Source organism: Haloactinomyces albus (assembly GCF_031458135.1).
GTDB lineage: Bacteria > Actinomycetota > Actinomycetes > Mycobacteriales > Pseudonocardiaceae > Haloactinomyces > Haloactinomyces albus.
Genome location: NZ_JAVDXW010000001.1, coordinates 2,121,780 through 2,237,122 on the forward strand (window position 1 = coordinate 2,121,780; position 115,343 = coordinate 2,237,122).

Sequence of the window (115,343 nt, forward strand, 5' to 3'; positions counted from 1 at the left end):
CTGCGCAATCTCAACCTGCCGCCGCTGAACAAGGCCATCAAGGAGGGCTGGAAACCCCGCTGGGTGCAGCCCACCGGCCGCGACGGGAGGGGCTGGCGCACCCAACTGGAGCTGCCGCAGGGCGTGACCGTCGAAAAGATCAACGACAACAAGGACGTGCTGGCCCACAATCTCGTGCGCAAGCGCAACGAGGTCTGGCCCACCGAGCCGCGCGACAAGCCCGGCGTGCTGGATCTGTGGGTGGCTGATCAGGGCATCCTGTCCGGCCCGGTGGATGTGTGGCCGCTGCTGGAGGAGGGCACCACGGACTACTTCACCGGTGTGCCGGTCGGTATCGACGCCCGCGGTGACGAGGTCACCGGCAAGCTCATGGCCGCCAACTACGTCATTGGCGGCACGATGGGCTCCGGCAAAACCTCGCTGGTGGTCAACCTGCTGCTGGGCGCCATCCTCGATCCGCTGGTTGAGATCGACGTGCACGTCATGGCCTACAACGTCGACTTCGACCCACTGCGGCCACGCCTGCGCAGCCTGGTCAAGGGCGACGAGGACGAACAGATCGAAGCCGCGCTGGACATGCTGCGCGAGCTGCGCGAAGAGGTCACCCAGCGCGGCAAGATCCTCGACGAGATCGGCGGCGAGGAAACCAAGCTCACCCGCGACATCGCCGAGCAGGACGCGCGCATGCGCCCGCGCCTGGTGGTCGTCGACGAGTGCCAGGAGCTGTTCGAGCACGACGAGCACGGCAAGGAAGCCAAGGAACTCGCCGAGAAGGTCGCCAAGAAGGCCCGCAAGACCGGCATCACCCTCGTGTGGGCCACCCCCTCCCCCTCGGCTGCCTCGCTGCCGCGTGACCTGGCCAAGACCGCCTCACACCGGGTGTGCTTCGCCATCGGCGACCACCAAGGATCGGATGCAGTGCTGGGCACCGGCAAGCACAAGGCCGGCATCACCGCCACCGGGCTGGTGCCCGGCGAGGACGTGGGCACCGCCATGGCCACCGGCTTCCGCCGGGATGCCGGGCTGGTGCGCTGCCACCACATCCGCAAGGAAAAGGGCATCGACGAGATCACCCCCGTGGTGCAACGCGCCCTGGCACTGCGCGAGGACGCGGGCATCACCGCCAACCCGGCCGCCGACCGCAGCCAACAGCCCCGCGACCTGCTCGCCGACCTCGACGCCGTACTCGGCACCGAGCCCGTCCCGGCCGCCGACGTGCCCGCCCTGCTGGCCCGCCACGCCCCCAAGTGGGCTCCCTACCAGCGCCTGACCGGCAAGCAGCTCCGCGTCCAGCTCACCGACGACTACGGCATCAAAGTGCCCTCCACCGGCAACAAGTTCCCCCTCGACCCCGCCACCGTGCGTAGCGAACAGGCCCGGCGCGCCACCGCCGACCTCGATACCGAGGAGTGAAGCCAGTGAACCGCCCAGCCCCATCCACCAACCCCGCCACACGGGCCGCCACAGAACTTCGCGGGGCCGGATTAACCCGCCTCACTCGGTTCACTTTCCCCAGCGCAGCAACAACCAGGGCGCTGAGTTAGGAACCTAACCCACTCACGGCCACCTAACCCGCATTCCTAACCCCCACAGCCCGGCACCGCAGGTGCTGAGGCCAGCCCCTCACGCCCATCAACCGACACGCACAGTGACTACTTGCGAGGAATGCCATGCCCCCTTCCGACTTGCTCAACACAGCGCTGGACACGGCCGCGCGTGGCTGGCCGGTGTTCCCGCTGGTGCCCGGTGGCAGCTCTCCGGCGCTGCACAGCGAGTTCCGCTGTCCCGGCACCGGGCCGTGTGCCAGTGGGCATCGCAAGTGGGAACAGCGCGCCACTACCGACCCCGCCGTGATCGAGCGGTGCTGGTCCCACGGCCCGGCCTACAACGTCGGGCTGGCCACCGGCCCGGCCGGACTGGTGGTCATTGACCTCGACGTGCCCAAACTCGGCAAGAGCGTGTCCGAGCACTGGGCGGCCCAGGGGGCTGAAACAGGCATGGACGTGTTCCTGCTCGTCTGCGCCGACGCTGGACAGGCCCCGCCGCTGGACACGTTCACGGTCGCGACCCCCTCCGGCGGCACGCACCTGTACTTCACGGCCCCCGACGGGGTCGAGCTGCGCATCACCCAGGGCGAGCGCGGTAACGGGCTCGGCTGGGGTATCGACACCCGCGCCCATGGCGGCTACGTCGTCGCCGCAGGCTCGACCCGCCGCGACGGCCCGTATGTCGTCACCGACGACCAGCCGCCCGCGCCGCTCCCGACGTGGTTGGTCGAGCAGCTGCGCCCGGCCCCGCTACCTCCACAGGAACCCACCCCGGTCACGCCGCTGCAGGGTCGGCGCTCGCGCTACCTGGACGCGGCCGTGGCCGCCGAAGCCCAACGGGTGACCACCGCGACCGGTGGTGAGCGCAACTATGCGCTGTACTGCGCGGCCGCCGCGCTCGGACAACTGGCCGCCGGAGGCGCTCTGACCGAGCAGGACGTGACCGAGACGCTGCTGCACGCCGCACAGGGCCACGTCGCCGCCGGGGCCTACCGCTGGAGCCAAGCCCGCCAAACCATCGCCTCCGGCCTGCGTGCCGGGGCCAAGCGCCCGCGAAAGGTCGCCGCATGAGCGCGCCTGAAGTTCCCGAGCCCGACAACGTGCACCCGCTGCACCGGCACCCGGCCGAAGCACTGCACGCCGCCTGGACCGCCGATGTGCTCATGGCCACCGAGTTCCCCGAACCGACCTGGGCCGTGCCCGGCATCGTGGCTGAAGGCGTCAACCTGCTCGCCGGTCCACCCAAGGTCGGCAAGTCCTGGATGTCGCTCGGGCTGGCCATCGAAGTCGCCTCCGGCGGCAAAGCCTTCGACATGCTCGACGTCGAGCCCGGCCCCGTGCTCTACCTCGCGCTGGAAGACACCCCGCGCCGGTTGAAAACCCGCATGAGCAAGCTGCTCGATGGCAAACCCGCCCCGGCCGGTCTCACCCTGGCCACCAGCTGCCCCACGCTGACCCAGGGCGGCGACGAGGCCATCATCGCGTGGCTGGAGGCCCACACGGACGCGCGCATGGTCGTGCTCGACGTGTTCGCCAAGATGCGCGGCACCCCGCCGGCAGGCATGTCCGCCTACGACGCCGACTACGCTGCCGTGTCCCGCGCCAAGCGCATCGCCGACGCCTACGGTGTCGCCCTGGTGCTGGTCCACCACGTGCGCAAGATGGGCAGCGACGACTTCCTCGAAACCGTCTCCGGCTCCAACGGCATCGCCGGAGCCGCCGACGCCGTGCTCGTGCTCAAACGCGGCCGCAACCAAGCCGACGCCGTCCTCAACGTCACCGGCCGCGACATCGACGAAGCCGAATACGCCCTGACCTTCCACAGCCACTCCGGCGCCTGGCAACTCCTCGACGGCCCCGCCAGCGACCACACCCTCCACACCACCCGCGCCACCATCCAGCGCTACCTCCGCGAGCACCCCGGCACCGGGCCGAAAGCCATCGCCGAAGCCACCGGACTCGACCGCGAGCAGGTCAAGAAGACCTGCCAACGCATGGCCAGCGATGGGCAACTCCACGCCACATCCGGCGGCCGCTACAGCACTCCGGAAGTCGGGGACGACGCCATGTCCTCCGACGTGTCCCCGCCGTCCCCGGAGTCCCCAAAACTGCTCTGACCTGCCCGAACAGGCAGCGAGTCCGGGGACGCCTTGTCCCCGCTGTCCCCGCAATGCCCCGACGAGAAAGGAACCCCGCCGTGATCGACTCACACAGCACCGGCCAGCCCCGCGTTCTGCTCACCGTCGAGCAAGCCGCCGAACGACTCAGCCTCGGCCGCACCAGCGTCTACCAGCTCCTGAAAACCGGGCATCTGCACTCAGTCCGCATCGGACGCCTCCGGCGCATCCCCGCCGAATCCATCGACGCCTACATCGCAGCCCTCACCGAGCAGCAGTAGGACCAAAGGAGATCCCCATGCCCCGCAAGAAACGCCCCGAAGGAACCCGCGCCCCCAACGGCGCAAGCAGCATCTACCAGGACAAGAACGGAAAGTGGCACGGTCGCGTGACCGTAGGCGTCCGCGACGACGGCAGGTCGGATCGTCGCCACGTCGAATCCTGGGACCGCAAGGTGGTCACGAAGAAGGTCCGGGAACTCGAACGTGCCCGCGACGAAGGAAACATCACGAAACCTGGTGAGAAGTGGACAGTTGAGCAGTGGGTCGAGCACTGGCTGCACAACATCGCCACTTCGACCACCGGAGACGGTGGCTGGGACGCCTACTTCTACGCCACGAAACACATCCGGAAGCACGTGGGGGCGCACAAGCTTCCGAACTTGCTTCCCGATCACCTGGAAGCGATGTATCGCAAGATGCAGAAGGCCGGCGCGTCGAGCGCTACTGCCCACCAGGCCCACCGGACCATCCGGACCGCACTGAACGAAGCCGTCAAGCGAGGTTACCTGGCCAAAAACCCTGCCGTAGTCGCCAAAGCGCCGAAGGTGGAAGAGAAGGAGGTGGAGCCGTTCACGCGCGAGGAGGTCACCCAGCTGTTCAAGACAGCTCGCGAAGGTCGGAACGCTTGCCGCTGGATCATCGCCATCGCCCTCGGACTTCGGCAGGGCGAGGTTCTTGGACTGCGCTGGACGGACGTGGACTTCCAGGAAGGCACACTCACCGTCGACGTGCAGAGGCCGCGACCGAAGTGGAAGCACGGATGCGATGGAGCGTGCGGCCACAAGCACGGAGGCCACTGCCCGCAGCGAATCAACACCCGAAGTGAGACCAAGAGACCGAAGTCACGAGCAGGCCGCCGACCGATCGGTCTCCCGCATCCGGTACTGGAGGAATTGAAGCAGCACGCCACCGAACAGACCGCCGAGCGTGAGGCCGCTGGCGAGCTGTGGAGCGATGCGGGGTGGTTGTTCACCAACGAGACGGGCAAGCCGCTCAACTACCGCACGGATCTCGCCCGATGGAAGCAGCTCCTGTCCGATGCCGGGGTGCGAGACGCCCGGCTGCACGACGCTCGGCACACGGCCGCGACCGTGCTGCTCGAACTCGGCATCCCCGATCGCACGGCGATGGAGATCATGGGGTGGTCCAACGTTGCCCTGACGCAGCGGTACCAGCACGTGACAGGACACGTGCTCGGGACGGTCGCCGAGAAGCTCGGCGACCACCTCTGGAAGGCGTCGGAGAAGCCCTCCGACGAGCCTCCCGAGAAGGGCAACTGAGACGAGAACTGAGACGAGCAAGCAGCGAGGCCCGGCGGTGAGATCACCACCGGGCCTTGTTTTCACTGCTCACCGAAGCGGAAGCGGCGGGATTCGAACCCGCGGACCCTCTCGGGTCGCTCGCTTTCAAGGCGAGTGCATTCGGCCGCTCTGCCACGCTTCCAGTCCCGGACCCTAGCCAATCCGGTCGGCACCGACCACAGCAGGGGTGGCGGATTCAGTCCTCCTTGCTGCGCAGGTGTGCGGTGACCCGCTGAAAAACCTCGGACAGCATCTGCTGCTCCCCCGGCGTCAGAAGATCCACCATGTGCTCACGAACCCCGGCAACGTGCGTGGGCGCCGCCTGCTCCAGCAGATGCGCACCCTCCTCGGTGAGCAGGGCGAGCACTCCCCTGGCGTCCTCCGAGCACTCACCGCGCTGTACCAGTCCCTTGCTCTCCAGGCGACGGATCTGGTGGGAGATGCGGCTTTTGGAATGCGCGACGTCCTCGGCCAGCCGACTCATCCGCAGCTGCCGATCGGGGTGTTCGGACAGCCGTACGAGGATCTCGTAGTCGGCCAGGGAGAGCCCGTGCACGGCCTGTAGCTCACGGCTGAGCCGATGCTCCAGTAATGCGCTGCCGACGATGTAGGTCCGCCACGCCGCCATTTCCTGCCGACCCAGCCACCGGGTCTCGCCGTCTCCCGTACTGGACACTCATTCAGGTTATCCGTTCGTGCCGCTATCCTGCCCGCCACGGGCAATCTCGCACCAATCATCCCCGGTACGGAATGATTCATGGGAGACGGACAGGTCTGGACGATCCCCGCGGAAGGAGAGCCCACGTGACTCCTGCGGTCGAGGTACTCGACCTGGTCAAGCGGTATCCGAAAAGCTCGGGCAACGCCGTCGACGGCCTGAGTTTCGAAGTGCACCCCGGTGAGGTGTTCGGTCTGCTCGGCCCCAACGGGGCGGGCAAAACCACCACTGTCGGGATCCTGACCACCCGCGTGACGTTGACCGGCGGCACCGCACGGATCGGCGGAGTCAGTATCGGAGCGAACCCGGTCGCCGCCCGCCGCAAGGTGGCCGTGGTACCGCAGCAGGTCAACCTGGACAGGTCGCTGAACGCACGGCAGAACCTGGTTTTCCACGCCTCCTACCACGGGGTGCCGCGCGGTGAACGCAAGCGGCTCGCCGATGAGCTGCTCGACCGAATGGGGCTGTCGGACAAGGCCAAAGCCCGCGTCGACGACCTCTCCGGTGGCCAGTCGCAACGGCTCATGATCGCCCGCGCCCTGATCCACCGCCCCGAGGTGCTGTTTCTGGACGAGCCCTCCACCGGACTCGACCCGCAGGCCCGGCTCTTCGTGCACGACAGGGTCAACGACCTGCGCTCCGAGGGCGTCACCGTCGTACTCACCACGCACGACATGGACGAGGCCGAGAAGCTCTCCGACCGCGTCGGAATCGTCGATCACGGAACGCTGCTCACGCTGGACACCCCGGAAGCACTGATCAAGTCGCTGCCCGGAAGCGGGACCGTCGATGCCACGGTCCGCCCGAACGGCTTCGCCCCGGACACGCTCGCCGACATCCTGAGCGCCGTGCAGGGGGTCGAACAGGTCGAATCGATCGGTACCGTCCCGGCGCAAACCGGTGCGGAATCCGAGCTGCGCCTGCGGCTCTACGTCGCCGAGGAACCGGCCGCGCTGCTCGGCCCGGTCGCCGCGACACTGCACGAGCGGCAGGTGGCAGTGAGTGATCTGTCCTTGGGATCGGCGACACTGGAAGACGTCTTCATCGACTTGACGGGCAGGGACCTACGGTGACGGAATCCTCGGTGAACGGAACGGCGGGGAGCTCGATGCGCGCGTTCGCCGCGGTGCTCGGCCGCGACGTATTCGTGACCGGCCGCGAACTGCCGAGCTTTCTCGCGCAGGTCCTCGTACAGCCGGTGGCGCTGCTGTTCATCTTCGGCAAGGTGCTCGGCCAACTCGGCTACACCCAGCCCGGCTACGCGCAGATCCTGCTGCCCGGCATGATCGCGCTCAACGCGTTCCTGGTCGCACTGCAAAACACCTCGTTCCCGCTGGTGCTGGATTTCTCGTATTCCCGGGAGATCGAGGACCGGCTGCTCGCACCGCTGCCGATCAGCTGGGTCGCGGTCGAGAAGATGCTGTTCGGGGCATTGCGTGGGCTGGTCGCCGCGATGCTGATGTTTCCGATCGGCCTGGTGATGCTCGGTGAGATCCACTGGAACCTGTCCGGACTGCCGTTCGCGGCACTGTGCATGGTGCTGGGTTCCTTCGCCGGTGCCACGGTCGGTCTGACGGTGGGTGCGGCCGTTCCCCCGCGGCGGATCAACATCATGTTCGCGGTGATTCTGGCCCCGCTGATCTTCACCGGTGCGAGCCAGTTCCCGTGGGCGCAGCTCGACCAGCTGCGCTGGTTCCAGGTGGTGTGCGCATTCAACCCCTTGACCTACGTCAGTGAGGGGATGCGTGGTGCCCTCCTACCGTGGGTGCCGCACATGGCGCCGTGGGTGTGCGTACTCGCGCTCGTCACCGCGTGCGGGATTTTCGGCACACTGGGCATCAAGTTCTTCCTTCGCCGCGCGCTGGACTGATCCCGCGCTCTCGGGGGCCGGTCCGGTTCCGTCCCTGCGCAGCCACGAGCATCGGCAGGCACTGCTCGATACCTGCCACCGCGGGTTTCCAGCGGGGTCGATACACGTCGAAACGCTCGCGGGTCAGCAGCAGGCGAACGACGTCGGCCGACTCTCCCCGGCGTGCCTGGCGTTGCACACCGTCCTCGACGTAGCCGAGCTTGCGGCTCACTCCGCGCGAAGCGGGATTGTCGGTGAAGGCATCGGAGCGGGCCTGCTCGGCATCGAGGTGATCGAAGGCGAAGGCCAGCGCAGCCGCCCGCATCTCCGTTCCGTAGCCCTGCCCCTGGTGGCGCCGGCCGATCCAGGAGCCGGTGTGCACCTCCCGGGTGATGGCGAAGTTCTTCGCCGTCAAGCCCTGGGTACCGATCACCCGACCGTCGCGCCGCACCAGGAAGTTCAGCGTCCAGGACCCGGGGGTGAGCTCAGCGCGGAGCTTCCAATGGTGTTGCAGGGTATTGCAGCCGAGTTCCTCGGCAGGAGCATCGGTCCACGGGAACCCGAACGGCATCGTCTCCGGCGGGTGAACACCTCGGTATGCCTCCCCGACGAGTTCCAACAGCCCGGCATCGTCGTCCGGCCGCAGCTCGAGTCCGGGTGTGTGCAGCACCAGGTGGCGCAGCGGCCACGGTTCCGGATGATGTTCCATCGCCCCAGACTGCCCGCCGTCGTGCCATGGCGCACCCGATTTCCGTAGTGGGATGGCAGTTTCGCGCGAAACCTCAATTTTATAAAAATACGGTTTCGCGCGAAACTGCACACATCCTCTTACTTCAGCGGGAGCTGGCAGGTGTGGCCCTGCGACTCCTGTGTCGAGGCCGCGAGGGTCCGCACCGACTGCGCCTGGCGGAGCTGTGCCCGCTCGGCACGAGTCCGCATTCCGTTGACCTCCTCGGTGCTCTGCGCATACTTGGTCACGACCATGGCGATCGCCTTGGAATTCCGCTTCAGCGCCTGACGGTCCACGTTGTCCATGTCGTCGCCGACCTGGTGGTAGTTCGGGTCGTAGGCAACACCTGCCTCACCGCCCCACTTCTCGGCCTGCGCCTTGGTCTTGATGCCCTCGGCACCGGTGAACAGACCACCGGCCGGGATGCCGTTGGCGATGAAGGGGCCGTAGTCGGAACGACCGGTGAAGTCGGTGCCCTCGACCTCGACACCCTGCGAGTTCAGCGCGTCGACGAAGGCCTGCTCGATCACGCCCGAACCATGCGGACCGGGACCCGCGCCGACGCCGTCGGAGTCGTCACCGTCGTAGGCGAAGTACCCGGCGTTCGGCGAGCCGATCATGTCGAAGTTCAGGTACATCGCGATGTTGAGCTGCTGCTCGAACGTCAGGCCGCTGACGTACTTGGTCGAACCGATCAGGCCGGACTCCTCGGCACCCCACCATGCGAAGCGCACGGCGTTGTTCACATCGGGACTCCCGCCGAGCTGGATCGCGGTCTCCAGGAGGCCTGCGCTGCCGGTGCCGTTGTCGTTGATGCCCGCGCCCTCGGGAACGCTGTCCAGGTGCGCACCCGCCATGACCACGTTCCGAGAGTTACCGGTGCGGGTCTGTGCGATCACGTTCTCGGTGGTGACCTCGTCGAACCGAGCCTGCAGATTCAGCGTCGCTTCCGTGCCCGCCTGCTTCACCAGGTCCGCACCGATCGACTTGCTGACAGCGGCGGTCGGGATCGCACCGGCTTCGGCGCCACCGAGCGTGCCGTTGAGGGTACCCTCGACGTTGTTGTAGATGATCGCCGCACTGGCACCGTGGTCGGCAGCCAACTGCTGCTTCTTCGCGAAAGTGCAGGCACCACGCTTGATCAGCGCAACGGTGCCGCTGACGTCGACCCCGTCGTAGTCACCGGCTTCGCAACCGGTGGAGTCGTCGGCCGGAACGACCGACAGCGGAGCGGTGACGCCGCCCTTCGGAGTCGCCGGGGAGTACTCCATCGCACTCACCTCGACCGGCTCACCGGCGACGCTCAGCTCGATGGAATCGAGGTAGTACTTCGTGTACTGGAATTCCGGGGTGGACACGTCGAAACCGGCGTCGCGGAGCTTGCCCACGACATAGTCGACGCTGGCCTTGTACCCCGAGGTCCCGGAGGCGCGATTGCCATCGTTCTGGTGGGCGATGCGCTGGAACGCGGCCAGGTGCCGGTTCACGGCGTTGACATTGAGTTCCTCGTCCAGGTTCGCGGGCTGACTCGGCACGGCCGCAGCCGTGGCGGGAACAACGGCCAGCGCCGTGGCCGTGCACGCGGCGAACAGTCCCTTCACTACGCGCCTGGATTCGACGTTTCGTACTCTCATCGTGCTCCCCGGTTCGGGTGGGTATGTGCCGCATAAGCGTTCATACAGCCACCCGTCGAAGTCAATGCTTTGTCGACCGTGATCGATCCTCGGACCCTTTCGTGTTCGGGGTACGCACCGACAGCGCTTTCGTGTCGAATTTTTCCCAGTTTTGCCGCGGATACCATTCGTCCACTCTCGTCCGGCGAGTGCCGAGTGCGGTGGTGACGCGGCCGGCCGTGGTGCTTCCCACGGGCATGCCGGTGGAGCGGGAACCGCACGGTCACTACTGTCATGGAGTATGTACGCGATCAGCATCCGCGAGCCGGGCGAACCGGACGTACTGGAGTGGACCGAACGACCCGAGCCGCAGCCGGGCCCCGGTGAGGTCGCCATCGATGTCGCGGCCGCCGGAATCAACCGCGCCGACCTGGCACAACGCAAGGGCGCCTACCCGCCACCGCAGGGCGCGAGCGAGATCCTCGGGCTCGAATGTTCGGGGACCATCGCCGCACTGGGCGACGGTGTCACCGGTTGGCAACCCGGCGACCGGGTGTGTGCACTGCTCGCGGGCGGCGGATACGCCGAGCGGGTCGTCGTGCCCGCCGCACAGATTCTGCCCGTACCCGGCGGCATGGACCTGGTCGAGGCGGCCGGGCTGCCGGAGGTGGGCTGCACCGTGTGGTCGAACGTGATCATGGAGGCCGGGCTGCGCAGCGGTCAGGTGCTGCTCGTGCACGGTGGTTCGGGCGGTATCGGCACCTGTGCCATTCAGATCGGCAAGGCCATGGGGGCGAGGGTGGCGGCCACCGCGGGCTCGGCCGAAAGCCTGCAGCTGTGCCGCGATCTCGGTGCCGAACTCGCGATCAGCTACCGGGACCAGGACTTCGTCGAGGAAGTCAAGCAGCTCGGAGGTGCCGACGTCATCCTCGACAACATGGGCGCGGAGTACCTGGATCGCAATGCCAGCGCGCTCGCCCCGGACGGTCATCTCGCCGTGATCGGGATGCAGGGGGGCCGTAAGGCCGAACTGGACATCGGCAAAATGCTGGTCAAGCGGCTGCGGATGTCGGTACTCGGACTGCGCGGGCGGCCGGTGGATGGCCCGAACGGCAAGGGGGCCATCGTCAGCGACGCCCACAGTCGCCTGTGGCCGATGGTCGAGCGGGGCGAGGTCCGTCCCATCGTCCACGATCGCATGCCCATGCCCGACGCGGCGAAGGCCCACGCGCTCCTCGAATCCGGTGGTGTGCACGGCAAGATCCTGCTGCAGGTGCCGTAGGCGGGACTCATCGCGAGTAGAACGGAACTTTCGTCACCTCCATGCGGGTGAGAGTTCCGTTCACTCGCCCAACGCCTGCGGCACTCAGCCGAGTTCGCTCACGGCTCGCAGGAGCTGGTCCACTTCGAGCGCGTTGGTGTAGTGCGCCAGTCCGACCCGCACGGCACCGCCGACCTCGCCGACTCCGAGCACCGCGTAGACCCCGTGCGTACCGGGATCGGCGAACACGCACACGCCCCGATCCGAAAGGTGCTCGATGGCGTCCTCGGCCTTGACGCCCTCCACGGTGAACGCCATCGACGGGATCCTGCGCATCGCATCCCCGATGAGCATGACGTGCTGCATCCGGCGCAGACCGCTGGTCATGTTCGCCAGCAACCCCGCCTGATACGCCTTGACCGACCCCATCGAGGTGAGCAGCCGTTCCCTGCGGGGGCCGAGCGCGGCATCGTCGAGACTCGCCAGGTAGTCCACCGAGGAGACCAGCCCGGCCAGGAGCGGATAGGCGTGCGACCCGAGTTCCATGCGTTCGGCGCCGCGAGCCCCCGGCTCCAGCGCCACCGAGGGCAGCTGCTCGAGCACCGCCGGATTCCGGAACACCAGGGCACCAACCGGCGGACCACCCCAGGCCGAAGCGTTCAGTGCCACCACGTCGGCACCCATCGACGTGATGTCCAGGGGAAGGAAGGGCGCTGCCGCCGACCCGTCCACGACGACGAACGCGTCGTGCTCGGCGGCGGCCTCGGCGGCCTGCCGCACGTCGGGTCTGGTCCCGACCGCACCGGAGGCAGCGGTGAGCGCCACGAGCTTCGTCCTCGACGTGATCAGCTCCCGGTACTGCCAACCGGGCAGCTCGCAGGTTTCGATATCGACCTCGGCCCACCGGACGGTTCCCCCCGCGCGCTGCGCGGCACGCTGCCACGGCACGACATTCGCGGGATCGTCCAGCCGCGAGACGACCACCTCGTCACCGATCGTCCAGCCGTCACCGAGCGCATCGGCCAACCGCTGGAGGAGGACAGCGGAGCTGGAGCCGAGCACCACCCCGGCAGGGTCGGCCCCCACGAGATCGGCACAGGCACGACGGGCAGCGTCCACAATCGCCTCGGCGCGTTGCGAGGCGGGAAAGATCCCGCCCGGACCGGACACCGGAGCCCGCAACGCGGTCGACACCGCGGTTGCCACTTGTTCGGGAACCTGCATGCCCGCCGGGGCGTCCAAGTGCACCCACCCGTCGCCCAGCGCGGGGTACAACCCGCGAACAGCAGCGACGTCGAACGCCATGTACCCACCCTACGGAGACCGCCGAGCGCGCCTTTCCCCGGGTGGCCGATCTTGGAAACCACCGGGCGCACCACCTCGCCGACGGACCACTCGCGGTGGGCAATTTCGCGAGAAATCGACCAATGCCAGGCGTACCCAGCACGGCATCGACTACCGCCCGTACCGAGTTCGCAGAATTGTCCGGAATGTGTCGTCCGCACGAGTGACTGATCCACGGGAGACGCCCGGAGGAAGCCACATCCGGCAGTCGGTACCCTGACGCACTGTGCAGCCCACGAGCACCCTGAACCGCCCACCGGCACCGCCCGAAGCTTCCTCCCGGACCTGGCGCAAGGCGTTCCACGATATCTCCACAGGTACACGGCAACGGCAGTTGTGGGCGCACCTCGGCTGGCAGGACATCAAGCAGCGCTACCGCCGCTCGGTGATCGGCCCGCTGTGGATCACCATCAGCATGGGCATGACGGTCACCGCGCTCGGGATCCTCTACTCCAATCTCTTCGGCAAGGATCTCGGCGAACACCTGCCCTATCTCGCGGTCGGGTTCATCGTATGGGGGTTCGTCTCCGGCTGCCTGCTCGACGGCACCGAGGTCTTCATCCAGAACGAAGGCCTGATGAAGCAGCTTCCCGCGCCCCTGAGCGTGCACATCCTGCGCCTGGTGTGGCGGCAGACCCTGCTGTTCGGCCACAACCTGGTCATCTACTTCATCGTGCTGGCCATTTTCCGGATGCCGGTCACCTGGACGGCCGTCATGGCCGTTCCCGCCCTGCTGCTCATCATGGCCAGCGGCGCTTGGGTCGCACTCCTGTTCGGCATCGTCGCCACCCGGTTCCGGGATATCCCGCCGGTGGTCGGCAGCCTCATGCAGTTGCTCTTCTTCATGACACCGATCGTCTGGGACGCGGACATCCTGCAGGACAGGGGCGGGAGCATGAGCATCGCGAAACTCAACCCGCTGTTTCACTACATCGAGATCATCCGGGATCCGCTGCTCGGCGAGAACCTGGTGATGACGAACTGGATCGTCGTCGGATGCATCACACTGGCAGGGTGGGCAGTGGCGCTGTTGGCGCTGCGTAACTACCGCGCCCGCGTCACCTATTGGGTCTGATCGGGGGGCTGAAAAAACAATGGTCAGCATCGATGTCTGGGACGCGGCGGTCGACTTTCCGATCTTCGACGCGAAGTCCCGCTCGCTGAAGAAGGCCGTGCTCGGCAAGACCGGCGGCAAGATCGGCACCGAGAGCAAGGTCCCGATCATCGAGGCCTTGCACGACATCAACCTCTCGTTGCGGCACGGCGACCGAGTGGCGCTGGTCGGGCACAACGGCGCGGGCAAGTCCACGCTGCTGCGCCTGATGACCGGGATCTACGAACCCACCCGCGGCAACGCGCGCATCGAGGGCAAGGTCGCCCCGGTGTTCGACCTGGGCGTGGGCATGGACCCGGAGATCTCCGGCTACGAGAACATCGTCATCCGCGGCCTGTTCCTGGGCATGAACCGCAGGCAGATGGAGAAGCGGATGGGCGACATCGCCGAGTTCACCGAGCTCGGCGACTACCTGTCGATGCCGCTGCGCACCTACTCCACCGGCATGCGCGTGCGCCTGGCTCTCGGGGTGGTGACCTCGATCGACCCGGAGATCCTGATCCTCGACGAAGGCATCGGGGCTGTCGACGCGGACTTCCTGGACAAGGCCAAGGAGCGGCTCAACGAGCTGGTCAAGCGCTCCGGCATGCTCGTGTTCGCCTCCCACTCCGACGAGTTCCTCATCGAGCTGTGCAACACGGCGATCTGGCTGGAAAAGGGCGCCATCAAGGAGCAGGGACCGTTGCGCAGCGTGCTGACGCACTACAAGGGCAAGGACCCGTTCGAGGGCCTGAGCCCGCAGACCCTGGCCCGCATCGGCGCGTCCGACGCGGCGGCCACGATCGGAAGCAACGAGGATTCATGAGCGACTCACCGCAGCAGCCCGCCCCCACCTTGCCCGAGGGGGCGGTGGTCACGGTCGTCGTCACCCGGCACCGCCCCGAGCTGCTGGCCGAGTCACTCAAGGTCATCGCCACCCAGACCCGGGTGCCGGATCACCTCGTCGTGGTGGACAACGGGCCGGACCGGCCCGCCGATGATGTCGTCGCCGAATGCCCGGTGCCGTCGACCTACCTGCCGTCCCGGCGCAACCTGGGCGGCGCGGGCGGTTTCGCGCTCGGCATGATGTACGCGCTCGCGCTCGGCGCCGAGTGGGTGTGGCTCGGTGACGACGACGGCCGCCCCGCCGACGACCACGCGCTGGCCACGCTGCTGGAGGTGGCCGAGACGCGGGGCCTGGCCGCCGTCTCGCCGGTGGTGGTCAACATCGACCATCCCGAGCGACTCGCCTTCCCGCTGCGGCGCGGACTGACCTGGAAGCGCCGTCCGGAGGAACTGCGCGGCGCCGACACCCACGGCGATGACGAGTTCCTGCCCGGTATCGCATCGTTTTTCAACGGTGCCCTGTTCCGCGCGAGCACCCTGGACGTCGTCGGAGTGCCGGACTACCGCCTGTTCTTCCGCGGTGACGAGGTCGAGATGCATCGCCGCGTGGTGCGCTCGGGATTGCGGTTCGGCACCACGCTGCGTACGCGGTTCGTGCATCCGGACGGATCGGCGGAGTTCAAGCCGATGCTCGGTGGCCGTTTCCACGCGCAGGACCCGCCGGATGCGAACAAGCGCTACTACACCTACCGCAACCGCGGCTACCTGCTCTCCCAGCCGGGGATGCGCAAAATCGGGGCGCTGGAGGTACTGCGCTTCGGACTGTACTTCCTCGGACAACGGCGTGACCCGAAGGCATTCGCGGAGTGGCTGCGCCTGGTGCACCAGGGACGTCGCGAGCACTTCTTCCGCCGCTGAGCAGCGTGGAAGACGCTTGCTCACCGCATAGGCGAGCATCAGCTTCGTGCTGCACGAGTGGGTCGAGTTTCGCGGTACACCATGTACCGAACAAATCGCGTGCCGATCCGTGCAGGATACTCGGGCAGACCCCGAGGCTGGGCAAGTCTCGGTTATCGTCGTGCAATCAGGCTGTTGACCAGGTAAGACAGTGCTGATGCTCCTGCAGAAGGACTTCTGCATGCCCCCTTGTACCTTGGTAATCGTGCGTCCGCACAGTGCGCTGGATCCCCTTGGGAGGACTGAGGATTAATGCCCGGTGAAGCAACGACCGGACAGACCGCGGCCGCGGCTGCCACGGCGGAGTCCCGGACGAACGGTGACCGTTCCGCCGCCGGTGCGGAGCGGACCACGTTCGCCGAGCACACGCCGCAGGACAGGCTGCTGACCCAGCGCGGGCTCTTCGCGGGGCCGTCCGATGTGGTGAGCAAGGACTTGTACACCGAAATCGTCCGCGGCGTGGCCACCCGGACCCGGGAGTCGGTGACCCTCGATGCGTCCGCCAAGGTCACCGGCAACACCTACTTCGGCCGCTTCCCCGCCAGCTACTGGCAGCGCTGGACCACGGTCAAGCAGGTCACCGTGGAGGCGGTGGTCACCGGATCCGGTCACCTTTCGGTCGCCGCGTCGGATGTGGAAGCCGAGCCGAGGATCGTTGCCACGCGGGAGATCACCGACGCGGAGCGGACCGCCGTTGCGCTCGAAGCCAAGGTCGACAAGTTCCTCGACGGCGGCGCACTGTGGTTGGACCTGGTCACCGATGTCGGGCAGCAGCTGACCGTGACGAACGTGCGGTGGACGGTCGAGCCGCCGGAGAAGATCCGACCGACCGCGGTAAGCATCCCCACGACGAACCGTCCCGACGACTGCCTGGCCACCCTGCGCACGCTGGCCGACTCGCTGCCCGCGCTGGAGACGCTGGACGCAATCTACGTGATGGAGCACGGCACCGACCGGGTCGACTCGCGGGAGGGCTTCACCGAGGTCGCCGAGCGACTGGGAGACAGGCTGCACTACATCACCCAGCCGAACCTGGGCGGGGCGGGCGGATTCACGCGCGGACTGTACGAGGTGGCCGAGCACACCGAGACCGAGCACGCGAACGTGCTGTTCATGGACGACGACGTGCTGCTGGAGCCCGACCTGGTGATCCGGTTGACCGCGTTCTCCAACAAGGCCGCCAACCCGATCATCGTCGGCGGCCAGATGCTCAACCTGCTGCACCCGAACCAGCTGCACGTCGGGACCGAGTACGCCCGGCTGAACACGTTGGAGCCGGGGCAGCCGGTGGAGCACAGCCTCACCACGGCCGACCTGCTGGGCGTGGACGAGGAGACCGGCAAGCCGAACCGGCAGGAACGCCGCCTCGACGCCGGGTACAACGGCTGGTGGTCGTGCCTGATCCCGTACGAGGTGGTACAGGAGATCGGCTATCCGATGCCGTTCTTCTTCCAGTGGGACGACGCGGAGTACAGCTACCGGGCGCGGGCGCACGGCTTCCCGACGGTCACGCTGCCCGGCGCGGGCGTGTGGCACGCCGACTTCCACTGGAAGGACTGGGACGAGTGGCACCGGTACTTCAACCTGCGCAACTCGATCATCACGGCGGCGCTGCACAGCCCGTTCGACCTCAACGTCGTCTGCCGGGTGCTCCTCGCCCAGGTGGTCCGCTACCTGCTCGGCATGCAGTACGGGCTCACCGCGACCCTGATCAAGGCGGTGGAGGACTTCCTGGCCGGGCCGCAGATCCTGCACGACGGCGGTGTAGCGGCGATGAAGGAGATCCGGGAGATCCGGGCGCAGTATCCGGAGACCAAGCGGCACGACGCCACCGAGGTACCGGGCATCGCGTCCAACGACATCGAGATCATCAACAACGCGCCACGGCCGGCGCTGCAACGGGTCATCCTGCTCAAGCGCATCATCGACCGGCTGCTGGGCAAGCACAGGTTCGCGCTGGGCGCGGTGCCCAACGACGAAGCGCACTGGTGGCACGTGTCGCTGTTCGAGACGGCCGTGGTCACCGACGCTTCGCAGGAGGGCGTGCGGGTGCGTAGCTACGACCGGCAGAAGATGTTCGAACTGGGCAAGCAGGCGGTCAAGGTCCTCAATCGACTGCGCAAGGAGGGGCCGTCCGTGCGGGCCCAGTACCAGCGGGCCATGTCGGAGCTGACCACCCGGGAAAACTGGACCCGCCTCTACCAGCTCTAGCCGTACTCGCTCAGGACTTTGGTGGCGCGTGGGTCCGTCGGAACCCACGCGCCCTCGCCGAGGTCGTCGATACATCGCATCAGCGGGTCGGACAACTCGTGGCCGAGGCGAGCCGAGTCCTGCACAAAAGGTAATCACACAGAGTGTCGAATAATTACCTCAAGGCAACCTCGGTACTGATATCTCATTGAGATGGCGCTGAGATCAAACTGAGATCGCAGTTCACCGAGTTACGGACGGTGTTGGTCCTCACAAGCACCGAATACCGCGCCAAAGCCGCGTGTCAGCGGCTACTATTCTTCAGGCTGTGCGTAACGCGGGGCAGGACGACGACGGGCAGCCCGCCCCGGACGGCGAATCGTCCGGGGCCACTGCTGCGTGCTCCACGACGCGGCGCAGAGATTCGTCCCCGAAGCGACTGAAGATCATCTCCTCGGTGCTGGGGCTCCTCGGCACGATCCTGTCGATCTCCGTTCCCTTCCTGCCGGTGCACCACAACATCACCACGTTGCACTGGCCCACCTCGCAAGGCACGAAGCCGGTATCGGCACCCCTGGTCAGCTACTCACCGATCTGGCTCGACGCCACCATCCCCTGCGACTCGGCCCGGAGCCTGGACGCACGCACTCCGGGCGCGGGCACCCTGCTCAGCACGAATCCGCCGTCCTCGGAGTACGGCAAGCTCACGGGCATGGTGCTGCAGGTCACCGACGGTCAGCTGACTCTGCTGTCCAAGGGCAGGCAACTCGGCACGACGCCACTGCCGAACAGCGACTGCACGATCTCGGTGCACTCGGACGCGTTCAGCACCACCGCCACGGTCGGTGACCAGCCGTTGGCCGATATCCACGGCAGCGACCGCCGTCCCCAACTGACCGGCATCTATTCCGCACTCGATGCCCAGCAGGATCCTGTGCAGGGGTTGTCATTCCAGGCGCAGGTCGACAACCGTTACGCCACCTCGGCCACCATCCTCAAGTTCGTCGCCATCGGAATCGCGATACTGGCGTTCGTCGGTTCGGTCATCGTGCTGCGCAGACTCGACGTGCGGGCGGGCAGACGCCCGCCCAAGCTGGCCCCATCGGGATGGTGGAAGCTCACCTCACGGGATGTCGCGGTCTTCGCAGCCCTGATCATCTGGTGGTTGATCGGGGCCATGACCTCCGATGACGGCTATATCCTCACCATCGCCCGCGCCCGCGACGAGGCCGGCTACATCAGTAACTACTTCCGGTGGTTCGCGGTCCCGGAAGCACCGTTCGGGTGGTTCTACGAAATCTACTCGCTGTGGGTGCGGATTTCCACGGCGGCCCCGTGGGTACGACTGCCCGCACTGATGATGGGCGTGGTGAGCTGGCTGCTGATCAGCCGTGAGGTCCTGCCCCGGCTGGGCCAGCAGGTACGCCGCAGCCACGCGGCGGGGTGGGCGGCCGCCGCGGTGTTCCTCGCCTTCTGGCTGCCCTACAACAACGGCCTGCGCCCCGAACCGGTCGTGGTGGTGTTCTCGCTGCTGGCTCTGTGTGCGGTGGAGCGCGCGGTCGCCACGAACCGGCTCATGCCCGCAGCAGTCGGCCTGGTGGGTGCGGCACTCGCGCTGGGCGCCAATCCACACGGCCTCGTGGCGGTGCTGCCTTACATCGTCGCGCTCAAACCGCTGATCCGTCTCGTACGGATGCGCATCCGCGAGTTCGGTTGGCTGCCGGTGCTGGCCCCGATCTCCGCCTCCGGATTCGTGATCCTGACCGTGGTGTACTGGGACCAGACGTGGAAGTCGGTGCTGGAGGCCACCCAGCTGCGTACCCAGATCGGCCCCAGCCAGGACTGGTATCAGGAACTCAGCCGCTACACGCTGCTGTTCAGCCAGACGCCGGACGGTTCGCTGGCCCGCCGATTCCCGGTCTTGCTGGTCATGCTGTGTCTGGTGACCTGCGCGGTGGTGCTGCTGCGCCGGGGCCGGATCCGCGGTGCGGCGTTGGGCCCGAGCCGCAGGCTGCTGGCCGTGACCGCACTGTCGTTCTTCGTGCTCATGCTCACGCCGACCAAGTGGTCGCATCACTTCGGCATCTTCGCCGCCGTCGGCGGTGCCCTGGCGGCATTGACAGCGTTGGCGACCAGCGACACGGTGTTGCGCTCCCGGCGCAACCGGGCGGCCTTCTTCGCAGGCTTGATGATGATCTGTGCGCTGGCGGCCACCGGCCCCAACGCGTTCTGGTACGTCTCCGGCTGGGGTGTGCCGTGGTTCGACAAGCCACCCTCGTTCCGGGGTTACGAGCTCAGCACCGTGCTGCTGGGCATCGCAGCGATCGCCCTGATCGTGGCGTTCATCGAGCATCTGCGCATCGACGAGCACCGACCCCGCGTGGTCAAGGCGGCCATGCGCGACAAGAACGGCCGGACCGGGATGGAAAAACGCAGCCGCGCACTGCGTCTCGGAACGGCGCCGCTGTCGATGATCTGTGCGCTGCTGGTGATCGGCGAGGTCGCGACCTTCGGCAAGGTGATCCAGGAGCAATGGGGCAGTTACAGCCTCGGTGGGGACAACATCAAGCAACTGCTCGGCCAGAGCTGCGGCCTGTCCGACTACGTCTATGTCGAGAAGAACCCGCTGGCCGGGATGCTGCAGGTATCGGAGCAACAGCCCAGCAACCCCGTGCCGGACGGTTACGTCCCGGACCGCAACGCCCGCGAGGAATCGCCCGCCGAATACCTGGGCGCCAAGATGCAGGGCTTCCGCCGCAGCGGTCTGCCCCCCGGAGACGGTTCGGACCCCTTCGAAAAGGACTGGCAGCCGCCGTATGACTTCGGTACCGATGACGCACCGGTCTGGGGCAGCTACGATCCGCGAGGCCTGGCCACGGGCGAACTGCGCACGCAGTGGTACGACTTGCCCGATCGAGCGCAGCAGGGCCATGTTCCCGTCGTGCTCACCCTCGCCGGTGCGGAGACGGGCGCGAACTCACTGTTCGTCGAATTCGGCAAGCAGACCGAGCAGGGCTTCGAGGTCATGGAACGGCGGCCGGTGCTGAAGGGACCACCGCCGGGCTGGCGGGACGCGCGGATCAGCGTGACGCACAAGGCCACGGGTGCCGAGAAGATGCGTGTCGTGGCCATCGACCAGTCACTGGGTACCGATGGCTGGCTGGCCGTCAGCGCGCCACGCGCACCGCGGCTGACCAACATGACCGAGTTCATCGGCGACGCTCCCACGTTCGTGGAGTGGCCTGCTGCTTTCGTGTACCCGTGCCTGGAGGTGCCGAGCATCAGCAACGGCATCGCCGAGATGCCCCGGTTCCGCATCACGGCAGGCGGCGCCGTCCGCAGCGTCGGGCAGGGCTGGTCGTCCCCGGATGCGGGTGGCCCGTTCGGGTGGATGAGTGTCACGGCGAGCATGCGGGCCATGCCGACCTATCTCCGGGGCAATATTCACCGGGATTGGGGCACGCTGTACGCGGTGGACCCGTATGCCCCGAACGCGTTGCCCGCCGAGGCCGCGATGAGTGTGCGGTCGGAGACGCACTGGGGCACCTGGACGCCGGGGCCGGTGAGCCAGACGGTGCAGCTGCCCGGCGACGTGCCGAGCTCGGACGATCGCAACGACATCAAGGGCTTCGGTGACAGTGATGAGGACGAAGACGAGGCCAAGCAGTAACACGACCGGGTGGGATTTTTGCAGTTTCGCGCGAAACTGCAAAAATCCCACCCGCGCTGACTCACTCGCGGAAGACGGCCCACTTGAGCAGCACGAAGTTGAGCCCCGTGCCGAGTCCTTGGCCGACCACCCAGCAGATACTCCACCGAAGCTGGGCGCCGTAGGCCACCGCGAAGTCGGGCAAGGTGACGAACAGCAGCTGGTTCACACCGATGTTGACGAGGAACGTCGCGAGATAGACCACGGCGAACGCGCCCGCCTTGGCCTTGGTGTTACCCGTCCTCGCCCCGTAGAACGTCAACCTGCGGTTGGCGATGTAGGAGCACGAGGTCCCCAGGACGAAGGCCAGCGACCGTGCGAGCCAGTTCGGCCAACCGACGCCCAGCAGGAGCATGTACGAGCCGTAGTCGATCACGGCACAGACGCCGCCGATAAGACCGAAACGGATCAGCTGATGAAAGAGGCCGAGTCTTTTCACCTCGGGGTCGGCAGCGGATTCGGCCACGGCCACTGATTCACCTCAGACATCCGGCGACACGATCAAGGCGGAACCTACCCCCTCACATGACCAAGCAATTATATCGGCCACCGGAGTGAGGTACCGCGCACAGTCTTCACCCGCCCCGGCCGGGGGACATCACGTCGATAGACTCGGACGAGTGGGATCGGTTAAGGACGAGCTTCGGACGCTGACCGGCTGGGGACGCACCGCGCCGACCCGGGCACGGGTCATCAGCACGCCCGACGTCGAGGTAATCGCGCGCGCCGTCCGCGAAACCGGCGAGCGCGGCGTCATCGCACGCGGGCTCGGCCGCAGCTACGGCGACCCCGCGCAGAACGCGGGCGGCACCGTCATCGACATGACCGCACTCGACCGCGTGCACAAGATCGATGTGGACGAGGCCACCGTCGACGTCGACACCGGCGTGTCCCTCGACACTCTGATGCGCCGCCTGCTGCCTTACGGCCTGTGGCTTCCGGTCCTGCCCGGCACCCGTCAGGTCACCATCGGTGGCGCGATCAGTTCGGACATTCACGGCAAGAACCATCACTCGCAAGGCTCGTTCGGCAGCCACGTCCTGTCGCTGGACCTGCTCACCGCCGACGGCGAGGTCCGCACGCTCGCGCCGGAGGGCCCGGAGTCCGAATTGTTCTGGGCCACCGTCGGCGGCATGGGGCTCACGGGCGTCGTCGTGCGGGCCACCATCCGGCTCAAGCGCGTCGAGACGGCCTACTTCCTCGTCGACAACGTGCAAACCAGGAACCTCGACGAGCTGATCGAGCACTTCACCGACGGCTCGGACGACAACTACACCTACTCGGTGGCGTGGTTCGATTCGCTGGCGCGCGGCGACAAGATGGGCCGCGCACTGCTGACGCGGGGCAACTCCGCCAAGCTGGAAGACCTGCCGAAGAAGCTGCGCAAGGACCCGTTGGGATTCGATGCGCCGCAGCTGATGACGGCTCCACCGATCTTCCCGAGCGGACTGGTCAACAAATACACGATCACCGCGTTCAACGAGCTCTGGTACCGCAAAGCCCCCACGAAGTACGGCTCGGTGCAGAACATCACCCAGTTCTTCCACCCGCTGGACCTCGTCGGCGAGTGGAACCGGGTGTACGGCTCGCACGGATTCCTGCAGTACCAGTTCATGGTGCCGTTCGGGCAGGAGGACATGTTCCGCCGCTCGATCGACAAGATCAGCGCCTCCGGACACGTGTCCTTCCTCAACGTGCTCAAGACCTTCGGCCCGGGCAATGCGGCACCGATGTCGTTTGCGAGCAAGGGCTGGACGCTGACCGTGGACATCCCGATCACCCCCGGCCTGGATCGGCTGTGCGGCGAGCTGGATGAGATGGTGCTCAACGCGGGCGGGCGGTTGTACCTGGCCAAGGAGTCCCGCACCACGCCCGAGATGATCCAGCGGATGTATCCGCGCATCGACGAGTGGCGCAAGATCCGCGACTCGGTCGACCCCGATGGAATCTTCACCTCCGATTTGTCCCGAAGGCTGGCCCTGTGATCGACGCGGTTGGAAACCCCCAGTCCCTGCTGCTGCTCGGCGGCACCTCCGATATCGCGCTGGCCACGGCCGAGCAGTACGCCGAGCAGCGGCCGCTGCGGATCGTGCTCGCCGCGCGCCCGTCGGAGCGCCTCGACGCCGCTGCCGAGCGGCTGCGCTCCACCGGCAGCACGGTGACCACGGTTTCGTTCGACGCCCGCGACCCGGACACCCACGCCGAGGCCATCGAGAAGGCCTTCGCCGACGGCGACATCGACGTCAGCCTCGTGGCCTTCGGCATGCTCGGTGACCAGGAACAACTGTGGACCGATGTGGCGGCGGCCCGCGAGCTGGCCGAGATCAACTACGTCGCGCCGGTGACGATCGGCGTGCTGCTGGCCGACAAGCTGCGCAAGCAGGGGCACGGCCACATCGTGGCGCTGTCCTCGGTGGCCGGTGAGCGCGTTCGCCGGTCGAACTTCGTGTACGGCTCCTCGAAGGCCGGTCTGGACGGGTTCTACACCGGCCTGACCGAGGCGCTGCGCCCATCCGGGGTGAAGGTCACCGTGGTCCGGCCCGGGCATGTGACCTCGAAGATGACCGAGGGCATGTCCGAGGCGCCGCTGGCACAGACGCCGGAGCAGGTTGCGCGGATCATCGTGGAGTCGGTGCGCAAGGGCAAGGAACTGGTGTGGGCACCCGCGCAGTTCCGCTACGTCATGAGCGTCCTGCGCCACCTGCCCCGCGTGGTCTTCCGCCGGCTGCCGTTCTAGGAATGAGTGCTGCGCGCTCACTCGAATCGGTGAGGCCGAACATTGTCGCGTGATTCCGGGCAACCTCGGTCGGGTGGCGAACGTCCTTACGGTTAGCAGCCGCCGGAGTTGTACGCACCGTGTCCGAACAATCGTGGATCAATAACGATGCGGTGAAACCTCGATGGCTCCCCGAGGTCGGGATCACGTGCGAAGATGCCGGAGCGGTAGCATTTTTGCCGCTCGGGGCGATTCCCGCACCGGTTCGGTGCCTTCGGGGGCGACGGGGAATCGTATGCTGACGTGTGCTGTGCTGCGGCAAGCACCCGCACCTGCTGCCGGTCGGACTCGAGTACCTACCGCCTCACCCTGAAAGGTCCGTGCAAGATGAGCTGGATCGACGCCGTTCCGGCGCTGGCCGCAACCGTTGTGTGGTTTCTGGCGCCGGGCGTGTTGACCAGTTATGCACTCGGCCTGCGCGGCCTGGCGGCATGGACGGTGGCGCCCGCGTTCTCCACGGCCACACTCGCCGTGTCCGCCGTGGTCTTCGGCAAGCTCGGCATCGCCTGGTCGACGGAGTCGGCAGGCATCGCCGCGATCGTTCCCGCCGCCGTCATCCTGCTGGTCCGCCTCGTGCTCAGGCGCGGTTTCTCCCCCGCGGTGCAGCCGGACTCCCGGAAAGTGCGACTGGCCGGCTGGCTGGGGCTGCTGCCCGCCGTGCTCATCGGGCTGTACATCATCGTGCGGGGTTTCCGGACTCCCGGCACGATGTCCCAGACCTACGATGCCGTGTTCCACTACAACGCCCTCCGGTGGGTCCTGGAATCCGGCGAGGCGTCCTCGCTGACGCTCGGGGGTTTCGGGGCCACCTTCTATCCGGGCGCCTGGCACGACATCACCTCGCTGGTCGTACTGAGCAGCAACGCCTCGCTCACGGTCGCCGCCAACATGGCGTCCGGGGTCATCGCCGTGCTCGTGTGGCCGCTGGCCTGCCTGTTCCTGAGCAGACAGGTCTTCGGGCCCGCGATCCCCGCGCTCGCGATCACCGGCACGGTCTCGGTTTCCTTCGCGGCCTTCCCGTGGGGACTGCTCAACTTCGGTGTGCTGTGGCCGAACGCGCTGGGCTTCGCCCTGGTACCCATCGGTGTCGGCGCGGGGCTGTCGATCCTCGGCCTGACCACGCAGGACACGTTGAACCGCACGGCAGCGTGGGGGCTGCTCATCACGAGCGTGCTCGCCACCGGCTTCGCCCAACCGAACACGACGTTCAGCCTGGCGGCGTTGCTGCTGCTGCCTGCCTGCCAGGCGCTGCTGAGCTGGATGCGCGGGCAGCACCGCGCAGGCCGAACCGTACGGGGACTCCTCGGCGGTGCCGCCGCGGTGGCCCTGGCGGTGGGGGTCTGGGTGTTCGTGCACTCGCTGCCGATGGTCACCGGCATCAAGGACTTTCCCTGGGCGCCGTACACGTCGGTTGCGGGTGCCGTGGGCGAGGTCCTGCTCAACGCCACGAACGGTCGCGAAGCCCTGTGGTGGATCTCGGCGGCCGTGGTGGCAGGCATGTTCTTCGCGTTCCGCGACCGCAGCACGCTGTGGCTGCCGCCGGCACACATGGCCACTGCGGTCTTGTTCGTGATGACGGCGGCGATCCAGTCGTCGACCACCCACATCTTCACCGGGTTCTGGTACAACGACTCTTACCGACTCGCCGCCATGGTGCCGATCACCGGTGTACTTCTCGCCGTGTACGGGGTGACCGGGGTAGCCGTGAAACTGCGCGAGCGGGTCAACCTCCAGGAACTACCGATCCGGATGCGGAACACCCGTCTGGCCTCTGCTCCCGCGCTCACCGGTGTGCTCGGTGCACTGCTGCTCGTGGTGGTCGCAACCGGGTATCAGGAGGAATTCGTCGACGACATCAACGGGACTTACAACAAACCGGCTAATGTGCAGGCCACCCTGGTCGATCCGGCGGAACGGGCCTTCTACTCGCGCATCGACGACATAGTCCCGGAGGACGCGGTCGTGGCGAACAACCCGTGGGACGGCAGCGCGATGCTGTGGGCACTCACCGGCACCCACGTGCTGTTTCCGCATCTCAGCCAGAGTGGCTCGACCGAGGCGCAGGGCTACCTTGCCGAGCATCTCAACGAGGCCTCGAACAATCCCAAGGTCTGCCGATTGGTCCATCGACTCGACGTGCGCTATGTCATCAACGGCACCTTCCGGTTCTGGCTCGACGACAACCGCATCGACAACTACCCCGGCCTGACCAACCTCCGGATGAATCCCGGTTTCGAACTCGTGGAGCAGCAGGGACGGATGGAGCTGTACCGGATCACGGCGTGCGATCCCGAACTGGCCTCTCATACCCCCGAGCCGCGCAACGGCACTTAGGAGTCGCCATGTCTTACAGCGACACGTGGCTGATCGTCCCGGTCTACAACGAGGCCGAGGTGCTCGGCGATGTCCTGAGCGAGGCGCTGCAGACATTCCCGAACATCGTCTGCGTCGACGACGGCAGCCGGGACGACTCGGCGGAGATCGCCCTGAACAGCGGGGCACACCTGGTGCAGCATCCGGTCAACCTCGGCCAGGGGGCGGCGCTGCAGACCGGGATCGAATACGCGCGCAGCCGCCCCGGGGCGGACTACTTTGTCACCTTCGACTCCGACGGGCAGCATCAGGTTTCCGACGTGAAACAGATGATCGACAGGCTCCGCCTCGGCGAGATCGACCTGTGCGTCGGCACCCGGTTCCACGGCGACACCGACCACATCCCGTGGATCAAGCGCCTCCTGCTGCGCACGATCGTCCTGCTGAGTCCGGGGCTACGCACACTGCAACTCACCGATGCCCACAACGGGCTGCGCGTGTTCAACCGGACCGTGGCGAACCAGTTCAACATCACCCACAACGGCATGGGACACGCCTCGGAAATCATCGCGATGGCACGTCGACACGGCTGGCGGGTCGCCGAGAGCCCGGTGACGATCGTCTACACCGAGTACTCCATGGCCAAGGGCCAGTCGGTCATCAACGGTGTGAACATTCTGTTCGAAAGCATCCTCAGAACGAGCTCCAGGCGGTAACAGTGCTCATCCAGTATCTTCTGATCATCGGTGTCGCGCTGCTGCTCGTGTTCTTCCTGCGGCATCACGGCACGAGCCGGACGGCGGCCTGGGTCAAGGTCGGTTTCGTTTTCTTCGTGATCTTCAGTGTGCTCGCGGTGCTGCGCCCGGGGGCCGTCTCCGTGGTCGCCCAGTGGGTCGGGGTCGGCCGTGGCACCGACCTGCTCGTCTACGCGATGGCAGCCGGGTTCGCGTTCGCCTCGATCAACACCTACCTGCGGTTCAAGGAGCTCGAAGGGCGATATGCCCAGCTCGCACGGGCCGTCGCATTACGAGACAGTCGGGTCCCCGAGAACGCCGCCACAGGCGAGCGGGAACCCGAGTCCGATGACGACGAAAAGCCCCGGAAGTGACCGGCTTCAGCGGCGGCTGCGGAAGTACTCGACGGTGCGCGCCACCCCGTCGGCGATGGTGACCTCGGGTTTCCAGCCGAGCTCCCGGGCCGCCGCTCCGGCGTCCAGGGCGGAGAACCGCACGTCGCCGGGCCTGGCGGGGGCGTGTTCGGGCCGGTCCGCGGCGCCGGCCGCGGTGGCCGCCAGGGTGTGCAGCTCGCGGTCCGAGGTCTGCATTCCGGTTCCGATGTTGTAGCGGCATCCGCTGCCGCGTTCTCCCGCTGCGGCGAGAAACGCGCGGGCGACGTCTTCGACGTAGACGTAGTCCCGGGTGTTGCCGCCATCGCCGAACACGGTGGTCGCACGCCCTTCCAGCAGGGCACCGGCGAAGATGGCCACGACCCCGGCTTCGCCGTGCGGGTCCTGCCTCGGTCCGTAGACGTTGGCCAGGGCCAGGTGGGTGCAGTCCAGGCCGTGCAGGCGCCGGTAGGTGTCCAGGTAGGTCTCGCCGGATATCTTCGAGGCCGCGTACGGCGACTGCGGGCACAGCGGCGCCTGCTCGTCGACCGGCAGGTTCTCGGGGACTCCGTAGATGGAACCACCGGAAGAGGTGAACACGACCTTGCGCGTCCCGGCACGGCGAGCGGCCTCGGCCACGTTGAGCGTGCCGAGCACATTCCGACCGGCGTCGCCGAGAGGATCGGCCACGCTGACGCGAACGTCGATCTGGGCGGCCAGATGGAACACGACCTCGGGGCTCACCTCGGACATCACGTCCGCCAGCGCGTCCGATCGCACATCGACCCGGTGCACGGGGCATCGCATTCCTCCGCCGGAGGAGGTCAGATTCGCCTCCCTGCCACGGCTGAAGTCGTCGACAACGTGCACCTCGTGGCCGTTTTCCAGCAACAGATCCACCAGGTTCGAGCCGATGAAGCCGGCACCCCCGGTCACAAGAACGCGCATGGCCGCAAAGCCTACCGATCCGGCTCCGGGTGGCGCTGACGCCGCGGAGACGGCAAGGGGGCGATGTTCACCAGCCTCGGTTGAGTTAGGCTGCAGCCGAGATCTCGCGCGCCCCGCCCTGCATTACCGGAAGAGGACTACCTCGGTGAAGATCGCTGTCATTGCCCTGGGGAAAATCGGCCTTCCACTCGCCGTGCAGTACGCCTCGAAAGGCCACGAGGTCATCGGGGTCGATGTGGACACCGAGATCGTCGATCAAGTCAACCACGCGGTCGAACCGTTTCCGGGTGAGCAGCACCTGCAGGAAAAGCTCGACGAACTCGTCCCCGCGGGCGCCCTGCGCGCCACCACCGACTACGCGGAGGCGGTTCCCGGAGCCGATGCCGTCGTCGTGGTCGTGCCGCTGTTCGTGGACGACGAGGCGCGTCCGGAGTTCGGGTGGATGGACGCTGCGACCGAGGAACTGGGGCATCATCTGACCGCGGACACCCTGGTGTCCTACGAGACCACGCTCCCGGTCGGCACCACGCGCAATCGGTGGAAACCGGTACTGGAGAAGAGGTCCGGGCTGGTCGAGGGCAGCGACTTCCACCTGGCGTTCTCCCCGGAACGAGTGCTCACCGGCCGGGTGTTCGAGGACCTGCGCAAGTATCCGAAGCTCATCGGCGGGCTGTCCGAGGCGGGCGCCGCGCGAGCCGTCGAGTTCTACGAGGCCGTGCTGGACTTCGACGAGCGTTCCGATCTGGCCCGCCCGAACGGCGTATGGGACCTCGGCTCGGCCGAGGCGGGTGAACTGGCCAAGCTCGCCGAGACGACCTACCGGGATGTCAACATCGGGTTGGCGAACCAGTTCGCACGCTACGCCACGGCCGCTGGCATCGACGTCTACCAGGTCATCGAGGCGTCGAACTCCCAGCCCTACAGCCACATTCACCAACCGGGGATCGCCGTCGGCGGGCACTGCATCCCGGTGTATCCGAGGCTGTACCTGTGGAACGACCCCGAGGCGAGTGTCGTGCGCGCGGCCAGGGCGGCGAACGCGGGCATGCCCGACTACACGATCGGCCTGCTGGAAGGTGCGCACGGCACCCTGTCCGGCGCGCGGGTGGTCGTGCTCGGCGCGGCCTACCGTGGCGGGGTGAAGGAGACCGCGTTTTCCGGGGTGTTCGCCGCGGTGGAGGCGCTGCGCTCCCGTGGCGCGACGCCCCTGGTGCACGATCCGATGTACACCGACGAGGAGCTCCGAGCGCTCGGTTTCGAGCCCTACCATCTCGGCGACAAGGTGAACGCCGCCGTGGTGCAGGCCGATCACGGCGAGTACGCCACACTCGGCCCGGATGATCTGCCCGGCATCGGCACATTCATCGACGGCAGACGGATCAGTTCCGCCGACCGCTGGCCGGGCGTCAGCTACCGGGTGATCGGAAAGGCCTGAAATGCGGATCCTCATCGTCAGCACCTGGTTCCCGAGCGCGGATCGACCTGACATCGCACCCTTCAACGTGGCGCACGCCAAGGCCATCACCCGCAACCACGACGTACAGGTGGTGCATGCCCAACTGGGCGGATCGGGGCCGATTCGCCAGGAGGAGTACGCCGGATTGCCGGTGACCCGAGTGCCGATCAACCCCAGGCGACCCCTGGCCGTGGCACGCAGCCTGAGTACGCTACGGCGACTCGTCCGCGGAGCGGATGTGGTGCACAGCATGGCGTTCAGCTCACTCGGTGTGCTCGCCCCCCTGTATCCGGTGATCGGCAAGCGCTGGGTACATACCGAGCACTGGAGCGGCACCGCCTTCCCGGACCGTATCCCCGGCGTGTGGCAGCGACTGTCCGCCGCGCGCCATCTGCTGCGATTACCGCGCCGAGTCAGCACGGTGTCCAGCGTCCTTGCCGAGGCGATCGCGAAGTTCGCCAGGCGGGATGCGGTGGACGTGATCCCCTGTGTGGTGGACGAGTCGTTCCGGCCGGTTCCGCAGCCCTCCTGGACACCGCTGAAACTCGTCGCTGTCGGTGGCCTGGTCACGGGGAAACGTCCGCAGTCGGCAGTGGATACGGTGCGCGAACTGGTGGCCACCGGAGTCGACACGCACCTGACCTGGGTTGGCGACGGTGCCCTGCACGACGAGATCCGAGAACGCATCACCGAGTACGGTCTCGCCGACCGGATCGACCTGGTGGGCGCGGTCAGTCCGGAAAAGGTGGCCGATCACGTGCGTGCGGCGAACCTTTTCTTCCTGCCCACCGCATTCGAAACCTTCCTCGCCGCGGGTGCTGAGGCGATCGCTTGTGGCCGTCCGGTGGTGCTGCCCAACACCGGCGGGTTCACCGACTACGTGACCGAGGCCAATGGAGTGATCATCGAACAGGATGACCCGAAGACATTGGCACAGGCAGTTCAGCAGGCCCGGGACCGGTTCGCCGACGTGTCCGCCGACACGATCAGTGCCACCGGGACCTCCCGGTTCAGCGAGGAAACCATCGCAGAGAAGTTCGACGAGTTCTACAGTCACCTGGAGAAATGAGGAACATGTCGTTCATTGCTGACGGAGCCGACGTGGCGCAGACCGCGAAGATCGGCGAGGGGAGCAAGGTATGGCATCTTGCCCAGGTGCGAAACGACGCCGAGCTGGGCGAAAACTGCATCGTCGGCCGCGGTGCCTACGTCGGCACCGGTGTCCGCATCGGCGACAACTGCAAGATCCAGAACCACGCTCTCGTGTACGAACCCGCCGAACTCGCCACCGGCGTGTTCATCGGGCCGGCGGTGGTACTGACGAACGACACCTACCCGCGGGCGATCAACCCGGACGGCACGCTGAAGAGCGCATCGGACTGGGAAGCCGTCGGCGTCAGCATCGCCGAGGGTGCTTCCATCGGCGCCCGAGCGGTGTGTGTCGCACCGGTCCGGATCGGTATGTGGGCGACCGTGGCAGCCGGAGCCGTGGTGACCAAGGACGTGCCGGACTTCGGCCTGGTGGCCGGAGTGCCCGCCCGCCGGGTCGGCTGGGTCGGCAAGGCCGGTGCACCGCTGCGCGAGGAAGGGCAGCACTGGGTCTGCCCGCTGACCGGACATACCTACACCGAAGTGGACGGCGTACTCACCGAGTCCGACGCGCAGGGTTGAGCACCGCGGTCACGCGGAAAGGGTCACGTTCGAGGGCGAACGGATCGGCGCACCATAGCCATCAGGTCACTGCGGTGCAGCAACGCCCAGCCGAGCGCGAACACCGCGATCATCGCGACATCGAGCCATCCTGGGCCGTGGGCGGCGGACCGCAGCCCCACCAGCGCGCCGGCCAGCACGGTCCCTGCGAGCACCCGCAGCATGAGCGCCCCCCAGCGGTGCCGGTCGCGCCGCCACACCAGCACCATCGGCAGGGAACCGATGATCACCATCCCCACCAGGTAGCCGAGCGCGATGCCGATGACCGACATGCCGGGGATGAGTGCCACGGCGACACCGAGGCCGACCACGAAGCCGGCGCTGCGAATGAGCGCCACCACCCGCGCACCGTGCTCGCTGTAGGACCTGATGGACTCGGTGACCACGGTGGACACGGTAAGCAGGAAGGTGGCGACGAGCAGCACCTCGAGCACCGGAACTGCCTCGGAAAGCCGCGGCCAGATCAGCGCCACGATCAGCCTGCTGCCCACCACGAGCACGCCGAACACCCCGCCGACGGTGGTGACCAGTCCCCGATGCGCCACGTCGGTGTGTCGTCGAACGGCGTCCAGATCACCCCGTCCCACCGCGCTGGACAGCGCGGGCAGCAGCAGCAGGCTCAGCACGGAACCGAGCATCGAGGCCGGGGTCGCCAAGGTCAGCGCCGCCGCGTAGGCGTCCGCACTCACCACGTCGCCGGTCTGGTCGGCCAGCACCATGGTCAGTTGCAGGAACCCCCCGGTGGCCAGCGAGCCGAGCACGCCCCACGCCACGAACCGATTGATCTCGGTACGCAATGCCGGTTCGATCGATCCACGACCGGCTCGGGGCCAGCCCGCGATGGTGTACAGCAGATATCCCGCGGTCAGCGGTAACAGCAGCCAGGCGCGCAGACCGAGCACGAGCACCAGGACAAGACCGCCCACCGCGACGACGAAGGACAGCCCGTCCCACACGGTGGCTCGCAGCACCCGCCCGGTCGCGTACTGCGCACCTCGCACGAACGTGTAGCCCGACCAGCCGATGGTCAGTAGTCCGACGAAGATCCCCGTCGTGAGCTCGCCCGGGGCGAGCACGAAGTAGGTCAGCAACCCGGCACCCGCACCGAGTGCGGTGGAGGTCAGCAGCGACAGGCGGGCAAGGTAACGGGTCAGGGCTTCCCGGAGTGCGACATCACCTGCTTCCCTGGCCACGAACTTGGATGCCGCCGCGCCGAGGGAGGTGGGCCACAACATGGTCGCCAGCAGTGCCGTGGAGATCGCGCTGTTCGTGGCAGCCAGGAAACCTGCGGGCAGCATACGACCGACCAGCAGGTTGTAGACGAATCGCACCAGCCCCTGCACCGCGATGCCGGTGGCCGAGACCAGGCCGCGTTTTCCGACCGGGAGCGACACGGCGTCCGTGCGCGCATCGGGCCGGGTCAGCAGTGAGCGACGGTGGCCGACGAGCCCAATTTCTGCCCCGGTACCGTCGGTCCCGCCATCGAGCGCGGTCATGAATCGCACAGTATCTGCCCGCATTGGCATGGCTCTGGTCAGGTAGTGACGCATGGGCTGCGGGTTTCGTGTATTCCGGCCCCTGCCTGGGCGCACCGGAAGCAGGAATACAGTGAAGCCGACATTCCCCGAACGACATCGAGGACACCTCGTGAGCAAGGAGTTCATCCCGCCCGCCAAGCCGATCATCGGTGACGCGGAACGCGAAGCCGTCGACGAAGTGCTCCGCTCCGGCATGCTGGCGCAGGGCGCCGAGGTCACCGCATTCGAGCAGGAGTTCAGCCAGGAACTGCTGGACGGTAGGTCAACCGTATCGGTCAACTCGGGCACCGCGGGGCTGCACCTCGGGTTGCTCGCCGCCGGAGTCGGTCTCGGCGATGAGGTGATCGTGCCCTCGTTCACCTTCGCCGCCACGGCGAACGCGGTGGCGCTGACCGGGGCCACACCGGTCTTCGCCGATATCGAACCCGACCACTACTGCCTCGCCCCGGAGCACGTCGCCGAGCTGATCACCGAGCGCACCAAGGGGATCATGCCGGTACATCTCTACGGGCACCCGGCGAACATGCCTGCGTTGCAGCGACTTGCCGAGCAGCACGGGTTGGCCTTGTTCGAGGATGCAGCACAGGCACACGGTGCGAGCCTCGACGGCCATCCGGTCGGCACCTTCGGCACCTTCGCCATGTTCAGCCTCTACCCCACCAAGAACATGACCTCCGGCGAGGGCGGCATGGTCGCCACCGGGGATGCCGAGGTGGACCGGACCCTGCGCCTGCTGCGCAGCCAGGGCATGGAGCGCCAGTACGAGAACGAGATCGTCGGATTCAACGCGCGGATGACCAACCTGCATGCCGCGATCGGCCGGGTGCAACTGAGCAAGGTCGGCGAGTGGACCAAGACCCGGCAGGACAACGCGCGGTTCTTCGACCGGAACCTGCACGGCGTCGGAGTGCCCGCGGTCGCCGACCGGGCCGTGCACGTCTACCACCAGTACACGATCACGGTTCCCGAGGACCGGGACGGTTTCGCCACCGCGTTGAAGGAGGAGCACCAAATCGGCTCCGGGGTGTACTACCCCATCCCGAATCACCGGCTGCCGTCGTTCGCCCGGCAGGAGGACCTGCCGAACACCGAGCAGGCCGCTCGCACCGTGCTGTCGCTGCCGGTGCACCCGTCATTGGACGATGAGGACCGCGAGCGCATCGTGACCGCGGTGAACACACTGGCAAAGGCAGGTGCATGAGCGTGACCGAACTACGAGTCGGCCTGCTCGGGCTCGGTATGATGGGCCGCCACCACGCGCGGGTGATCCGGGAGGTGGATGGCCTGACGCTGGCCGCGGTCGCCGACGCCACCGGTGATCCACACGGAGTCGCCGATGGGATGCCGGTACTCGGCAGCGTGGCGGAGCTGATCGACGCGGGTATCGACATGGCCGTGTGCGCAGTGCCGACCGGGCTGCACGAGGAAGCAGGCCTCGCGCTCGCCGAAGCGGGCGTGCACACGCTGATCGAAAAGCCGATCGCGCACAGCATCGAGGCCGGGACCAGGCTGGTCGAGGCGTTCACCACGAACAGCGTGGTCGGCGCGGTCGGACACATCGAACGGTACAACCCGGCGTTGCAGTCGCTGCGCGAACGGATGGCCGCAGGCGAGCTCGGTGAGATCTACCAGATCGCCACCCGCAGGCAGGGACCTTTCCCGGCGCGGATCGCCGACGTCGGTGTGGTCAAGGACCTCGCCACGCACGACATCGACCTGACGGCATGGCTGGCCAAGTCCGAGTACACCAGCGTGTCCGCCCAAGTCACCACCCGCTCCGGGCGGGCGCACGAGGACATGGTGGCCGCGACCGGCAGGCTCGCCGACGGCACCATCACCAATCACCTGGTGAACTGGCTTTCCCCGATGAAAGAGCGAGTCACCGTGGTGACCGGCGAGAAGGGCGCGTTCGTCGCCGACACGCTCACCGCCGACCTCACCTTCCACGCCAATGGCGTGGTCAGCACCGAGTGGGAGTCGGTGGCGAACTTCCGCGGGGTCGCCGAGGGCGACATGACCCGGTTCGCGATACAGAAGCGGGAACCATTGCGCGTCGAGCACGAGAAGTTCCGCGATGCGGTGCTGGGCGTCTCCCACGACGTGGTGACCATGCAGGAGGGTCTGCACACCCTGCGCACCGCCGAGGAACTGTTGTCCACGGCCAAGCAACCGATGGAGACGCGGAGCGCCTGATCCGATGCCGCAGCGAATCACGATCGTCTCCAGATTGTTCCGGCCCGAGGCGGGCGCGGCTGCCTACCGCCTGGGTGCCCTGGCCGACGAACTGACAACCCAGGGGCACCACGTCAGAGTGCTGACCACCGTGCCTCCCAAGGGCACGCGTATCGACGATGCCGGGCTCGATGTTCGGCGATGGCCGGTACTGCGTGACAAGGGCGGAAACGTCCGCGGGTACGTTCAATACCTCAGCTACGACATACCGTTGCTTTTTCGATTGCTGTTCACGAAAAGCGATGTGGTCGTGGTGGAGCCACCGACCACCACCGGCGTGGTCAGCAGAATTGTGTGTGCACTGAGGCGTACCCCGTACTTTCATTACTCCGCCGACGTGGTCTCGACTGCGGCAGAGGGTATCGGCGTCAATCGCACGGTGGTCCGTGCTCTGAAATTTTTGGAGCGCTGGGTACTCAATGGGGCTCGACGCATCATCGCCGTCTCGGACGGCGTGAAGAAGGACCTGCTGTCGCTGGGTGTACCCGAGGACCGCATCACGATCGTCGGCGTGGGCATCGACACCACCAGGTTCGATTTCACTCCGAACGACGAGCAAACACCAGCCAAAAAACTGGTCTACGGCGGAACGATGTCGGAGATCCACGGTGCTGCGATCTTCATCCGATCCTTCGCGAGGATAGCCGACAAGCATCCCGACGCCACACTGCTGATGATCGGCCAAGGCGTGGACGTGCCCGCACTGAAAGACCTTGCGAACGACCTGGCCCCGGGGAAAGTGGAGTTTCGCCCACCGCAATCAGCGGAGCACTTGAGCAACGAGTTCTCCACCGCATCGGCCGCGCTGGCTTCGGTGAAGCCCGGTGTCGGATACGATTTCGCATTCGCGACGAAGGCCCTCTCGAGTCTGTCCGCCGGTGCACCCGTCATCTATGCCGGAGTCGGCCCCATGGCATCGATCATTCGCGACAACGACCTGGGGTGGGCCGTCGAATGGGACGACGATGCCGTATCCGAAGCCATGGACAGGGCATTGACGGATTCCCCGGACACGGCGCGTCGGGTGGCGCTGTCTCAATGGGTAAAGCGCAACCACAGCCTGCAGACCGTCGCCACCAACACCGTCGACATCCTCGACCAAGAGTAGTAATCCACCACGAACCCGACGACCGAACCACGCCACTTCGGGATTCACCGACGTGGCGTCTGCGTATTCCACCAGTGATCGACAGTCACGGTGCGGGTACCGGCCGCTACAGCGGGGCTGCGATAATCGCCCCTCAGGCTGAGGGCGACAGGAGACTCGGGTATGGCGTTTCGGTGCTCCCTTGTGGACGGCACGCTGATCGTGGATTTCGATCCGATCATGCACGGCTGGTTACGCGTGTCGCTGCCCCGCTACCGGGGCATGGTGCAGTCCCGCATCGACGAGTACCGCGAGTACGACTCACTGTGTGAGGCACTGGGCATGCCGTTGCCGGTGACCCCGCTCAACTCGGAGATCCTGTGCACGCTGCGGGACAACTGGTGCGGCCTCGCCGGTGACGACGCGCTGGACCATTGGCGGGAAGCCGACCTGATGACCCGGCTGCGCGAAGATGCCGACGTGGCACTGTCCACGATGCCCGAACGTGGTGAGTCGCTGGAGTTGCACTGCGCGGAGGAGGTCGAGTCCTGGTTCTGGGTGCTGCTGAACCTGCGAATCGGCTACGGCGTGCAGCACGGCGTGCTCGGCCCGGACTGCCCGCCCGTCGAGCAGCAGGTCGGCGAGCAGGCGGACTGGAGCGATCCGCAGACCCCGGCGCGGTTCACGGTGTGGTGGCTGGACAACGTCGCACACGCGCTGCGCAAAGTCTCCGGCCAACCACTACCGGAGCACTCCTTCTACTGAGACGCTCCACCGAGACACGCTACCGGCGCGGGGGTGCCACCAGAGCCCCGACCATCTCCTCCAGCGCCGCAGCGATCTTGCGGTGAACACGTATCACTTCCACACTGTGCATGCTCTGTTCGTCACGGCCCGCCCGATGACCGGCACCGAGCGCCGCACCTTCCGGCGGAAGGGAAGGTAACCATGAACAATCCGATTGATCCCGCCAGACTCGACGAAATCGCCGAGTACTACGACACGCACGACACCAGCGCGGAACTCCGGCGCGCCAAGCCGGAAAATGACACGGAATCCGATCCCATGGTGTCGACCTCACTGCGCTTGCCCAAGTCGCTGTTGGACTGGGTACGCGAGCAAGCCGACGCAGAACACATCCGGCCGACGGCACTCATCCGCCGGTGGCTCGAACAGAAGCGAGACAGCGAGCAGCCTGGTAGAAAGCACCCTGCCGACGATGCGGCTTCGGTGGATGAGCGGGTACGGCGATTGGAGGAAATCGTCCTCGGCCAAGGGTCGGACGAGGGTGTATCGATGTCCCGCGAAGCACGGAAACGTCGCTACGAGGAGGGGCGCAGCAAGCACAGGACAGCCTCCCGTCGGCGAGTTGCTCAACCTCCGCGAGGTGGTGGCGCCAAGAAGACCGGTACCACTCGGGACCGCAAGCGGTTGTGACGTGCCGGTTCACGGTGTGGTGGCTGGACAACGTCGCACACGCGCTGCGCAAAGTCTCCGGCCAACCACTACCGGAGCACTCCTTCTACTGAGACGCTCCACCCAGACTCACTACCGGCGCGCGGGCTCCACCCAGAGCCCCGACCATCTCCTCCAGCGCCGCAGCGATCTTGCGGCCGTCGGCGGGTGCGAGGGTGAACCACTCGCGCCCGTCGCCACCCGGTTTCTTCTGCGCCAGGTAGCACCCGTCCTCGGTGGCGAAGACCTGCAGGTTGGTCGGCAGCTTGTGCGTGCGGCGCACCTTGCGGTCGTAGACGCGGACAGTGAGCACGCCGTCGAGGGTGCGCGGCGCACCGAACGCCTTCGCCAGGACCTGTGCGTCCGCCTGCCGCACTCCGGACGAGGCCAGTGCGGCGGGCATACTGCCCGACGGATCGGCCGCCATGCGCTTACTCGCCGTGTCCAGAAGTTCGGCGGGCAGACTCGCCGATCCCCCCGCGGCAGGTCGGAGTCCGCCGAGCAGGTTCACCGCATTCCCCGCCGGGCCGCCGTACTCGTGTCTGCTGATCACGATGTCCCGCAGCTCCTCGGGAGTCTCCCCGTCGGCCTGGTAGGCCTGGATGGTGTTGCGGCTCTGCTCGACCAGGACCGCGTTGAAGTTCTCGCCCGTGCGGGACTGCACGGCCAGTCCCACCGCCAGTGGCGGGTGGGCCAGCAGATGCCAGGCGTCGTTCAGAAACGGGTGCACCTCGTCGGTGTCGATCAGCCCCTGCTGCTTGAGTTGCCTGCGGCCTTCCTCGCCGGCCTGCCTGCGCTCGTCCTCGCCTGCCTCCATCGGCATTCGCCCCACCCGCAGCAGCGGATGCAGCTGTATGTCGAATCGTTCACACAGGTATGCGGCGGAATCGGGCGTGATCGAGATTCGGTTTTCTCCCACGATCAGCGGCCCTGTTCCTCGTGGGGAAGCGCACCGAGCACGGGTGGTGCGACGCGGTCCATGTCATTGGTGAACACGTCCTCGGACTCCACCAGCCAGGTCGGACGCTCGTGTTCTTCTTCCGCATCGCCCTGACCCTGCTGGCCGCCCGCGCCCGCCATCGGGCCACCGCGCATCATGCCGCCCCGGCCACTGCCGGACCCGCTCGCGGCTGTTCCGGAGGCCGACGAGCCACCGGTGGGACCGAAGCTTCCGCTGCCCGCACGGCCGCCTGCTGCCAGTGGACCACCGGAACCACGCGGCCCGAACCCACCACCGGGGCGACCGCCTCCGAGGGCACTGCCACCGCCACGGGCTCCGGCCGCACCGGATGGGCCCTTCGGTGCGGGGGCCCACCGACCGTTGTGGGGGTTCTGCCGCTGCCAGGTGCCGTCGGGATTCTGCCGATACAGCATGCCGTCCGAACCGCGCACCGCGCCGGGTGGCTGTGCACCGCCCGACGGGGACGTCCACGCCGACCCGGTGCCCGCCGGGGCGTTCGCGGACGGGGCCGAACTCACCGGCGGAGAGTAGGAACCACCGGCCGGGGCACCGGCACCCGAAGCCCATGCCGAGGACGTCGACGACGGAGAACCTCCGCCCATGCTCGGCCCACTGCTGTAATGCGCTCCCGCCATCGCACCACTCGCGCTGCCGCCGTACTGCTGCGGCTGCTGCGGGGATGGTGTCGAATCCTGAGCCGGCTGCTCGAATTCGGGGGTGCGCCCGATGACACCATCGGTCTGCGCCCCGTAGCGACGCATGACGGTGTCGGCCTCGTCGTTCGTGGCCTGGAATCGCTCCTGGCGCTCCTCGTAATCACTGGCCCAGCCACCGACGACCGGAATGTCATCGACGTGGTAATCCTCCACCCAGCCCTTTTCCGGGACCTTGATCTGGGCCATTCGACCGTCCTGCAGCTTCTCGCCCTCGCGCGGGATCGCCGCGAACGTCTCGTTCTGGTTCTTGGTCTGGTCGACCAGCGTTTGCTTCACGGTATCGGCCGTGTTCGCAGCGTTCTCCGCATGCGGCTTGATTTCGGCGATGGAAGCATTCGCTGCCTCCGCCGTTCGCCCGTAGTGCGCCGCCTCGGCCTTTCTCAGGGCACCCTCAATCTTATTGCCCAGACCGCGAAAGGCTTTCGAAGCCTCTTCCAGAGCTACGACTCCTCGACTTGTTGGAGCAGGCAGACTGGTCGCATCAGGCGAGCCTGCCATCTGCGCCCGAGCATGTTCCGCCCTGCTCGCGTGCATGCATGCGTTGCCCTTGGTCGGAGCCACTGACTACACCCCCACAATCACTTCGCCGCAGGCCACGACGACACCGACAGCTTCAATGCCTTCTTCGACAAATCACAAGGATTGGCCTTGCCCGTACCTGCTGCGGGAACAGCAGCGAATGCCTTAGCTATCTGGTCTTGCTGAGTCGCCATAAATATGGCGCAGCTTCCACCCTCCATCGGATCATTTCCGTTTGCGCGCACTGCCGGATAGCCCGCTATTCGCAACTTCCCGAAGTCGACATATTGCGAACTATTTTCATAATAGACTTGAAGTGATCGGTCATCAATCGCCGTCAACGATACCTTGGTTGACCCACCTTCCGGGCTTTCCCATGTGCAGTTATCCGGCAGGCTTGGTTTGAGCTTATTGGAATGCCTCTCACCGTTCGATTTCATTCCAAGCTCTGTTGCTGCTTCGGAGGGAAGCAACTTGCACACGTCCATTGCCGCTGCGTTCTTCGGATTGGCGATCGTCGGCACCGAAACTGCCTGCGAGGTAGCAGGGGGCTGAGTCTGATTGTTCCCCGGAGTGCCTTCGGCACCGGAACCACTGGAACACGCCGCCAAGGCGGCGGTCAGCGCGAGTCCGATACCGACGGCAGCAGTGCGCCGGAACCTAACCATCTCGGTACGCACAGTGTGCTCAGACCTGCCCTTCAAGCCGCTGCCCGTCCACGGCCGCGTTGTCATCGGCACGGTGATACTCGTCCAACGATGCCTTATACGCCTGGATCTTCTCGTTCAATCTCTTGCGAATCGTGTCAGCCATGGCATGCAAGGATTTCTCGTCGCCCGTCATGCGTTCCTGAAACATCTGCCGTGCTCGGAGTGTGCTCACGTCCTTGGCAGTCAACTCACCCGGAGAAATCGTCGTTGCACTCTCGGCAAGTTGGTAAGCCTCATCGCGAGCGTCCTCGAGTTCTTGGATGGCCTTCATGAGTGCGTCACGGTCGACGCCGAAGCCGCCTTGAGCTTGGGTCACGCGTACCTCCCCCTCGGGGTCGTGATCACCGATCGGGTCCATCCTGCACGATTTCGACACCGATCGTCAGCAGAAGCAGTGAACCAGCACTATGACGATCAGCACTCTAACGTGGTTCCGCACTCACTCTCCGCTCACCCGAATGACCCAAACTCGGCCACCACACTCGGAATGGCCCTCGGTATGACCTCCCAGGGCCGATCCACAAGGCGAGAGCAGGGGGCAGTTTCATGGAACCAAGCAGCAAAAGGGCCGACATCACGGCATGGTGCTGTGATGTCGGCCCTCGGGTCGCTGGTGTGGACCTGCGTCGATTCGGCGCTATTGCGAAAAGACCAGGTCGGTGCGGAACTTCTCGAACGGGCTGACCAGTCGGTGTCTGCCGAGATACCCCTGCTCGACACACTCGCCCCGGAGCATGGGCTCGTCCCACAGTGCGCCGGGTTCCAATACGCGCGGCGTCTGCGCGATGTCCTCCGGCCACACCGGCTGCGGCCAGAACGGTTCCGAGTCCCCCGTCTCCGTCCAGCCGATCTTCTCCGAGACGGGCTCGGGCGTGCCCATGCCTGGATACGGCATGCGATCCTCGTCCCGCCGCTGCGGAGTGGATCCATCCGACGGGCACAGTTGCCACACGGTCAACGTCCCCGGGCCGGCGTGCGCGTGCTGACCGGCACCACCTCGCCACGGCAACATCCCGGCCAGTGCTGCTGCGGCAACCAGCGCCCCCGCTCCGAGGGAGATTCCACCCGCCGAGGGCAGCAGCATGAACAACGGCTCTCCGAACAACATCAGGACCACCGCCGATCCGCATCCCGACGCGCACGCTCACTCGCCTGTGCACGCCGCTCGCGCTCGCGCTGCGCACGTTGATGCTCCACTTGATCGTCTCGGCGGGCCACAGCCTGCGCCCAGCACTCATCGCAGGTCGGCAACAACCAATCCACATCGGACGGGGCCTGCAACGTGACACTCAGCCCGCATACCGTGTCGCGCGTCTGCCCCGGGCGTGGGCGCTCCTCCGGGGACAACGCATGCCGCTCCCCCAGCACCGGCTGCCACCACACCACCGGCCCCTGCCAAGACCCCACCAAACCCTCGTACATCCAGACCTCCTTGATTGATCCCTGAGGGATAGTGTCCTTGGGATAATTCCAATGGGATAGATATCGTTCGAGTGACACCCCTGGGCAGTTCAAGGTTCACCCGCAAGACTGGCCCATATGGAGTCATCACCAGTGGTCCGGCGGCGACGCTTGGCCCGCGATCTACGTTCTCTCCGCGACAAAGCAGGGCTCACGACACAACAAGTCGCGGACAGTGTCGGACGAGCTCAGTCACTCGTATCTCGGTGGGAAGCAGGCAAGAGAACGCCCGCGCATGGCGATGTCGTAGCTCTCGCCGAACTTTACGAGATTTCACGCCAAGAGCGTGATCAACTCACCTCTCTCGCGCGCGATGCCCGACGCAAGGGATGGTGGGAAACTTACGTCGATGTCCTGCCTGAGTGGCACGAGCGATACCTCGGCCTCGAAGCGGAAGCCACCGAAGTCAGCACATATGAGCCCGAGGTCATCCCCGGCCTACTCCAAACACAAGAGTATGCGCGTGCATTAACCAAGGCGACCCTGCTCACCTCCACAGCTGATGAGGTCGAGCGCCGTGTTGACCTTCGTCTCCAGAGGCAAGAACGCCTCAGCGATGACGAACCACTCCAACTCTGGGCCATCGCAGGTGAGGCAGCACTCTATAAGAAGGTCGGTGGCCCCGAAGTACTCGCAGAGCAACTACGACACCTCATCAAAGCCGCAGAATCACCCAACATCACGTTCCAGGTCATGCCACTTGAAGCCGGAGCACAACCGGCTACCGGCGGCCAAGTCACCATCCTCCGCTATGCCGAAGCCGAGGACGCCGACGTCGTCTACCTCGAAAGCCAGCACGGCGGTTTCTATGTCGAAGACCTCACAGCCGTAGCCAACTATGCACATGTGATGGAACATCTACGCGCGCACGCTGCCGACCCGGCTGCGTCGCTGGAGATTGTTCGACAGCGCATAGGGGCACTATGAGTAGCGATATCACAAACTGGCGCACATCCACTCGATCCCAGGGTCAGGGAACATGCGTCGAGGTCGGCTTTGCCGTGGAGGCGGTCGGGGTTCGGGACACCGAGGACCGCGAGGGCGGGCAGCTCACTCTCTCGCCCGCGCGCTGGCAGTCATTCCTGACCACCCTCAAGCGCGGTGCCTACGACCGGTAATCACCGCTGCCAGCGTGGTGAACGGAACTTTCGTCCCGATAGACGAGATGACCAGTCCGCTCACTCCTCTCGCCACAGGGTGGTCAGTGAGTGGCGGCCGGCCGGGATGGCCGACTTCCCGACCGGGGCCGAAGCCGGATGGCCGAGAGCTATACCGGTGCGGACCTGCCACGGTTCGGCCAGGCCCGCCCTCTCCGTGACCCATTCGACGTTGTGCTGCGGAAAGAACGTGACAGGGCAGGAACCGAGTCCGATGACGTGCGCGGCGAGCATGAGGTTCTGCGCGACCCGCCCACCGTCGAACTCCGCATCCGTCCCGCTGTGGTCCAACGCCAGCAATACCACCACAGGTGCAGCACGTAGGTGGAGAGCGTAAGCGCCGCACCTGCTCAGCGCCTCGCGCACATCCGCATCACGCACCGTGTGAAACCGCCACGGCTGGCGATTACGCGCCGAACCCGTCCACCGGGCGGTTTCCAGAATCCGATGCAGGTCGTGATCGCCGACATCTTCATCGGTGAACCATCGCGTCGCGCGCAGCGACATCAATGCGCGCAGCGGATCATGCCGATAGGCAGGGCCGGTCATGAACCACGCCTGGGCAGCAACATCGCCGGATCGAGGAGCGCAGACGACAACAAACGATCCGGCCATACCGCAGCGCTCATTGCGCCCTCCTCATCCGGCCCGGCACCGGTACAGGCCTCATTCTGCCTCACCATCCGCATCAATAGGGCAATCTTGTCGCGCCGAGCGTCGACGTGGTGAACGGAACTTTCGTCCAGATAGACGAGACGAACAGTCCATTCACTCCTCGGAGGTGGCGGCGAGTTCGTCCGGTGCCAGCACCTGCACATTGGCCAGCAGCTTTTCCACGAGCTCATCGAGGTCGAGCCGCTTCTCCAGGCGAGTCAGCTGCTCCGGCCTGGAATGGGTAGCCACCCGCGGTGGCATGATCAGCTTGCAGCAGTCCTCATCCGGCAAGGTGGAAATCTCGCTGGTGCCGATCTGCCGAGCCTCGGACATGATCTCGTCCTTGTCGAACGCCAGCAAAGGACGCAGCAGTGGCAGCGAGGACACGGCCTCGGTATTGGCGAGATTGGTCAGCGTCTGACTGGAAACCTGCCCCAGACTGTCCCCGGCCACGAGAGCCTCCGCGCCCAACCGATGAGCCAGGACATCGGCGGCCCGGACGATCAATCTGCGCTGGGCGACGATCTGCAACTGACCGGCACCTGCGGTGGCCAGCGACCGTTGCGCACTGCCGATCGGCACCACGTGCAGCCGAGTACCTCCCTGGAACCGGTTGAGCCTGCGAGCCAGCGCGTATGCCTTGTAACTCGATGACGGGCCGGTGTAAGGCGCACCGGTGAAGTGCACGAAGTCGCAACGCAGTCCACGTCGCATGGCCCGATATGCGGCGACCGGCGAATCGAACCCACCGGAAAGCAGCGCCAGAGCACGGCCACTCGAGCCAACCGGCAGACCACCCTGCCCCGAATGCCGTTCGAGGGACACGAAGACCTCGTTGCGGTCGACTTCCACCTCGACTTTGACCTCGGGAGTCTTCAAATCAACGGGCCAACCCAGCTCATCGCATACGCGCTGCCCAACATGCGCGGCGAGCTGGTCCGAGGTCAGCGGGAAGCCCTTGTGCCGTCGCCTGGCACGGACGGCGAAACTGTACTCGGCATGAGCCATGTCCCCGGCTCCGAACCGTTCGCGCAACATCCGCACTGCAGCAGCCGCAACATCATCGGCATCCTTGGCCACCCGCAGTCCCGGCTGCACCACACTGATTCCAACCACCTGCCGCGCACGTTCCACGAGCTCATGCAGCGGCATCCGAGAGGATGACAGCACCAGCACCCCCGCACGGCGGCGAATCCGCACCGACGTGTCATCACCCACGGCGTACTCCAGATTGTGCAGCAAGTGCTGCTCGAACAAGCCGCGGTTATGTCCCTTGAGCGCCAGCTCGCCGTACTTGAGCAGCACACAAGGCTGCGGCAGCATGCACCTCACCTCCGGACCGGACCTCGTTACCTCGCCGGGCGAATGCCCACCCCGCGTCCCGACATACACGGCATACGGCACGACTACCCGGCACCACGGGTGGGGTAGGCAAAGTATGGCCCACGGACATGCAAAAAGCCCCGGCGGTGCCAGTATGGCAACCGCCGGGGCAATACACCTTAAGAACTCCACAGTGAACGCCGCGTGATATGAGCAAGTCGCTCGGCCGATTAGTGCCGGTCGGCTTCACCTGTTACCAGGCTTCCACGTCCGGCCTATCAACCCACTGATCTGGTGGGGGCCTTAACCGGTCATGCCGGGGGGAGACCTCATCTGGAGGACGGCTTCCCGCTTAGATGCTTTCAGCGGTTATCCGTGCCGAACGTAGCCAACCAGCCGTGCTCCTGGCGGAACAACTGGCACACCAGAGGTTCGTCCGTCCCGGTCCTCTCGTACTGGGGACAGCATCTCGCAAGTCTCCGAACGCGCGCGGCGGATAGGGACCGAACTGTCTCACGACGTTCTAAACCCAGCTCGCGTGCCGCTTTAATGGGCGAACAGCCCAACCCTTGGGACCGACTACAGCCCCAGGATGCGACGAGCCGACATCGAGGTGCCAAACCATGCCGTCGATATGGACTCTTGGGCAGGATCAGCCTGTTATCCCCGGGGTACCTTTTATCCGTTGAGCGACACCGCTTCCACCAGCCAGTGCCGGATCACTAGGCCCTGCTTTCGCACCTGCTCGACCCGTCGGTCTCACAGTCAAGCCCCCTTGTGCCCTTGCACTCGCCACCTGGTTTCCAACCAGGCTGAGGGGACCGTTGGGCGCCTCCGTTACCCTTTGGGAGGCAACCGCCCCAGTTAAACTGCCCACCAGGCACTGTCCCTGATCCGGATCACGGATCGAGGTTAGACGCCCGCAACGACCAGAGTGGTATTTCAACAGCGACTCCACCCACACTGGCGTGTGAGCTTCCCAGTCTCCCACCTATCCTACACAAGCCGAACCAGACACCAATACCAAGCTACAGTAAAGGTCCCGGGGTCTTTCCGTCCTGCCGCGCGTAACGAGCATCTTTACTCGTATTGCAATTTCGTCGAGTCCGTGGTCGAGACAGCGCCCAAGTCGTTACGCCATTCGTGCAGGTCGGAACTTACCCGACAAGGAATTTCGCTACCTTAGGATGGTTATAGTTACCACCGCCGTTTACCGGCGCTTAGATTCGGAGCTTCGCAGCCACAAGGGCCACTAACCCCTCCTCTTAACGTTCCGGCACCGGGCAGGCGTCAGTCCGTATACCTCGTCTTACGACTTCGCACGGACCTGTGTTTTTAGTAAACAGTCGCTCGGGCCTATTCACTGCGGCCGGCCAGCGCTTCCACCGCCGAGGGTGTACACGCCATCCGGCTCCCCTTCTCCCGAAGTTACGGGGACATTTTGCCGAGTTCCTTGACCACGGTTTGCTCGCTCGCCTCGGTATTCTCTACCTGACCACCTGTGTTGGTTTGGGGTACGGACCACCCACGCACTCGCTAGAGGCTTTTCTCGGCAGTACGGGATCACCCACTTCGCCACACGGGCTCGGCCTCCGGTCTCAGGCACCGGTGCACGGATTTTCCTGTGCACCGCCCTACACCGTTACCCCGGGACTACCATCGCCCGGGATGGGCTACCCTGCTGCGTCACCCCATCGCTGACCGGACAGCCGGGTCTCCACACCATGAGCGCCGGACACTGTCCCGCACAGCGGAACAGGCCGGAGCCGATGGTGCCGAGAGCACCGACGCCGGTATGGGACGTGCGTCGGCGGGTACGGGAATATCAACCCGTTATCCATCGGCTACGCCTGTCGGCCTCGCCTTAGGCTCCGACTCACCCTGGGCGGATCAGCCTTGCCCAGGAACCCTTGGTCTTCCGGCGGAGGAGATTCTCACTCCTCTTTCACTACTCATGCCCGCATTCTCTCTCGCATGGTCTCCACGACTGGCTTGCGCCGCCGCTTCACCGTCCACACGATGCTCCCCTACCCACCGTGACACACAGTCACGGCGACACGGCTTCGGCGGTGTGCTTGAGCCCCGCTACATTTTCGGCGCAGGACCACTCGACCAGTGAGCTATTACGCACTCTTTCAAGGATGGCTGCTTCTAAGCCAACCTCCTGGTTGTCCGGGCAGTCCCACATCCTTCCCCACTAAGCACACACTTGGGGGCCTTAGCCGGTGTTCTGGGCTGTTTCCCTCTCGACGACGGAGCTTTTCCCCCGCCGACTCACTGCCGCGCTTTCCACGCCATGCCATTCGGAGTTTGGTTGACTTCAGTACCCCTCAAAGGGCCATCAGCCATCCAGTAGCTCTACCTGCACGACGAAACACACGACGCTGCACCTAAATGCATTTCGGGGAGAACCAGCTATCTCCGAGTTTGATTGGCCTTTCACCCCTACCCACAGCTCATCCCCCAGGTTTTCAACCCTGGTGGGTTCGGGCCTCCACCCGGTATTACCCGGGCTTCACCCTGGCCATGGGTAGATCACTCGGTTTCGGGTCTAGAGCACGCGACTACCACGCCCTTTTAGGACTCGCTTTCGCTCCGGCTTCCCCACAACGGGTTAACCTCGCCACGCACCACTAACTCGCAGGCTCATTCTTCAAAAGGCACGCCATCACCCGAAGGCTCTGACGGATTATAGGCACACGGTTTCAGGGACTATTTCACTCCCCTCTCGGGGTACTTTTCACCATTCCCTCACGGTACTCTCCGCTATCGGTCATCAGGAGTATTTAGGCTTACCAGGTGGTCCTGGCCGATTCACACGGGAATCCACGGATCCCGTGCTACTCGGGATGACACCCGGGAGCACGCACAACTTTCGCCGACGGGGGTCTCACCCACTACGCCTGCGCGTTCCAACGCATTGAGCTGGTTGTCCGTGTACTCCCTGCTGAGGCGGCAGCCCCAGCCAGGTGGTCCCAACAACCCCGAGCACGCAACGCCTGCCGGCTTTGACACGTACTCGGTTTAGCCTCGATCCCGTTTCGCTCGCCACTACTCGGGGAATCGCTGTTGCTTTCTCTTCCTGCGGGTACTGAGATGTTTCACTTTCCCGCGTTACCTCCCACTGCCCTATACATTCAGGCAGCGGTGACCGGACATCACTCCGGCCGGGTTTCCCCATTCGGACACCCTCGGATCACAGCTCGGTTGACAGCTCCCCGAGGCTTATCGCAGCCTCCCACGTCCTTCATCGGCTCCTGATGCCGAGGCATCCACCGTGCGCCCTTCAACACTTGCTCACACGCAAAGATGCTCGCGACGTCCACTGTGCAGTTCTCAAGGTGCAGCTCTCACGGTGCGATGAACAGAGCTTCCACTCTGCTTCGTGGCTCGCACCCTGGGAGCCCAACAGCGTGCCCGGCGCCACCTGATAGCAGCGCCGGTCAGTATCAACGACTACAACGGGTTCGCACCCGTGAAGTTCCGCATCGATCACAATAATTCTTTAGAGCAATGCTCCTTAGAAAGGAGGTGATCCAGCCGCACCTTCCGGTACGGCTACCTTGTTACGACTTCGTCCCAATCGCCGGTCCCACCTTCGACCACTCCCTCCGCACAATGTGCGGTTGGGCCGTGAGCTTCGGGCGTTACCGACTTTCGTGACGTGACGGGCAGTGTGTACAAGGCCCGGGAACGTATTCACCGCAGCATTGCTGATCTGCGATTACTAGCGACTCCGACTTCACGAGGTCGAGTTGCAGACCTCGATCCGAACTGAGACCGGCTTTGAGGGATTCGCTTCACCTTGCGGCTTTGCTGCCCTCTGTACCGGCCATTGTAGCATGTGTGAAGCCCTGGGCATAAGGGGCATGATGACTTGACGTCGTCCCCACCTTCCTCCGAGTTTCCCCGGCAGTCTCCCGCGAGTCCCCAACCGAATTGCTGGCAACACGGGATAAGGGTTGCGCTCGTTGCAGGACTTAACCCAACATCTCACGACACGAGCTGACGACAGCCATGCACCACCTGTGCACCGGCCCCGAAGGGAAGCCATGTCTCCATGGCGATCCGGGCATGTCAAACCCAGGTAAGGTTCTTCGCGTTGCATCGAATTAATCCACATGCTCCGCCGCTTGTGCGGGCCCCCGTCAATTCCTTTGAGTTTTAGCCTTGCGGCCGTACTCCCCAGGCGGGGCGCTTAATGCGTTAGCTACGGCACGGAAACCTGAACGGTCCCCACACCTAGCGCCCAATGTTTACGGCGTGGACTACCAGGGTATCTAATCCTGTTCGCTCCCCACGCTTTCGCTCCTCAGCGTCAGGTACGGCCCAGCAAGCTGCCTTCGCCGTCGGTGTTCCTCCTGATATCTGCGCATTTCACCGCTACACCAGGAATTCCGCTTGCCTCTACCGCCCTCTAGTCTGCCCGTATCGGCCGCACGTTCGCAGTTGAGCTGCGATTTTTCACGACCGACGCGACAAACCGCCTACGAGCTCTTTACGCCCAGTAAATCCGGACAACGCTTGCGCCCTACGTATTACCGCGGCTGCTGGCACGTAGTTAGCCGGCGCTTCTTCTGCCCCTACCGTCAGGTTCGTCGGGGCTGAAAGAGGTTTACAACCCGAAGGCCGTCCTCCCTCACGCGGCGTTGCTGCGTCAGGCTTTCGCCCATTGCGCAAGATTCCTCACTGCAGCCTCCCGTAGGAGTCTGGGCCGTGTCTCAGTCCCAGTGTGGCCGATCACCCTCTCAGGCCGGCTACCCGTTATCGCCTTGGTGAGCCATTACCTCACCAACAAGCTGATAGGCCGCGAGCCCATCTCTGGCCGGAACCCCACCTCACGGTGGAGAACCTTTCCGCCGGTCGGGATGCCCCGGCCGACGCGTATCCGGTATTAGCCCCGGTTTCCCGAGGTTATCCCAGAGCCATAGGCAGGTTGCTCACGTGTTACTCACCCGTCCGCCGCTCGACTATCTCTCCCGGAGGAGAGACGCCTCGCTCGACTTGCATGTGTTAAGCACGCCGCCAGCGTTCGTCCTGAGCCAGGATCAAGCTCTCCATCAATGATCCTATGAAGATCCGCTAATGCGGATCGTTGGCGGGCCGGTGCATCGCACTCGGCCGCGCCCGCACTACAGCGTCGATGCGAATAAACGCTGACACTGACTAGGCACGCTGTTGAGTTCTCAAGGTACGAGACTTCCTCGCAGGTGTGTCCCGATGAACCGTCATCAAAACCTGAAATTATCTTACCAGGCCCAATGGCAGTCCCTGGGTTCCAAACCCGCAGAGATAATGTTATCAGTGCTCTTCCGAGCCATCCAAGGAGGGGGGGTCACCGCTGTGTCAGCGGCTGAAATCCCTCGTTCCCAGGATAACAATGCTTGCTGCTGATGCCAAATCGGCCCAGCGGCAACCCGGTTGCGTGCAATCACGCTCGGGCCGCAGCGGCTTCCACGCGATTTCCTCGCTCGAAGTCATCTCATGGAGCGCCGCCACCAAGGCTTGTTTTCACTTGAAATCGTAGCGCTGCTCCGCATCCGTCGTCAAGCGGACCCTACAGGGCTACTCAACAGCGTACCTGCGAAACACTACTGTGAAGCTCGCTCGAAGCTTCCGACGCCAGTGTACCTCTCCAGCGGAGACCTTCAATCGGCCCCCTCCCGCGAGCGGGTCCGTCGAGGTTGTCCCGGCGATGTACACACTCTACCAGAGGGTCGGCGTGCTCCTCTGGGGGGTGTCCCCGGGGGCTGTCCACCAGGGGACTGCCCTCGTTTTCCGGTACCGACAACAACCGGCACTCGCCCGAGCAGTCCCGGTAGCGGGCCTCTGTGAAGCAGGGCATACCAGCGGGCCATAATCACCTCGCCGCGAAGCGATCCCCTCGTCTGGCAGGGTCGTCATCGGCGATGAGAACGACGAGGAGGCCACGCGTGGACGCTGATGCTGATATGGCGCTTCCGGAACGGAGCAGGCAGGTGGCTCGGGTCCTGGCCGAGGCGAGCATCGCCGGCGAGATCCGCCAGATGCCGGACTCGACACGCACGGCAGCCGATGCCGCCTCCGCACTGGGCTGCGAAGTCGGAGCCATCGCCGGCAGCCTCGTCTTCCTCTCCGGCGGAGAACCGATCCTGGTGCTGGCCAGCGGGCGTCACCGCGTCGACACCGCCGGAGTCGCGGCGCAGCTGTCCTGGCAGCCACTGGAACGTGCCACTCCCGAGCAGGTGCGGGAAGCCACCGGGCAAGCCATCGGCGGCGTCGCTCCCGTCGGCCATCCTGCCCCTCTGCCGACCGTGGTCGACACGGCACTGGCGGAGTACCCACAGGTCTGGGCGGCGGGCGGAACACCCCGCACCGTCTTTCCCACCACTCACGAGGAACTGGTCCGGTTGACCGGCGGCCGCGCCCTGGCCGTCGCCGACGACTGATTTCGCCACGACCGGACAGAGCAGCCGCAAACAACCCGCTACAGATAGAAAGCCAGCAAAAGGCAGCAGACGAGTGCGGCACCGAGGACGATGAGGATCTTGTCCTTGAGCACGACCTCCTCCGGCTCGCCCGCGCCGCCCTTGTCGACATCGACCGCATACCGCAGGATCGCGATCACCATCGGCACGATCGACACAGTGCTCCAGATCGACGAGACCGTCTCGCGGATTTCGAATGCCCACAGCGAGTAGGTCATGATCACGATGGCGGCCGAGATCGCCCACACGAACCTCAAGTAGGACGGCGAGTAGGCCTCCAGCGACTTGCGGATCTTCGCGCCCGTGTTCTGCGCCAGGATGATCTCGGCATAGCGTTTGCCCGCCACCATGAACAGCGAACCGAAGGCCGTCACCAGCAGGAACCACTGCGATATGTAGAGCTGGGCGGCCGCACCACCGGCCACCGCACGCAGCAGAAAACCGGACGACACGATGCACAGGTCGATCACGGGTTGGTGTTTGAGGCCGAAGCAGTAGCCGAGCTGCACCGCCACGTACACGAACATCACGATGGCCAGCGGCGTACTGGCCAGAGCCGAAATCACGATCGAGCCGACCAGCAGTACCGCAGCGACGGCATAGGCCACCGGCAGCGGCACCAGGCCCGCCGCAATCGGACGCTTGCACTTCGTCGGATGTGCCCGATCCGACTCGACGTCCTTGGCATCGTTGACGAAGTAGATCCCGGAAGCCGCCATCGAGAACACGACGAACGCGATCGCGCTGTACAGCAGAACGCCGGGATTGCCGATCTGGCCCGCCGTGAACACGGCCGCGAGCACGAGGACGTTCTTCACCCACTGCTTCGGCCGAGCCTCCCGAACCAGCCCCTTGACCAGACCACCGACCGTGCCCGCTTGGGAAACCGCCTCGGACCTCGGCGTCTCCGGAGCAGTGGGCTCCTCCTCGGCTGCGACGATGCCGTCCTCGTCCTCGTCCAGCCGGGCGGGCTCCGTCCGGAGAGTCTCCTTCGCCGTGGCCCCGTTCCGGGCCGGGAGCGCAGCTCCCTCTTCGGTGCCCGGGTGTTCGCTCACGCCCGCACCGGTCTCGTTCTTGTCAGACACGGCTCCTCCACCGTTTCAGGTGGCGGCGCACTCCCAGTGCCACGGCACCGCCGAGCGTCGCCCCCACGACCACGTCGCTCGGGTAATGCACTCCCAGGGCAAGGCGGCTGACCATCATCGGCGGCACCAGCACCGAGGCCAGACTCCTGCCCGTGACGCCCCGGGCGAGTCCCCCGTACAGCACCGCCGCCGCCGTTGTGGACGTCGAGTGCGACGACGGGAAACTCAACGTGCTCGGTGTGTCCACCAGCACCTCGATCCGCGGATCGAGCGGGCGCCTGCGCCGCACCGTGCGTTTGACCGCGATCGACACCCCGTGTGCGACCGCCACGCCTGCCGTCGCGGCGATCCACTCACCACGCCGTGTGCGGTCGGCCACGGCTCCCACCGCACCGACGGCCAGCCATCCGATGGCGTGGTCGCCGAACTTCGACATCGCCTGCGCGGTGGTGACCACGGATGGCCGGGCCAGCACACTCTGCACCTTGCGCACGGCGATGGTCTCGAGGGTTACCTGTGGGTTGTGCTCGCCGGCGGGGATCCGGTCGGCCACGTCAGTCCTCCATCGAGCCGTCCAGGGAACGGCCCTCGGTGAAGTAGGGGGCGATTTTGTTGTCGAACATGCTCAGCGCCGAACCGATCGCCATGTGCATGTCCAGGTACTTGTAGGTACCCAGCCGTCCGCCGAAAAGCACCTTGCGTTCCTTGGCCTCGCGTTTGGCCAGATCACGGTAGGAGTCCAGTTTCTCCCGGTCCTCGGAGGTATTGATCGGGTAGTACGGCTCGTCGCCGCTCTCGGCGAAGCGCGAGTACTCCCGGAAGATAACGGTCTTGTCCTTCGGGTAGTTCCGCTCCGGATGGAAGTGCCGGAACTCGTGGATGCGGGTGAAGGGAACGTCCTCGTCCGCATAGTTCATCACCGACGTGCCCTGGAAGTCCCCGGTGTCGACGACCTCGCTTTCGAAGTCCAGGGTCCGCCAGCCCAGCGCCCCGGCCGAATAACCGAAGTACTGGTCCAGCGGGCCGGTGTAGACGACCGGGACGCCGGTGGGCAGCTCGTCGCGCACGTCGAAGTAATCGGTGCTCAGCTGCACCTCGATGTTCGGGTGCTCGGCCATGCGTTCCAGCCAGGCGGTGTAGCCGTCGACCGGCAGGCCCTCGTAGGTGTCGCTGAAGTAGCGGTTGTTGAAGGTGTAGCGAACCGGCAGGCGCGTGATGTTGGCCGCGGGCAGCTCCTTCGGGTCGGTCTGCCACTGCTTGGCCGTGTAACCCCGCACGAACGCCTCGTACAGCGGCCGGCCGATCAGCGAGATCGCCTTTTCTTCCAGGTTCTTCGCATCGGCGGTGTCGATCTCCGCGGCCTGCTCGGCCACCAAGGCCCTCGCCTCGTCCGGGGAGAACGCCCGCCCGAAGAACTGGCAGATCAGACCGAGATTCATCGGGAAGGAGTAGATCTGCCCCTGGTACCGGGTGAACACCCGGTGCTGATAGTCGGTGAAGTCGGTGAATTGGGTGACGTAGTCCCACACCCGCTTGTTGGAGGTGTGGAACAAGTGGGCACCGTAGCGATGCACCTCGATCCCGGTCTCCGGCTCCGCCTCCGAGTAGGCGTTGCCGCCGATGTGGTTACGTCGGTCCAGCACCAGCACCCGCTTGTCGAGCTGGGTGGCGGCGCGCTCTGCGATCGTCAGGCCGAAAAATCCGGAGCCTACAACGATCAGGTCATAGCCTGCGAAGCTCACAGCCGCGAGGGTAGCGTTTCGTAATCGAAACGTTGGAACCGCGTGGACGTTGTCCGATTCGTCGGATGACGCACCCGTCCTGGGCAAGGCCGCTACTCCACAGGAATGAAGCTCTTCGGCCCTTGGATAGCATCGGCATCGCGACTGAAGCAGGCCGCCATCGACCGGCCGGGGGTACCAGGGGACGGTGATCAGGGCAGTGCCGGGGGTAGGCGGCAGAAGATTTCAGCCCATCGTGCCGATCGTGCCGATCGTGCTGATCGCGGCGATCACCGCCGAGGTCCTCGCCGTATGGTTCGTGCACTGGATCGACACCCGCGGCTACATCGACACCGGGATCTATCGGCTCGGCGCCCAGGCCTGGCTCGACGGCCGGGAGGTCTACGGCTCCGACCTCACTCCCGTGCAAAGCCCGGACGTCGGCACCCTGCCGTTCATCTACCCGCCCTTCGCCGCGCTGCTGTTCGTACCGCTGACCTGGATGTCGCTCGACGCCGCCATCGTCACGGTCGCGATCTGCTCGCATCTTTCCCTGTTCGTCACCGCCTACGCGCTCGCCCGCTGTTCGTCGTATCTCGCACCGCGCTCGGGGTCGGTCGCCCTCGCCACCGCCGTGGTCCTGCCATGGCTCACCCTGATCGAGCCCACGCGCGAAACCCTCAACTACGGCCAGATCAACCTCGTGCTCATGGGATTGGTCGCCGCCGATTGCCTGCTGCCGCAGCCCGTGCTGGGGCGCGTGCGCTGGCCACGCGGCCTGCTGGTGGGGATCGCGGCCGCGATCAAGCTGACGCCGCTGGTGTTCCTGCTGCTGTTCTTCGTGCGCAGGGACCTGCGCGCGGCATCGATATCGCTGCTGACCTTCTCGGCCACCGTCCTGCTCGGTTTCCTCGCCGCACCGGACGATGCGGCCGACTGGTGGCTGGACAAGATGTTGTCCACCGGCGATTCGTTCGGCACCGTCTACACCGGCAATCTCACCTTGCGCAGTCTGCTGGCCAAGCAGGAAATCAGCGGGGCGATGCTGGACTCGCTGTGGCTCGCCGGGTCGCTGGTACTGCTGATCCTGGCCGTGGCCGGGATGCGATATGCGCTGCGCTCCGGCAACACGTCGCTGGCACTGGTGATCAACGCCGTGCTCGGGCTGCTGGTCTCGCCGATCTCGTGGTCGCACCACTGGGTGTGGGCAGGCCCGGCGCTGGCGCTGCTGTTCGCGATGGGGCTACGGCACCGCAGGCACGGTGTGCTGCTCACGGTCGGCTTCTGCGCCGTCGTGGTGCTGATCGGACCCCAGTGGTACCTGCCGTACGGCGACGATCGGGAACTCGACTGGACCTTCTCCCAGCAGGTCGTCGGCAATGCCTACACCCTCATCGGCATCGGCTTTCTGATCGCGAGCACCGTGGCGTGGCTCCGCTTCCGCCCGCGTTCCCGGGAGAGCAGGAGTCAGAAGGCCAGGGTGACGACGGTGGCGATGTAGACGCCGATGATCAGGACTCCTTCGAAACCCAGTCGCCACCAGCCGCGTACTTGTCGCAACAGGAGCCCACCGAGCAGGACCGCGGTCATGAGCAGAGCGGCGGCGGTGAGGAACAGTTGGTCCTGATCGGCCGCGTGGTAGAGAGACCCACCACGGTAGGCGATGTCGCCGACGACGAGGTTGAGCACATCGAGGCAATTGCCGCCGATGACCGCCGCGATGGCCAGGGTGGGTGCGCCTCGCCGTACCGCAGCGATGGCCGTGACCGTCTCGGGCAGAGCGTTGACGACACCCATGAACACGGCGCCGACGATTCCGGCGCTGAGTCCCGTGGCGAGAACGAGGCTCTCGGCGGCATGGGCGATGACCGCACCGCCGACGGCGACCACACCGCCGACCACGATGAACTGCCCCCACAGTTTCGCGCTGCTCACTCCCGCGAAACGGTCCTGCTCACCGGACTCATCGGGTTCATCGGGCAGGGTCTCCCTGGTCCGGACGGCCCGCCACATGGGTTTTTCGCCCTGCTCCTGAATGAGTTTCAAACCACCCAGGTAGAAGGCCACCAGGACCAACGAGGCGGGGTGCACGGCCCAGAAGGTGTAATCGGGACTGAAGGCCGCCAGCAAGGCCATGGACAGCAGCCCGATGAGCAGGGTGCCGAACGAAAGGTTCGACAGCGAGGCGGCCGCGTGCTCCAGATTGGAGCGCCGGTGGGCGAAGTCGGCCACCGCGATCGCGAGGGTCTGAGCGGCGATCCCGCCGATGGCGTTGCTGTAGGCCAGCCCGGCCTGGCCCCCGGCGGCACTGACCCCGGTCATGACGATGCCGGACAACGAGGTCGCCAAGCCGAAGAACACCGCGCCGAACAGCGCCTCGCCCCAGCCGGTCCGATCGGCCAGCGTGTCCCCGATGCCGGTCATGCGCACACTGCCCAGAACCGTTATGGCGGCGGCCACGAGGAACACGGCCACGCTCCAGCCCAGCGGCCACGGCGAAGTCAGCAGCTCGAGCACCATGATCTCCCCGCAACGACAGGCTCGGTGAACGGAACGCGGGCCACAGGACCTTCCCTATCACGGGCGTGGCTGCGATGCGGGATTTGCCGAGGGAGGCACCGGAACGGGAGGACAGAGACACCGCGCTCCTGCCGGGGGATCACCACCAGCGTTCGAGGACCTGAGCCACTCCGTCGGCGCTATTGGCCGCCGTCACCTCGTCGGCGATCTCCAGCGCATCGGGGTGCGCATTGTGCACTGCCACGCCGTGCCCGGCCCAGTCGAGCATCGCGACGTCGTTGGGCATGTCGCCGAACGCGAGAACATCGGATCGGTCGACGCCGAATTCCTCGGCGATCGAAGCCAGCCCCGAAGCCTTGTCCACTCCCGACGCCGAGAGTTCGAGCAGCCCCGCACCGGTCGAGTACGTCACCTGCAGCTGTGTCCCCACGACCTCGGCAGCGGCAGCGGCCATCTCGCCACTGGTCAACCGATCGTGCAACACCAGCAGTTTCGCGGCGGGCTTGCCGACCAATTCATCGGCAGGGACCACACGCAGGTCGGCATTGGACCAGATCCCCACGAATTCTTCCTCGGCGAGAAACTGCTCGTCGAGACGGTCGCGGGCACCGTGCGTGGACCGCTCCACCGCGAACGAGCACCCCGGAATGGCCTCGCGCAGTTCCCGGGTGACGTCGTGCAGCAGAACGGGGCCGATGCCACTGGTACGCAGCACCACGTCACGAGCCGTGTCGTAGACGACCGCGCCGTTGGCGCAGACGGCCAGACCGGCAAGGCGCCGTCCCGCCGCCTCCAACCCGTGAGAAGCATCCGCTGCCGGCCTCTCCGGCCTCTCCGGACTTGTCCCGTCCCGGCCGAATCCGTCCGGATCGAGGTGGCCCGCATCGGGCTCCTCCGCATCGGGCTCCTCCGCATCGGTCTCCTCCGCATCGAGTCCGGGCAATCCGAGTCCGTCCACGATCTGCGGTACCCACCGTGGCGGTCTTCCCGTGACCAGTACGAACGGCGTCCCGGAGGCCACGACCCGCTGCACGGTCCGCGCGGTACGCGAGCTCACCCGCTCCCACGGGTCCAGCAGTGTCCCGTCCACATCCGATGCCACCAGGCCAGGTTTGCGCACCCCACCATCGTGCCTGCCGCACAACGTTCGCGGGGAGCGATTCACACCACGTCGACGTGCAACCCGTCCGATATGGCGAACCTCTCGTAGCGCACGCGGCTGGACGTATACGGTCACGGGCGTGCGCGTTGGGATCGTGATTTTGCCCGAACACCGCTGGTGGGCTGCGGAACCGCTGTGGCGAATGGCCGAGGAATACGGGTTCGACCATGCCTGGACCTATGACCACCTGGGGTGGAGATCGCTGGTGGACAGGACGTGGTTCGACGCCGTACCCACGCTGACGGCCGCGGCGACCGTGACCTCACGCATCAAGCTCGGCACGCTCGTCGCCTCCCCGAACTTCCGACATCCCGTGCATTTCGCCCGCGAACTCACCGCACTCGACGACATCTCCGACGGGCGCTTCCTGCTCGGTGTCGGCGCGGGCAGCGCCGGATTCGATGCCACGGTGCTCGGTCAGGAGGCACTGCCGGACAGCAGACGGGTCGACCGGTTCGGCGAGTTCGTCGAACTCCTCGACACCATCCTCAAGCAGGACAGCACCACCTACGACGGCGAGTACTACTCGGCGGCCGAGGCGCGGCGGGCACCGGGCTGCGTACAGACACCGCGGATGCCGTTCATCGTCGCCGCCAACGGCCCACGCTCCATGCGGTTGGCCGCACGATTCGGCCAGGGATGGGTCACCAACGGCAGCCCCGAGAGCCGAGCAGGCGAGGACACCGAGCAGTGGTGGCGTTCGGTCCGAGAAGCCTCCGAGCGATACTCCGAAGCGCTGACCGCCGAGGGCCGCACACCCGCCCGGTCACCGCGGTACCTCTCCGCCGACGCGGCACCGCGGTACTCGCTGTCCAGTGTCGAGCACTTCCGCGACGTGCTCGGACGCGCGGGCGAACTCGGCTTCACCGATGTCATCACCCACTGGCCCAGGCCGGAACAGCCCTACGCCGGGCAGGAATCCATCATCGAGGAGATCGCCGCCGAGGTGCTGCCCGGCCTGAAAGAGGTATGACTTGCGTGTGCCTGCCCGCACTGCCGGGTAAACCCACCATGGGAACGGTGCGGCACGGGGAACTCCCGGTGCGGAATCACCGGCACGGGAAGCCCCGGTACGGGAAGGGCGCTGCCATGGCACAGGAGTCGCTTGCCCGCTCACTGCTCGACGAGGCGGGCACCACCTACGCGGCCCAGGCCGGGATCACCCTGGCCGACAAACCCGCTCCGCTGTATCGGTTGCTGGTGCTGTCGGTGCTGCAATCCGCCCGGATCAAGGCCGAGATCGCGGTGGCGGCGGCCAGGGAACTCGCCGACTTCGGTACGCCGGAACGGATGCGCGAGGCAAGCTGGCAACAACGGGTCGACGCGCTCGGACGTGGACACTACGTGCGCTACGACGAGAGCACGGCGACGGCTCTGGGGCAGGGCGCCGACCTGCTCCTCGACCGGTACCGGGGCGATCTCCGCAGACTCCGCAAGCAGGCGAACGGTGATGTCGGCGCCATCTGCAACGGCCTCACCCAGGTGCCCAAACTGGGGCCCGTCGGCGCGGACATCTTCTGCCGCGAGGCGCAGGCCGTGTGGCCCGAGCTGCGCCCGTACTTCGACAAGAAGGCCCTGCGCGGCGCCGAGAAGGTCGGCCTGCAGGCCAAGCCGGAGCAACTGGCCGAGCTCGTCGACGGCGGCGACCTCGCGCGGTTCGCCGCCGCCTGCGTCCGCGTCACCCTCGAGAAGGGTGTCGCCGATCGGGTACACAGCCGCGCTCCTGCCTAGGGGCGGAAGGCCACCCGGACGCAGCCATCGGACTTGTTCTTGAACATCTGGTAGGCCTGCGGCCCTTGATCGAGTGGGAGTACGTGGGTGGCGTAGTGCGCGGTCTGCAGTTCACCGATGGCCATGCGATCCAGCAGCATCGGGATGTAGCGCTGGCCGTGCTGCGGAGCGGCGCGGAAGGTGAGGCCCTTCATGTACACCGCGCCGAGGGGGAACTTGTCGACGAAGCCGCCGAAGACGCCGAGCACGAAGACGCTACCGCCCTTGCGGCAACTGTAGATCGCCTGCCGAACGGCGGTCGGCCGATCGGTCTGCAGGCGCAGCTTGTGCTTCACCTGGTCGTGGATGTTCGTCAACCCGGTGCCGTGCGCTTCGCTGCCCACGGCTTCGATGCACACGTCCGCACCACGGCCACCGGTCATCTCGTGGAGCTCGCCGGGAACGTCGGTCTGCTCGTAGTTGAGCACCTCGGCACCCGCATGCCGCTTGGTCATCGCCAGCCGGTCGGGATACCGGTCGATGGCGATGACGCGCTCGGCACCGAGGAGGAACGCCGCTCTCGCCGCCATCTGCCCCACCGCGCCACATCCCCACACCGCAACGACATCCCCCGGCTGCACACCGCCGAGCTCGGCACCCATCCAGCCCGTCGGGGCCGTGTCGGACGCGAACAGAGCGTTCTCGTCGTCGACTCCGTCGGGGATGGCAAAGGCGCCGTGGTCGACGTACGGCACGCGGATGTACTCGGCGTGGCTGCCCGTGAAGCCGCCGAAGACGAGGGAAAAACCGAAGCAGCCGCCTGCGGGGAAACCCCACAGCGCTTCGCTGATGGCCGGGTTGGTGTTGGCGTTGTCGCAGAGCGAGAACAGTTGCTGCTCGCAGTACCAGCAACGGCCGCACCCGATGAAGGTACACACCACGACGCGGTCCCCCACCTCGTGGCGCCGCACCTCGGGGCCGGTCTCCACGATCTCGCCGATGAACTCGTGACCGAGGACGTCACCCGACTCCATGAACGGGAAGTAGCCGTCGAGGAGGTGCAGGTCCGAGCCGCACGTCGCGGTCATCGTGACGCGCACGATCGCGTCCTGGGCGTTGAGGATCTGCGGATCGGGGACCGTATCGACCGAGAGCTCGTTCACGCCTTTCCAGCACAAGGCTTTCATCCTCGCCCCTCACCTCCGGCTCGATCCGCCGCCACACGCAGCGGCAGGTTCGTGAGCGTTGGCTCGATGGTCACCGCATGGCTCTCGCGCAGGATGTCGCCGGTCTCGAGCAACTGTTTCGACTTCCGCAACGCGGAGCGCACCTCCTGGCGAGGGTCACTACCGCGGAGACGAGCGAGCACGGCCGAAGCGCCCGTGGGAGGCGCGGATCGGAGTCGGACGGCGAGCTCCGTGCCCTTCCCTCCCGGGGCCGTCCGTACCTGCCACTCGACGGCGCTGCCCAGTTCGCGGACGGGAACCGGCGGTGTCACCCCACCGACCGCCACTTGATCGCCGGGCCGGTTGATGGTGACGACATGCCATCGTCGTTCGGCAACGGACCGGGACGCGGCACCGCGTCCGCCACCGACAGCGGCCTCGAGCGCCCTGGCCACGGCGGTGGCGAGGGCGATCCCTCTGCGGGGGATGTCCTTCGATATGGCAGCGCGTATCTGCATACGGCCCCCCTGCCTGCGGAGAGCGGGCTGTCGGGCGGACACCGGTCCTCGTCTTCGTACCCCGTCGAGTGTTCTCCGAAACGCCCCGCTCTCGCGGGTACTGCCCCCGACAACAGCAGCCGGCCGAACCCCGTCTACGGGGTCAGCACCTCACGTCCGCCCATGAAGGGGCGCAGCGCCTCCGGAATCCGAACCGAACCATCGGCCTGCTGGTGGTTCTCCAGCAACGCGACGAGCCAGCGAGTGGTGGCCAGGGTGCCGTTCAATGTCGAGGCGGGCAGGGTACGTCCCTCATCCCGGTAGCGTGTGCCCAGCCGCCGCGCCTGGAACGTGGTGCAGTTCGAGGTGGAGGTCAGTTCCCGGTAAGCCTGCTGGGTCGGGATCCAGGCTTCGCAGTCGAACTTGCGGGCCGCACTGGCCCCCAGATCACCGGCCGCGACATCGATGACACGGTACGGTACCTCGATCTTGGCCAGCATCTCCTCTTCCCACGCCAACAGACGCTCGTGCTCGGCGCGGGAGTCCTCCTCGCGGCAGTAGACGAACATCTCCACCTTGTTGAACTGGTGCACGCGGATGATGCCGCGCGTGTCCTTGCCGTAGGAGCCCGCTTCCCGCCGGAAGCACGACGACCAGCCCGCATACCGGATCGGACCCCGGGACAGGTCCAGGATCTCGCCCGAGTGGTACCCGGCCAGCGGGGCCTCGGACGTACCGACCAGATACAGATCGTCCTCTTCCAGCCGGTACACCTCACTGGCGTGCGCACCGAGGAACCCGGTGCCCTCCATGATCTCCGGACGTACCAGCACCGGCGGCACCACCAGCGTGAACCCCGCTGCGGTGGCCTGGGCCACCGCCATGTTCAGCAGTGCCAGCTCGAGCTGGGCCCCGACGCCGGTGAGAAAGTAGAAGCGAGCTCCGGAGACCTTCGCGCCACGCTCGGTGTCCAGCGCCCCCAGTGCGGTCCCCAACTCCAGGTGGTCGGAGATCTCGAAGTCGAACTCGGGGGGCGTACCGACGTGCTTGTGCACGACATAATCGTCCTCCCCGCCTGCGGGAGTCTCGGGCTCCACCACGTTGGAAACCTTGCGCTGTGCCTGCTGCAGGGTCTCGTCGGCCTCGGCCTGTTCCGCCTCGGCGTCCTTGACCTGCGCGGCGAGGTCCTTGCCCTGCGCCAGCAGCGTGTCGCGTTCCTCCCCGGAAGCCTTGCCGACCTGCTTGCCGAGCTGCTTCTGCTCGGCACGCAGCGTGTCCGCCCGAGAGACCGCCGAACGGCGCCGCTCGTCGGCGGACAGCAGCGCGTCCACCAGGGACGCGTCCTCTCCCCTCGCACGCTGCGAAGCGCGCACGGCTTCCGGATCCTCGCGGAGCGTCTTCAGGTCGATCACAGCTGGTCAGCCTAGCTCGCCACGCCCTCCCCGGAACCGGCCGGGGTAGTGTTCGCCTGCGGCGTGCACCACGGCACACCCGCGTGTCGATCGCCAGGGTTCGTCGGGATGCGTCACAGACACCGAATGGTGACCGCAGGAAGCACCGCGTACGGCATTTAGGCAGCATGGAAGAGTGATGGCCGAGTCCCCTGATCCGCCCCCCGAGTCTCCACCCACGGGTACCCGATCCGGCAGGAACCGACGGAAACTCGACACCCGGCTCGTGATGATCTCGGCCGCTCTCGGTGGGCTGCTGGTTCTCGTGATCAGCGCGGTGCTCCACTGGCCGAACTCGGGGAGCAGCGCTCGCGGCACGAGCACGGCTTCGGAGACGGGCTCGGGAGCAGGCACGGCTTCGAGAGCAGGCGCGAGCGCCGGCGACGAGCAAAAAGCCGCACCGACTCGACCGCCGGAACTCGAAGTCACGGCAGGCACCTGCCTGAACTGGACCGCACCCGACGCGGGCGATATCCGCGAGGTCACCTGCGCCGAACCGCATCTGTTCGAGGCGACGGGCACCTCCGACCTGCGCGGACAGTTCGGTGACCGGGCACCGTTCCCCAGCGTCGAGAAGTGGGCGCAGCTCAAGAAGCAGCGGTGCACCGAGGTCGCGAACCAGTACCTGGGCGGAAACTTCGACCCGAACGGGCGCTTCCAAGTCGGCGCCTCCACACCGAGCAAACAGGAGTGGCGGAACGGCGAGCGCACACTGCGCTGTGGTCTGCAACAGCCCGGGCCGTCCGGCAAGCTGTACCGGTTCTCCGGCAGCGTCAAGACACTCGACCAGTCCGATACCCACGACATCGGTACCTGTCTGGGGATCAACGGCACATCGGTATCCGCTCCGGTGGACTGCTCGGAGCCGCATTCACTGGAAATCACCGGAGTCGTCGATCTTGGTGAGAAGTTCCCCGAGGGATATCCGTCGATCGAGAAGCAGGACACGTTCCTGTTCACCCGCTGCAGCGAACTCACCGCGCAGTACGCGGGCAGCAAGACCGCCGCCGAGGACAAGGGACTGACGGTGTCCTGGGACAATCTGAAGCAGGCGAGCTGGGACGCCGGATCGCGGAAGGTGAACTGCAAGGTCGGTGCACAACTTCCGGACGACGGCGGCCTCGCGCCGATCACCGGCAGCATCAAGGGGGAGGTGACCGTGGGGACGGAGCCTGCACCGACCGAGTCCGCCCCGACCATGCAGGGCGTTCCCGCGAACGGCACCCGCTGAGGACGAAGCACCGGCCGGGTCGGCACCCGTGTCGGGAAGAAGGAGCACACCGTGCCGGTGGAGATGACCAGGACCCGCTTCGAGGAGCTCGTCACCGACGCCCTGGACCTGATTCCCGAGGAGCTCGCCAGGGCGATGAACAATGTCGTCGTGCTGGTCGAGGACCGCAATCCCGAGGAGGCCGCACTGCTCGGCCTGTACGAGGGGATAGCACTGCCGGAACGGGACAGCACCTACGGCGGGGTACTGCCGGATCGGATCACGATCTATCGCGAGGCACTCCTGGATGTCTGCGACAGCGAGGAGGACGTGATCGACGAGGTCGCCGTGACCGTGGTGCACGAGATCGCACACCACTTCGGCATCGACGACCGGAAGCTGCACGAACTCGGCTGGGCCTGAAGGAGGCCGGGCCTGAGGGAGGTCGGCCCTGAAGGATCAGTCGCCCTCGAGCCCATCCCAGTGAACGTGGTGCCAACCGGTCGCGGTATCGGCGGGCTCCAGGGCGATGATCCCGGTATTGGGCATGTAGGAGGAATTGGCGCGCATGCTGTCGACCTCGGGAGCAAGGTGCCCGGCCACCAGCCGCAGAATCGCTCCGTGGCTGACCACCACGATCGTCCCCGCGGTGATTCCCGACAGGAGTTCACCCGCGGCGTCGAGAAATCGGGTCATGGCCTGGCGCCCCGTCTCGCCGCCGGGCATCGGCTCGTCGATCTTGCCCGCGTGCCAGCTCGCGTACACGTCCTCGAACTGCCTGCGCGCCGCGACCTCGGCACTGCCTTCCAGCTCGCCGACGTAGATCTCGTGGATGCCCTCGACCACCTCGACGGGCATTCCGTGTCGTATCGCCAGCGGCTCGGCGGTCTCCTGCGCCCGCAGCGCACGGCTGGCATGAATCGCCAGCACCTTCTCCTCGGACAGGCGCTCGGCGAGCTCTTCGGCCTGGTTTCCACCCGCCTTCGTCAGCCCCGGCCCGGGTGGCACCGTGTCCATCGCGCCCCGCACGTTCGACGGTGTCTGCCCGTGCCGGACCAGCACCAGCCGTACGTTCTCGCCCGCGGCGGCGAGACCGAGTCCGTCCGCCGTCATGCGAGCCGCCCCGCACGCACCTCGGCAAGCCACTCCGTCGACATCTGAAAAGCCTGCTCGGACGCCATCGGTCGCACGCTGGGGGGTGATCGATCCGACTTCGGATAAGAACCGAGGAACCGTACTTCCCCGCACCGGCGACGGAGCCCGGTCAGCGCATCTCCGATCCGGGCGTCGGCGACATGCCCGTCGAAGTCGAAGAAGAACCGGTACTCACCGAGCCTGTCCTTGGTCGGGCGGGATTCGATACGACTGAGATTGATCCCGCGCAGCGACAGTTCCGACAACACCTCCGCCAGCGCACCCACCTCGTCGTGGGCGACGACGGCGATCGACGTGCGGTCCGCACCGGTGGGTTGCGGCAGGACGCCGGGGCGACGAACGAGCAGGAATCGGGTCTGCGCATCGCCGACATCGGCGATATCGGTGGCCAGGGCTTCCAGGTCCGGGTAATGATCGACGGCCACCGGAGCGGCGACGGCCGCATCGGCGTTCCCGGCCTGCACCGCGGACGCTGCGGCCGCGGTCGAGGAAGCAGTCAGCACCTCTGCCCGTGGCAGGTACCGGCCGAGCCAGGATCGCACCTGGGCGAGCGCATGCGGATGACTGATCACCGAGCCGACCTGCTCGGAGGAGGTTCCCGGGCGGACGAGCACGTGGAACCGGATCGGCAGCACCGTCTCCGCGACCGCGGTCAACGGTTCCCCTGCCACCAGCCCGTCCAGCGTGGCCGACACCGCGCCCTCGACCGAGTTCTCCATCGGCACACCGGCGGCAAGGACATCCTCCGACCGCACGGCCTCGAGCGCGAGCGGCACCGTGTCGGACGGAACGAGCTCGGCATCGAAGTCGGCGGTCAGGGCACGCGTCGCCTGTTCGGTGAACGTGCCCGGAGGACCCAAAAAGGCTATTCGCGGCACATGCCCACCCTACGGGGACCCGCACAGGCGGCATGCCACCGGTGGTGGTGAATATCATGCCCGACAAGTGTGACCTACCCGATGACACACGAAGGTGTTTTCCTGCGATGCTGGTGGGCGTGACTGCGGATTCGGAGCGCTCCGGCGACGAAGCGCAGCCGCACCTGCGGCTGATCCTGTGTGCGCTGGAAGAACCGCTGGCGGCGGCTTGGCACGATATCGCCACCGGCCGTGACGGCGTCACCACATACCGGGGTTCGGTGCTGGACGTGCAGGCTGATGCGGCGGTCAGCCCCGCCAACTCGTACGGATGGATGCGGGGCGGTATCGACGCGGTCTATGCACGGGTCTTCCCCGATCTCGAACAGCAGGTACGCAGTGCCGTGCTCGCCTACCACGGTGGGGAACTCCCCGTGGGGGAAGCACTGCTGGTGCCGACCGGGGCATCGAGGCCGAGGTGGCTGATCAGCGCGCCGACGATGCGGGAACCCGGTGAGCAGCTTCCCGACGACACCGTGCACCCGTACCTGGCCGCGCGCGCCACGCTGCGCCTGTGGGCCGGTGCCGTCCTGGACAACGGCACTCCCGTGCGGCGAGTCGTGCGCTCCATCGCCATGCCCGGTCTGGGCACCGGCACCGGTGGTGCCTCGCCGCAGTTGTGCGCCCGGCAGGTGGCGGCGGCGTGGGACGAGGTTTTCGCCCACGCCCGGCACTCCTGATACTGCAGTCCACCCGGCTCGGGTGGCCATGCTCGACAATCCCGCCGCTCCGGCAGACACGAAAGCGGCAATTCCTCCCCGATCCTCCTCAATCGGATCAGCCACCGGCCACGAATAGCCAGTGCGTGATACCGATCGCGCCAGCCGACGGGTGCTCCCCTGGACCACCTGGTTCACTCGTCGCGCTGTCACCCGAGCAGGGAGATTTTTTCGATCATGCGCAGGAATGGACTCCGAGCAGGACTGGCGTTAACCGCCGCCGCCGGTCTCGCGCTGACCGGGGCGGGCACCGCGGTCGCGGGCACCTCCGAGAAGGCAATGCGGTGGTGGTGCTGCACGGCATCGACCCGAATGACAGCAGTGCCTATGACGGCGAAGCGAAGAGCTCGCTCGCTCCGTCGCTGCCGCTGGAGGCCACGGCTCCCGCCGCCTGCGGTGATCAGAACTTCCGTATCGGCCTCGGAAGCGACCGGGACCAGGACCTGAACCTGGGGCTGGGGTCGGACCTCCTCCCGGATCGCCACTGATCGCAGGCTGTACTGCTCAGGGTCACCGAGGTGGCGAGACACCTCGGTGACCCCGATGCCCCGCGCCCGACCCGCCGGGGCTCTTCAGTGGCTCGTTTCGTGAGCGAGCATGTTGGGGACGCATTGAGTAATGTTGACCACATTCGCCGTTCCCGAGGAGGTCCACTGATGCTCGTTCGCCGTTTGGCCCGCCCGCTTCTCTCTTCGATTTTCATCTACGGCGGCATCGGAGCACTGCGCGACGTGAAAGGTCACGCGAAGGCAGCCGAGCCGTGGCTGAACAAGACCGTGGGGCAGGTGCGGGACTCGGTTCCCGAACAGGTCCCGACGGATCCGGAAACCCTCATCACGATCGACGGAGCGGTGAAGATCGGCGCCGGCGCGATGCTGGCTCTCGGCAAGTTCCCTCGCCTGTCGGCCACACTGCTCACCGGCAGCCTGACCGCGACCACGCTCTCCCAGCACGCCTACTGGGAGTACGAGGATGCCGAGCAGCGTGCCACCCAGCAGGTCCAGTTCTTCAAGAATCTCAGTCTGCTGGGCGGACTGCTGATCACTGCGGTGGACACGGCGGGCAAGCCCTCCGTGGGTTACCGCACCCGCCACGGGGCCCAGCGGCTCACCGACCAGGCTCAGATCGCGAGCCAGTTCTCGAGCAAGCAAGCCCAGAAGGCCCAGAAGAAGGCGCAGAAGAAGGGCATGAAGCAGGGTGCGAAGGGCGCGAAGGCCGCGAAGAAGGGGTGGGCGAAGACCGACTGACCGCCGTGCCCCACCGGCCCCTCGCCGATCCCGCGGCACGCTGTGGCCCGTAGTGTGGTGCGTGTGCCGGTACGTGTGCTGCTCGTCGACGATCACGAGGTCGTCCGTCGTGGCCTGCGGGATCTGCTGGACACCGAAGAGGACGTGCGCGTCGTCGCCGAGGCAGGTGGTGTCGACGAGGCACTCGTGCGCTCCCGAGCCACCGAGCCGAACGTCGCCGTGGTGGACATGCGCCTGCCCGACGGGGACGGGCTCGAGTTGTGCAGGCAGCTGCGCGAGTTGCCCTCGGCACCGCACTGCCTCGTACTCACGGCATTCGACGACGAGCAGGCGCTGATCGGTGCCATCAACGCCGGGGCGTCCGGCTACCTGCTCAAGCAGGTGCGAGGGCAGGATCTCGTCAACGCGGTACGCGAGGTGGCAGCGGGCCGTTCGTTGCTCGACCCGGTAACCACCCGACGCGTACTGGACCGGCTGCGCGAGTCGGCCGACCAAGCCCCGGACGAACTGGCGGAGCTCACCGAGCAGGAACGTCGTGTACTGGCCCTGATCGGCGAGGGCCTGAGCAACAGGCAGATCGCCGAGCGATTGTTCCTCGCCGAGAAGACCGTGAAGAACTATGTCACCGCGGTACTGGCCAAGCTCGGTATGGAGCGCCGGACGCAGGCAGCCGCCTGGGTGGCGCGGCGTCAGGGTTGACGCTTCCGCACGACCTCATCCCCTCCCCGGGCATGACACACCCGATCCACCGGGCCGCACTCAGGACTCGTCGGCGGACAGTGGTACCTCCCAGGTCACCGTACTGCCGCTGTCCGGGGACGAGTGGATCGTGCACCGTCCGCCCGCGGCAACCGCCCGCTCCTCCATATTGCGCAGACCGCGCTTGCTCACGTCTCTGGGAATCCCGCAACCGTCATCGATGACCTGCAGCGACAGGCCGGACTCCGAGCGGCGGACCCGCACCAGCACCGTCTGCGCGCCCGAGTGGCGCACCACATTGGACAGGGCCTCGCGCAGTGCGGCCCGCGCGTGGTCGGCCACCGCGACGGGCACTCCGGTGAGATCACCCTGGATCTCCAGTTTCGGCGGGCGCCCCAGCAGTTCTCCGGCGGTATGCACCTCGGAACGCATCGAATCGGCCAGATCCGGTGCTTGCTCGGGAGTTTCCGGATCGGATGATCGCAATGCGCGCACGGTCGCGCGTACTTCGGCGATCGTCTGGTCGATCTGATCCATCGTCTCGGTGAGACGGGTCGAGTCGGCTTCGTCCAACCGCCCGGACAGGCGACGGTTCAGCACGTCGAGCTGAATACCCGCTCCGTACAGGCGCTGCACGATAACGTCGTGCAGGTCGCGGGCGATACGCTCGCGCTCCTGGTAGACGGCGATACGCTGACGTGCCGTCGAACCTTCGGCCAATACCAGGGCCAGCCCCGCCTGTGCGGCGAACGAGGTGAGCACGTCCACCGCCACACGATTGAACGAGTTCGCGCCGCGTCGCCGGTAGACGGCCAGCGCACCGAGCCGCCGTTCGCGGGTGCCGAAGGGGGCCACGGCGAACGGGCCGTAGACCCGCAGTGCCGAGGGCACGTACGGAGCGGTCAGCGGATCGTCGATGAGATCGTCGACGACCACGGGCACGCCGCCACGGGCGACACGCGCGGCGGCCGAGCGTGGTGAAAGTACCGAACCGACGGGGTCGTCGAGCGGGCCCGATGAGGCAGGCCCACCGTAGGCGGCCTCCACGGTGAGACGGTCCTCATCGTCGCGGACCATGATCAGCCCGAGATCGGCTTCGGCGAGTGCGGCGGCGCGCCGCACGATCAACGGGAGAACGGCGTCGGGGTCCTCACCTGAGAGGGCCGCCTTGGTGATCTCGGTCGATGCTGCGAGCATGCGCCGAGCGAGTGCGGAATCCATGACATACACGAGGTTAGAACTCCACGAGCGAGTGAGCCGGATGTGCGCCGGAGAGGACGGTGAATATCACAGCTGGTGATCACCGAGCTCCCCACGAGTGACGCAATGTGCAGTTTCGCGCGAAATCATATTTTTGTGGTTTCGCGCGAAACTGCAAAAATCTCCTCTGGGCGGGTGGGGCTGACCTCGCCGTCCTCGACATGCAGCACGAGATCGGCGTGTTCGGTCTCCGATCGGCGGTGGGTCACGTGCACCACCGTCCGGCCGTGGAATTCGCGGTGCAGCCGGGCCAGCAGCGCTTCGGAAGTCGCCACGTCCAGATGTGCGGTCGGCTCGTCGAGCAGCACGAGTCCGGCGTCGTCGGCGAGCAGCGCCCGCGCCAACGCCACTCGCTGTGCCTCACCCCCCGACAGCGCCGTACCCCCCGTACCGATCCGGGTGTCCAGCCGGGTATCCCACTCCGGCAAGCCGGCCAGACGCAGGACCTCGGCGAGCCGCGTATCCGTGGCTTCGGGATCGACCAGGCGCAGGTTCTCCCGGATCGTCGTGGCCACCAGCTGCGGATCCTGCGGGCACCAGGCAGCCCGGCGGGGCGCCCGGACCTCACCGCGCTCCGGGCTCAGGAATCCCAGCAGCAGTGCGAGCAGCGTCGACTTGCCACCGCCGGACGGACCGACGACCGCCACATGCGCACCCTCGGGCACGTGCAGCGACACGTCACGCAAGGTGGGCTGTGCCGAGCCGGGCCAGCGCACGTCCACGGCGGCGAGTGCCACGCCACGGGTTGAGACATCCTCACCCGAGCCGTCCCCGAGCGCATCATCGGCTGCATCACCATCGGCCGCATCACCGCTGCGTCCCGGTTCCGCCCCTGCCGCCAGCAGCGGCGCGAGCCGCGCCTGCGCCGCACGCAGGGAACGCCATTGCTGCGCCGCCGCAGGCAGCTCCGCAACGGCTTCCGCAGCAGCAAGTGGCACCAGCGCGAGCAGCGGAGCGAGTTCGGGCGCGAGGCGGCCTGCGGCCACCGCCTCGGCCCCCAGCCATGTTCCGCCGAGCACGGCGATGCCGACGGCGATGGTGATGGCGGCAGTGGCGGCTCCCGTGCCTGCGGCCGCACGACGCGAGCGAGCCACCAGATGGGCGTCGGTCTCGGCCAGTCGAGCTCGCTGGGCCTCCCCGGCACCGAAGGCGAGCAGCTCGGCCGAGGCATCGAGAAGTCCGAGGGCACGGGTGCCGACGATGCGACGTCCTTCGGAGACAACCGCCGTCGCGCGGCGCTCGACCGCGACAGCGAGAGCGGGCCCGGCGGTGCCCGCGGCGAGCAGCGACACCGCCAGCAACAGGCCCGCAGCGGGCAGCACAGCGGTCTGCAGGACAACAGCGCAGGCCGCAACGACCACCCCCACCATCGGCGGGACGAGCACGCGGGGGACGAGATCGCGGACGGCATCCGCGTCGTCGACGAGCCGGGAAACGCCGTCCCCTCGCCGCAGACCTGCGGTACGCACGGGACCCCAGCGCGTCAGCGCGTCCCACAGGCGTCGCCGGAGGTCGCTTGCGAGCCGGAAGGCGGCATCGTGGGTCAGCAGGCGTTCGAGGTAGCGCAGCACCGCGCGCGAAAGCGCGAAAGTGCGCACGCCGACGACGGCGACCGTCAACGTCATGATCGGCGGCTGCTGCGAGGCACGCGCGATCAGCCACGCGGATGTGGCGGTGAGCGCGAGGCCGGACAGCAGCGAGAGCGCACCGAGCAGGACGCCGCCGAGGGAGCGTGGGGTGATCAGATCGCGGATTCGTCCCCGTACTTGCGGGAAGTCGACCTCCGGCTCGCGCGGTCCCCGCGTCGCCGGTTCGGGTTCCGCGGCCTGCTCACCGGGCCGGTGGCTGGCCAGGACCACGGTCGCGCCCGCCTCGGCTGCGCGCCGGATCGCGGCGTTGACCTGCCCGGCTGCTGCGGTGTCGAGATGGGCGGTCGGTTCGTCGAGCAGCAGCAGCCGCGCATGCCCGCGCAGACGCAGCAGTGCTCGTGCCACCGCAACGCGCTGACGCTCCCCGGTGGAGAGTTCATCGACCCTGCGGTCGAGCAGGTGTGTTGCCGCCGTCTCGGTCAGCACCGCTGTCCGGGTGGATGCGGTGCCGTCCGGCTGATCGGTCACTGCCAGGGCGAGCTCGTCGGCAACCGTGCCACCGGTGAACACAGGGCGCTGCGGCACCCAGGCGATTCGCTGCCGCCACTGCGCGAGAGCGAACTCGGCCACGTCGGTGCCGCCGTAGGTCATACGCCCGGAACCCGGGACGGTGAAACCGAGCAGCGCGGCGAAAGTGGTCGACTTCCCGCTGCCACTGGGTCCGATCCCGTCGAACCCGTCCAGATGCAGGATCTCACCGGGTCGCGCGGTGAAACTCAACCCGTCGGGGGCGTGGCCGCCGCGCCGGGCCACCCGAAGGTTCTCCACCCGCAGGATGCCGCTCGATGGGATGGAGCGAGCGGAACTTGCGTTCCGCCCATCGGAGTGAAAGTTCCGTTCACCGCGCACCACCTCGTGCACGCGGCGGACCGCTTCGATCCCGTCCTCGCTGGCGTGGTGCGCGGCACCGGCCGCGCGCAGCGGCAGATAACACTCGGGGGCCAGCACGAGCACCAGCAGCCCGGTGGTCAGGTCGAGATCACCGGAAGCGAGCCGCAGCCCGATACCGACCGCGACCAGCGCGACCGACAGCGACGCGAAGAACTCCAGCACCAGCGCGGACAGGAACGCGATGCGCAACGTCGAGATCGTGCTTTTGCGGTGTTGCTCGCTGACGCGGCGCACCGCCTCCCCCTGTGCCCGTGCACGCCCGAACGCGGTGAGCACCGGCAGCGCGCGAATGAGCTCCAGCAGGTGCCCGGACAGGCGCTGCAGGGCATCGGTGGCCCACGCGGTGCGGCTCTCGGTGAAGCGCCCCACCAACCAGGCGAACACCGGAATCAGCGGAACGGTGACGACGATGAGCAGCGCGGATGTCCAGTCCGAGTACAGAATCCACGCGCCGACCATCGGCGGTACGATCGCCGCGGTGACCAGGGCGGGCAGGTACTTCGTGAAGTAGGCATCCAGCGAGTCGAGCCCCTTGGTGGCCAGCGCCGTGAGTTCGGCCGGGCCGGTCTCGTGGATCCACTCGGGCCCGCGCTGCAGGGCGGATCCGAGCAGCAGCGAGCGCAGTTCCTCCTTCGCCCCGGCGGCAGCACGGGCCGATACGCTCTCGGTGGCCCACCCGAGCACGGATCGCACCACGACCGCCCCGGCGAGCACGAACAACTGCTCGGACACCGCGGCCGGTCCCGCGCCACGCGTGACCACGGCGGCCAGCGCATCGGCCAGTGACCACGCCTGCACGATCAACGCGAGCGCCTGGGCCACCGCAAGCAATCCCGCCGACCACAGCGCGCGCCGCGCGGACGGCGACAGGTGCGGCAGTGCCCCCAACGGAGTTCGCGGCATCAGTCCTGTCATGTGCCTCCACCCGTCGGCGCGTGTACCGGTGGGATGTGCGCGGTGCCGATGCGTTTGCGGAACACCCAGTACGTCCACCCCTGGTACGCCAGCACTCCCGGAAGGCCGAACGCCGCGACCCAGCTGACCACCGTCAGGGTGTAGTCACTGACGGCGGTTCCGGCCACCGACAGCGACCACGCCGGGTTCAGCGTGGAGGGCAGCACGTTCGGCCACAGCGCCCCGAACAACGTGGCGACCACGCCCGCGATCGCGATGCCCTGCAGCGCGAACGCCTGGCCGTCGCGCCCCAGCGACTGACGCGCCAGCCCGGCCAGCGCGGTGGCCACCGCGATCACCAGCGGCACCCACGTCCACGCCGAGCCCTCGGTGAACTGGGTGATCAACAGCAACACCACGACCGGCGACAACAGGGGCAAGCCGAATCCCAGAGCGAATCGCCGGGCACGCTCGTGCACCTCACCCTCGGTCTTGAGCGCGAGGAACGCGGCCCCGTGCAGAAACGAGAATCCCCACACCGCCAGTGCACCGGCGACCGTCGGCCACGTCAGAATGACCAGCGGTCCGCCGACGCGGTCACCGTTGGCGTTCAGGGGCAGTCCGAACACGGTCGCCGAGAGCACCAGGCCGATCATCATCGGCGAGACCCACGAGGCGAGCACGATCGTGCTATCCCAGGCTCTTCGCCAGCGTGGGTTGTCCACCTTCCCCCGGTACTCGAAGGCCACGCCCCGGCCGATCAGCATCAGCAGCAGGATCAGAAACGGGAGATAGGCGGTACTCAGCAGCGATGCGTACCAGCCCGGGAACGCCGCGAACATGGAACCGCCCGCGACGATCAGCCACACCTCGTTGCCGTCCCACACCGGCCCGATCGTGTTGATCAGCACGCGGCGCTGCTTCTCCTCCCGGCCGAGGATCGGCAGCAGCATGCCGACACCGAAGTCGAACCCCTCCAGGAACAGGTAACCCAGCCACAGCAGGGCGATGAGGCAGAACCAGAAGGTGGAAAGATCCATCACAATTCCTCGAGAATCCGCCGGACCCGGCGCGGTGGTTGCCGACTAGTACGCGAAGGACAGGACGTCCTCGGACTTTCCGTCACCGGAGCTCTCGTCGTCGTCCTTCGATGATTCGGGGGGCATCACGGCTTCCACCCCGCCTCGTGCGAAGCGGGACATCAGGAAGATCTCGACGACCGCCAGTGCGCCGTAGACCGTCGTCAGCGCTATCGCCGAGGTGAGCATCTCGCCCGCCGAGACTCCCGAGGACACCGCCTGGGCGGTGAACATCCACACGCCATCCACTCCGGACGGATTCGGATTGGGCACGACGACGAACGGCTGGCGGCCCATCTCGGTGAAGATCCAGCCGAAGACGTTGGCCAGGAACGGTGTGGCGATGCTCGCCAGCGCCGCAGGCCCCACCCAGCGCCCCTTCGGGAATCGGCCTCTGCGGGTGAACCACAGCACCGCGGCCGCGGCGACAGCGGCAACAGCACCGAAGCCGATCATGAACCGGAATCCCCAGTAGGTGACGGGCAGGTTCGGTGTGTAATCGATCGGCTTCCCGGCGAGCTCACCGAGCCGGGGATCGTTCGGGTAGTGGGTACCGTACTTCTCCTGGTATTCGGGCACCAATTCCTGCACGCCCTTGACTTCGCTGGTGAAGTCGCCATTGGCGAGGTAGGACAGCAGGTAGGGAACCGTGAAGCTCTTGACGCTCTCGCAGTCGGGGCGGCCGACATCGCCGTAGGCGAAGATCGAGAACCCTGCCGGCTGCTCGGTGTGGCACAGCGCCTCGGCGGATGCCATTTTCATGGGCTGCTGGGAGAACATCAGCTTGGCCTGGAAGTCACCGGAGATCGCCAGCCCGGCGAAGGCGACGAGGCCGACCCAGGCACCCAGCCGCATCGAGGTGTGCCAAAGTTTGCGGTCCTCGTTGTCCACAGCGGACTTTCGGTGGTGCCGGGCGATTTTCCAGGCGGCGATGCCGACCAGGAAGGCACCGGCCACGGCGAAGCAGCCGAAGAGAGTGTGCGGGAACGCCGCCAGCACGGTGCTGTTGGTGAACAGTGCCCAGACCGAGGTCAACTGCGGCTTGCCGTCGACCATCTCGATGCCGACGGGGTGCTGCATCCACGAGTTCGCAGCCAGGATGAAGTATGCCGAAGCCACCGTGGCCAGGGAGAAAGCCCATGCGCAGGCCAGGTGCACGCCCTTGGACAACCGGTCCCAGCCGAAGATCCACAAGCCGAGGAAGGTCGACTCGACGAAGAAGGCCACGATGCCTTCCATCGCCAGCATGGAACCGAAGACGTCACCGACGAACCGGGAGTACTCGCTCCAGGCCATCCCGAACTGGAATTCCTGGACGATGCCGGTCACCACGCCCATGGCGAAGTTGACCAGCATGAGCTTGCCCCAGAACTTGGTCATCTTCAGGTAACGGCGGTTGCCGGTCCGGTACCACGCCGTCTGCATCCCGGCGACCAGGATCGCCAGGCCGATCGTCAACGGCACCATCAGAAAGTGGTAGACCGTCGTGATCCCGAACTGCCATCGGGCGATATCGAGCACGTCCACGGGATTCACCATGCCCGTGCACCGCAGGCTGATTCAGGGCAAGTCGTCCCGTTTTCCCGGACCGGAAGTCCCGGCTCGGGGAGGACTTTCGTCCTCGTCGCCATCGCGGTGGCTCGCCCTCGGCGTTCGTTGTACCACCGGACCGCCCGCCCCGGGAAGGGTCTTCAGCGGCAATACCGGCTGAAGTCTGCTGTCCGGAACTTCGGTATCACCCGTACATCAGGGGTTCGGGTGAGGCGCTGCTCGATCAGTGAAGTGGGTGGAAGTGGGGTTGTGGCAATTTCGCGCGAAATTGCCACAACCCCACACGCACGCTCGATCTTGCAGGTTTCCCGCAGCGATCACTCCCCACGGGTGGCCACCACTCGCGACGGACACGAAGAGGCGCTCAGCGCAGGGCATCGGCCACGGCATCGGCCGTGGCCGTCACCCGGGGGCCGACCTCGTCCGGGGACAACGGTTCCATCGCGATGACGCCGACACTGGCACGCAGCCCCGGAACCGCACGCACCGGCGCAGCGATGCCGTAGGCCCCCTGCTGGAGTTCACCGGTGCTGACGACCCACCGTTGCCCGCCCTCGGTGAGGTCGATCGCCCGGCCCGCCGCACCACGATGCACCGGATGACGGGTTCCGACCCGGTACGACACGTGGTAGCTCGTCCACGACGGTTCGACGACGGCGATGGCCTGGGCCTCGTTGCCGTCGGCCACGGTGAGGTGCACGGTGGCGCCGATGTGCTCGGCCAGCTCCCGCAGGGCGGGCAGCGAGGCGAAGCGTAGCTGCGGCAGCACCCGCCCGGCCAGCCACAGCACCCCCAGTCCCAGACGCACCCTGGAGCCCTCGCGACGAACCAGACCACGTGTCTGCAGCGGCCCCAGCAGGCGATACACGGCCGCACGGCTGACTCCGACGGCGGTGGCCAGGTCACTGATCGTGGGGGCCGCACTGTCGGCCTCGGCGACCGCCTGCAACAGGTTGAGTCCCCGATCCAACGTCAGCGAGCTTTCCTTGGTCTGCGGAGTTCCCGCAGGTTCCGGTTCCCGTCCGCCGTCCGTGGAGCCGGCGGACCGATCGGCATAGCCTGCTCGGTAAGAGCGGTCCGTTCGGTCCGTTCGGTCCGGCCACGGCGTCCGAGAGGACTCGGGGACACGTCCGCTCATCGGATTACCTCCGAGTCGCGGTCAGGATCGTGCCCGTCACCTCACCGAGTCCGACCACGGACCCACCCCGTCCGGGCGCACTCCCGCTCACTGTCACCCGATCACCGTCCTGCAGGAAGGTGCGCTGCTCGCCGTCGTCCAGAGTGACCGGGTCCGTACCGCCCCACGTCAGCTCCAACAGGGACCCACGGTGCCCGGGGTCCGGCCCGGACACCGTGCCCGAGGCGAACAGGTCCCCCGGCCGCACGGTGGCACCGTTGATCGTCATGTGCGCGAGCTGCTGGGCGGGCGACCACGCCATCTCGGCGAACGGCGGGCGGGATATGACGGTGTCGTTGCACTGCACCTGAAGCCGCAGGTCCAGCCCCCACGGCTCGGACTCGACGAGATAGTCCTGCAACGCGTGCTCGGGCTCCGGTGTGGGCACGCGCGCCTCCTCGAAGGCCTCCAACGGGGTGATCCAGCCCGCGATCGAGGTGGCGAACGACTTGGCCAGAAACGGTCCGAGCGGCTGAGCCTCCCACGACTGAATATCCCGGGCCGACCAGTCGTTGACCAGCGCGGCGCCGAAGACGTGCTCACCGAGGTCCGCTGTGGACACCGCCGAAGTGGATTCGCCACCGCAGACGAAACCCACCTCGGCCTCGAAATCCAGCCGCCGTGTCGGCCCGAACACAGGAGGCGGCTCCCGGGAGGTCTTACGCTGACCGCAGGGCCGTTCGATATCGGTTCCGGAGACCACCACAGTGCCGGAACGACCGTGGTAGGCGATCGGCAGATGCGTCCAGTTCGGCGTCAGCGGCGTGACATCACCACCCCGGAGGATGTGTCCCACATTCTCCGCGTGGTGCCGCGACGAGTAGAAGTCGACGTAGTCGGCCACGGTGAACGGCAGCAGCAGCGTGTGCCAGTCCGCGCGTAGGAGTTCGGCTCCGGCAGGAGCACGATCGGCCGTGACGATGCCGGTCATCCGCTCGCGCAGTTCACGCCATGCCTGGGGCCCCGCAGCCAGCAGCGGGTCCAGCGACGCACCGTCGACCAGGTCCGCCAGGCGCGGCCCGAGGGATTCGGCAATGCCGCGCAGGGGGAGCGCATGCCTGCCCACCCGGACCGCCACGGTCGGCCCGGAGGAAGTGCCCAGGACACCGTAGGGCAGTGTTTGTGGCCCGAACGGCTTGCCGGGCGTGAACTCGGGGTCGTCGATCCAGCTCACAGCAGGCCCAGTTCGTTGAGTTCGGCCACCGGATCATCCGGGGAACTGGCACCGCATGCGGAGAACACACTGCGCACGGCCTTGGCTGCGTCGGTCGAGAGGGAACCGGCTTCCTCGGCCAATGCCTCGGAATCGGTGCTGGCCAGTGCCTCGCGCACGTTCTGCCCGGACAGTGCGCGCCCGGTGGCGACCAGGAGATTGAGGAACCCGTGATGCTGAAATCCGGTCTCCGGATCGGTGTGGCGGACCGCCTTGGGCATGCCCGAGGTGGTCTTGAACGGCACGTCGAGTGTGCCTGCCACGGTCAGGAAGTCGGAGACGACGTCGACGCCGGGGAAGGATTCGTAGGTCTGGCCGCCGGTTCGCAGCTTCGGGGAACAGCCGTGTTCGGCAACGCGCCGGACACCCTCCAGCCAGCCTTCACCGCGCCGCGGTTCGACGACGCGCACCACATCCTCCGGCACGAACTCCGAAACCCGTTCCAACCACACACCGTCGACGTCGGACGGTGCGGGCATTTCGACTTTCTCCAGAGCCAGCAGTTCCTGCCGATCCTCGATGATCGACAGCGCCTTGGGAACCCCGCCGAGCCCGTTGTCGCACACCAGCGACAGGGGCACCGGTTTGGTCGGTTTCTCCTTCGCCAACTCGGTGATCAGCTCGGCCAACCGGGACGCCTGGCACATCAGCGGCCCGAGCACCCCGGAGTACTCGCCCGCACGCGCCCGAAGGTGGTTCGCGACCGCCTCCGGAACCGGCGCGCTGGCCGGGTGGAACAGGGAGGCATCGTCGATCAGCCGGGCGAACAGGGGCGGGATGCCGCGCGGACCGGGCGCGCGGAGTTCAACAGCACTTGACACGACTGCCACGCTAATGCCGTACCGGCCAGTGAACAAAGGTGCCCGAAAAACGAACTCCCATCGGGGAGTAATTCGGGCTCGTGCCGAGTCGGTAACTCCAATGGCGGCCCCGATCATCTCCTGCGGCTGGTATGACGGAAATCGGCGTGCCGACTTCCCCTTACCGGCCATTCAAGTTAGGCTTACCTAACCAGGAGGTGAGCAATGGGCGAGACGACGACCCGCCGCCCCGCGACGCCGAGTTCGGCCGAACGTGCCAGGACCATCGCCACGCGGATCGGCCGTGCCGCCCTGCTGCCGTCGAGCGACACCTCGGCACGGGTCAAACCGCTGCTGCATCACGTCCACCCGGATGGTACGGCGACCGTGCTGCTCGCCGACGAGCATCCGCTTGTCGGCGCCGCATGGCAGTCTCCCCGTGGCGAGTTCGGCGCGATGCTGGAGATCGCCGATCCCACCCCGGTGCGGCTGCGTGAGCCGGTACGGGGACTGCTGTGGCTGACCGGATGGCTGCGTGTCCCCGACGCGGCGAAAGCCCGTGCCGAGGTACTCGCGATCGCCGAACAACGACCCGACCCGCGCCTGCTCGATGCGGGCAACGGAGCGACCGTGCTGCGCCTGGAACCCGCCTCGCTGGTGCTCGCCGACGCCGAGGGCACCTGCTCGGTACTGCCCGAGGAGTTCGCCGAGGCCGACGCGGACCCGTTCTGCCTCCAGGAGGACGAGTGGCTGCGGTACCTGGAACTGTCCCACCGCGACGTCGTCGGACCACTCACCCGGCACCTGCCGGAGCGACTGCGGGGCGGCCACGTACGGCCGCTCGGACTGGATCGGTACGGACTACGGCTCCGGGTGGAATCCACCGATGACGACCACGACGTGCGGCTGGCCTTCTCGCAAGCCGTCGCCGATGCCGAGCAGCTCGGCATCGAACTGCGACGTCTCCTCGGCTGCCCCTTCCTCTCCCAGCAGCGCCAGGGGTGAGACCTTCACGAGGTAGCGTGCACCCGTGAGCACGTCCTCGCACACGCGGCTGCCTCCGAAACACCCCGGCCTGCGCGCCTGGCTGATCCCCGCGCGGCCCGACGAGCCCGCGAAGGTCACCGACGCCGGTGAACGCCGGGCGCTGATCATCGAGCTGGTTCTCGTCTTCACCGTGACCCTGGGCCTGGCGGCACTGCAGAGCCTGCTGTCGCTGATCGACGCGCTGCTGCGCACCACTCCCCTGGCCGCCCAAACCGCGGCGATCAACGTTCCGCAGGCCCGGCTCGGTCTGCTGGATCTCGTACAGCAGCTCGCGGGCGCGGCACGCCTGTTCGCCTGGGGCGCACTCGGGGCCTACCTGCTGTGGCGCGGCGGAACCGCCCTGGCCCGCATCGGGCTCGACCGCAGTCGCCCGCTCCGGGACATCGCCGGAGGCGCGGGTCTGGCCGCCCTGATCGGGATCCCCGGGCTGGGACTGTATCTCCTGGTGCACGCACTGGGGCTGAACCTGACCGTGCAGCCATCCACACTGGACGAAGCTTGGTGGCGGGCACCGATGTTGGTGCTGTCGGCCTTCGCCAATTCCGTGGCGGAGGAAGTTCTGATTGTCGGCTACCTGTTGACCCGGCTGCGCCAACTCGGCGCCTCGGAGAACCGCGCGTTGTGGCTCTCGGCTCTGCTGCGCGGTTCCTACCACCTCTACCAGGGCTTCGGCGGATTCGTCGGCAACATCGCGATGGGCCTGGTCTACGGCCGGGTCTGGCAGCGCACCAACCGGTTGTGGGCGCTGATCATCGGGCACGGGCTCATCGACGTGGTGGCGTTCGTCGGCTATGCCCTGTTGCGTGGTCACGCCTCCTGGCTGCCCTGATTGCACAACCACGACGCAACGAAAGGCACGAGCAGTGCCGAATAAGCTGAATATTTTTTCAAATCAGCGTCGCAATACGGTCGATTCCACTCAGGGCGACTAGGCTTCGGCATTGTGAGCACACCACACGTGGCCAGTGAAGTCGGCCCGCTGCAGACCGTCCTGCTGCACCGCCCGGGCACCGAACTCAAGCGGCTCACGCCGCGCAACAGCGACCAGTTGCTGTTCGACGCGATCCCGTGGGTCGACCGCGCGCAGGACGAGCACGACGCGTTCGCCGACACCCTGCGCTCCCGTGGCGTCGAGGTGCTTCTGCTGCACGACCTGCTGGTCGAAACGCTCGGTGACCCGCGCGCCCGGGCGGCGGCGACACACAGCGGCGTGGACGAACGCAGACTCGGCACCGAGATCGCCGACACCCTGCGCTCCCACTTGTCCAGTGTGGACGACAGTACGCTGGCTCGGACGCTGATCGCCGGGATGACCTTCGAGGAGCTGCCCGCCGCCGAGGGACAGTCGCTGGTGCGGCGCATGCACCACGCGCACGACTTCGTCATCGACCCGCTGCCGAACCTGCTGTTCACCCGGGATTCCTCGGTGTGGGTGGGCAACCGGGTGGCCGTCACGGCGCTGGCGATGCCCGCACGCCGCCGCGAGTCCACGCTGACCGATCTCGTCTACGCCTATCATCCGAGGTTCTCGCACTCCGCTCGCGCCTACGGCGCCCACTCCGCGCCGGTCGAGGGCGGCGACGTGCTGCTGCTCGCTCCCGGAGTCGCCGCGATCGGCGTCGGCGAGCGCACCAGCCCGGCCGGTGCCGAATCGCTCGCCCGCTCGATGTTCGCCGACGACCTCGCACACACCGTGCTGGCGGTGCCGATCGCCCAGACCCGTGCCTCGATGCACCTGGACACCGTGTGCACGATGGTCGACCGCGACACCGTGGTGATGTATCCGGCAGTGCAGGACACCCTGACGGCGTACTCGCTGCAACCGGCCGGCGACGGCATCAAGGTTTCCGGACCGGAGCCGTTCCTGGAAACCGCCGCCGAGGCCATGGGCATCGACCGACTCCGCGTCATCGACACCGGCCTCGATCCGGTCACCGCCGAGCGGGAGCAGTGGGAGGACGGCAACAACACCCTCGCCGTGTCCCCGGGCGTGGTCGTGGCCTACGAACGCAACGTCGAGACCAACGCCCGCCTGGAGGAAGCCGGCATCGAGGTCCTGCGCATCACCGGCTCGGAACTCGGCTCCGGCCGGGGCGGACCCCGCTGCATGTCCTCACCCATCATCCGCGAGGGGTTGCAGGGCTCGGGATCGGGGACCCTGCACGTGTAAGGCCGTGCTTACTCGTCGCGGAATGAATCCGTTCGAGCGCCGTTGGGCAGTCGTGTTCGGTGATCACCGCTGCCTGTGACTCCGAGACGGACCCGAGGCCCCTCAAGGCTCCGCAGTACGAGTCGGTGATTTTTGCAGTTTCGCGCGAAACTGCAATTTTGCGAACCCGGTCACCCGCCTGCGGTGTTGCGCCACAACTCGCGCGAGGCCTCGAGGGTGTCCCGGTAGCGCCGGTATCCCGCGTCGTAGTGGTCGCGAACCTGCGGGTTCGGAGTGACACGGCGATTGACCCCGGTCCACTCCCGAATGTCGACGGAATCCCCCAACGCCCGCGCTGCCGTGATCGCCGCACCCCGCGCACCCATCCCCGGGTCGTCCGGGATGTGCAGAGTGCGCCCGAGAATGTCGGCGAAGACCTGCGCCCAGGGCTGTGAACGGGTTCCACCACCGCAGGCCACGAGCCGACCTTCCAGCCCCGCAGCGTCGAAGCAGTGCCGCGCGGCGTAGGCCACGCTCTCGCAGACCGCCCGCACCACGTCGCTTCGCGTGGTACCGAGCCGAACGCCACTGAGCTGACCGCTCGCACGAGGGTCGACGAACGGGGCCCGCTCGCCTCCGGGCGCCAGGAAGGGCAGCGCCGAGACGTTGTGCGCGCCGGGAGGGCTCTCGTCCAGCAGGGCACCGAGGTCGGCGCTGGTCAGCCCGAACAGGTCGAGGATCCAGTCGAGGCTGGCCGTGCCGACCATGGCGGGCATGCCGTGCAGCAGCCGGTCCTCATCCGGGGTGCACAGCCACATCCCCGAGGGTTCGGCGTGCTCGCGGGTCTCGGTCACGTCGGTGAGCACCTGGCAGGCCAGCGTGGTTCCGACGGTGAGCAGGCCGTCCCCCGGCTGCTGGATCCCACCGCCGATGGCGCAGGCGGGGAGGTCGAACGGTCCCGCGGTCACCGGCAGGCCGGTCGGCAGGTCGAGCAGCTCGGCGCCGGCGGCGTTGAGCTGGAAGAGTTGGCGGGGTTGGGCCGGTTTGGGCAGCAGCCGCTGATGGTCGGTCAGGCCACAGGCCGCGAGTGCTTCCTGGTCGTAGCTGCGGGCACCGGCGTTGAGGAACGGGACCGACGCATCGGAGGCGTCCACGCTGATCTCGCCGGTGAGCACGTGCAGCACCGAGTCCACGCAGTAGCCTGCGACCACGGCTTTGTCGAGGGATTCGGGTTCGGTATCCCGCAGATACGCCAGCAGCGGCGCCTGCGCACCGGGGAAGAGGCCGTTGCCGGTGCGTTCGTAGACCCGGCGGCTGATCCCGGTGCCCTGCCACTGCTCGACGATGCCCGCCGCGCGGCCGTCCATCCACGAAATGGGCGGGCGCACGGGACGGCCGTCGGCATCGCGCAGCCACAGCCCGTCACCCTGGCCGGTCAGCGCCACCGCACGGGGGCGCTGCGCGGTGCGCGCGTTCACGTCCCGGACCACGGTGGCCACAGTGGACACGACATCGTCGAGGTCCTGTTCCACCCGACCGTCCGGGTAGTGGACCAGACGGGACTGCTCACTGGCCTCGGCCAGGATCGTGCCGTGTTCGTCGAAGGAGGCGGCCTTGGTCAGCGAGGTACCGATGTCGACAGCGATGATCATGGCTGGTCCTCGGATGCTGGTGGAGTAGGGGCTTTCATCGGGGAGTGCACGGAACTTTCGTCCTCTCCACGTGCGTGAAAGTTCCGTTCACCCCTTCCGGGTTCATGGGTTGGCCAGGTGTGCCAGGGGTTCCCCGCGGGCGAACCGCCCGACCTCGGCCGCCACGATGTCGGCGGCCCGGTGCGCGGTCTGGCGGGTCGCCCCGGCCAGGTGCGGAGTGGTGATGACGTTGGGTGCCCGGTGCAGCGCCCAGTCCGGTGGCGGAGGTTCGATGTCGTAGACGTCGAGGGCCAGTGCGCCGAGTCGGCCACTGCGCAGCATCTCGGGCAGCGGCGCGTAGTCGAGCAGCCCGCCCCGCGCGGTATTGACGAGCACGGCTCCGTGCGGAAGCAGGGCGAGCGTGTCGGCGTTGAGCAACTGCTTGGTCTCCGGAGTCAGCCGGGCGTGCAGGCTCACCACGGTGCTGCGCGGAAGCAGTTCCGTCAAGGAGAGCAGCTCGACCCCCTCGCGCGCCAGCTCGTCGGGATCGGCGTAGGGGTCCGCGACCAGCACGGTGGCCCCGAAGGCACGCAGCACGCGAGCCACGATGCGACCGATGGCACCGTAACCGACCAGCCCGACGGTGGTGCCGTCGAGCTCGACCCCCGCCTCGGGATAGGCGTAGAGGTCACCACGCCACCGACCGTGTTTGAGCTCGATATCCGAGGCCGGGATACGGCGCAGTGCCGCGAGCATCATCCCGATCGCGTACTCGGCGGCCGCGGCGGCGTTCCGCCCCGGCGCGTAGGTGACTGCGACTCCGGCTCTGGTGGCGGCCGTCAGATCCACGTTGACGGGACCGCCACGGCCCACCGCGACCAGTTTCAGCTCGGGGGCCGCGGCGAAGACACGCCCGGTGAACGGCGCCATCTGGGTGACGCACGCACGAGCATCACCGAGGGCCTCGATGAGTTGCTCTTCGGTGCCGCTGGCCTCCTCGACGCCACCGACGGGGCCGAAGGGTTCGACCGGCCAGGGCAGTTCGAGCGAGGTGATCTCGGGAGCATCCAGTTCACGACGCAGGGCCGCATCGAGCAGCTCGGGGCCGACGAAGTGGTCGCCGGCTGCCAGAACACGCACGGTAGGTTCCTCCTTCAGCGGCCGGACGCCGCAGATGTCGAGTGGTGATGACGGTTACCGGTGGGTGCGCCGGTTGCGGCCGAAGCCCTACGCCCCCTGGTGTTCGTACCCTTGGTGCTCGTACTCGGTGATGTAGGCCACCTTGGCAGCACTGGCCGAGGCGGGGTCGAAGGTGTACCCCAGCCACTCGGTGACCAGGCGTTTGGCCAGTTCGGGCCCGATGACGCGGGAGCCCATGGTCAGGATCTGGCAGTCGTTGGACTTGATGGAGCGCTCCACCGAGTAGGAGTCGTGCGCGACGGTGGCGCGTACTCCGTCGACCTTGTTCGCCGAAATGCACATACCGATTCCGGTGCCGCAGATCAGCACTCCGCGGTCGACTTCCCCGCGCGCGATCGCCTCGGCGGCGGTCAACGCCAGCCGAGGATAGGCACGATCGTCGGCTTCGTCGGGCACGCCGAAGTCCAGCACGTCGGCAACGCGGTGATCCCCGTCGAGCAGTTCGGCAAGGCTGTTCTTGAGCTGCACGCCCGCATTGTCGGCCGCGACAGCCACTGTCAGACCGGTCATGTCAGTCCTCCTTGTCGGGATTCCTGCGAGGTCGAGGTTTCCGTCGACGGCCCCGTCGCACCGGAGCCGCCGGTCAGTGCTTCGCCGAATGCGGTGAGCATCAGGGCGAGCGAGGTGGCACCGGGGTCGGGTGTGCCCAGGTCGCGAGCACCGAGCCGGGAGGCCCGTCCGCGTGCGGAGGCGAGCTCGGCCGTGGCCTCGGCGGCCTTGGTGGCCTCCAGCGCGGCCACGGGCACCGCTTGGACAACGTCGGCTCCGGAACGCGCCTGTTCGGTCAGCGTGTCGCGGAACGGCTCCAGGGCATCCAGCAGCGTCTTGTCCCCCCGCTGCGCACCCCCGAGTTCGGCCACGGCGTCGCAGGCACCGCGGACGGCGTCGGCGAGCAGGCCCGTGTCGACCGCCGAGCCATCGCGGAGGCGCAGGCCCGCACCGGTCTCGCCGAGCAGCGCGCCGTAGAGCGCACCGGAGGCACCTCCCGCGGCGTCGGCCAGGGCGGTACCCGCCGACAGCAGCGCAGCACCGACGGAACGCGCGTCGCCGGAATGGCTTCCCGCCCGGTCGGCGGCGTCGACGGCGGCACGCAGGCCACGCACGATGCCCTGACCGTGGTCACCGTCTCCGGCCACCGCATCGAGTCGGCCGAGCTCGTCCTCCTGCTCGGCCACACGATCGAGCGCGGCCGCCAGCAGGGCGTGGACCACGCCGCCGTGACGGGCCTCGTCCGGAGCGTCCTCGCTGTCCGGAACCTCCTCGCTGCGATGCGGCGTTGCACGGATGCCGGCCTCGCCGGAGAGCTGCGGGCTCAGCGTGCGAAAGCCCGGTGTCGCACAAGCTGCGTCGTGGAGTTCGGCGAGCTCGTCGTCGAGGACCATCAGCGACAGCGACAGGCCCGCCATGTCCAGCGAGGTGACGAACTCGCCCACTTCGGGACGGTGCGGTCGCAGCCCGGCGGTGCGCAGGCGGCGCTCGATCTCGGGGTAGCAGGCGAACAGCTCCTCGTACTTCGTGCGCCCCAGCCCGTTGAGCAGCACCGCCACGCGATCCGCACCGTCCGGCAGCTGCGGCAGCAACGTGTCCACGAGTTCGGCGGCCAGTTCCGACGCGCTCATCCGGTCCACCGTGCGCGCGCCGGGCTCACCGTGGATGCCCAGTCCGAGCTCGACCCGGCCGGGCTCCACCGTGAACAGTGGATCGGCCTGCCCCGGCAGTGTGCAGCCACCGAAAGCGGCGCCGTAGGTGCGGGTCCGGGCATTGGCCTTGGAGGCCAGTGCGGCCACGGTGTCGAGATCGTCCCCGCGATCGGCCGCCGCGCCCGCGATCTTGAACACGAAGAAGTCGCCCGCCACGCCCCGGCGCACCTCGGTGTTCTCGGCGGCCCCGCTGGCGACGTCGTCGGTGACCAGCACCGTACGACTGTCGATGCCCTCGGCCGCCAGCCTGCGCGCGGCCAGGCCGAAGTGCATCACGTCGCCGGAGTAGTTGCCGTAGCTGAACAGCACCCCGGCGCCTGCGTCGGCCGCGCGGGCGGTGCGGTAGACCTGCTCCGCGCTCGGGCTGGTGAACACGTCGCCGATCACGGCGGCATCGGCAAGGCCCGGCCCCACCAGACCGGCGAACGCCGGATAGTGCCCGCAACCACCACCGATGATCACCGAGACCTTGCCCGGGCGGGGCGCGTGGCGTCCGACGACGCCGTAGGCTCCGGGCACCTTGCGCACAGTGCGGCCGTAGGCGGTCACGAAACCGTCCAGCCAGGCGCTCTTGAACGAGGCGGCATCGACGAGACCGGTCATCACGCACCCTCACTTTCGGTGGCTCGATCGCCGAAGCAGGACAGCAGCGTGTGCCGCACGTGCTGCAGCGAGGTCGCCACGACCCTGGCCGCGGCGATGGCGTCGGGCTTCGGCGGGTAACCGACGCTGGGGATGGCGACCACGGCCATCCCGGCGGCGTGGGCCGCGCGGATGCCGTTGCTGGAGTCCTCGACCGCCGCGCACTCGTTGCCTGCTGTTCCCAGCCGCTCCGCCGCCTCGGCGTAGACGTCCGGACTCGGCTTGCCACGGGGTACTTCGGCGCTGGAGACGGTGGCCGTGAACCGGTCGGACAGGCCGTGGCCTGCCAGCACGGCGTCGATCAGCCGCCGTGGCGCCGAGGAGGCCAGCGCGATCGGGACCACGGAACTGACGTCGACGACCATCTCGCGGGCGCCGTCGAGCAGTTCGATCTCACCGTCCCGCAGGGCGGCGACCATCTCGTCGACCACGGCCCGTTCGACCTCCTCGGCCGATTCCGGTGAAGCACACGCGCGCCGGAGGTAGTCCGACCACTCGGGAGAGCTCATCCCCTGCACGGTCGCCGTGTCCTCGGCACTCCACTCGTGCCCGTGGCGCTTGGCGTAGCGGGTCCACATGCGCTCCCAGAGATGCTCGCTCTCCACCAGCACCCCGTCCATGTCGAATACCACCGCGCGCAGTACCTCTCCGGGCTTGGCGAGCGGTTCCGCGGGCTTGCTGACCGTCATTGACACCCCGTCCTTTCACGAAGTTGAAGTTAAATTAACAGTATTGAGTTTAACTGTCCAGGGGTTCGGGGGCGCGGCCCTACCCAACCGCCCGACCCAGCCACCTCGTGGCCGTATGCTGCGCAGGAGTACGAGAGCCGAGCTCGTCGCCATACCAGCAGCGGCGGGAATATGACCACGAGAAGCGTGAAGAATGAGCGGGACATCGAAGGGGGCGCGCTCGCGGGAGCAGCGCCAGCAGCGGATCGTCGACCACGTGCTGGATCAGGGCTCGGCCAGCGCGGCCGAACTCACCGAACTGGTGGGCGTGAGCCTGATGACCGTGCACCGGGACCTGGACGAGCTGGTGCGGCGCGGGTTGCTGCGCAAGTTCCACGGTGGCGTCTCCGCCCAGCCCTCCACGGTGTTCGAGGGCAGCTCGGAGTACCGGATGGGCGCGCAGCGGTCGCAGAAGGAGACCATCGCCCGGACCGCGCTGACACTGGTGGAGCCCGGTGGCTCGATCCTGCTGGACGACTCCACTTCCGCGCTGGCGGTGGCACGCCTGCTGGCCGATATCGGCCCACTGACCGTGGCGACGAACTACCTGCCCGCCATCGAGGTGCTCAAGCAGTTGCCCGAGGTGCACCTGATCTGCCTCGGCGGCAACTACTCGGCCACGCACGACTCCTTCCTGGGATTGCCGTGCATCGAGGCCGTCGGCGCACTGTCGGTGGACATGGCGTTCGTATCCACCTCGGCGATGAACGCGACCATGACCTACCACCAGGAGCACGAACTCGTCCAGGTCAAGCGGGCCATGCTGGCCGCGGCCGAGACCAATGTCCTGCTCATGGACTCCAGCAAGATGCCGCGCAAGGCCCTGCACCGGATGGCGCCGCTGTCGGACTACGACCATCTCGTGGTCGACGACGGTGCCGACGAGGAGCTCATCGCCGCCGCGCGGGACGTCATTCCGACCATGATCGCCCCACTCGAATCGTGAATAACATCTTGCGCGTTAATCTAACTGTGTGCATGATGCTTCGGTAACACCGTGCGTGCCGCGCATCACAGGATCCGGTGAAGGATCTCGACAGGAGATCCCGTCCGGAGATCCCCGTGCAGCTCCGCCGGTGGCCCAGCACCTTCTCAGTCACTTCGGAGGCGGGAGTCATGGCACAGCAGCCACCTGCACCAGACACCCCACAGGATGACGGCACGCCGAACGCGGGCCCGAGCGCAGACCGGGCGAGCGGACACCACCGCACGTGGCTGGAACGCATCGGGATCCCCAAACCCCTGTTCTGGGGGTTCGTCGGAGTGCTGATCTTCATGATCGGCGACGGCGTGGAGATCACCTACCTCACCGACTACCTCACACGCCCCGACGGCGGCGGACTGCCCGGTTCCCAGGCCACCTTCGCCACCGTGACGATCTACGGCCTGGCGGTCATGATCGCCTCTTGGTTCTCCGGAACGCTGTCGTCGATCTGGGGACCGCGGCGGGTCATGTGGCTCGGCGCGGCCTGGTGGATCGTGTTCGAGGTCCTGTTCCTGTGGGTGGCCATTCCGTCGCAGAGCTTCGCGCTGATCGTGACGGTCTACGGCATCCGGGGCTTCGCCTATCCGCTGTTCGCCTACGCCTTCCTCGTCTGGGCACAGGTTGCCAGCCCGGTGGGCATGCGCGGCTCGGTCGCGGGCTGGTTCTGGTTCGTGTTCACCGGCGGACTGCCCACACTGGGTGCGGCGGTGGCCGCGCTGGCGATCGGACCACTGGGGATGAGCCTGCACGCCACCCTGGTGCTGTCGCTGGTGCTGGTCGCCATCGGTGCGGCCATCGGATGCTTCGGGGTCCGGGAACCGCACGGCACGCGCCCCATCGCCGACGAGACCGTCGAAAACCCCACCAGCCTCAAGCGCCTGTTCGAGGGTGTGGACATCCTCTGGCGCGACCGCAGAACAGTCGCGGGCGGGCTGACCCGCATCGTCAACACCGCCCCGGAGTTCGGCTTCTTCGCCATGTTCCCGTTCACCTTCGGGCCGGCCGCCGTCGGTGGCGGGTTCCTGACGGCCGCAGAGGTCGCCGCGCTCAGTTCCATCGCGTATGCGGCCAACATCGCCGCCAACCTGTTCTTCGGGGTCTTCGGCGACTACTTCGGCTGGCGGCGCACCGTGACCTGGTTCGGCTGCGTGGGCTGCGCGATCGCCACGCCGCTGTGGTACTTCGCCTCGCTGGCCTCGGAGAGTTTCACCGTGGCCGCCGCACTGGGCATCGTCTACGGCATCCTGCTGGCCGGGTTCGTGCCGCTGTCCGCGCTGATGCCCTCGATGGTCTCGAACAAGGACAAGGGCGCCTCGCTGGCGGTGCTCAACTTCGGCGCGGGCGGTGCCGCCTTCCTCGGCCCCATCACGGTCTACGCGCTGTACCCCTTCGTCGGAGGCGGCGGCGTGGCGATCGCCTTCGGGATCATGTACGTGCTCGTGGCGTTCCTGTCCACCACCGTGAAGGATCCCAGCGATCCCGGCGAGGCCAAGAAGACCCGGCCGGCCACGACCGCCGCACCGTCCCAGTCCGCGGTGGGATGAACCCCGCCACCGACCGAACAGCGTGCGGCCACCGCAGTCGATGACCGCACGCTGCACCACACCACCCGGTACGGCAACCAGGACAGGAGAGCCACCTCATGAGCACCGATCCGTTCTCGCTGCACGGCACCACCGCACTGGTCACCGGAGCGGGCCGGGGAATCGGCTTCCAGATCGCGCGGGCACTGAGCAACCAGGGTGCGCGCGTGGTCGTGGGCGAGATCGACCACGACACCGGTTCCCGGGCCGCCGAGGAGATCGGCGGCGAGTTCGTGCACCTCGACGTCACCGACTCCGGCCGAATCGCCGAAACCGTCGAGTACATCGTCTCGACGTACGGCGCTCTCGATGTCTCGGTGCACAACGCCGGAATGGTGCGCAACGAGCCCGGCGAGTCGATGAGTGACGAATCCTGGCGCGAGGTCCTGGGACTGAACCTGGACGCGGTCTTCTACTGCTCCCGGGAAGCGGGCAAGGTCATGCTGCGGCAGGGATCGGGGTCGATCATCAACATCGCCTCCATGTCCGGGATGATCTCGAATCACCCGCAGGCACAGGTCTCCTACAACGCTTCCAAGGCGGGCGTGATCATGTTGACCAAGTCCCTCGCCGGGGAGTGGGCCTCCCGGGGTGTGCGGGTCAACTCGATCTCCCCCGGCTACATCGGCACGGACCTGCTCAAGCAGGTCGAGCGGACCCAGCCCGACTGGTTCGGGGCCTGGATGGAGCAGACCCCGATGGGCCGTGTCGGCGAACCACACGAACTCGGCCCCCTGGCGGTGTTCCTGGCCTCCGGCGCCAGCAGCTTCATGACCGGAAGCAATGTGGTGGCAGACGGAGGGTTCACCTCCTGGTGACGCGACTAACACCGGCACGAACACATCTCCGGGAGAGCTTCATGGCAACACCATCCGGTCCGATCGAGCTGGTGCTGCTGGATGTCGGCGGGCCGATCTACGACGACGCCGTCTACCGCGACGCGCTCCTGCGTGCCACCCGCGAGCTGGCGGACGACGAGATCGACGAGGTCGAGTTCCTGGCCGCCTACGATGCCCAGCGACAACGCCAGTCCGGGTCGCTGCGCAGCGCGATCGCCGAGCGGTTCCTGACTTCCGGCGATCGGGAGCGGCTGTCCGCACTGGCCGCACGGTACTGGGATTACTCGACCGACGCGCTGTACCCGGACGTACTGCCCGCGCTGCACGAGCTGGCCGGGCAGTACCGGCTGGCCATCGTGGCCAACCAGCGCGCCCGGGTGCTGGAGGCACTGCGGCGCGACGGAATCGCCGAGTACATCGACGTGTGGGCGATCTCCGAGATCGTGGGAGTGGAGAAGCCGCACCCGGCGATCTTCCGCCACGCGCTCGACGAGACTGGCGTGCCTGCGAGCCGAACCGTGCATGTCGGCAATCGGCTCGACACCGATGTCCGGGGAGCGCAGGAAGCGGGCCTGCACACCGTGTGGGTACTGCGTGGCGAGGCACCGCCGGAACCGACCATCGAGCAGCTCGCCGAGCCGGACACGTCGGTCCGCACCCTCGCCGAGCTCCCCTCGGCGCTGGAACGGTTCCCGGTGATCGCGCCATGAGCAGCGATTCTCCGGGCGACGTCGATGCCCCGCTGGTCGCCGGGATCGACGTGGCCACCGCGACCGTGCGCGTGGAGGTACGCGACGCCTCCGGAGCGTTGGCCGCCGCCGCGTCGGTTCCGCTGCCCCGGCCGGTGCGCGGCCCCGATGGAGCATCCGAACAGGACGCCGGAAGCTGGTGGCCTGCGGTGCGAGCCGCGCTCGGGGAGTGCACGACGAAACTGGGGCGGCGGCGACGCGCGGTGCGGGCACTGGCCATCGCGGCCACCTCGGGAACCGTGGTGGCCGTCGATGCGGCGGGGGAACCGGTCGGCCCGGCACTGATGTACGACGACCGGCGAGCCGAGTCCGAGGCGGCCATCGCCCGCGAGGCCGGAGCCCGGCGCTGGCAGCGCATCGGGATCACCCCCTCGGCCGGTTCCGGCTTGGCCCGCATCGGCTGGCTGGCCGCCCACGCCGACGACCCGAAAGTACGGTTTCTGCACACCCCCGACCTCATCGCCGAGCACCTACTCGGCCGGCCGGTGGCCACCGACACCAGCCATGCGTTGAAAAGCGGCTACGATCCGGTCCACGCGGAGTGGGCGCAGGAGGCGTTGGTTCCCCTCGGAGTCGATATCGACCGGCTACCGGACGTGGTGCGCCCGGCGCAGCCGCTGGGGCGGCTCTCCCCGGCCGCTGCCGCCGAGACGGGCCTGCCCGTAACCTGCGAGGTGCGGTCCGGAATGACCGACGGGTGCGCGGGCCAGCTCGCCTCCGGGGCGGTCGAGCCCGGCCGGATCGTCACCGTGCTCGGCACGACACTGGTCGTCAAGGGAGTTTCCACCGAGCTCGTGCACGACCCCACCGGGGCCGTGTACAGCCACCTGCACCCGGAAGGCACCTGGCTGCCCGGCGGTGCCTCCAACACCGGCGGCGAAGCACTGTCCGATGTGGATCCGGAACGGCTTGCCGGGTTGGATCGTGCGGCCGAGGAGCGTGGCCCGTCCCGCACGGTGTGCTACCCCCTGCGCCGCGACGGTGAGCGATTCCCGTTCCCGGCTCCACAGGCACGGGGCTTTCTGCTCGAACCGGCCGGTGACGAGATCGACCTGCACCGGGCAAGGCTGGAAGGTGTCGCCTTCTGCGAACGCCTCGCGCTGGACCGGATGGCCGAACTCGGCGTTCCGGCCACCTCGCCGATACTCACCACCGGCGGCGGTGCCCGTAGCCGGTTGTGGTGCGGCATCCGAGCTTCGGTGCTCGGGAGGCCGATCGCTCGCGTGCCCCGGGCGGGGACCGCGCTGGGAGCCGCGCTGCTGGCTGCCACCGGCACACTGCATCCGGACCTGAGCACCGCTGCGCACGCCATGGTGCCCGCGTCCGAGCGGATCGACCCGATCGCCGAGGAGACCGGACCGTTGGACCGCAGCTACCGGAGGTTCCTGGCGGCGCTCCACGAGCAGGGCTGGCTGAACACGTGAGTGACGAGTGGCGCTACCTCTTCGGCGCGGCGGTCGTCAGCACGCTCGACCAGCCCGTACAACCACTCGGGAATTTCCACTTTCCCCCTCGGCGTGGCTCTCCGAGCCGTCGCCGGAGCACAGCGCATCAGCATCGAGTTCCACGAGATACTGCCCGTAACGCATCCAGACATACCACTCGTCACACCGCTCGCTGTCGAGATATCTCCGAGCGCAGTAGTAGCGAACCTCCTCGGCGGAACTCACATTCTTGTTCGGCGGAAACAGGTTCATCGAATCACAGTATTCGCCGACACGCTTCCGTGGCGGCGCCATCCGAAACATCAGAAATGCCCAGATCGGTGACGACATCCTGTGCACCGTTTCGGCCATACCGGTCGAAGCACCGGTGATCAAGGTACCCGCATCGATCCCGGACGCGCCTCCGACACAACCGTAGTGAATGCTGGACCAGATGTCGTAGCTCGCCGAACGGTCCTCCCCCGGAACCTCGAGGTCAAATTCTCGTTTGCTCTCCGGGCTGAGACGGTCCTCCAGGATCGGCTTGTGGTCCCATTCCTCTCCCGGTGCCACCTTGCCCGCCGCCCAAGTGGTAAGAGCCGGGGGGCAGCATGGATGGCACGGACACGTCCCGAGGACGTTACTTTCACGTCTCGCACCGGGCCTCCTCGTCGGTCCAGCACGTCGGGATCCACCCCGAAGTCCGGGTATCCGGAGCTCGGTCCGCTTCCGGAGCCTCCTTCATGCGTGCCGGAGCCGATCAGTCGCTGCTCGATGCTCCCGCCGTCGCCCGTCCCGTCCCCGTTCGTCTCGGATGGCCGTCACCGTAGTCGGGCCATCGAGGCATCGGGGCGGTTTCACGAAGTCGGTGAGCGCAAGCTGCTCACCGAGGCTGCCGTGGGAGCGATGGTGTTTCGAGGGCAGCGTTGTCCCGTACCGCGATCGGCTCGCGTCGAGCGTGCCGGTGAGCTCTATTCGAGTCACCCTGTAACCGGTAAGCAGGCAATCGAGGGGCACCCGTGCCCGCCGTTGCCTGCCTCCGGAGGTTGCCGCACAGCGGACCCCCTGGAGAACCAGCACCACTTCCGACCTGTGGCGTGCGCAAACGTGGAATGTCCGGGGCGGAAGGAAGTTCACCGACCGCAGAAACGAGGTCCAGGGCGGGAATGCGCGTGGTAGGAGAGACGGACGGGACCGAGCCGCCGAGATCGCTGCTTGGCCGTGCAGCACGGTGGGCGCTGCGGGCGCTGCTGGTCGCGGCGGCTGTCTACGTGGGCGTGCAGGTGCTGGTGCTGCTCGACCTCGTTGTCATACCCGTTATCGCCGCGTTGCTGTTCACCGCCTTGTTGTGGCCGTTGAACAGGATGCTGCGACGCCTGGTGCCCAATCTGCTTGCGGCGTGGATCACCCTGATCCTCGCCGTTGTCGTCCTCGGCGGCATGGGTTACCTCATCGGCATGCGGATTGCTGCGAACTTTCCGATGCTGATCAGCCAGCTGGTCAATACCGTCCGTCAAATTGTTGAGCTGCTGAGCAAGTTGGGCTTCGGGCAGGTGACACTGAACAGTATCGAAGACGCCATCGTCAACTGGCTCCAGAACCACCGCAACATGCTGCGGAATATCGCACGGACCGGTGCTCGCTACTTGTTCCAGTTCGTGACCATGCTCCTCCTCGCCATCTTCGTAACACTGTTTTTGCTCTATGAGGGCGAGCGGATCTGGCGCTGGTTGATCTCACCACTCAAGCAGGACCCCCACCGACGGCGCGTCGACCGTGCGGGACATATCGCCTGGAACACCATTACCGGGTACGTGCACGGCACCGTTGTCATCGCGACCATCCACGGCATCGTGATCGGGCTGACCCTGACCCTGCTGGGAGTGCCACTGGTGCTTCCCCTGTCGGTGCTCGTGTTTCTCGGCAGCTTCATCCCCATCGTCGGGGCGATCGTGGCAGGCACGATCGCCGTCCTCATCACTTTGGTCACCCAAGGACTGATCGAAGCGCTTATCCTCCTCGGTGTTCTCCTTGTGGAGAATCAATTGGAGGGCAACGTCCTTCAGCCGCTCGTGATGAAAAACTACGTCCGACTGCACCCCTTGGCGATCGGCCTCGTTCTTGTCGCGGGAGGAATTCTGGCCGGTCTCGTCGGTATGATCATCGCGGTACCGACCGCGGCGGTCGTCCACCGCGCCTGGGCGCCACTGCTGGGCAGGGACGAGCAGGAGGAGCAGGCAACAGGCCCCCCGACGGAAGGCTGGACGGCCACGGACTGACCATCAACGAGGAACCGTGGCGGAGGCCGCATACCCGGCCGGAGGGACATCAGCCGGGACCGGAGCGGTCGGACGGCTCGACGTGCGGAGATGGCGGGTGCCGACAAGCTCGCCGCCCGCACCGGAGAGCAACCGGCCACCGAGGCTCGCGGATGAACTTCCCCGCCGGTAGGCCACCAACCACAGCCGGAGCCATTCGGACCACGGAAAGCACCCGACTGCCGTCTGCACACGAGAACACCGCAACCCGATCATGGAGGCATCCGGACAGAGCACGGAAAGGTCACGAATGTCCCACAGCCGACCACGTAGCGGCAGACAGCCAGGAGCGGATCCGATGGTCGACTCCGATCCGACGACCGACCGCGGCGATCGACGAACCACGCCCGCCTCCACACCGATGGCCGCACCACTCCCCCGAACTCGTCCGGCCGCACAGCGCCGATTCGGCGGGCGTGTGTCCACACTCGGCAAAACCGCCGTCGCCTCGTTCCTCGCGAGCATACTGCTCGTGCCGGCCGGTGCTGCCCAAGCGGCGAACCCCCCGATCGATTCCGCTCGCGGGCCCGGACACGGACCGCCTGCCGCTGCAGACCCCGGTCGTGGTCCCGGTCACGTGCCACCCGAACGCGCCGAGCTCCAGCACGCACTCGATGCGGTGGTCGAGGCCGGAGCGGCCGGAGCGGCCGTCGAGGTTCGGGATCAGCACGGCGCCTGGCGTGGCACCAGCGGCGTTGCGGAGATCGACAGCAACCGGCCGATCCTGCCGCACAGCCGGTTCCGAGTGGGCAGCATCACCAAAACGTTCATGGCCACGATCGCACTCCAGCTGACCGGCGAGGGGAAACTCGCCCTGGACGCGCCGGTCGAGCGCTACCTGCCCGGCATCATCCCCGGTGATCAGGACATCACGGTCCGCATGATCATGAACCACACGAGCGGGCTGTTCAACTACACCACCGACCCGAAATTCGCGACGACGTTCCTCCGCAACCGGCAGCGCACCTTCGCACCCGAAGAGCTCGTCCGCATCGCGATGCAGCACGAACCGGAGTACGACCCCGCCCCCGACGAGCCGTCCTACTCCAACACCAACTACGTCCTGCTCGGGATGCTCATCGAAAAGGTGACGGGCAACGACATTCGCTCCGAGTTGCACGAGCGCGTTCTCCGCCCGGCCGGGCTGCGGCACACCCGCTTCCCGGAACACTTCCCGTTCATCAAAGGCCCCAACGCCCACGGTTACCTGGGACTGCAGGGACCGAGCGAGCCACTCACCGACGTGACCCGTTTCAACCCGTCGTGGGCGTGGACAGCAGGTGCGATCACCTCCACCACCTCCGACCTCAACCGCTTCTACCGCGCGCTGCTCACCGGCGAGCTGCTGGCACCCGAACCACTCGAGGAGATGCAGGCGACGACACCGCTCAACTCGGGCCTTCCCTACGGACTCGGCCTGACCAGGATCCCGATGTGCGGGACCACGCTGTGGGGCCACGACGGTCGCTTCCCCGGCTTCATCACACTCTCGTTCACCTCGGCCGACGGGCAGCGTCAGGTCTCACTCAGCCTCACCGAAACCACCGAGAACGCAGCCGAACTGGCCAGGGTTTCCAGTGCGGCAGTCGATGTTCTTGCCACGGAGTTCTGCGGGCGGACAGCCACATCACAGTCGGCCACGCCCAGCACGCAGGATCACCCCGGGACCGCTCCGCTGCCGCACCGGAACTCCCTGCCCGCGGTGCCCTGACATCCGTTCGACTCCTGCCGCGGGGCACAGTCCGGTGCGAACACCGTGTGCCCGCGGCCGAGGTCCTGGTGACAGAGGCAATCGGAGCAGCATGCGGTGAGCGACGAGCCCTGCAAGTGCCCTTTGCTGGTGCCGACACGGTGCATGGAGGTGACAATCGGTGTGGTATTGACCACAGACGATCACCAGCGAGGTTGACGTGGCCGGGAGCGCGGAGATCAGTGCGGGGACGTTCGGGCGGCTCGACGTGCGGAAATGGCAGGTGCACCCGGAACCGCCGAGTACGGTGGACGTCTCGGCCGATCGACGCGCACTCGTTCTGATCGGAGCGGGCCATGTCTTCGCCTGGACGGCACTGGCCGCCTACGCGCTGCTGACCGTTCTCGCTCTCACCGCGAGCAGTTCGATACCGATCGGCGGTCAGTGGTCGCCGATGCTGTGGATCGGCGGCTTCGTCGGCTTTCCGCTGGGGCTGCTGTGCATTCGGGTGGGGGAATGGGTGCGCCGAAAGACCGGCCACCCCGTGCCGTTCGCCGTGTACGACGTGGTCGCCAAGGGGATCGAGGCCGCACGCAATGTCAACGAGATGTTCGAGATGATCGACGCCGCCGAACGCAGGCCGGAATTCGTGGAGAGAACCCACCGTGCCAATGCTCGGCAACTACGCCTGATCGCACGACACTGCGAGCATGCCGCCCGGGAGCATCGGTGGCATATGCCACCACTGGTGCTGAGCTATCGCCACCGATACATCACCAAGCTCACGATCCCCTTGCACGAATGCGCCGAGCGGACCGCCGATCGGATCCTGCAGGCCGATCCGCTCGATCCACCTCCCGACACGGACCGGGAGTGAATTCATTCGACAAGCATGGCAAGGCTCACCTTTTTCTCGATAAGGCCGCGCCAATCCCGGGTAAGGGTTCCCTTCTTTGAATAAGCCTTACCTTTCTCAGGTGAGGCAAACTTTTTTGAGGGCAGCCTGATCTGAAACACCCTCACAATTGGGGTGTATGTTCGTGGCATGGCTTTGAGCGCGAAGAAGATCGAACGGCAAGAGTCCCACTTCAACCAACTGCTACAGGACCAGATTCGCAACGAGCTCACGGCCTCGCAGCAGTACATCGCGGTCGCGGTGTGGTTCGACAGCGAGGACCTGCCCCAGCTGGCCGCACACTTCTACCGCCAGGCGCTCGAAGAGCGCAACCACGCCATGATGATCGTCCGTTTCCTCATGGATAACGACGCCAAGCCGGTGATTCCCGCCGTGGAGAGCGTCCGCAACGACTTCACCGAAACCCGCGAGCTCGTTGCCCTCGCCCTGGAGCAGGAACGCACGGTCACCGAGGAGATCACCACCCTCGCCAAGACAGCCCGCGACGAGGGCAACTACATCGGTGAGCAGTTCATGCAGTGGTTCCTCAAGGAACAGGTCGAAGAAGTGTCCCAGATGTCCACGCTGCTGACCGTCGTGGATCGCGCGAAGGGCAGCATGTTCGAGGTGGAGAACTTCCTCGCCCGTGAGGGTGCCGGTGACCAGGGTGCGGACCCGACCGCACCCCCCACCGCGGGCGGCGCGGTCTGAGCACCCGTGCCTGCCACTGCGGTCGGGCTGAACACTCGGCGGCCGAGACGGCGCTACCCTGCCGTCCGGCCGCCGAGTGGCGTGCACCATCGCGCAGCAAGGCACGACACCGCTTGCCGCGCACGGTCACCTCAGCGAACGGTGACCTGGCGACCGCGCAAACCTTCCCGGGCACGGTGCTCGGCAGTGTCGAGCGGTTCGGTGTCGAGCGTGGCAAGTACCTCGTTCAACCGGCGGCCCATCTCCGCCACCGGCTGCTCCCACTCGCGTGCATGCTTCTCCCGATCCAGGTCCCACACCGGAACGAGCAGGCCGTGCGCCCGGAAGGAGCCCGCATAGCGGCTGTCTTCGTCCAGTGCGAGTTCCCCGCGCACCGACAACCTGGCCAGCGCGGCCAGCAACCGCTCCTCCGACTCCGGACGCACCCAGCGGACGTGCGCCTTCTCCCCCGCATCCATCCAGTAGGCCGAGTGCACACCCTCGGCGTCGAGTCGCTGGGCCGGCTTGATCGCCGCATTGGCCCGTTCCAGCGAAAGCGCCACATCACCGGTGGGTTCCACGTCGTCGGGCATCCACCAGGAGAAGTCACCGTGCAACTCGACGTCGAGCAGCGCTTCCGGATCGACGAGGTCCTGCAATCGTGCCGGGACGGTACCCTCCGGAGCATCCTCCGGGCCCACCACCGACAGCGACGTACCTACCTCGGCCTGCTGCGCCCATTCCACGGCACGTGCCAGGTCCCTGCTGATGTCGCCGGAACGAGTCTGGACCTGCAAGCCCACGAATGCCTGCCCGTCGCTGCGCACCATTGCCGCCGCAGCCATCGGCAGCACCGTGGCCAGCGTGATCTCCCGATCACCGGAGCGCAGCGGCAGCTTCGCCGTCGCCGAAGGCACGAACTCCCGCAGCGCCACGAGCTCGCACTCGGCCGCCAGTCCCTCGAACGGCCTGGTCACGATCACGTTCGCGGCGCCGCCAGCCGCGCCGTGGCACGCCTTGTAGCGCTTGCCCGAGCCGCACGGACACGGCTGCCGCCGTCCGATGCCACCCTCGGTGCCTGCCTGTCCGGCCGCCGTTGCTTTGCCCACGTTGTCTCCTCATTCGTGTTCGCTACTCGCCGGATTGCCGCACCGCGACCGCGGTAGAGCCCGCGGCCGCAGGATGATCTGAGCCCGTAGGGTGCGCGTGACATTATCGAACCAGTGACAACCGGTCGAGCCGGGCGTGTCGGCAGGGATTGGTTCGGCAGGGTGGTTTGACAGGGATAATTTGGCAGGGATCGACAGGAGACTTGTGGACACCCCGCGCCCATGTGGATGGATATCACCACCGTTGGTGCAGTTTCGCGCGAAATCACAAAAATGCGGTTTCGCGCGAAACTGCACAAAGCGCCGTCAGCGTGGGGCTCCGGTGGGGCGCTCCTGACGAGGGGGTGCGGGGGCGCCGCGCACTCCGAGAACGCGCAGCCGAGGCACCTCCGTCGTATCCACCGGCACCAACAGCCGCGTCAAGTACTTGACGACGTAGACGGTCACGATGGCCAGCGCGGCCATCACGGCATTGGTCCAGGCATGCAACACCACACCGTTGGCCAACGCCTGCACGCCGTCGGTGAAGCCCCACAGGAACGTGATCCACCCGAGCAACAAGCTCGCGCTCCAGGCACACCACCACAGCTGCACCAGCCACGTCGGTCTCGGGCGAGCATGTGGATCACGGGCACGATCACGCATCAGAACCGTGTGCTCCAGTTCCGCCAACGCCGAACCGGGCACGAACAGATTCGGTCCCGGGACCAGCACACCGGTGACGAACTGCCAGTCCGAACGCGCCGGACGCACGCCTGCCTGCGTGGCCGCGTAGGCACGTGCCCGCAAGGCCCACAACACCACGACCACGCCGCAGAGTACCCCGATCACCCAGGTCATCACTCCCGCCGTGATCACCAACGCATCCGAGAAAGCAAGCGGAGTCCTTGCCAGCGCCCCATTTCGGCTGCGCAGCAGCAGCACATAGCGCCAGATCTCCGCAATGGTGGCCACGCAGGCGAGTCCGGCGGTAACCCACAGCGTCGAGACGGCCGTGGCCGACAACGACAGCACCCGTTCGGCAGGGTCGACGCGAGTGCGGCTCGGCAGCGCCAACGGCCATCGCCACGTCAGCTGTGGAAATCCCCAGCGCGGCACGACGGAATACGACGGCGGCCCGGTGTAGCGACGCGGGGCGCTCCGGACGCGGGGCGGGCGCACTCCCCCCGGTGGAGTGGCCACCCACTCCACCGGCGCCTCGGAACCGGTCGGACGTCGCGTCACAGCACGTACGGCTCACTGTCGGGATTGTCGGCGACCACCGGCCGCCCGCTGGACGACCAACCGTTCATGCCGCGTTCGACGTTGACCGCGTCCCAGCCGTTCGCGTTGAGATAGGCGGTCACCTTGGACGAACGCCCACCGGAGCGACATACCACGTAAAGCTGGTCGGCCTCCGGGATCTCGTCGAGCCGTTCCGGGACCTCACTCATCGGAATGTGCACCGCGCCGGGTGCGTGTCCCGCTTGCCATTCGTCGTGTTCGCGGACGTCGAGCAGCGTGCCCTCCGGCAACTCCGCAGGCAGTTCCTCGGGGTGCACTCCGGGCACCTGACCGTGCATCGGTGTAGTCACACCCCGATGCTGCCACGGATGGGGACTTCAGCGGTGGTGGCGTCCCTGCGAATGCGGCCGTTTCCCGTCGTCGGTGCCGACGTGTTCCCCGGCGCGGTCGCGAACGAAACCCAGCCGGTCCGGGGCGTGCATGCGCAACATCACACGTGCGACCCCCGGCGGAATCCGATACCGGGTGGCACGGCTGACCACGATCGTCACCAGCAGCGCAGTCGGCACCGTGATCGCCGCAGGCTGCCGCAGCACCACCGACCACCAGCTCTGCGTGTCCTGCACCCCCATCCCCAGCAGGACCGCCACCAACACCAGGGACCCGCCGACCAACAACCCGGCGGTTGCCCCGGCCGCCGTCAGACGGCGCCACCAGATACCCAGCACCAGCAGCGGAAAGAAGGTGGAGGCCGCCATCGTGAACGCCAGGCCCACGCTCTCCGAGATGTCCCGGTCCACCGCGCCGAGGGCCAGCAGGGTCGGAACCGTCGCCGCGCCCAGCGAGGTCAACCGGAAATCCCACGTGCGGCCCGGCAGCAGGTCCCGGGACAGCACTCCTGCCACACTCATCACCAGACCGGACGAGGCGGACAGGAACGCCGCGAACGCGCCCGCCGCCGTGATCGCGGCGAGCAACCCACCGACCCAGTTGTCGAGCATCGCGCCGGGAAGTTGCAGCACCGCCGCATCGGTCTTACCCGTGACCAGCAACTGCGGCATGTAGAACCGCGACAGCAGCCCGAGGACCGTCGGGAACAAGTAGAACGCGCCGAGCAGGGCGAGCACGAACAACGTCGTACGCCGAGCAGCGTCCCCGCTCGGGTTCGTGTAGAAGCGCACCAGCACATGCGGCAGACCCATCGTGCCGAGGAAAGTCGCCAGGATCAGCGAGTACGTCTCGAACAGACCGCGGAAACCACCGTCCTGCGGCAACAGCCAGGACAGGTTGTCCGGTGCGGCATCGGCCACCACCGGAACCGACGCCCCCGCGGGAAACCGCAGCTCGGCACCCTCCGAAACCGGATAGACGCCGGGGGAGACATAGACACTGCTCGGTCCCGACGCGGCGCTGTCGCTGATCACGCCCGCACCGGAACCTCCCTCGACCCACAACCACAGCGGCTCGGCGACCTGCAGCCGCACATCGGTGGAAATGCGTACCGTGGTGGCCCGTTCGAAAGCGGGCGGAGCGTTTTCGTCGAGTCCGCGCAGACGTGACGAATGCTCACCCAGAAAAACCGTGCACAGCACGAAGGCGGGCACGGTGATCGCGAACAACTTCACGCAATACTGGAACGCCTGCACCAGAGTGGCCGCACGCATCCCGCCGCCGAGCACGCCGATCAGCACGATGACCGCCACCGCCACGACCCCGGTCCAGTACGGCAAGCCGATGATCGTCGACAGGGTCACCCCGGCCGCCTGCAACTGCGGAACCAGATACAGCCAGCCGATCAGGACCACCAGCATGCTCGCCAGCAGCCGCAGCCGGGCAGAGCCCAGCCGGTCCTGGGCGAAGTCCGGCAGTGTGTAGACCCCGGAACGCCGTAACGGCGCGGCCACGAACAGCATCAACACCAGGTACCCGGCGGTGAAGCCGATCGGGTACCACAGGGCATCGGCTCCCTCCTTGAGTATCAGGCCGGCCACGCCGAGAAACGACGCCGCCGACAAGTACTCACCGGAGATCGCCGCCGCGTTGCGCTCCGCTCCCACCGTGCGGCGTGCGACCAGGAAATCCGATGTGGTGCGCGCGTTCCGCGAACCCCAGACCGCGAGAGCGCCGGTCGCCGCGGCGAGCACGACGATGCCGCCCAGCGCCCAGACGTTCCACTCCATCTCGCTGTACCTGCCAGGGTCGGTTTCTCATTCGCCGCTCCCGGTGATGCCGGGAGCATCGGGTGGTTCCCGGATATCGGGGTTGCCGAATCGCCGGTGTCCTGATCACCACACGGCGAACACTACTTCTCCACCATTCGCAGAAAATCGCGCTCGTACCGCTCAGCGTTGCGGGTACTGAGGTAGCCGATCAGCACCATGAACGGGAACGGCAAAACTCCCAGCAGCAACCAGGACAGCGGCACTCCGAACACGGTCGCCGTGGCAACCGCGGGAACGATCAGGAACAACACCGGCAGCCCGCACAATGCCACAGCGGTGATCCCGGCCAGGACCAGCGAGCTGCGTAACTGCACTTTCATCAGATTGCTCACCAGCGCCTCACCGACGCTGTTCTGGTCCTCCAGCTCCATGATCGTACGAGGGATCTCACGAGTGCCGCGACGATCCGCCAGCACGACCCGTTTCCGACGCGGCGCACGTGGCTCCGCCTCCCCGGTCTCCTTACTCGGACTCATCTCACCCCCATCCCGGTCGTGGGGTGTGCACGAGCCGATTCTTGAGTTCGCGGGTGTGGCGGCGGCTGACCGGCAGCTCCCGCAGCTCACCACCGGTACGCAGCAGCACCGAGTGGCCCGATGACGATGTCCGCAGCTCACTGACCAGGCCCAGCGCCACCAGGTACGACCGGTGAATCCGCACGAACCCCGCATCCGCCCACTGCTCCTCGAGCTGGGCCAGCGGAATTCGCACCAGATACGAACCATCGGTGGTGTGCAGCCGCGCATAGTCACCCTGGGCCTCGACCCACAGCACCGATTTGCGCGGTATCAGTTTCGTGGTTCCCCCCAGCTCGACCGCAATGAACGCGTGCGGGTCGGTGTCCTGCTCTTCGACCGCACGCCGTTCGCGCCCGGACTCGACGCGGTTCTCCTTCTCCGCGGAGGAATCGCTCACCCGCTCCACGAACCGCAGGGCGCGATCGACCCGTTCGGGATTGGCGGGTTTCATGATGTAGTCGATCGCACCGAGTTCGAAAGCCTCCAGCGCGTTTTCCTCATGGCCGGTGATGAACACGAGCGCGGGCGGATTGTCGTACGACACGACGGCCCTGGCCAGTTCCATCCCGCTCAGCCCCGGCATGGCCACGTCGGCGAACACCGCATCCACGGCGGCCCATTCGGTGCTGCCCGTCCGGACCTGCTTGTCACCACCCCGCAACAGATGCAGCGCTTCGGGAGCATCGGAGGCGGTCACGACCCGACTCACTCGAGGATTGCATTCGAGCAGGTGTTTCATCTCGTTCAGCCCGGCAATCTCGTCGTCCACCGCCAGAACGACGAGACCCGAAACGTGCTCTTGAGTACTCACTGCAACGCCATATCCTGCCGTGTCGACGGATATCCTGTCCACGCTCCGGACCCGGTGTCGATCGCAGGTGATGTGCCAGTGCGACACCGGCCCACCGGAGCAGCCGCCAGGTCCGACCGGACCGGTCGGACCATCCGTCGAACGGCCTTCACGAAGGGGAAGCTCGCCCCGCCTGAGGGCTCACGTACGCGATCAACCTACGGCTTCACGTTTTCCCGCGAGACGGCGGGGTGGCATAACCGATCCACACGGTCACAGACCGAAACGGGACCACAGGGCACGCTGCTCCAGCTCGTCCACGGCAGCCAGCACCGAACCGGTCGCGGCGGCGGCACCCGTACTGCCGAACCGGGCACCGGGACCACTCACCCCCAGGCGCGCGAGCAGCGGCTTACGTGGCTCCACCTGAACCACATGCGCCTCGGGGAACCGTTCGCGCACGATCCCGCGCAACGTCCCGGTCCCGTCGACGAGCCCCAGCTCCTTCGCCCGGGCCCCGGTCCACACCTCACCGGAGAAAAGCTCGTCCGCGGAACCGTTGAGCTTGTCCCCACGACGATGGCGGACCCAGTCCGCGAATTGCCCGTGCATCTCCGTCTGCAGCGACTGCAGCCACTCGACGTCGTCCTCCTTCTCCGGGCGGAACGGATCCAGACGCACTTTGCGGTCCCCGGCCGCGTGGACCCGGCGCTCCACGCCGAAACGGTCCAGCAGGCCCTCCAAGCCGAATCCGGCACTGACCACGCCCACCGAGCCGACCATCGAGGTCGGATGCGCATAGACCTCGTCACCCGCGCAGGCCAACCAGTATCCGCCCGAAGCCGCGACGTCCTCGCAGAAGGTCAGCGCAGGCACGTTCTTCGACTCGGCCAGGTCACGGATCCGGTCGGCCACCAATGCCGACTGAGTGGCCGCACCCCCCGGCGAGTTGATCGACAGTGCCACCGCGGCGACACGGTCGTGACTGAAAGCTCTGGTCAAAGCGGACTCGACCGTCTGAAGGGAGATCGAGGCGCGATTCACCGGTGACGGTGTCGGCGTGATCGGACCATGCAACCTCACCACGGGCACCACAGGCCCCCGCTCGGCGCGTTCGGCCAGTTTCGGAGGCAACTTGGAGGACAATTTCCCACTGAGCACGCTGGTGAACTTGTGCGGCACCCTCTCGTTCATGCCCCGACATTACCGGCTTTACCGTGCCGGGGCGGGTTCCTGCTCCGGCACGCCGATCTCCTGCTCCTGCCTCGAGTGATCCGGGAGCGGTGGTGCGGGGTCCGGGTGCACCCCGGGGGAATACTTGGGCACCCGCATGATGACCTTCATGCCCGCGCCCTCCTCGGTCTCGACCACCAGGCCGTAGTCGTTGCCGAAGGTCGAACGCATCCGGTTGTTGATGTTGCCGAGGCCGACGTGCGCGCCGCTCATGTGCGTTTCGTCGAGTTCGGACTCCAGATCCTGCGGATTCATACCGATCCCGTCATCGTCGACGCTGATCAGCGCCTCGGTGCCGAGGTCCTCGGCGATCACCGAAACCGTGCCGCCACCCGGCTTGTTGAGCAGACCGTGCCGCACGGCGTTTTCCACCAGCGGCTGCAGCGCCAGGAACGGCAGGGTCACGGGCAGTACCTCCGGTGCGATCTTGAGCTGCACCTTCAGTCGTTCCGGACCGAACCGCGCCCCCTCCAGCATCAGATAGCGATCGATGTTGCGGATCTCCTCGGCCAGGGTCGTGTACATGCCGTCGTTGGTGCGAAAAGAGTAGCGCGTGAAGTCGGCGAACTCCTGCAGTAGTTCCCGTGCCTGTTCGGGGTCGGTACGGACATGCGAGGAGATCGTGTTCAGCGCGTTGTAGATGAAGTGCGGCGAGATCTGCGCGCGCAGGGCACGCACCTCCGCACGCGCCAGCTTCTCCTTGGACTCCTGCAGCTCGGCCAGTTCGAGCTGTGCCGAAACATGGTCGGCGACCTCATCGGCCGCACGCAGCAACCGCTTCTGGTCACCACCGGTGATCACCACCAACGCACCCCGGTTACGACCTTCGACCTCCAGCGGCACCACCACCGCGTGCCGCATCGGGCACGGGCGCTGGTCGCAGGGCACATCGGAGTGATCGACATACTCGCGCTTGTCGGTGCTCAGCACCCGTTCGATCGGTCCGGTCAGATCACCGTAATGCTGATTGGCCTCGCCGTCCCAGGCCAACATGGTCCCATCGGGATCGACCACACCCACCGCGACACAGGACAGCAGCTCCCGCAGGTGCGGCGCGGTCTTGTCCGCCGAATCCTGGGTGAGACCGCTACGCAGGTAGGGGGCGGCGCTGGTCACTCGATGCAGCGCGGCAAGTGTCGCATCCTCCATCGAGGTGCTCACCCGGCGTGATCGGCACAGCATGACGAACATTCCGAGCACGCCAAGCGCCGCTATCAGGGTCAGCACTGTCCGCTCAGTCAGCAGCTCGGGCACGACGACCATACTCGTGACGAATCGGCCAGGAATCAAGGATGTACACCGCTCCCCGAGTCCAGCGGGTCGCGATCATCGGTGAGCGGCAGACAACCTTCCGCTCACCGGAAAGGCGGCACCGTCCGCTCACACGAACAGGTGAGTGTGGCGCCCTCTCAGGCGATGGGTTGCAGAGGTCCGTTCATATCGGGTTCGGAGTAGACCTCGATATCGCGTGCCACCCGCGCACCCCGCTGCCTGGCGGTGAGGAATCCACGCACGACACCGACCCACCGCTCCGGCGGACGCTCATCCTCATCCCCGGGTGTTTCGGCCATGACCGTCCACGGCCGCCGCAGCAACCAGCGGACCGGGAAGAACAGCACGATCACCGCCAGCGCCAGAACCAACCAAGGGGGGACGTACACCGATGGAGGGGTCCAGACGACGAACCCGACGAACAGGAACAGCAGGACCGCCCCCATGGCCATGCCCGGGGCAGCTCCTCCGCTGACGTCGTGCTCCCACTCGTCCACATCGATCGGGTTGGACCATTCGAGATTGGTCCGCACGTTCCACATTCGCCCGTCGGAGCCACGCACCACCCGGTTCATCGCCGCCTCCCTGCCCAGGCCGGGCCGATTCCATCGGTTCGAACTACCTCCCGGCCGTGCCGTCCTCGGCCGTACCGGTTCGTTGATCACGCGTACGGCCACGGTACCGCGTTCGCACGGGGCTCCACGGGTGAATTCACCCATCGCGCGTGTTCCCGACGGAGCCGGAACCGTTCGCGGGACCACCGGGATGCGGTGCACAGCCCGGTGCCACCGGGCCGCGCCTGCGCCGACCACCATGCTCACCGGCTGCGGCCTCCCGATACGCCGTTCGCAAGCCCTGCCGCGCACGGTGGGCGAGCACGGCGGTCGCATTCGGCGTGAGCCCGAACTCCCCGGCGATGCTCGCGGGGCGATGCCCCTCGACCTCCATTCGCCACAGCACCGCACGCCAGCGGGCGGGCAGCCGGCTGAAGGCCATCGCGAGCAGCTCCCGCTCGGCCTCCCGAGTCTGGTGATCACTCCGCTCATCGTCCGGCAGTCGTCCGGCCCAGTCACCGAGCTGGTCGGTGTGCATCGGCTCGTCCCGGCGAGCAGCCACCCATTCGCCGAGCACCCGGCGCACGGCGGTCACCAGGTAAGTCCGCACGTAATCCTTCGGCCCGTGACCCGTTCGCACCGCACGCAGCACTCGCAGGAAAACCTCGGCAACCACGTCGTCGACGTCGATACCGGGCCGCCGCACGCTCAGTGCATACCGCCGCACCGCAGGCGCATGCCTGCGATACAGCAGGTCATAAGCGCCCTCCTCGCCGGCACGCAATTTCGCCAGCAGGACGCTGTCGTCCTCGTCCGGTTCCGCTCCGGCGATGCGGTTGTCCATCGTCGCTCCCACGAACGCGGATAACCCGTCCCGCTGAATCGCATGCCGCCCGTCGTACCGGTACCGTGAGGTTCCGGTCGGGAAAGATCCGCAGGGACACCAGTGGCAGCACGGACAGCACGGCCGGGGAGGCAGTGAGACTCCTACTTCCGGAGGATACCCAGTGGACCTCGATGAAGCGCGGTCCGTCGTACGTACCCAGCATCACGCGGTGTTGAGCACGCTACGCACGGATGGCATGCCGCAGATGTCGCCCGTCCTGGCGACGGTGGACGAGGCGGGGCGGGTCACCGTGAGCACCTCGGCGGACACGGCCAAGGTCCGCAACCTGCGGCGCGATCCCCGCGCCTGGCTGTGTGTACTCCCCGATCGCTTCTTCGGCCCGTGGATCCAGGTGGAAGGTGACGTGCAGATCGCCGAACTACCGGAGGCGATGCCGCTGCTGGAGGAGTACTACCGCAGCATCGCCGGCGAGCACGAGGACTGGGAGTCCTACCGTGCCGCCATGCGAGCCGAGAACCGGGTGCTCATCCGAGTGGAACTCACCCGTGCGGGGCCGGGCTGACCGGGGAAGCAACACCGCCTCCGACCCCCGTCGAACGGCATGCCGACGATGGGTTACAGTGGTTTTCACAGCAGCCGGAAGGCACTCCGAGGGGAACCCACCGGGAAGAACCGAAGGAGCCGGAAGGTCACTGCGATCAAGAAAACACGCGGATGTGGCGCAGCGGTAGCGCATCAGCTTGCCAAGCTGAGGGTCGCGGGTTCGAATCCCGTCATCCGCTCCATGACGAAGCCCGCCGGTGGTAATCCCCGGCGGGCTTCGTTATCGCACCGAGATCCTCGATTCGCACCGGGCCCTGTCACGTCACCTGCGGGACCGGCCGACTACGGGGACGGCCCGCCGAACCGCCCCTCGGCATCGTCACTCGTCGGGGCCTGCACCGATCCGGGCCCTCACTCGTCCAGCCTGAAACCGATCTTCAGGCCGACCTGGAAGTGGGCGACAGAGCCGTTCTCCACGTGCCCCCGGATCTCGGAAACCTCGAACCAGTCGACTTCCCGCAGCGATTGGGAGGCACGCTGCACGCCCTTGCGGATCGCATCGTCGAGGCCCTGCTCGGACGTGCCGACGATCTCGGTCACCCGGTACACGTTGTCTGCCATGCCCAGATCGTCGGCGCGGCCCCGCCACCTCGCAAGCGAGCGGAACACCGCCCACCCCTGCGGGTGACGGCCTCCAACCGTGCTCGCGTATCAGATGGCGAGGCCGGTGGGGCAGGCGACTCCGGTTCCGGCGATGCCACAGTAACCGTTCGGGTTTTTCGCATCGCTGAGATATTGCTGGTGGTAGCCCTCGGCGTAGTAGAACTCACCCAGCGGGGCGATCTCCGTGGTGATACTGCCACGATCGGCGGCCGTCAGTGCCGCCTGGTACTGCTCACGGCTCGCCACGGCCGTCACACGCTGCTGTTCGTCGGCATAGTAGATCGCCGAACGATACTGCGAGCCCACGTCGTTGCCCTGCCGCATGCCCTGCGTCGGATCGTGGTTCTCCCAGAACACCCGCAGGATCCGCGAAAGCCCGATGATCTCCGGGTCGAACACGACGAGGACGACCTCGGCGTGCCCGGTCAGACCGCTGCACACCTCCTCATAGGTCGGGTTGGGGGTGTGCCCACCCGCGTATCCGACAGCGGTGGACCACACGCCCTCGGTGCGCCAGAACATGCGCTCGGCTCCCCAGAAACAGCCCATGCCCACCACCACGGTGGACATGCCTTCCGGGAAGGGTGGCACGATCCGGCGGTCGCCGAACACCGCATGCGACTCGGGTACCGCAAGCGGAGTGGATCGTCCCGGCAGAGCCTCATCAGCTTCGATCACACGGTTCTTGTTACCGAACAACGCCATACCCGCACGATACCCATCTCCACGTCATGGGTGGATCGTTATGTTCGGCGCCCTCGACACTTCGCTGCGAGGTGCCAGAATGGCGATGATCGCAAACGGGGTCGTGATCATGATGGGGAAGGGCGCATCGGTGACCTGGCAAGACGAATTGCAGCATCTCGACGCCGAGCTCGCCGCGGGGAGGCTGTCCGCCGAGGAGTATCGCCAACGGCGCGATACCGCTCTGGGACAGGCCCATGCGGAGCAGGCGAGGTGGCCGGGGGGAGATCTCCCGCAGCAGGAACCGCCGCAAGGCCCGGCGCAGGGCCGGAACCCGTTTCCCCCCGCATTCGCCTGGGACCGAAGCAGCGGCCCGAGTCAGCAGTCCCCATCCCAACAGCCACCACCCCAACAGCCACCGCAGTTCCGGCCGGACCAGGCCGGATGGGCGCCATACCAACCGCAGCCGGGTTGGGGACCGGCCAACGGCAACGGCACTCCTTGGGGCAACGCCGAGTTCCCCCCGGAGCACGACAGCACGCGCTGGACGCGTACCGGCCCGAGAGTCCTCGCGACAGGTAACTCGTCCAAGGGCAAGCTGATCGCCGGGCTCTCCCTCGGTGGCGTCCTGCTCGCCGGGATCATCGTCGCCGGGACACTCCTCTTCACCGGCTCCGAGTCACCGGGCCGGGCCGCCGCCGAGCGGCAGACTCGGGCCACGGACACACTGCCCGAGCCACCACCTGCCACAGCGACTCCACCGGCCACCTCGGAGGAGGCACTGGTCGCACGGCCACCGGGTCCGGCGAACTCGCTCAACGGTGCGCTGTCCCCGGCTGCGTTGGACGGGGACAAATCCGGTGTGTTGCCGGTTTCGGTGCGCTCCTTCGCGCTGTACAGGGACATGGTCGGCGGGTGGTTCCGCGGTACCGACGGGCCGCTGAAAAGCAGCATGGTGGCGGTGCGGATGCCGGACGAGGCGGCAGCTCGAAAGCTCGTCGAGGTATACCTGGACGAACAATCGGGAATGATCAGCTCCGATCAGCTCTCCTATCGGGGCGTCGAGGTCGTCACCGACAGCAGTGCTTTCCGGACCGCCTATGCAGGGCAGGATTGGGCGGTGGTCATATCCGTCCGCGCGGTGGACGCCTCGGGGCAGGAGGCCAGAAGCCTGTTCCGGGACCTGCTCGAACGGCAGCTCGCCAACCTCCCGCCCACCACCTAGGACCTGTCCGGTTGATCTCGGTGGGGTTGAAGCTTTCCCGAAGACTTCACTCCTCGCCCCGGGCACAGGAGCGTGCAGTGTTGCCCGAAGCTTCGGGCTCTCCCGTGACGAGGAGGGCCTTCAGGGTGGAGCGCGACACGTCGGGGCCGAACTGTGCCGCGACGGCGGCCCGGCCCGATGTGGACAGGTGTCGCCATGCCCGATCATCGGTGAGCAGCCGCACGATGCCGTCCGCGAGTCCTCGCGCGTCGTCGGCGATCAGCACATCGTCACCCGGCGTGAGATGCATACCCTCCATGGCCGACGTCGTCCCGACCACGGGCACCCCCGCCCCGAGGCTCTCGCCGACCTTGCCCCGCACACCGGCACCGAACCGCAACGGGGCCAACGTCACCCGACTCGCGGCATACATCGACGCGAGGTCGGCCACCCAGCCGTGCACCTGCACACCGCTGTCGTCCATCCGCAGTACTTCGTGGGGCGGGTCGCTGCCCACGAGATGAAGCACCGCATCCGGGCAGCGCTCACGCACCAGGGGCATGATCTCCCGAGCCGCCCACGTGGCGGCGTCGGCGTTCGCGGGATGCTCGAAACCACCGACGAACAGGACATCGCGGCGACCGTCCGGCTGTAGCGACTGCGACTGCACCTCGTGGACCCGGGACAGCACTCGCACGTCGGTGTCGGGGACCAATTCCCACAGCAGGGACTGTTCGAGGTCGGAGGACACGAGCGTGACGTCACAGGACCGGACGAGCCCGAGCTCACGCTCCCGGGAGACGAAAGCCTTCCGCCGCAGCGCATCCGCTTTCGCTTCGTCTCCTTCGGACTCGGCCAGCGCCGCCTGCCGCTCCAGCCGCAGGAAGTGCAGGCCGACGGTGTCGTGGACGAGCACGCACTGCGGAGCCGAGGCACGCAGCTCCTCCACCAGGTCCCAGGCGGTCTGCGTCCGGGACAGCAGGGCCAGCGTGATCTCCGCGCCCGCCTCGGAAAGGAATGTCCGCTGCAGTTCCGGTTCGGGCAACACCGTCACGCCTGCCTGCCGCAGGTCGGCTGTGTAGGGCTCCGTGGCGGCATGGTCGGCGGGAAGGAACATCACGCGGCAGCCGAGTTCGACGAGCAGCTCCAGCAGATGGCGCTTCCGCGTCGAGTCGGAATCGACATCCGGGCGCGGCACTCGATGATCCGTCACCAGGACGAGAGGACCGAAGTGCCCTCCACTGCCCCGCTGCCGGGCCAGCCACAAGTGGGACGCCGTGGCGCCCGGAAGATGCTCGGCGGCAAGGGTTCCGCCCCATTTCCCGGTGAACACTCCGCGATTGAGCTCCCGAAGTTTGCTCGCCCCACCGCCCGTGTCGGCACCGTGGGAAACCCCCTCGTGGTGCACCACCACAGCTCCGGGCTGTACCACCGTGCGGAAACCCGCCGCGCGCACCGCGAAAGCGAGGTCGATGTCCTCGTAGTAGGCCGGTGCGTAGCGCGTATCGAAACCGCCGAGCTGCCGGAAGAGGTCCGCCCGCACCAGGATCGCCGCACTCGAGCAGTAGTCCACATCGCGCAGCACGTTGTACTCGGCCGCATCGGCGTCACCGCCACGACCGAGAGGCCGAGCGGTTCCATCGGACCACACGACGCTGCCGCACTCCCGCAGACTCCCGTCGGGACCGACGAGTTTCGCACCGACCAGGCCGATTCCCCCCTCGGACTCGAGCGTGCCGACCAGGGTGTCCAGCCAGGACTCGGTCACTTCGGCATCGTTGTGGAGGAAGAACAGATACTCACCACGGGCCTGTTCGGCGCCGAGATGGCACGCTCCCGCGTATCCGAGATGGTGATCGGTATGTATCGTTCGCACGCCCTCGCAGGCGGCCAGGCGTTCGGCGCTGCCGTCCGGTGAGGCATCGTCGACCACAAGTACCTCGAACGGCACCGACACCAGATGCCGCCCGAGCAGTCGCAGGCACCGGCGGGTGTACAGCCACTCGCCGTGCACCGGCACGATCACGCTGACGAGCGGATGATCGCTGCGCGGCACGCGAAGTGGCCCGGTCTCGTCCGGCCCGGTCTCGTCCGGCCCGGTCTCGTCCGGCCCGGCGGCACGCTGCTCGGCATCGGCAACCCGTGTCTCCAGATGCGCCACGGTATCGCGCAACCACTCCATCCGAGCCGCGTCGCGCCGGCCGGCCAGGTGCACCTCGTGCAGTTCGGCGCCGAGTCTGTCGAGTTCCAGGCGCAGGCGGGCCTGCTCGTGTGCGCCCTCGTTCACCCGCTG

At 66.9% G+C, this 115,343-nt stretch carries 103 protein-coding genes, 2 tRNA genes, 2 rRNA genes and 1 pseudogene (2 of these 108 cut by a window edge); 53 read left to right on the forward strand and 55 right to left on the reverse strand.

Annotated features, from left to right (window positions below; translation table 11 throughout):
- The 5 genes from JOF55_RS10020 to JOF55_RS10040 all read left to right on the forward strand — a co-directional run.
- On the forward strand, positions 1-1,413 hold the 3' portion of the coding sequence (locus tag JOF55_RS10020) for an FtsK/SpoIIIE domain-containing protein (RefSeq protein ID WP_310272839.1). 864 nt of this gene lie to the left of the window's left edge; 1,413 of the gene's 2,277 nt are visible here — the last part of the coding sequence; its start codon lies off the left edge, out of view; the stop codon is at positions 1,411-1,413.
- A gap of 257 nt (positions 1,414-1,670) precedes the next feature.
- On the forward strand, positions 1,671-2,618 hold the full coding sequence (locus JOF55_RS10025) for a bifunctional DNA primase/polymerase (protein ID WP_310272840.1): 948 nt from the start codon (positions 1,671-1,673) through the stop codon (positions 2,616-2,618).
- Positions 2,615-3,664, forward strand: a complete 1,050-nt coding sequence (locus tag JOF55_RS10030; RefSeq protein ID WP_310272843.1) for an AAA family ATPase — start codon at positions 2,615-2,617, stop codon at positions 3,662-3,664. The genes JOF55_RS10025 and JOF55_RS10030 overlap by 4 nt, the downstream gene beginning before the upstream one ends.
- Before the next feature lie 53 nt (positions 3,665-3,717).
- Entirely contained in the window at positions 3,718-3,945 is a 228-nt protein-coding gene (locus JOF55_RS10035) for a helix-turn-helix domain-containing protein (RefSeq protein WP_374727261.1), read from the forward strand.
- 17 nt (positions 3,946-3,962) lie between these two features.
- Complete coding sequence (locus JOF55_RS10040) at positions 3,963-5,225, forward strand: tyrosine-type recombinase/integrase (RefSeq protein WP_310272847.1); 1,263 nt, start codon at positions 3,963-3,965, stop codon at positions 5,223-5,225.
- Between the two features lie 78 nt (positions 5,226-5,303).
- Here JOF55_RS10040 and JOF55_RS10045 read toward each other — a convergent pair.
- Both JOF55_RS10045 and JOF55_RS10050 read right to left on the reverse strand, forming a co-directional pair.
- A tRNA-Ser gene (locus JOF55_RS10045) sits at positions 5,304-5,388 on the reverse strand.
- A gap of 54 nt (positions 5,389-5,442) precedes the next feature.
- Positions 5,443-5,922 (reverse strand): MarR family winged helix-turn-helix transcriptional regulator, encoded by a 480-nt coding sequence (locus tag JOF55_RS10050; protein WP_310272849.1) that lies wholly within the window; start codon positions 5,920-5,922, stop codon positions 5,443-5,445.
- A 128-nt stretch (positions 5,923-6,050) separates the two neighbouring features.
- On the opposite strand from JOF55_RS10050, the gene JOF55_RS10055 reads away from it, so the two are divergent.
- The gene (locus JOF55_RS10055; protein WP_310272851.1) at positions 6,051-7,037 is read left to right on the forward strand and encodes an ABC transporter ATP-binding protein; all 987 of its coding nucleotides are present in this window, start codon (positions 6,051-6,053) and stop codon (positions 7,035-7,037) included.
- A 35-nt stretch (positions 7,038-7,072) separates the two neighbouring features.
- Positions 7,073-7,834: an ABC transporter permease gene (locus JOF55_RS10060; RefSeq protein ID WP_374727439.1), complete on the forward strand. Its 762-nt coding sequence runs from the start codon at positions 7,073-7,075 to the stop codon at positions 7,832-7,834.
- On the opposite strand, the gene JOF55_RS10065 is transcribed toward JOF55_RS10060, so the two are convergent.
- Together JOF55_RS10065 and JOF55_RS10070 are read right to left on the reverse strand one after the other, a co-directional pair.
- Entirely contained in the window at positions 7,803-8,522 is a 720-nt protein-coding gene (locus JOF55_RS10065; protein ID WP_310272854.1) for a GNAT family N-acetyltransferase, read from the reverse strand. The two genes, JOF55_RS10060 and JOF55_RS10065, sit on opposite strands and share 32 nt — an antisense overlap.
- 119 nt (positions 8,523-8,641) lie before the next feature.
- On the reverse strand, positions 8,642-10,177 hold the full coding sequence (locus tag JOF55_RS10070; protein ID WP_310272856.1) for a M28 family metallopeptidase: 1,536 nt from the start codon (positions 10,175-10,177) through the stop codon (positions 8,642-8,644).
- 280 nt (positions 10,178-10,457) lie between these two features.
- Between JOF55_RS10070 and JOF55_RS10075 the strand changes: the two genes are divergently transcribed.
- Positions 10,458-11,438 (forward strand): NAD(P)H-quinone oxidoreductase, encoded by a 981-nt coding sequence (locus JOF55_RS10075; RefSeq protein WP_310272858.1) that lies wholly within the window; start codon positions 10,458-10,460, stop codon positions 11,436-11,438.
- 84 nt (positions 11,439-11,522) lie between these two features.
- Here the strand turns inward: JOF55_RS10075 and JOF55_RS10080 are convergent, their stop codons facing one another.
- Positions 11,523-12,722 carry a cysteine desulfurase-like protein gene (locus tag JOF55_RS10080; RefSeq protein WP_310272860.1) on the reverse strand — a complete coding sequence of 400 codons (1,200 nt, stop codon included), beginning with the start codon at positions 12,720-12,722 and terminating at the stop codon, positions 11,523-11,525.
- Between the two features lie 265 nt (positions 12,723-12,987).
- On the opposite strand from JOF55_RS10080, the gene wzm reads away from it, so the two are divergent.
- The 5 genes from wzm to JOF55_RS10105 all read left to right on the forward strand — a co-directional run bounded on the left by wzm (position 12,988) and on the right by JOF55_RS10105 (position 21,517).
- Positions 12,988-13,836 carry a galactan export ABC transporter permease subunit Wzm/RfbD gene (gene wzm, locus JOF55_RS10085; protein ID WP_310272862.1) on the forward strand — a complete coding sequence of 283 codons (849 nt, stop codon included), beginning with the start codon at positions 12,988-12,990 and terminating at the stop codon, positions 13,834-13,836.
- A 19-nt stretch (positions 13,837-13,855) separates the two neighbouring features.
- The gene (wzt, locus tag JOF55_RS10090; RefSeq protein ID WP_310272864.1) at positions 13,856-14,680 is read left to right on the forward strand and encodes a galactan export ABC transporter ATP-binding subunit Wzt/RfbE; all 825 of its coding nucleotides are present in this window, start codon (positions 13,856-13,858) and stop codon (positions 14,678-14,680) included.
- On the forward strand, positions 14,677-15,618 hold the full coding sequence (glfT1, locus tag JOF55_RS10095; protein ID WP_310272868.1) for a galactofuranosyltransferase GlfT1: 942 nt from the start codon (positions 14,677-14,679) through the stop codon (positions 15,616-15,618). Before wzt ends, glfT1 begins: the two co-directional genes overlap by 4 nt.
- A 291-nt stretch (positions 15,619-15,909) precedes the next feature.
- Positions 15,910-17,868: a glycosyltransferase gene (locus tag JOF55_RS10100; protein ID WP_310272870.1), complete on the forward strand. Its 1,959-nt coding sequence runs from the start codon at positions 15,910-15,912 to the stop codon at positions 17,866-17,868.
- Between the two features lie 307 nt (positions 17,869-18,175).
- Positions 18,176-21,517: an arabinosyltransferase domain-containing protein gene (locus JOF55_RS10105; RefSeq protein WP_310272872.1), complete on the forward strand. Its 3,342-nt coding sequence runs from the start codon at positions 18,176-18,178 to the stop codon at positions 21,515-21,517.
- Positions 21,518-21,578: 61 nt separating this feature from the next.
- Here JOF55_RS10105 and JOF55_RS10110 read toward each other — a convergent pair whose 3' ends face one another.
- Positions 21,579-22,022 carry a GtrA family protein gene (locus JOF55_RS10110; RefSeq protein WP_310272873.1) on the reverse strand — a complete coding sequence of 148 codons (444 nt, stop codon included), beginning with the start codon at positions 22,020-22,022 and terminating at the stop codon, positions 21,579-21,581.
- A 154-nt stretch (positions 22,023-22,176) separates the two neighbouring features.
- On the opposite strand from JOF55_RS10110, the gene dprE1 reads away from it, so the two are divergent.
- The 5 genes from dprE1 (at position 22,177) to JOF55_RS10135 (ending at position 27,753) form a co-directional block, all read left to right on the forward strand.
- Positions 22,177-23,541, forward strand: a complete 1,365-nt coding sequence (gene dprE1, locus JOF55_RS10115; RefSeq protein WP_310272875.1) for a decaprenylphosphoryl-beta-D-ribose oxidase — start codon at positions 22,177-22,179, stop codon at positions 23,539-23,541.
- On the forward strand, positions 23,538-24,293 hold the full coding sequence (dprE2, locus tag JOF55_RS10120; protein WP_310272877.1) for a decaprenylphospho-beta-D-erythro-pentofuranosid-2-ulose 2-reductase: 756 nt from the start codon (positions 23,538-23,540) through the stop codon (positions 24,291-24,293). The genes dprE1 and dprE2 overlap by 4 nt, the downstream gene beginning before the upstream one ends.
- 366 nt (positions 24,294-24,659) lie before the next feature.
- Entirely contained in the window at positions 24,660-26,666 is a 2,007-nt protein-coding gene (locus tag JOF55_RS10125) for a DUF6541 family protein (RefSeq protein WP_310272879.1), read from the forward strand.
- An 8-nt stretch (positions 26,667-26,674) separates the two neighbouring features.
- Positions 26,675-27,361: a glycosyltransferase family 2 protein gene (locus JOF55_RS10130; protein WP_310272881.1), complete on the forward strand. Its 687-nt coding sequence runs from the start codon at positions 26,675-26,677 to the stop codon at positions 27,359-27,361.
- Positions 27,362-27,363: 2 nt separating this feature from the next.
- Positions 27,364-27,753 (forward strand): DUF2304 domain-containing protein, encoded by a 390-nt coding sequence (locus JOF55_RS10135; RefSeq protein WP_310272883.1) that lies wholly within the window; start codon positions 27,364-27,366, stop codon positions 27,751-27,753.
- A 6-nt stretch (positions 27,754-27,759) separates the two neighbouring features.
- On the opposite strand, the gene JOF55_RS10140 is transcribed toward JOF55_RS10135, so the two are convergent.
- A complete protein-coding gene (locus JOF55_RS10140; RefSeq protein ID WP_310272885.1) occupies positions 27,760-28,698 on the reverse strand; it encodes an NAD-dependent epimerase/dehydratase family protein in 939 nt (312 codons plus the stop codon).
- A 145-nt stretch (positions 28,699-28,843) separates the two neighbouring features.
- On the opposite strand from JOF55_RS10140, the gene JOF55_RS10145 reads away from it, so the two are divergent.
- Genes JOF55_RS10145 through JOF55_RS10155 form a run of 3 tightly spaced genes read left to right on the forward strand, consistent with a single transcriptional unit; the run spans position 28,844 to position 31,825 of the window.
- A complete protein-coding gene (locus JOF55_RS10145; protein WP_310272887.1) occupies positions 28,844-30,133 on the forward strand; it encodes a nucleotide sugar dehydrogenase in 1,290 nt (429 codons plus the stop codon).
- Position 30,134: 1 nt separating this feature from the next.
- Entirely contained in the window at positions 30,135-31,223 is a 1,089-nt protein-coding gene (locus JOF55_RS10150; protein ID WP_310272889.1) for a glycosyltransferase family 4 protein, read from the forward strand.
- A 5-nt stretch (positions 31,224-31,228) separates the two neighbouring features.
- Positions 31,229-31,825 (forward strand): acyltransferase, encoded by a 597-nt coding sequence (locus JOF55_RS10155; protein WP_310272891.1) that lies wholly within the window; start codon positions 31,229-31,231, stop codon positions 31,823-31,825.
- 23 nt (positions 31,826-31,848) lie between these two features.
- Here JOF55_RS10155 and JOF55_RS10160 read toward each other — a convergent pair whose 3' ends face one another.
- The gene (locus JOF55_RS10160; RefSeq protein ID WP_310272893.1) at positions 31,849-33,360 is read right to left on the reverse strand and encodes a hypothetical protein; all 1,512 of its coding nucleotides are present in this window, start codon (positions 33,358-33,360) and stop codon (positions 31,849-31,851) included.
- Positions 33,361-33,511: 151 nt separating this feature from the next.
- Here JOF55_RS10160 and JOF55_RS10165 point away from each other — a divergent pair, with 151 nt between their 5' ends.
- The 5 genes from JOF55_RS10165 (at position 33,512) to JOF55_RS10185 (ending at position 38,158) form a co-directional block, all read left to right on the forward strand.
- Complete coding sequence (locus JOF55_RS10165; RefSeq protein WP_310272895.1) at positions 33,512-34,603, forward strand: DegT/DnrJ/EryC1/StrS family aminotransferase; 1,092 nt, start codon at positions 33,512-33,514, stop codon at positions 34,601-34,603.
- Positions 34,600-35,595, forward strand: a complete 996-nt coding sequence (locus JOF55_RS10170) for a Gfo/Idh/MocA family protein (RefSeq protein ID WP_374727262.1) — start codon at positions 34,600-34,602, stop codon at positions 35,593-35,595. The genes JOF55_RS10165 and JOF55_RS10170 overlap by 4 nt, the downstream gene beginning before the upstream one ends.
- 4 nt (positions 35,596-35,599) lie before the next feature.
- Positions 35,600-36,742, forward strand: coding sequence for a glycosyltransferase family 4 protein (locus JOF55_RS10175; protein WP_310272899.1), 1,143 nt, complete (start codon positions 35,600-35,602; stop codon positions 36,740-36,742).
- Positions 36,743-36,904: 162 nt separating this feature from the next.
- The gene (locus tag JOF55_RS10180) at positions 36,905-37,486 is read left to right on the forward strand and encodes a DUF2017 family protein (RefSeq protein WP_310272901.1); all 582 of its coding nucleotides are present in this window, start codon (positions 36,905-36,907) and stop codon (positions 37,484-37,486) included.
- Between the two features lie 183 nt (positions 37,487-37,669).
- Positions 37,670-38,158, forward strand: coding sequence for a hypothetical protein (locus JOF55_RS10185; protein ID WP_310272903.1), 489 nt, complete (start codon positions 37,670-37,672; stop codon positions 38,156-38,158).
- 85 nt (positions 38,159-38,243) lie between these two features.
- On the opposite strand, the gene JOF55_RS10190 is transcribed toward JOF55_RS10185, so the two are convergent.
- The 6 genes from JOF55_RS10190 to JOF55_RS10215 form a co-directional block, all read right to left on the reverse strand.
- Positions 38,244-39,095: an ESX secretion-associated protein EspG gene (locus JOF55_RS10190; protein WP_310272905.1), complete on the reverse strand. Its 852-nt coding sequence runs from the start codon at positions 39,093-39,095 to the stop codon at positions 38,244-38,246.
- A gap of 2 nt (positions 39,096-39,097) precedes the next feature.
- Complete coding sequence (locus JOF55_RS10195; protein ID WP_310272907.1) at positions 39,098-40,129, reverse strand: hypothetical protein; 1,032 nt, start codon at positions 40,127-40,129, stop codon at positions 39,098-39,100.
- 302 nt (positions 40,130-40,431) lie between these two features.
- Positions 40,432-41,052, reverse strand: coding sequence for a DUF3558 domain-containing protein (locus JOF55_RS10200; protein ID WP_310272909.1), 621 nt, complete (start codon positions 41,050-41,052; stop codon positions 40,432-40,434).
- Positions 41,053-41,059: 7 nt separating this feature from the next.
- Entirely contained in the window at positions 41,060-41,398 is a 339-nt protein-coding gene (locus JOF55_RS10205) for a hypothetical protein (RefSeq protein ID WP_310272911.1), read from the reverse strand.
- A gap of 321 nt (positions 41,399-41,719) precedes the next feature.
- Positions 41,720-42,190, reverse strand: a complete 471-nt coding sequence (locus JOF55_RS10210; RefSeq protein ID WP_310272913.1) for a hypothetical protein — start codon at positions 42,188-42,190, stop codon at positions 41,720-41,722.
- Complete coding sequence (locus tag JOF55_RS10215) at positions 42,190-42,504, reverse strand: HC3 family zinc finger protein (RefSeq protein ID WP_310272915.1); 315 nt, start codon at positions 42,502-42,504, stop codon at positions 42,190-42,192. Before JOF55_RS10215 ends, JOF55_RS10210 begins: the two co-directional genes overlap by 1 nt.
- 150 nt (positions 42,505-42,654) lie before the next feature.
- Between JOF55_RS10215 and JOF55_RS10220 the strand changes: the two genes are divergently transcribed.
- Both JOF55_RS10220 and JOF55_RS10225 read left to right on the forward strand, forming a co-directional pair.
- Positions 42,655-43,470 (forward strand): helix-turn-helix domain-containing protein, encoded by an 816-nt coding sequence (locus tag JOF55_RS10220; RefSeq protein ID WP_310272917.1) that lies wholly within the window; start codon positions 42,655-42,657, stop codon positions 43,468-43,470.
- The gene (locus JOF55_RS10225) at positions 43,467-43,661 is read left to right on the forward strand and encodes a DUF397 domain-containing protein (protein WP_310272919.1); all 195 of its coding nucleotides are present in this window, start codon (positions 43,467-43,469) and stop codon (positions 43,659-43,661) included. Before JOF55_RS10220 ends, JOF55_RS10225 begins: the two co-directional genes overlap by 4 nt.
- Before the next feature lie 60 nt (positions 43,662-43,721).
- On the opposite strand, the gene JOF55_RS10230 is transcribed toward JOF55_RS10225, so the two are convergent.
- From JOF55_RS10230 to JOF55_RS10245, 4 genes are all read right to left on the reverse strand, one after another.
- On the reverse strand, positions 43,722-44,315 hold the full coding sequence (locus JOF55_RS10230; RefSeq protein WP_310272921.1) for a nitroreductase family protein: 594 nt from the start codon (positions 44,313-44,315) through the stop codon (positions 43,722-43,724).
- Between the two features lie 153 nt (positions 44,316-44,468).
- The gene (gene thiI / locus JOF55_RS10235; RefSeq protein WP_374727440.1) at positions 44,469-45,674 is read right to left on the reverse strand and encodes a tRNA uracil 4-sulfurtransferase ThiI; all 1,206 of its coding nucleotides are present in this window, start codon (positions 45,672-45,674) and stop codon (positions 44,469-44,471) included.
- Positions 45,675-45,886: 212 nt separating this feature from the next.
- Positions 45,887-48,976: ribosomal RNA gene (locus JOF55_RS10240) — 23S ribosomal RNA — on the reverse strand.
- A 225-nt stretch (positions 48,977-49,201) separates the two neighbouring features.
- A 16S ribosomal RNA gene (locus tag JOF55_RS10245) occupies positions 49,202-50,741 on the reverse strand.
- Together the 16S and 23S rRNA genes form the textbook arrangement of a ribosomal RNA operon.
- Before the next feature lie 887 nt (positions 50,742-51,628).
- Between JOF55_RS10245 and JOF55_RS10250 the strand changes: the two genes are divergently transcribed.
- A complete protein-coding gene (locus JOF55_RS10250; protein WP_374727441.1) occupies positions 51,629-52,105 on the forward strand; it encodes a YbaK/EbsC family protein in 477 nt (158 codons plus the stop codon).
- Between the two features lie 38 nt (positions 52,106-52,143).
- On the opposite strand, the gene JOF55_RS10255 is transcribed toward JOF55_RS10250, so the two are convergent.
- Genes JOF55_RS10255 through glf form a run of 3 tightly spaced genes read right to left on the reverse strand, consistent with a single transcriptional unit; the run spans position 52,144 to position 54,971 of the window.
- Complete coding sequence (locus JOF55_RS10255; RefSeq protein ID WP_310272926.1) at positions 52,144-53,229, reverse strand: decaprenyl-phosphate phosphoribosyltransferase; 1,086 nt, start codon at positions 53,227-53,229, stop codon at positions 52,144-52,146.
- Positions 53,222-53,782, reverse strand: a complete 561-nt coding sequence (locus tag JOF55_RS10260) for a phosphatase PAP2 family protein (protein ID WP_310272928.1) — start codon at positions 53,780-53,782, stop codon at positions 53,222-53,224. The genes JOF55_RS10255 and JOF55_RS10260 overlap by 8 nt, the downstream gene beginning before the upstream one ends.
- 1 nt (position 53,783) lies before the next feature.
- On the reverse strand, positions 53,784-54,971 hold the full coding sequence (glf, locus tag JOF55_RS10265) for a UDP-galactopyranose mutase (RefSeq protein ID WP_310272930.1): 1,188 nt from the start codon (positions 54,969-54,971) through the stop codon (positions 53,784-53,786).
- A 244-nt stretch (positions 54,972-55,215) separates the two neighbouring features.
- Between glf and JOF55_RS10270 the strand changes: the two genes are divergently transcribed.
- Positions 55,216-56,451 (forward strand): glycosyltransferase 87 family protein, encoded by a 1,236-nt coding sequence (locus tag JOF55_RS10270; RefSeq protein ID WP_310272932.1) that lies wholly within the window; start codon positions 55,216-55,218, stop codon positions 56,449-56,451.
- On the opposite strand, the gene JOF55_RS10275 is transcribed toward JOF55_RS10270, so the two are convergent.
- Positions 56,418-57,470 (reverse strand): sodium:calcium antiporter, encoded by a 1,053-nt coding sequence (locus JOF55_RS10275; RefSeq protein WP_310272934.1) that lies wholly within the window; start codon positions 57,468-57,470, stop codon positions 56,418-56,420. The genes JOF55_RS10270 and JOF55_RS10275 overlap by 34 nt on opposite strands.
- 139 nt (positions 57,471-57,609) lie before the next feature.
- Positions 57,610-58,590, reverse strand: coding sequence for an HAD family hydrolase (locus tag JOF55_RS10280; protein ID WP_310272936.1), 981 nt, complete (start codon positions 58,588-58,590; stop codon positions 57,610-57,612).
- Between the two features lie 121 nt (positions 58,591-58,711).
- Between JOF55_RS10280 and JOF55_RS10285 the strand changes: the two genes are divergently transcribed.
- Together JOF55_RS10285 and JOF55_RS10290 are read left to right on the forward strand one after the other, a co-directional pair.
- Positions 58,712-59,605 (forward strand): LLM class flavin-dependent oxidoreductase, encoded by an 894-nt coding sequence (locus tag JOF55_RS10285; RefSeq protein ID WP_310272938.1) that lies wholly within the window; start codon positions 58,712-58,714, stop codon positions 59,603-59,605.
- Between the two features lie 116 nt (positions 59,606-59,721).
- A complete protein-coding gene (locus JOF55_RS10290) occupies positions 59,722-60,363 on the forward strand; it encodes an endonuclease (protein WP_310272941.1) in 642 nt (213 codons plus the stop codon).
- Here JOF55_RS10290 and JOF55_RS10295 read toward each other — a convergent pair.
- The 3 genes from JOF55_RS10295 to serS form a co-directional block, all read right to left on the reverse strand.
- On the reverse strand, positions 60,360-61,529 hold the full coding sequence (locus JOF55_RS10295; protein ID WP_374727263.1) for a zinc-dependent alcohol dehydrogenase: 1,170 nt from the start codon (positions 61,527-61,529) through the stop codon (positions 60,360-60,362). The genes JOF55_RS10290 and JOF55_RS10295 overlap by 4 nt on opposite strands.
- Positions 61,526-62,026 carry a hypothetical protein gene (locus JOF55_RS10300; protein ID WP_310272945.1) on the reverse strand — a complete coding sequence of 167 codons (501 nt, stop codon included), beginning with the start codon at positions 62,024-62,026 and terminating at the stop codon, positions 61,526-61,528. The genes JOF55_RS10295 and JOF55_RS10300 overlap by 4 nt, the downstream gene beginning before the upstream one ends.
- Positions 62,027-62,160: 134 nt before the next feature.
- The gene (gene serS / locus JOF55_RS10305) at positions 62,161-63,417 is read right to left on the reverse strand and encodes a serine--tRNA ligase (protein WP_310272947.1); all 1,257 of its coding nucleotides are present in this window, start codon (positions 63,415-63,417) and stop codon (positions 62,161-62,163) included.
- 178 nt (positions 63,418-63,595) lie between these two features.
- Here serS and JOF55_RS10310 point away from each other — a divergent pair, with 178 nt between their 5' ends.
- Entirely contained in the window at positions 63,596-64,687 is a 1,092-nt protein-coding gene (locus JOF55_RS10310) for a septum formation family protein (protein WP_310272949.1), read from the forward strand.
- A 51-nt stretch (positions 64,688-64,738) separates the two neighbouring features.
- Positions 64,739-65,089, forward strand: coding sequence for a metallopeptidase family protein (locus JOF55_RS10315; protein ID WP_310272951.1), 351 nt, complete (start codon positions 64,739-64,741; stop codon positions 65,087-65,089).
- Positions 65,090-65,125: 36 nt separating this feature from the next.
- Here JOF55_RS10315 and JOF55_RS10320 read toward each other — a convergent pair whose 3' ends face one another.
- Together JOF55_RS10320 and pheA are read right to left on the reverse strand one after the other, a co-directional pair.
- The gene (locus tag JOF55_RS10320) at positions 65,126-65,779 is read right to left on the reverse strand and encodes a histidine phosphatase family protein (protein ID WP_310272953.1); all 654 of its coding nucleotides are present in this window, start codon (positions 65,777-65,779) and stop codon (positions 65,126-65,128) included.
- Positions 65,776-66,699 (reverse strand): prephenate dehydratase, encoded by a 924-nt coding sequence (pheA, locus tag JOF55_RS10325; protein WP_310272955.1) that lies wholly within the window; start codon positions 66,697-66,699, stop codon positions 65,776-65,778. The genes JOF55_RS10320 and pheA overlap by 4 nt, the downstream gene beginning before the upstream one ends.
- 107 nt (positions 66,700-66,806) lie before the next feature.
- Between pheA and JOF55_RS10330 the strand changes: the two genes are divergently transcribed.
- The 4 genes from JOF55_RS10330 (at position 66,807) to JOF55_RS10345 (ending at position 69,403) form a co-directional block, all read left to right on the forward strand.
- Positions 66,807-67,418: a macro domain-containing protein gene (locus JOF55_RS10330; RefSeq protein WP_374727264.1), complete on the forward strand. Its 612-nt coding sequence runs from the start codon at positions 66,807-66,809 to the stop codon at positions 67,416-67,418.
- Positions 67,419-67,741: 323 nt separating this feature from the next.
- Entirely contained in the window at positions 67,742-67,945 is a 204-nt protein-coding gene (locus JOF55_RS10335) for a hypothetical protein (RefSeq protein WP_310272959.1), read from the forward strand.
- Between the two features lie 168 nt (positions 67,946-68,113).
- The gene (locus JOF55_RS10340; RefSeq protein ID WP_310272961.1) at positions 68,114-68,704 is read left to right on the forward strand and encodes a DoxX family protein; all 591 of its coding nucleotides are present in this window, start codon (positions 68,114-68,116) and stop codon (positions 68,702-68,704) included.
- Positions 68,705-68,767: 63 nt separating this feature from the next.
- Entirely contained in the window at positions 68,768-69,403 is a 636-nt protein-coding gene (locus JOF55_RS10345) for a response regulator (protein ID WP_310272963.1), read from the forward strand.
- Positions 69,404-69,463: 60 nt separating this feature from the next.
- Here the strand turns inward: JOF55_RS10345 and JOF55_RS10350 are convergent, their stop codons facing one another.
- The 7 genes from JOF55_RS10350 to JOF55_RS10380 all read right to left on the reverse strand — a co-directional run bounded on the left by JOF55_RS10350 (position 69,464) and on the right by JOF55_RS10380 (position 79,938).
- The gene (locus JOF55_RS10350; RefSeq protein ID WP_310272965.1) at positions 69,464-70,624 is read right to left on the reverse strand and encodes a GAF domain-containing sensor histidine kinase; all 1,161 of its coding nucleotides are present in this window, start codon (positions 70,622-70,624) and stop codon (positions 69,464-69,466) included.
- Positions 70,625-70,749: 125 nt separating this feature from the next.
- Positions 70,750-74,118: a thiol reductant ABC exporter subunit CydD gene (cydD, locus tag JOF55_RS10355; RefSeq protein WP_310272966.1), complete on the reverse strand. Its 3,369-nt coding sequence runs from the start codon at positions 74,116-74,118 to the stop codon at positions 70,750-70,752.
- Positions 74,115-75,137 carry a cytochrome d ubiquinol oxidase subunit II gene (gene cydB, locus JOF55_RS10360; RefSeq protein ID WP_310272968.1) on the reverse strand — a complete coding sequence of 341 codons (1,023 nt, stop codon included), beginning with the start codon at positions 75,135-75,137 and terminating at the stop codon, positions 74,115-74,117. The genes cydD and cydB overlap by 4 nt, the downstream gene beginning before the upstream one ends.
- Before the next feature lie 45 nt (positions 75,138-75,182).
- Positions 75,183-76,703: a cytochrome ubiquinol oxidase subunit I gene (locus JOF55_RS10365; protein ID WP_374727442.1), complete on the reverse strand. Its 1,521-nt coding sequence runs from the start codon at positions 76,701-76,703 to the stop codon at positions 75,183-75,185.
- A gap of 388 nt (positions 76,704-77,091) precedes the next feature.
- On the reverse strand, positions 77,092-77,865 hold the full coding sequence (locus JOF55_RS10370; protein ID WP_310272971.1) for an IclR family transcriptional regulator: 774 nt from the start codon (positions 77,863-77,865) through the stop codon (positions 77,092-77,094).
- Between the two features lie 4 nt (positions 77,866-77,869).
- Positions 77,870-79,078, reverse strand: coding sequence for a fumarylacetoacetate hydrolase family protein (locus JOF55_RS10375; RefSeq protein WP_310272973.1), 1,209 nt, complete (start codon positions 79,076-79,078; stop codon positions 77,870-77,872).
- The gene (locus JOF55_RS10380) at positions 79,075-79,938 is read right to left on the reverse strand and encodes a hypothetical protein (RefSeq protein WP_310272975.1); all 864 of its coding nucleotides are present in this window, start codon (positions 79,936-79,938) and stop codon (positions 79,075-79,077) included. Before JOF55_RS10380 ends, JOF55_RS10375 begins: the two co-directional genes overlap by 4 nt.
- Positions 79,939-80,142: 204 nt before the next feature.
- On the opposite strand from JOF55_RS10380, the gene JOF55_RS10385 reads away from it, so the two are divergent.
- The 3 genes from JOF55_RS10385 to arcA all read left to right on the forward strand — a co-directional run bounded on the left by JOF55_RS10385 (position 80,143) and on the right by arcA (position 83,134).
- The gene (locus JOF55_RS10385; RefSeq protein WP_310272977.1) at positions 80,143-80,922 is read left to right on the forward strand and encodes a DUF2470 domain-containing protein; all 780 of its coding nucleotides are present in this window, start codon (positions 80,143-80,145) and stop codon (positions 80,920-80,922) included.
- 25 nt (positions 80,923-80,947) lie between these two features.
- Positions 80,948-81,793 carry a CPBP family intramembrane glutamic endopeptidase gene (locus tag JOF55_RS10390; RefSeq protein WP_310272978.1) on the forward strand — a complete coding sequence of 282 codons (846 nt, stop codon included), beginning with the start codon at positions 80,948-80,950 and terminating at the stop codon, positions 81,791-81,793.
- Between the two features lie 129 nt (positions 81,794-81,922).
- A complete protein-coding gene (arcA, locus tag JOF55_RS10395) occupies positions 81,923-83,134 on the forward strand; it encodes an arginine deiminase (RefSeq protein WP_374727443.1) in 1,212 nt (403 codons plus the stop codon).
- A gap of 170 nt (positions 83,135-83,304) precedes the next feature.
- On the opposite strand, the gene JOF55_RS10400 is transcribed toward arcA, so the two are convergent.
- The 5 genes from JOF55_RS10400 to JOF55_RS10420 all read right to left on the reverse strand — a co-directional run bounded on the left by JOF55_RS10400 (position 83,305) and on the right by JOF55_RS10420 (position 88,975).
- Entirely contained in the window at positions 83,305-84,765 is a 1,461-nt protein-coding gene (locus tag JOF55_RS10400) for an FGGY family carbohydrate kinase (protein WP_310272982.1), read from the reverse strand.
- A 102-nt stretch (positions 84,766-84,867) separates the two neighbouring features.
- The gene (locus JOF55_RS10405; RefSeq protein ID WP_310272984.1) at positions 84,868-85,884 is read right to left on the reverse strand and encodes a 2-hydroxyacid dehydrogenase; all 1,017 of its coding nucleotides are present in this window, start codon (positions 85,882-85,884) and stop codon (positions 84,868-84,870) included.
- An 87-nt stretch (positions 85,885-85,971) separates the two neighbouring features.
- Complete coding sequence (locus tag JOF55_RS10410; protein WP_374727444.1) at positions 85,972-86,445, reverse strand: ribose-5-phosphate isomerase; 474 nt, start codon at positions 86,443-86,445, stop codon at positions 85,972-85,974.
- A gap of 5 nt (positions 86,446-86,450) precedes the next feature.
- Positions 86,451-88,247 carry a dihydroxyacetone kinase family protein gene (locus JOF55_RS10415; protein WP_310272987.1) on the reverse strand — a complete coding sequence of 599 codons (1,797 nt, stop codon included), beginning with the start codon at positions 88,245-88,247 and terminating at the stop codon, positions 86,451-86,453.
- On the reverse strand, positions 88,247-88,975 hold the full coding sequence (locus tag JOF55_RS10420; protein WP_310272988.1) for an HAD family hydrolase: 729 nt from the start codon (positions 88,973-88,975) through the stop codon (positions 88,247-88,249). The genes JOF55_RS10415 and JOF55_RS10420 overlap by 1 nt, the downstream gene beginning before the upstream one ends.
- A 193-nt stretch (positions 88,976-89,168) precedes the next feature.
- Here JOF55_RS10420 and JOF55_RS10425 point away from each other — a divergent pair, with 193 nt between their 5' ends.
- The 5 genes from JOF55_RS10425 (at position 89,169) to JOF55_RS10445 (ending at position 94,594) form a co-directional block, all read left to right on the forward strand.
- Positions 89,169-89,960 (forward strand): DeoR/GlpR family DNA-binding transcription regulator, encoded by a 792-nt coding sequence (locus JOF55_RS10425; RefSeq protein WP_310272990.1) that lies wholly within the window; start codon positions 89,169-89,171, stop codon positions 89,958-89,960.
- 170 nt (positions 89,961-90,130) lie between these two features.
- The gene (locus JOF55_RS10430; protein WP_310272992.1) at positions 90,131-91,543 is read left to right on the forward strand and encodes an MFS transporter; all 1,413 of its coding nucleotides are present in this window, start codon (positions 90,131-90,133) and stop codon (positions 91,541-91,543) included.
- Positions 91,544-91,641: 98 nt separating this feature from the next.
- On the forward strand, positions 91,642-92,400 hold the full coding sequence (locus JOF55_RS10435) for an SDR family NAD(P)-dependent oxidoreductase (protein WP_310272995.1): 759 nt from the start codon (positions 91,642-91,644) through the stop codon (positions 92,398-92,400).
- 41 nt (positions 92,401-92,441) lie between these two features.
- Positions 92,442-93,131 (forward strand): HAD family hydrolase, encoded by a 690-nt coding sequence (locus tag JOF55_RS10440; protein WP_310272997.1) that lies wholly within the window; start codon positions 92,442-92,444, stop codon positions 93,129-93,131.
- Positions 93,128-94,594, forward strand: a complete 1,467-nt coding sequence (locus JOF55_RS10445) for an FGGY-family carbohydrate kinase (RefSeq protein WP_310272999.1) — start codon at positions 93,128-93,130, stop codon at positions 94,592-94,594. Before JOF55_RS10440 ends, JOF55_RS10445 begins: the two co-directional genes overlap by 4 nt.
- Before the next feature lie 36 nt (positions 94,595-94,630).
- Here JOF55_RS10445 and JOF55_RS10450 read toward each other — a convergent pair whose 3' ends face one another.
- Together JOF55_RS10450 and JOF55_RS24455 are read right to left on the reverse strand one after the other, a co-directional pair.
- On the reverse strand, positions 94,631-94,867 hold the full coding sequence (locus JOF55_RS10450; protein ID WP_310273001.1) for a hypothetical protein: 237 nt from the start codon (positions 94,865-94,867) through the stop codon (positions 94,631-94,633).
- A gap of 114 nt (positions 94,868-94,981) precedes the next feature.
- A pseudogene (locus JOF55_RS24455) lies at positions 94,982-95,167 on the reverse strand (polymorphic toxin type 44 domain-containing protein); the annotation flags it as partial.
- Between the two features lie 698 nt (positions 95,168-95,865).
- On the opposite strand from JOF55_RS24455, the gene JOF55_RS10455 reads away from it, so the two are divergent.
- The 4 genes from JOF55_RS10455 (at position 95,866) to JOF55_RS10470 (ending at position 100,208) form a co-directional block, all read left to right on the forward strand.
- On the forward strand, positions 95,866-96,873 hold the full coding sequence (locus JOF55_RS10455; protein WP_510184010.1) for an AI-2E family transporter: 1,008 nt from the start codon (positions 95,866-95,868) through the stop codon (positions 96,871-96,873).
- Between the two features lie 337 nt (positions 96,874-97,210).
- The gene (locus tag JOF55_RS10460; RefSeq protein WP_310273004.1) at positions 97,211-98,623 is read left to right on the forward strand and encodes a serine hydrolase domain-containing protein; all 1,413 of its coding nucleotides are present in this window, start codon (positions 97,211-97,213) and stop codon (positions 98,621-98,623) included.
- Between the two features lie 199 nt (positions 98,624-98,822).
- Entirely contained in the window at positions 98,823-99,479 is a 657-nt protein-coding gene (locus JOF55_RS10465) for a hypothetical protein (RefSeq protein WP_310273005.1), read from the forward strand.
- Positions 99,480-99,647: 168 nt separating this feature from the next.
- Positions 99,648-100,208, forward strand: coding sequence for a ferritin (locus JOF55_RS10470; protein ID WP_310273006.1), 561 nt, complete (start codon positions 99,648-99,650; stop codon positions 100,206-100,208).
- A 131-nt stretch (positions 100,209-100,339) separates the two neighbouring features.
- Here the strand turns inward: JOF55_RS10470 and JOF55_RS10475 are convergent, their stop codons facing one another.
- The 10 genes from JOF55_RS10475 to JOF55_RS10520 all read right to left on the reverse strand — a co-directional run bounded on the left by JOF55_RS10475 (position 100,340) and on the right by JOF55_RS10520 (position 109,953).
- Positions 100,340-101,296 (reverse strand): DUF5926 family protein, encoded by a 957-nt coding sequence (locus JOF55_RS10475; protein WP_310273007.1) that lies wholly within the window; start codon positions 101,294-101,296, stop codon positions 100,340-100,342.
- A 306-nt stretch (positions 101,297-101,602) separates the two neighbouring features.
- Positions 101,603-102,520, reverse strand: coding sequence for a DUF4328 domain-containing protein (locus tag JOF55_RS10480; protein ID WP_310273008.1), 918 nt, complete (start codon positions 102,518-102,520; stop codon positions 101,603-101,605).
- A complete protein-coding gene (locus tag JOF55_RS10485; RefSeq protein ID WP_374727445.1) occupies positions 102,517-102,858 on the reverse strand; it encodes a rhodanese-like domain-containing protein in 342 nt (113 codons plus the stop codon). The genes JOF55_RS10480 and JOF55_RS10485 overlap by 4 nt, the downstream gene beginning before the upstream one ends.
- Positions 102,859-102,897: 39 nt before the next feature.
- On the reverse strand, positions 102,898-104,700 hold the full coding sequence (locus JOF55_RS10490) for a sodium/solute symporter (RefSeq protein WP_310273010.1): 1,803 nt from the start codon (positions 104,698-104,700) through the stop codon (positions 102,898-102,900).
- Between the two features lie 122 nt (positions 104,701-104,822).
- Positions 104,823-105,218 (reverse strand): hypothetical protein, encoded by a 396-nt coding sequence (locus JOF55_RS10495; protein WP_310273011.1) that lies wholly within the window; start codon positions 105,216-105,218, stop codon positions 104,823-104,825.
- Between the two features lies 1 nt (position 105,219).
- Positions 105,220-106,071 carry a LytR/AlgR family response regulator transcription factor gene (locus JOF55_RS10500; protein ID WP_310273012.1) on the reverse strand — a complete coding sequence of 284 codons (852 nt, stop codon included), beginning with the start codon at positions 106,069-106,071 and terminating at the stop codon, positions 105,220-105,222.
- A gap of 252 nt (positions 106,072-106,323) precedes the next feature.
- Positions 106,324-107,244 carry a S49 family peptidase gene (locus JOF55_RS10505; RefSeq protein WP_310273013.1) on the reverse strand — a complete coding sequence of 307 codons (921 nt, stop codon included), beginning with the start codon at positions 107,242-107,244 and terminating at the stop codon, positions 106,324-106,326.
- A gap of 18 nt (positions 107,245-107,262) precedes the next feature.
- On the reverse strand, positions 107,263-108,537 hold the full coding sequence (locus JOF55_RS10510; RefSeq protein ID WP_310273015.1) for a GAF domain-containing sensor histidine kinase: 1,275 nt from the start codon (positions 108,535-108,537) through the stop codon (positions 107,263-107,265).
- A 155-nt stretch (positions 108,538-108,692) separates the two neighbouring features.
- Entirely contained in the window at positions 108,693-109,130 is a 438-nt protein-coding gene (locus JOF55_RS10515) for a DUF1656 domain-containing protein (protein WP_310273016.1), read from the reverse strand.
- A gap of 136 nt (positions 109,131-109,266) precedes the next feature.
- Positions 109,267-109,953, reverse strand: coding sequence for an RNA polymerase sigma factor (locus JOF55_RS10520; protein ID WP_310273017.1), 687 nt, complete (start codon positions 109,951-109,953; stop codon positions 109,267-109,269).
- A 163-nt stretch (positions 109,954-110,116) separates the two neighbouring features.
- Between JOF55_RS10520 and JOF55_RS10525 the strand changes: the two genes are divergently transcribed.
- Positions 110,117-110,518, forward strand: a complete 402-nt coding sequence (locus JOF55_RS10525; protein ID WP_310273018.1) for a PPOX class F420-dependent oxidoreductase — start codon at positions 110,117-110,119, stop codon at positions 110,516-110,518.
- Between the two features lie 148 nt (positions 110,519-110,666).
- A tRNA-Gly gene (locus JOF55_RS10530) sits at positions 110,667-110,741 on the forward strand.
- A gap of 169 nt (positions 110,742-110,910) precedes the next feature.
- Here the strand turns inward: JOF55_RS10530 and JOF55_RS10535 are convergent.
- Positions 110,911-111,120 (reverse strand): dodecin, encoded by a 210-nt coding sequence (locus JOF55_RS10535; RefSeq protein ID WP_310273019.1) that lies wholly within the window; start codon positions 111,118-111,120, stop codon positions 110,911-110,913.
- A 90-nt stretch (positions 111,121-111,210) separates the two neighbouring features.
- A complete protein-coding gene (gene msrA, locus JOF55_RS10540; RefSeq protein WP_310273020.1) occupies positions 111,211-111,867 on the reverse strand; it encodes a peptide-methionine (S)-S-oxide reductase MsrA in 657 nt (218 codons plus the stop codon).
- A gap of 79 nt (positions 111,868-111,946) precedes the next feature.
- On the opposite strand from msrA, the gene JOF55_RS10545 reads away from it, so the two are divergent.
- Positions 111,947-113,071, forward strand: coding sequence for a hypothetical protein (locus JOF55_RS10545; protein ID WP_310273021.1), 1,125 nt, complete (start codon positions 111,947-111,949; stop codon positions 113,069-113,071).
- A 46-nt stretch (positions 113,072-113,117) separates the two neighbouring features.
- Here the strand turns inward: JOF55_RS10545 and JOF55_RS10550 are convergent, their stop codons facing one another.
- Positions 113,118-115,343, reverse strand: partial view of a glycosyltransferase gene (locus tag JOF55_RS10550; protein WP_310273022.1) — the 3' portion only. 966 nt of this gene lie beyond the right edge of the window; only the last 2,226 of its 3,192 coding nucleotides appear in the window; its start codon lies beyond the right edge, outside the window; its stop codon occupies positions 113,118-113,120.

Excerpts from the sequence above, each read along its gene's own strand:
- JOF55_RS10025 (WP_310272840.1), top strand. The coding sequence starts at position 1,671 with ATGCCCCCTTCCGACTTGCTCAACACAGCGCTGGACACGGCCGCGCGT.
- JOF55_RS10030 (WP_310272843.1), top strand. The coding sequence starts at position 2,615 with ATGAGCGCGCCTGAAGTTCCCGAGCCCGACAACGTGCACCCGCTGCAC.
- JOF55_RS10035 (WP_374727261.1), top strand. The coding sequence starts at position 3,718 with ATGCCCCGACGAGAAAGGAACCCCGCCGTGATCGACTCACACAGCACC.
- JOF55_RS10040 (WP_310272847.1), top strand. The coding sequence starts at position 3,963 with ATGCCCCGCAAGAAACGCCCCGAAGGAACCCGCGCCCCCAACGGCGCA.
- JOF55_RS10060 (WP_374727439.1), top strand. The coding sequence starts at position 7,073 with ATGCGCGCGTTCGCCGCGGTGCTCGGCCGCGACGTATTCGTGACCGGC.
- JOF55_RS10065 (WP_310272854.1), bottom strand. The coding sequence starts at position 8,522 with ATGGAACATCATCCGGAACCGTGGCCGCTGCGCCACCTGGTGCTGCAC.
- JOF55_RS10070 (WP_310272856.1), bottom strand. The coding sequence starts at position 10,177 with ATGAGAGTACGAAACGTCGAATCCAGGCGCGTAGTGAAGGGACTGTTC.
- JOF55_RS10075 (WP_310272858.1), top strand. The coding sequence starts at position 10,458 with ATGTACGCGATCAGCATCCGCGAGCCGGGCGAACCGGACGTACTGGAG.
- JOF55_RS10080 (WP_310272860.1), bottom strand. The coding sequence starts at position 12,722 with ATGGCGTTCGACGTCGCTGCTGTTCGCGGGTTGTACCCCGCGCTGGGC.
- wzt (WP_310272864.1), top strand. The coding sequence starts at position 13,856 with ATGGTCAGCATCGATGTCTGGGACGCGGCGGTCGACTTTCCGATCTTC.
- glfT1 (WP_310272868.1), top strand. The coding sequence starts at position 14,677 with ATGAGCGACTCACCGCAGCAGCCCGCCCCCACCTTGCCCGAGGGGGCG.
- JOF55_RS10100 (WP_310272870.1), top strand. The coding sequence starts at position 15,910 with ATGCCCGGTGAAGCAACGACCGGACAGACCGCGGCCGCGGCTGCCACG.
- JOF55_RS10125 (WP_310272879.1), top strand. The coding sequence starts at position 24,660 with ATGAGCTGGATCGACGCCGTTCCGGCGCTGGCCGCAACCGTTGTGTGG.
- JOF55_RS10130 (WP_310272881.1), top strand. The coding sequence starts at position 26,675 with ATGTCTTACAGCGACACGTGGCTGATCGTCCCGGTCTACAACGAGGCC.
- JOF55_RS10140 (WP_310272885.1), bottom strand. The coding sequence starts at position 28,698 with ATGCGCGTTCTTGTGACCGGGGGTGCCGGCTTCATCGGCTCGAACCTG.
- JOF55_RS10150 (WP_310272889.1), top strand. The coding sequence starts at position 30,135 with ATGCGGATCCTCATCGTCAGCACCTGGTTCCCGAGCGCGGATCGACCT.
- JOF55_RS10155 (WP_310272891.1), top strand. The coding sequence starts at position 31,229 with ATGTCGTTCATTGCTGACGGAGCCGACGTGGCGCAGACCGCGAAGATC.
- JOF55_RS10160 (WP_310272893.1), bottom strand. The coding sequence starts at position 33,360 with ATGACCGCGCTCGATGGCGGGACCGACGGTACCGGGGCAGAAATTGGG.
- JOF55_RS10170 (WP_374727262.1), top strand. The coding sequence starts at position 34,600 with ATGAGCGTGACCGAACTACGAGTCGGCCTGCTCGGGCTCGGTATGATG.
- JOF55_RS10175 (WP_310272899.1), top strand. The coding sequence starts at position 35,600 with ATGCCGCAGCGAATCACGATCGTCTCCAGATTGTTCCGGCCCGAGGCG.
- JOF55_RS10180 (WP_310272901.1), top strand. The coding sequence starts at position 36,905 with ATGGCGTTTCGGTGCTCCCTTGTGGACGGCACGCTGATCGTGGATTTC.
- JOF55_RS10185 (WP_310272903.1), top strand. The coding sequence starts at position 37,670 with ATGAACAATCCGATTGATCCCGCCAGACTCGACGAAATCGCCGAGTAC.
- JOF55_RS10210 (WP_310272913.1), bottom strand. The coding sequence starts at position 42,190 with ATGTTGTTCGGAGAGCCGTTGTTCATGCTGCTGCCCTCGGCGGGTGGA.
- JOF55_RS10215 (WP_310272915.1), bottom strand. The coding sequence starts at position 42,504 with ATGTACGAGGGTTTGGTGGGGTCTTGGCAGGGGCCGGTGGTGTGGTGG.
- JOF55_RS10225 (WP_310272919.1), top strand. The coding sequence starts at position 43,467 with ATGAGTAGCGATATCACAAACTGGCGCACATCCACTCGATCCCAGGGT.
- JOF55_RS10230 (WP_310272921.1), bottom strand. The coding sequence starts at position 44,315 with ATGGCCGGATCGTTTGTTGTCGTCTGCGCTCCTCGATCCGGCGATGTT.
- JOF55_RS10250 (WP_374727441.1), top strand. The coding sequence starts at position 51,629 with ATGGCGCTTCCGGAACGGAGCAGGCAGGTGGCTCGGGTCCTGGCCGAG.
- JOF55_RS10275 (WP_310272934.1), bottom strand. The coding sequence starts at position 57,470 with ATGGTGCTCGAGCTGCTGACTTCGCCGTGGCCGCTGGGCTGGAGCGTG.
- JOF55_RS10290 (WP_310272941.1), top strand. The coding sequence starts at position 59,722 with ATGGCACAGGAGTCGCTTGCCCGCTCACTGCTCGACGAGGCGGGCACC.
- JOF55_RS10295 (WP_374727263.1), bottom strand. The coding sequence starts at position 61,529 with ATGAAAGCCTTGTGCTGGAAAGGCGTGAACGAGCTCTCGGTCGATACG.
- JOF55_RS10300 (WP_310272945.1), bottom strand. The coding sequence starts at position 62,026 with ATGCAGATACGCGCTGCCATATCGAAGGACATCCCCCGCAGAGGGATC.
- JOF55_RS10310 (WP_310272949.1), top strand. The coding sequence starts at position 63,596 with ATGGCCGAGTCCCCTGATCCGCCCCCCGAGTCTCCACCCACGGGTACC.
- JOF55_RS10320 (WP_310272953.1), bottom strand. The coding sequence starts at position 65,779 with ATGACGGCGGACGGACTCGGTCTCGCCGCCGCGGGCGAGAACGTACGG.
- JOF55_RS10330 (WP_374727264.1), top strand. The coding sequence starts at position 66,807 with ATGCTGGTGGGCGTGACTGCGGATTCGGAGCGCTCCGGCGACGAAGCG.
- JOF55_RS10340 (WP_310272961.1), top strand. The coding sequence starts at position 68,114 with ATGCTCGTTCGCCGTTTGGCCCGCCCGCTTCTCTCTTCGATTTTCATC.
- JOF55_RS10350 (WP_310272965.1), bottom strand. The coding sequence starts at position 70,624 with ATGGATTCCGCACTCGCTCGGCGCATGCTCGCAGCATCGACCGAGATC.
- cydD (WP_310272966.1), bottom strand. The coding sequence starts at position 74,118 with ATGACAGGACTGATGCCGCGAACTCCGTTGGGGGCACTGCCGCACCTG.
- cydB (WP_310272968.1), bottom strand. The coding sequence starts at position 75,137 with ATGGATCTTTCCACCTTCTGGTTCTGCCTCATCGCCCTGCTGTGGCTG.
- JOF55_RS10370 (WP_310272971.1), bottom strand. The coding sequence starts at position 77,865 with ATGAGCGGACGTGTCCCCGAGTCCTCTCGGACGCCGTGGCCGGACCGA.
- JOF55_RS10385 (WP_310272977.1), top strand. The coding sequence starts at position 80,143 with ATGGGCGAGACGACGACCCGCCGCCCCGCGACGCCGAGTTCGGCCGAA.
- JOF55_RS10400 (WP_310272982.1), bottom strand. The coding sequence starts at position 84,765 with ATGATCATCGCTGTCGACATCGGTACCTCGCTGACCAAGGCCGCCTCC.
- JOF55_RS10415 (WP_310272987.1), bottom strand. The coding sequence starts at position 88,247 with ATGACCGGTCTCGTCGATGCCGCCTCGTTCAAGAGCGCCTGGCTGGAC.
- JOF55_RS10420 (WP_310272988.1), bottom strand. The coding sequence starts at position 88,975 with ATGACGGTCAGCAAGCCCGCGGAACCGCTCGCCAAGCCCGGAGAGGTA.
- JOF55_RS10425 (WP_310272990.1), top strand. The coding sequence starts at position 89,169 with ATGAGCGGGACATCGAAGGGGGCGCGCTCGCGGGAGCAGCGCCAGCAG.
- JOF55_RS10430 (WP_310272992.1), top strand. The coding sequence starts at position 90,131 with ATGGCACAGCAGCCACCTGCACCAGACACCCCACAGGATGACGGCACG.
- JOF55_RS10435 (WP_310272995.1), top strand. The coding sequence starts at position 91,642 with ATGAGCACCGATCCGTTCTCGCTGCACGGCACCACCGCACTGGTCACC.
- JOF55_RS10440 (WP_310272997.1), top strand. The coding sequence starts at position 92,442 with ATGGCAACACCATCCGGTCCGATCGAGCTGGTGCTGCTGGATGTCGGC.
- JOF55_RS10445 (WP_310272999.1), top strand. The coding sequence starts at position 93,128 with ATGAGCAGCGATTCTCCGGGCGACGTCGATGCCCCGCTGGTCGCCGGG.
- JOF55_RS10450 (WP_310273001.1), bottom strand. The coding sequence starts at position 94,867 with ATGAACCTGTTTCCGCCGAACAAGAATGTGAGTTCCGCCGAGGAGGTT.
- JOF55_RS10460 (WP_310273004.1), top strand. The coding sequence starts at position 97,211 with ATGGTCGACTCCGATCCGACGACCGACCGCGGCGATCGACGAACCACG.
- JOF55_RS10470 (WP_310273006.1), top strand. The coding sequence starts at position 99,648 with ATGGCTTTGAGCGCGAAGAAGATCGAACGGCAAGAGTCCCACTTCAAC.
- JOF55_RS10485 (WP_374727445.1), bottom strand. The coding sequence starts at position 102,858 with ATGCACGGTCAGGTGCCCGGAGTGCACCCCGAGGAACTGCCTGCGGAG.
- JOF55_RS10490 (WP_310273010.1), bottom strand. The coding sequence starts at position 104,700 with ATGGAGTGGAACGTCTGGGCGCTGGGCGGCATCGTCGTGCTCGCCGCG.
- JOF55_RS10495 (WP_310273011.1), bottom strand. The coding sequence starts at position 105,218 with ATGAGTCCGAGTAAGGAGACCGGGGAGGCGGAGCCACGTGCGCCGCGT.
- JOF55_RS10505 (WP_310273013.1), bottom strand. The coding sequence starts at position 107,244 with ATGAACGAGAGGGTGCCGCACAAGTTCACCAGCGTGCTCAGTGGGAAA.
- JOF55_RS10515 (WP_310273016.1), bottom strand. The coding sequence starts at position 109,130 with ATGAACCGGGTGGTGCGTGGCTCCGACGGGCGAATGTGGAACGTGCGG.
- JOF55_RS10520 (WP_310273017.1), bottom strand. The coding sequence starts at position 109,953 with ATGGACAACCGCATCGCCGGAGCGGAACCGGACGAGGACGACAGCGTC.
- JOF55_RS10535 (WP_310273019.1), bottom strand. The coding sequence starts at position 111,120 with ATGGCAGACAACGTGTACCGGGTGACCGAGATCGTCGGCACGTCCGAG.
- msrA (WP_310273020.1), bottom strand. The coding sequence starts at position 111,867 with ATGGCGTTGTTCGGTAACAAGAACCGTGTGATCGAAGCTGATGAGGCT.
- JOF55_RS10545 (WP_310273021.1), top strand. The coding sequence starts at position 111,947 with ATGGCGATGATCGCAAACGGGGTCGTGATCATGATGGGGAAGGGCGCA.